Here is a 114458-nt window from a genome sequence, read left to right as displayed (position 1 = left end):
GTGCGGGGGACCTCCTCAGCTGGCCTGTCCCGGGGACCTACTGATGACGCGCAAGGGCCCGGTGACGCGCGCGCGACCCCGGCACGGTGGAGGACATGTGAGGACGAAGCTCGCGTCGTCGGTGCTGGTCCTGGCGGCGCTGCTGTCGGGCTGCACCGGCGGCGGACCCGGATCAGGCGAGGGGTCGAACGGCCCGGAACAGGTGGACACCGTGGAGGCACGGCCGCGCATGGAGCAGGTGCTCGACAGCTACGAGGCGATGGAGCGCGAGATGATCGCGGCCGTCGAGGCCGAGCTGCCGGGCCTGCAGTGGCGGATGGACACCGAGGACACCGGGATGACTCGCTCCCTCTGCGACGGGGCCGGCCTCGACGACGATGCGGAGGAGGTCGACCTGGCGACGCTCTGGGCGCCCGGCACGCTCGCGCCGGCGGACTGGCCCCGGGCGGTCGAGCTGGTGCAGGAGGTCGGTGACCGGTACGGGTTCACCGAGCGCCGCACCGTCGTGGACGAGGCGGACGACCTGGAGGTCGTGGGCGAGGACGAGTACGGCGGCAGGTACCGGTTCGGCATGGCGGCGAACACGATCCTGTCGGTGCGCACGGGGTGCCACCTCTGGGAGCGGCTGCCGGCCGAGGGCGAGCAGCGTCCCTCGCCGCTGGAGGGCTGACGGCCGCGGGCGCCAACTCGCCCGGGTCGGCCCGGCTCAGTACACGACCCGCCCCGACGCGTCCTTCACCCCGGACTTCCGCCAGAAGTAGCTCCGCACCTGGTCCCGCCACTCGACGGCCGACGCCCGCTGCACCTCCAGCCGCTCCCGCACCCGCGCGTCGAACTCGGCCGGAACCGCCCCGCCCACGAGGTCCGCCAACGAGTCCCACGAAGCCTCGACCGCGTCCAGCCCCTCGACTGCCTCGGAACGCGAGTCGTAGATGTGCTGGATCACCGTCTTCCCCGACCCGAGCACGTGCGAGTACGGCACGTGGTGGAAGAACAGCAGCAGCTCGTCCGGGCAGGTCTCGACCGACTCGTACATCTCCCGCCACGGCGACGGGAACTGCCCCGCGAACCCGGTCCCGGTCGCCACCGTGCGGTCGACGCCGATCCCGTCGCGGTCGGCGAAGTGGTACGTCCCCCAGCGCGAGTACTCGTACCCGTCGACCGACGGCCCGCCGTGGGTGCCGGGGTCGACCATGAACCCGACGCCCAGCGGCGCGGTGTACCCCTCGTACCGCGCCCACGAGCCGTCCATGACCTCGTGCAGCACGGACCGGATCCGCGTCAGATCATCCAAACCGGCCCCGGCGAACGTCAGCGCGATCCACTCGTCCAGCACGTCCTCGGCCGTGAGCGTCGAGTCCCACGCCAGCCGCCCGAACGCGTACAGGTTCGCCTGGGCCAGCGGGTGCCCGGTCCAAAACGCGTCGTCCCCGACGTTCGAGACCGCGGCCACCCCACCTGCGGGCGACGACGGCCCCGACCCAGCGACGATCGACGCCACCGCCCGCGAACCGTCCAGCGGGAACTGCAGGTACCCCCGCCAGGCCGGCGCGAGGTAGCAGACGTGCCGCTGCTGCCCGGTGTACTCCTGGGTCACCTGCAGCTCGATCGCCAGCCGGGTGCGCGGCATCGCGGCCAGCACGGGGGAGAGCGGCTCGCGGACCTGGAAGTCCATCGGCCCGTGCTTGACCTGCAGGACGACGTTGTCGGCGAACGTGCCGTCGAGCGGCGCGAAGTGGTCGTACGACGCCCGCGCGCGGTCGGTGCTGCGGTCCCGCCAGTCCTGGTGGTGGTTGTAGACGAACGCCCGCCACAGGACCGTGCCGCCGTGCGGGCGGAGGGCCGCGGCGAGCATGTTCGCACCGTCGGCGTGGCTGCGCCCGTAGGCGAAGGGCCCGGGCTGGCCCTCCGAGTCGGCCTTGATGAGGAAGCCGCCGAAGTCCGGGACCGCCGCGTACACACGGTCCGCGGTCGACGCCCACCACGCGGCCACCTCGGGGTCCAGCGGGTCCGACGTCGGCAGACCGCCCAGCCGCTGCGGCGAACCGAACGACACCGACAGGAAGATCCGGATCCCGTACGCCCGGAACACCTCGGCGATGCGGGCGACGTCCGGCAGGCCGTCGGTCAGCAGCCGGGCCTCGTGGGCGTGCACGTTGACGTTGTTGATGCCGACCGCCTCGACGCCGGTCGCGGCCAGCAGCCGGGCGTAGTCGCGGACCCGGCTCAGGTCGGCGCGGACCTCGCCGTCGGCGTAGAAGATCGAGCCGCCGGCGTAGCCGCGCTCGATCTGGCCCATCACCGGGTGCACGGTCATGTTGTCCCAGTGGTCGAGCATGCGGAGCGGCTGCTCAGGGGCGCTCGTCGTCGTCCCCGGCGCCGCGTCGCGGCCGAGCATCCGGGCCACCGCCTCCTCGCGGGCCAGCGCGTAGAGCCCGCGCAGGGTGGCGGGGCCGTCGGCGCCGAGCAGCACGGTGCGGTCGGCGGTCCGGACGATGGCGTGGCCGCCGGCGGGGACCTCGGGGAGGGCGTCGAGGCCGATCGACGACGGCGACGCGACCGCCTCGACCGGCGCGACGACCAGCCGCGCCTCGGCGGCGGCCGGGCCCGAGGAGCCGGTCGACAGCTCCGAGCGAACCGTGTCGAGGCACGGCCCGGCGCCGAGGACGGCGGACGGCTGCGCGCGCAGCGGGGCCAGGGCCGTGTCGGGCAGCCAGGCGGGGTGGACGGTGACGGCGACGGCGTTGTCGGGGGTCATGGCTCCGGTGGGGGTCGAGCGGTCAGGACGGTCCCCGCGCCGGTGCGGCGACCAGCGGCGGGACGAGCAGGGTGGCGAGCGTGGGCTCCCACAGCGGGGCGGTGTGCCAGCGGGCGGACAGCGCGCCGTCGGGGGCGCGGGTGACCAGGAGGCGGTGCGGGGAGGAGGTCGCGACGAGGTGCGCGCGGACGGACCCGTCGGGCAGCCGCTCGGCGCGGGCGGCGACGGGGACGACGCCGTCGGGGACGGGGTCGCTCGGGGCGCTCGACGCGACGTCGCCGGGGCGGAGCGCGAGGGACCCGCGGCTCCACGCGTCCGGGCGCAGGGCGACGACGCCGCCGGGCTGGCCGTCGCGGGCCGGGATCGTCAACCGCCACGCGGCGGGCCCGGCGTCGGGACCGGCGTCGTCCAGCGACCACCCCGCGACGTCGAGCGCGGGGGCGTCCGACGCGACGTACCGGTCGCGCGCCGCCCACGAGTCCCGCTCCGCGACGCCGCCGAGCAGCGCCCCGGCCGGCGAGGCCGCCCCGCCCGACGCGTCGCCCGCACCCGCCGCCCCGGCCGGCGACGACGCAGCCGCCGCCACCAGCCCCCACAGCACGTCCAGCACCCGCTGCGTGTCCATCGCCGACCCCTGGTACGCCACGACCACCCCGGACTCCGGCACCACGAGCGTGAACTGCCCGTACGCCCCGTCCATCCGGTACCCGTGCCGACTCCGCCAGACCCCGTACCCGTACCCGAGCGCCCAGTCGTCGTGCGCGGTGTCGGGCTCGGGGCCCTGGTGGTCCTCGACGAAGGTGTCGGCCGTCGGCACGAAGGTGGACGCCATCGCCTCGACCACAGCCGCCGGCAGCACCCGCGTCCCGTCCGGCGCGACGCCCCCGGCCGCCAGCGCCATCCCGAGCCGCGCCTGGTCGTCGACCGTCAGGTGCAGCCCCGAGAATCCCTGCTCGACGCCGGCGAGCGGCCGCCACCACCGCGGCCCGATGCCGAGCGGGTCGAGCAGCCGCGGCCGGAGGTACGCGGTCGGCTGCTCCCCGGCGACGGCGTGCACGACGCGGCCGAGGGTGCAGGTCGCGGGGGAGGAGTACGCGAACCGCGTCCCGACGGGGAACTCGGGCGGCGTCGTCAGCAGGACCGCGGGGTCAGCCGGCATCACGGACGTCTGCTCGCGGCTGTGCCCGGTCGACATGGTGAGCAGGTGCCGCAGCGTGAACCCGTGCGGGTTCGGCAGGTCGAGGTGCGCGTCCACGGGGTCGGACAGCGCCAGCCGCCCCTCCGACTCGAGCAGCAGCACCGCCATCGCGGTGACCGACTTGGACACCGAGTAGACGAGCCCGGCGTGCTCCGAGTCGTACGGCGCCCATGTCGCGCGCGCCAGGACGGTCCCGTGGCGGGCGACGACGAGAGCGTGCGGGTCGAGCCCGTCCAGCGCGTCGAGCGCCTCGCCGAACCCGATCACGACCGACCCCCGGCCGCAGCAGGCGCCGCCGTCGACGCCCGGATCACCAGCTCCGTCACCAGCTCCACCCGCGTCGACGGCGGCTCCCCGCCCGCGGCGAGCGTCAGCAGCATCCGGGTCGCCATGGACGCCATCTCCCGCAGCGGCTGGTGCACCGTGGTCAGCCCGGGGTCGATCCACTGGCTGATCGGCAGGTCGTCGTACCCGACGACGGACAGGTCGTCGGGCACCCGCAGCCCGAGCTCGCGGGCGGCGCGCAGGACGCCGAGCGCCTGGTAGTCCGACCCGGCGAACACGGCGGTGGGCCGGTCGGGGCGGTCGAGCAGGTCGAGCCCGTGCCGGTAGCCGCTCTCGGCGTCGAACGCGCCCCACCGGATGAGCGCGGGGTCCCACGGCACGCCGACCTCGTCGTGCGCGCTGCGGAAGCCGTCGACCCGGGCGCGGGAGCACAGCATGTCGTCCGGCCCGGAGATCGCGGCGATCCGGCGGTGCCCGAGCGCGAGCAGGTGCCGGGTACCGGACAGGCCGCCGTTCCAGTTGTTCGAGCCGACGGTCGGGACGCCGGCGGGCGGCTCGCCCTGGGTGTCGACGACGGCGAACGGGATGTTCCGCGACTCGAGCTGGTGGCGCTGCTTGGGGTCGAGCCCGGACAGGACGAGCAGGACGCCGAGCGGCCGGCGGGCCATGACGTCGTCGATCCACTCCTGGGTCGGGCGGTGCGCGCCGCCGAGCTCGGACAGCACGACGCCCACCCGCTCGGGGCCGCAGACCTGCTCGACGCCCTTGATGATCTCCTGCGCCCACAGGTTGTCGGCGGCGTGGAACACCAGGTCGAGCAGCCGCACGCCGTGGCCGGAGGTGCGCGTGGCGACCGGCTTGCGGTAGTCGTGCCGCTCCAGCGCAGCCTCGACGCGGGCGCGGGTCGACTCCGAGACGTCCGTGCGGCCGTTGAGCACCTTCGACACGGTCGGGATCGACACGCCCACCTCGCTGGCGATGTCGGCGATCGTCGTGCGGCCTCTCGGCATGGTTCCCCTTCGAAACTGTCGCTGTCGAGCAGCTGGTCCCGACTGTAGCGCACGCACCTCGCTCATCGGCAGGATCGGGGGAGTGGTTGACGGACGTCGCCCGACGCCCCTACGGTGCGGGTGAAACAGTATCGGTCGACGCAGCGCAACTTTCGACGACGCGCGGCCGGCCGGACCCACGACGAAGTGGATGCCACATGAGCGACGCACCGCCTCCCGCCCGACGCCACCCGCGCCGGCCGGTCGTGGTCCCCGCGGCGGTGAGCGCATGACCGTCCAGGGCCCCGAGATCACCACGCCGGCCCCCGTGCCCGCGGGGCCGGCCGGCCCGGCTGCGGAGATCACCCCGGCCGCCGACCCCGACGCCCGCGCCCGCCGCGGCCGCACCAGCCGCCGGACGCGCCGCGGCCGGATGGACGGCAAGATCCCCTGGCGCACGGCGCTGCGCAAGGACTGGCAGCTCTACTCCCTCGCCGTGCTGCCGCTGATCTTCTTCGCGGTGTTCCGGTACACCCCGATGCTCGGCAACGTCATCGCGTTCCGGAAGTTCCGCGCCGGCGGCAACATCTTCGGCGAGGAGTGGGTGGGCTTCCGCTACGTCGAGATGTTCCTGTCCGACCCGACGTTCTGGATGGTCTTCCGGAACACCCTGGTCATCGGGGCGCTCACGCTGCTGTTCTGCTTCCCGCTGCCGATCGTGCTGGCGCTGCTGCTGAACGAGCTGCGCTCGCGGGTGTTCAAGCGGTTCGTGCAGTCGGTGTCCTACCTGCCGCACTTCCTGTCGATCGTGATCATCGCCGGCATGCTGTTCCAGCTGCTCTCGCTGGAGGGCACGGTGAACCAGGTCGTCACGGCGCTGGGCGGGGACGCGGTGCCGTTCCTGCAGCGCCCCGAGTGGTTCCGCGCGGTGTACGTGTCGAGCGAGGTCTGGCAGACCGTCGGCTGGGGCACGATCCTCTACCTCGCGGCGCTGACCACGGTCGACGAGAGCCTGTACGAGGCGGCGCGGATCGACGGCGCGAACCGGTGGAAGCAGACCTGGCACATCACGCTGCCGGGCATCCGGCCGACGATGGTCACGCTGCTCATCCTCAATATCGGCACCTTCATGGCGGTCGGGTTCGAGAAGGTCCTGCTGCTCTACAACCCGCTGACCTACCCCACGGCCGACGTCATCTCGACGTACCTGTACCGGGTCGGCCTGGTGTCCAACAACTTCTCGTACGCGGCGGCCATCGGGCTGTTCGAGTCGATCATCGGCCTGACGCTGATCCTCTCCGCGAACGCGATCTCGAAGCGAGCGGTGGGAGCGAGCCTGTGGTGACGACCGTCGAGACCTCCGCGGGCCCGCTGCCCGCGCGCACCGGCAGCCTGCTGCGGGAGACCCGCGGGTACAAGGTGTTCCGGGCGTTCAACGTGGTGGCGCTGCTCGGCGTCGTCGCCGTGACGCTCTACCCGTTCCTCATGATCATCGCGCGGTCGTTCTCCTCGGACACCGCGATCCGGTCGGGGCAGGTGAACATCTGGCCGGTCGGGTTCAACCTCACGACCTACCAGCTCGTGATGAACGACGCGATGTTCTGGACCAACTACAAGAACACCGTGATCTACACCGTCGTCGCGACGGCGATCGCCCTGGTGCTCACCACCTGCTACGCCTACGTCATCTCCAAGCACCACCTGCGCGGGCGCTCGGTGCTCATCGGCATCGCCGTGTTCACAATGTTCTTCAACGGCGGTCTGATCCCGAACTACGTGCTCATCACGAGCCTCGGGCTGAAGAACTCGCTGTGGGCGATCGTGCTGCCGAACGCGATCAGCGTGTTCAACCTGCTGGTGATGAAGGCGTTCTTCGAGAACCTCCCGCTGGAGCTCGAGGAGGCCGCGCAGATCGACGGCCTCGGCACCTACCGGATCCTGTGGAAGATCGTCATCCCGCTGTCCAAGGCGGTGATCGCGACGATGCTGCTGTTCTACGCGGTCAGCTTCTGGAACTCCTGGTTCGCGGCCTTCCTCTACATGGACAAGTCCGAGCTGTTCCCGGTCACGGTCTACCTGCGGAACCTCATCGCCGGGTCGTCGACCGCCCAGTCCACGGGCGCCGCGGCCGCGGACGTCGCGCAGGTCTCGGCGAACATCCAGTCCGTGACGATGGTGCTCACCGTCCTCCCGATCCTCTGCGTCTACCCGTTCGTGCAGAGGTACTTCGTCTCGGGGGTGATGCTCGGCTCGGTCAAGGGCTGACCCCCGCTCTTCCCCTCCCGCGACAAACGACGAAGTTCGTCACGAAAGGAATGCCATGTCCCAGCGCACGCGGGCGCGCGGCCTCGCCGCCGCAGCCGCCCTCGCCCTGGCCCTGACCGCCTGCTCCGGCGGCTCCGACGGCGACGAGCAGACCTCCGGCCTCGACAACCGCACGGGGGCGATGGAGGACTACGCCGCCGGCGACCAGTTCACCGCGACCGAGCCGCTCACCTTCTCGATGCTGTTCTCCGACCACCCGAACTACCCGTCGCAGGACGACTGGCTGCTGTGGTCCGAGATCACCGACCGCACGAACGTCACGCTCGACCCGACGCTGGTGCCGATGTCCGACTACGAGCAGAAGCGCAGCCTGCTGATCGGCGCCGGCGACGCCCCGTCGATCATCGCGAAGACCTACCCGGGGCAGGAGGACGCGTTCGTGTCCTCGGGCGCGATCCTCGCCGTCTCCGACTACGTCGACCTGATGCCGAACTTCCAGCAGAAGGTCGCCGACTGGGGTCTCGAGGACAACATCGACCAGCTGCGGCAGGCGGACGGCAAGTACTACGTGCTGCCCGGCCTGCACGAGGCGCCGTGGCAGGACTACACGATCGCGATGCGCACGGACGTGCTCGCCGACCTCGGGCTCGCCACCCCGACCTCGTGGGACGAGTTCCGCACCACGCTCGAGGCGATCAAGGAGGCCCGCCCCGGCGAGTACCCGTTCTCCGACCGGTTCTCCGAGACCTACCCGGGCGGCAACCTGCTGAACATGGCGGCGCTCAGCTTCGGCACCTCCGCCGGCTGGGGCTACAACAACGCGACCTGGGACGGCGACGCCGAGGAGTTCGTCGCCACCGCCGCGATGCCCGAGTACAAGGAGATGGTCGAGTACTTCCACGACCTCGTCGCCGACGGCCTGATGGACCCCGAGAGCTTCACCCAGGACGACGACAGCGCGATCCAGAAGTTCGTCACCGGGAAGTCGGTGGCCATCGGCACCAACGCGCAGAGCGTCGTCAACGAGTACGAGCCCGGGCTCGCGACCAACGACCCGGACGCGACCGTCGCGAAGATCCCGTTCCCCTGCGGCCCGGTCGGCTGCGTGCTGAACCCGGTCACCCAGACCGAGAACGGCATCATGATCAACGCCGACGCGGCGGACTCGCCGGACTTCGTCGCGATGATGCAGTTCATCGACTGGCTGTTCTACTCGGACGAGGGCCAGGAGTTCACCAAGTGGGGCGTCGAGGGGACGACCTTCGAGAAGGCCGCCGACGGCACCCGCACCCTCGCCGCCGACGTCGACTACGTCGGGCTGAACCCGACGGGCACGAAGCACCTGCAGAAGGACTTCGGGTTCGCGGGCGGCAACTTCGCCTACGGCGGCGCCACCGAGCTGCTGTGGTCGACGTTCTCCGACGCCGAGGTCGCGTTCCAGGAGTCGATCGCCGACTACGACATGATCGACCTCGCCCCGCCGGCCCCGCTGGACGAGACCGAGAGCGAGCAGCTGACGCTGATCGACACCACGCTGCGGGACGCGGTCTCGCAGGGCACGATCCAGTTCATCCTCGGCCAGCGCGACCTGTCCGAGTGGGACGCGTTCGTCGCCGACCTGGAGGGCAAGGGCGCGACGCAGTACGTCGACGTCGTCAACGGCGCCCGCGACCGCTACGTGTCCGACAACGGCTGAGCCCTCGCCGTCGTCCCGGGCGCCACTGCCCTCGCGCCCGGGACGGCGGCGAGCTTCGTCCCCACCCCCGACCGGAGAGTCACCATGACCAGCACCGGCGCACCCACCGCCGTCGTCGTCCCGTCCGAGCCCGTCGGCACCCTGCCGCCCGCCTGGCGCGCCTGCGTCGGCACCGGCCGCACCCGCGAGGTGCTGCACGCCGACTACCGCGACTCGCTCGCGGTGGTGCAGGACGAGATCGGGTTCGGCGCGACCCGGGCGCACGGCATCCTGCACGACGACATGGGGCTGGTGCAGCCCTGGTCGCACGAGGGGCGGTCGGGGACCCGGTACGGCTTCGCCTACCTCGACCTGGTGGTGGACACCTGGGTGGACGCCGGCATGGCGCCGTTCCTCGAGCTCGGGTTCATGCCGGCCGCGCTCGCGTCCGGGGACCAGACGGTGTTCTGGTGGCAGGGCAACGTCACGCCGCCGCGGGACCACGGCGAGTGGGCCGCCCTGGTGCGCGCGCTGCTGCGGCACCTGGTCGACCGGTACGGCATCGAGACGGTCCGGACCTGGCCGGTCGAGGTGTGGAACGAGCCCAACCTGCCGTTCTTCTGGCAGGGCGCCGACGAGGCGGCGTACCACCGGCTGTACGACGCGACCGCGCGCGCCGTCAAGGACGTCGACGCGGAGATCCCCGTGGGCGGGCCCGCGGTCTCGCCCGGCGCCGACGACTGGCTGCCGCGGTTCGCCGAGCACGTCGCCGACGCCGGGGTGCCGTGCGACTTCGTCAGCAAGCACGCCTACACCTCGGGGCCGGCGCAGCACGTGCCGTTCGGGACCTACCAGACGCTGCGGCCGCCGCAGGACCTCCTCGACCAGCTCGCGACGCCACGGTCGCTGCTGGCGGGGACCGCGCTGGCCGGGCTCCCGGTGCACATCACCGAGTTCTCCTCGTCGTACCGGCCGGACAACCCGATCCACGACACCGCCTACCAGGCCGCCTACCTCGCGCCGGTGCTCGCCGGCGGCGGCGACCTGGTCGACTCCTTCTCCTACTGGACGCTGTGCGACGTGTTCGAGGAGGTCGGCATCCCGACGGCGCCGCTGCACGGCGGGTTCGGCCTGCTCGGGCACCGCCAGCTGCGCAAGCCGGTGTTCCACCTGTACGCCTTCATGGCGCGGCTCGGGCCCGCGGTGCTGGCGCGCGGCGACGACCACCTGGTGACCCGGCACCCCGACGGGCGCGTCACGGCGCTGCTGTGGCAGCCGCTCGACGGCGCCGCCCCCGCCGAGGCGGGGCACCGGGTCCGGCTCGACCTGCCCGGCGCCGGGCCCGCGGTCGTCACCGAGCGGCACGTCGACGCCGAGCGCGGGAACGTACGCACCGCCTGGCAGGCGATGGGCAGCCCGCTCGCACCGGACCACCGGGCGCTCGCGGACCTGCACGACGCGTCGGTGCCGTCGCTGACGGTGCGCCGGGTCGCGGCCGACGCCGGGCGGTGGGTCGTGGACGTGGCGCTCGGGCGGCACGGGATAGCGCTGGTCGAGGTCGCCGGGGCGCCGGACCAGGCGCCGGCGTGGACGGACGACGCGCGGTTGCTGGGGGCTGGTGCGTCGCCGGGTGGGGCCGACGGCGCCGGGCCGGGCGCCGGGGGTGCGCGGTGAGCGCCGCCCGGGCCTGGACCGACGACGAGGTCGGGCGCGGCCCGCTGTCCCGCGGGGCCGCCGCCGTCTACCGGGTGCTCGTCCTCGAGGCGCTGCTCGTCCTGACCACCCTGCCGACCGCCGTGCTCGTCGTGCTGCTCGACCGGTCCGCCGCCAACCTGCCGCTGTTCGCCGCGGCGCTGCTGCCCGTCGGGCCCGCGGTGGTCGCGGGGATCGCCGCTGCCCGCGCCTGGGAGGTCGACCCGGACCTGTCGCCCGCGCGCGGGTTCTGGCGCGCGTACCGGCGCGACGCCCTCGGGACGCTCGCGTGGTGGGCGCCGCTGCTGGCCGTCCTCGCCGTGCTGGCGGTGAACGCCGCGCACGCCGAGGTCGTGCCCGGGGGCGCCGCGCTGCGCCCGGCGGGCCTGGTGCTCGCGGCGCTGCTCGTCGTCGTCGGGGGGCACCTCGCCGTGCTGCAGGCGCGGTTCGCGTTCCGGCTGCGGGACGCCGTGCGGATCGCCCTCGCCGAGGTGGTGCCGCAGTGGCGGTTCAGCCTGGGCGTCCTGTGCCTGCTCCTGGTCGGCGCCGCGGTCACCGTGCTGGCGTTCGACGTGGTCACCGTCCTGCTCGCCTGGGCCGGCGTGCTGCTGCTGCACGCCATGGCCCGCCCGCTCGTCGCCGACGTCACCGAGAGGTTCACCGTCCATGTCTGACGCCACGCCGCTGCGCACCCCCGCGCCCGCACCGACCCCGGCGCGGCTGCCGCGCACCCCGTCGATCGCCTACGGCGGCGACTACAACCCCGAGCAGTGGGGCAAGGACGTCTGGGACGCGGACTACGCCGCGTTCGACGCCGCCCGGATCACCACCGTGACCCTCGGAGTGTTCAGCTGGTCGCTGACCCAGCCCGCCGAGGACACGTTCGACTTCACCGTGCTCGACGAGATCGTGCAGCGCGCCGCCGACGAGGGCCGCCAGATCTGCCTCGCGACCGGCACCGGCGCGCTGTCCCCGTGGATCGCGCGGGCGTACCCGGAGGTGACGCGCGTCGACTTCGAGGGGCGCAAGCACCGGTACGGCCAGCGGCACAACGCGTGCTGGTCGTCCCCGGCGTTCCGGCGCCTCGCCGCGGGCATCGCGGGCCGGGTCGCCGAGCGGTACGCCGACCACCCCGCCGTGATCGCCTGGCACGTCGGCAACGAGTACGGCGGCGACGGCGGCACCTGCTACTGCGACCTGTGCGCCGCCGAGTTCCGGCTCTGGCTCCGCGCCCGGTACGGCACGCTGGACGCGCTGAACGAGGCGTGGAACGCCACCTTCTGGTCGCACCGGTTCACCGACTGGGACGAGATCGAGCCGCCCAGCGCGCTCACGGAGCACTGGAAGGGGCGCGGGTACACGGCGTTCCAGGGCATCACGCTCGACTACTACCGGTTCAGCACCGACAACGCGATCCGCCAGTTCGCCGAGGAGAAGGCCGCGATCCGCGCGCACTCGGACCTGCCGGTGACGACCAACTTCATGGGGTTCTTCCAGCCGCTCGACTACCACCGCTGGGCCCCGCACCTCGACTTCGCGTCCTGGGACAACTACCCGCCGCGCTCCGACGAGCCCTGGCGCACCGCCCTGACCCACGACCTCATGCGCGGGCTCAAGGACGGCGCGCCGTTCTGGCTGATGGAGCAGACCCCGACGGTCACCGCGTCCCGGGACGTCAACCCGGTCCGCCGGCCGGGGATCATGCGGCTGTGGTCCTGGCAGGCCGTCGCGCACGGCGCCGACTCGGTGCTGTTCTTCCAGATGCGGGCGTCCCGGGGTGCCTGCGAGATGACCCACGGGGCCGTGCTCGACCACTCCGGCCGGCTCGACACCCGGGCGTTCCGGGAGGTCGCGGGGCTGGGGGCCGAGCTGGAGCGGCTGGGGGACACGCTGCTCGGCGCCCGGACGCCCGCGCGCACGGCGCTGCTGGTCGACTGGGACTCGTGGTGGGCGGTCGAGATGGCCGACGGGCCGAACCGCCTCGTGAAGTACCTGCCGACGCTGCTGGAGTGGGGTCGGGCGTTCTGGGACGCGGGCGCGCAGGTGGACGTCGTCCCGGTGACCGCCGACCTGTCGGGGTACGACGTGGTGGCCGCGCCGCTGCTGCACCTGGTCAAGGGCGACCTGGCGTCGCGGCTCGCCGCGGTCGCCGCGCGCGGCGGGACCGTGCTGACTGGGTACCTGTCCGGGCGGGTCGACGAGGACGACCGGCGGTTCCTCGCCGACGTCCCCGGGCCGCTGGCGGGGCTCGCGGGGGTGCGGGTCGCGGAGACGGACGCGGCGGAGCCGTCGGTGGTGAACCCGGTGCGGTTCGCGGGCGGGGTCGGTGGCTCCGGCGGGGACGGCGCGGACGGGCCGGTCGTCGACGGGCGGATGGTCTTCGAGGTCCTCGTCCCCGAGGGCGCCGAGGTCATGGCCCGGTACGGCGCCGACTTCTACGCGGGCGAGCCCGCGGTGACCCGGAACCGGGTGCCGGTGGCGTCGGGTCGGGCGGCCGGCGACGACGCGGCCGGGGCCGGGAGAGCGCCCGCCGAGGGCCACGTCTGGTACCTCGGCACCGAGCTCGCCCAGGAGGGTCTGGCCCACGTCGTCCGCACCGCGCTCGCCCGGCACGACCTGCTCGGCCCCTACGCCGACGTCCCGGGCCTGGAGCTCACGACCCGGGTCGCGACGACGGGCGACCGCGTCGACCTCCTGTTGCACCACGGCACGGAGCCCGTCACGGTCGAGGCCCACGCCGACGGCACGGACCTCCTCACGGACCGGCGCTGGACCGCCGGCGACCGCGTCACGCTCGCCCCGGCGGACGTCGTCGTCCTCCGCCGGCGCTGACGCCGCCTCCCGCCGCCCCCGCTCCCGTGCCCCCTTCCGCCGAGACTGCAGAAGGTGACTGTGCGATGGCGTGCGCCCACAGACGCGAGATGCAGTCTCGGCGAGGAGCGTGAGCGCGCGAGGAGCGTGAGCGCGCGAGGGGGCGCCGGAGTGCGCGAGCGGCGCGGCGGGGCGGCGCCTCGCCGTCTCAGGCGGCCAGGAACTCCAGGGCGCGGGCCCGGTCCAGGACCGCCGCGACCAGGGGCTCGTGCGCGCCCAAGCCCGGGTCCAGGCGATCCAGGACCGCGCGCACGGACGTCGCGAGGTCGCCGTCCGCCAGGCCCGCCACCCGCTCCGGGCGCGCCTCCGCGACCGCGCCGCCCTGCCCGCGCAGGTGCAGCGCCCAGGCCGCGACCGTCGTCGCGGCGCCGGCCGGGACCCGACCCGCGCGGCACTCGGCGACCAGCACCGGCGCTACCCGGACGGGCAGCTTCTCCGAGCCGTCCGCGGCGATCTGCGCCAGCAGGTGCTCGATCCGCGGGTTGCCGAACCGGTCGAGCAGCGCGCGCCGGTACGCGGTGACCTCGTCGGCGGGCAGGTCCAGGTGGCGCGCGGCCTCGTCCCACCACGTCTCGACCCAGCCGCGCAGCCGGCGGTCGGCGATCGCGTCCGCCACGGTCCGGTAGCCGAGCGCGCCGCCCGCGTAGGCCAGCAGCGAGTGGGCGCCGTTGAGCAGCCAGAGCTTGCGCTGCTCGAACGGCAGCACGTCCTCCACGAGCTGCGCGCCCGCGTCGTCCCAGGCCGGCCGCCCGGCGGGGAACTCCCCGGCGACGACCCACTCGGAGAACGGCTCGGTCACGACGGGCGCGGCGTCGGCGAGCCCGGTCGCGGCGCGGACGGCCTCACGCCCGGCGTCGGTCGTGGCGGGCGTGATCCGGTCGACCATCGTGGTGCCGAACGCGACGTGCTCCCCGACCCACTCGGCGAGCGCCGGGTCCACGAGGTCGGCGAGCTCCAGCACCACCCGGCGCAGCGCGGCGCCGTTCTCGGGCAGGTTGTCGCAGGGCAGCAGCGTCATCGGCCCCGCCCCGGTCGCCCGCCGCAGCCGCAGGCCCGCGACCACCCGGCCCGGGACCGTCCGCACCGGCCCGTGTCGGTCGGCGCGCAGCGCGGCCACGTCGGCCCGCACGTCGCCGCGGTCGGTGTCGAGCGCGCCGGACGCGGTCCGCACGTAGCCCGCCTCGGTGACGGTGAACGTCGCGACCGCGACGGCGCGGTCCGCCCAGTAGCCCAGCCAGGCGTCGTGCTCGTCGCCGCCGTGCGCGGCCGACACGCTCGACACGACGCGGAACCGCTCGCCGTCGGCGGCCCGGGTGACCAGCGTGTACAGCCCGTCCTGCGGGGCCAGCGCCTCCGCCAGCGTGCGGGAGCGCCCGGTGAAGGCGGCGATGCCCCAGCCCGCGGCGTCGGGGGCGTTGTCGGTGTACCAGGCCTGGTGGGCGCGGAAGAAGCCGCCCAGCCCCAGGTGCACGACGCGCACGGGCGCGGCGGGGCGGCCGTGGCCGGCGGCGCGGGACAGCCGCAGGCCCGTGGGGGTGGTCAGGCGGTGCTCGGGGAGGGTGATCACAGCCGGAACGCCTCTCTCGGGATGGTGGTGACGAGGTCGACGGCGGTCTCGTGCGCCTCGTCGAGGGTCAGCCGGTGGTCGGCGACGAGCCGGGCCAGGTACGCGGCGTCCGCGCGCCGGCTCGCGTCGTGCCGGGCGGGGATGGACAGGTACGCGCGGGTGTCGTCGACGAACCCGGAGGTCTTGGCGAACCCGGCGGTCTCGGTGACGGCCGCCCGGTACCGCTCCATCGCGTCGGGCGCGTCGAGGAACCACCACGGCGCCCCGACGTAGAGCGACGGGTAGAACCCGGCCAGCGGCGCGAGCTCGCGGGAGAACGTCGTCTCGTCGATGGTGAACACGACCAGCCGGAACCGCGGGTGCGTGCCGAAGGCGTGCAGCACCGGGCGCAGCGCCTCGGTGAACTCGACCGTCACGGGGATGTCGGCGCCGATGTCGGTGCCGAGGCGCTCGCGGGACGGCAGGTGGTGGTCGCGGCGGACGCCCGGGTGCAGCGTCATCACGAGGCCGTCCTCGCTCGACATCCGCGCCATCTCGAACAGCAGGCCCCGGCGCAGCGCCTCGGCCTCCGCGGGCGTCGCGGTCCCGGCCCGGGCCACGGCGTACAGCCGCTCGCCGTCGGCCGGGTCGAGGGGGGCCATCGCCGCATCCCGGTGGCCGTGGTCGGACGACACCGCGCCGTGCGCCGCGAAGTGCTCCCGCCGGCGCCGCATCGCGTCGACCCAGCCCGCGAGCGTGCCGGTGTCCGTCCCGGCGACCTCGCCCAGCGCGTCGACGCGGTCGGCCCAGCCCGGGACGCCGGCCTCCAGGTACCGGTCGGGGCGGAACGTCGGCACGACCCGGCCGTGCCACGTCGGGTCGGCGCGCAGCGCGGCGTGGTGCGCGAGGTCGTCGCAGGGGTCGTCGGTCGTGGCGAGCACGTCGAGCCCGAACCGGTCGTACAGCGCCCGGGGCCGGAAGCGCGGCTCGGCGACGCGGGCGGCGATCGCGTCGTACAGGTCGTCGGCGGTGGCCTCGGCGGGGACCAGGTCGACGCCGAGCACCTCGACCAGCACCTGCTCCAGCCAGAGCTTCACCGGCGTGCCGCGGAACGTCGGCCAGTGCCGGCACAGCAGCCGGAACGCCGCCCGCGACTGCGCGGGCGTCGGGTCGGTCACCCCGACGCCGAGGTCCTCGAGCGGCACGCCGCGCGCGTGCAGCAGGCGGGTCAGGTAGTGGTCGGGCGTGATGAGCAGCTCGGTCGGGTCGGGGAACGGGGTGTCCTCGGCCAGCCACCGGGCCGGCACGTGCCCGTGCGGGGACACGATCGGCAGGTCCCGCACCGCCGCGTACAGCTCCCGGGCGACCGACCGCGTCGCCGGGTCGGCGGGCAGCAGCCGGTCGGGGTGCGGCGCGAGCCGGGGTGGGGCGACGGGGGTCGACAGCGCTGTCATGCGGCCATGGTTCGAGGCGGCGGTGCGGGGCTGCAAGCGGTTGCCACGAGTTGCCCCGGCGCCGGGCGGCGACCCCGCGGTGGGAGCCCGACGACGCCCGCGGCGACCGCTCCGCCGGGCAGGCGGCGTCAGCCGGCGCGCGCCGCCACGGCCCCCGACGACTCCCGCACCACCAGCCGCGCGGGCACCACGACGGGCTCCCCGCGGGACCGCGCGCCGTTCACCAGCGCCAGCAGGTTCCGCAGCCCGGTGGCGCCCATCGCCTGCAGCGGCGACGACACCGTGGTCAGCGCGGGCGAGACGATCTGCCCGATCAGCACGTCGTCGAACCCGACCACGCTCACGTCCTCCGGCACCCGCAGCCCGGCCTGCTGCAGCCCGCGGATCACCCCGACCGCCATGAGCGCGTTGAACACCAGCACCCCGGACGCCCGGGAGCCGCCGAGCGCCAGCGCCGCCTCGAACCCGCCCGCGAACGTCGGCTCGAACGGCCCGATCCGCCGGCCGGTGATGTCCAGCTCCTGGCACGCGTCGCTGAACGCCCGCCACCGCGCGCCGTTCGGCCAGGACGCGTCGGGGCCGGCGACGTAGACGAGGTCGCGGTGCCCGGCCTCGCCGAGGTGCTCGACCGCGCGGCGCGCGCCGCGCTGCTCGTCCGCGACGACGCACGGGACGTCGGCGAGCCCGCGGTTCATCACGACCAGCGGCCGCTGCTTGGCGACGCCGCGGATCGCCGCGTCCGACATCCGCGACGACGTGAGCAGCACGCCCTCGACCATCGGCAGGATGCGCTCCGCGGTCTCCCGCTCGATCGCCGCGTCCTCCCGGGTGTCCTCGACCAGCACGCCGTACCCGGCGGCCGACGCCGCGACCTGCGCGCCGCGCAGCAGCTCGGCGTAGATGGGGTTGGCCAGGTCGGACACCAGGACCGCGATCATCCGGGTCCGGGCGGTCGACAGCGCCTGCGCGACCGGGTTCGCGCGGTAGCCGATCGCCGCGGCGGCGGCGCGCACCCGCTCCGCCGTCTGGGAGTTGACCCGGCCCGGCCGCGCGAACGTCCGGGACACCGTCGAGGCCGCGACCCCGGCCGCCTGCGCGACGTCGTAGATCGTCGGCGCGCGGGTCGCCCGCGGCTCGCTGCCCCCGTCGGCCTCCACCATGCCGCGATCGTAGGGTGCGGCTACGCCGCCGGGACCAGCGCCCGGACCGCCTGCTCGACCCCGCGCAGCTCCGCCAGCCCCTTGAGCCGGCCGATCAGCGAGTAGCCCGGGTAGGTCTCCCGGAACTGGTCGTCGAGCATCCGCTGCCCGTGGTCCGGCCGCATCGGCAGCCGCGGCCCGCCCTCGCGCTCGCGCCGGCGCTCCTCCGCGACGAGCGCCGCGATCACCGCGACCATGTCCGCGTCGCCGGCGATGTGCGGGGCCTCGTAGAAGCTCCGGCCGCCGTCCTGGAGACGCACCGACCGCAGGTGCGCGAAGTAGATCCGCTCGGCGAACCGCCGGGTCATCGCGACCACGTCGTTGTCCGCGCGCGACCCGTACGAGCCGATGCACATCGTCAGCCCGTTGGCGGGGGAGGGCGCCGCGTCGAGCAGGTGCTGCGCGTCGTCCGCGGTGGACACGACCCGCGGCAGCCCGAACAGCGGGCGCGGGGGGTCGTCCGGGTGGATCGCGAGCCGCAGGCCGACCTCCTCGGCCACCGGCACGACCTCGCGCAGGAACGACGACAGGTTGGCGCGGAGCGCATGGGCGTCCACGTCGTCGTAGGTCGCGAGGGCGTCGCGGAACTCGTCGAGCGTGTACCGCTCCTCCGACCCCGGCAGCCCGAGCAGGATCGTGTCGACCAGCCGCTCCCGCGCCGCCTCGTCCATCGCGTCCAGCGCGGCGCGCGCCCGGGCGGTCTGCTCCGCGTCGTACTCGGCGGCCGCGCCGGGGCGCCGGAGCAGGAACAGGTCGAACGCGGCGAGCTGGTCCGCGTCGAACCGCAGCGCCCACGTCCCGTCCTCGAGCGGGTACCCGAGGTCGGTGCGCGACCAGTCCAGGACGGGCATGAAGTTGTAGCAGACCAGATCGATCCCGCAGGCGGCGAGGTTGCGGATCGTCTGCTGGTACGCCGCGACCGCGCGGTCCCGCAGCGGGCCGCCGCGCTTGACGTCCTCGTGCACCGGGACGCTCTCGACGACCGACCACACCAGGCCCGCGGCCTCGATCTGCTCGCGGCGGGCCTCGATGGCCTCGACGGGCCACACCTCGCCGTTCGGGATGTCGTGCAGCGCGGTGACCACGCCGGTCGCGCCGGTCTGGCGGACCTGCGCCAGCGTGATCGGGTCGCGGTCGCCGAACCAGCGCCAGGTGTGCTCCATCGCCGTCCCTCCCGGGGGTGGGGGCGGCGCCGGTGCCGCCCGCGTGGTCAGCAGCGTCGCCGGGGCGGGCCCTGCGGGGCAACCGGTTGCCAGAAGTTGCTCGGCGCGCGGCGCGGCCCGCCGCCGTCCCGGGAGCCGCGCCGATGCGAAAGGGGAGACCACGCGAGAGTGTGCTCGTTTGTGAGCGAAGAGGGCGCGTTTGCATCAAGTACTTGCATCTGCACGGCCGCGCCCCCGAGGATGGCCGCATGACTCGCATCACGTTCCTGGGCGCCGGATCCGCCGTGTTCACCCGCCAGCTGCTCGTCGACATCCTGCGCTACGACGACCTCCCCGAGCTGGAGATCGCCCTCCAGGACATCGACCCCGACCGCCTGGCGATCGCCCGCGGCACCGCGGAGCACGTCGCCCGGCGGTTCGGGAAGCCGGTCCGGGTCACGGCGTCGCTCGACCGGCGCGAGATGCTCGCGGGCGCGACGGCGGTCGTGATCATGGTCCAGGTCGGCGGCGTCGACGGGACGCGCAAGGACCTGGAGATCCCGGCGCGCTACGGGCTGCGCCAGACCATCGGCGACACGACCGGCGTCGGCGGCGTGTTCCGCGGGCTGCGGACCTTCCCGGTGATCTCCGAGATCGCCCGCGACGTGCGCGAGGTCTGCCCCGACGCCTGGGTGCTGAACTACACGAACCCGATGACGCTCAACGTGTGGTGGTGGTCCGTCGTCGCCCCCGAGATCAAGGTCGTCGGGTTGTGCCACTCCGTGTACTGGACCGCGAACGACCTCTCCGAGCTGGTCGGGGTCCCGTTCGACGAGGTCGAGTACGCGGCTGCGGGCGTGAACCACCAGGCGTGGCTCACCGAGTGGTCGCGCGGCGGGGAGAGCCTGTACCCGCTGCTGGAGGCGAAGCTCGCCGAGGACCCGGAGCTGCTGCGCCGGGTGCGCGTCGAGATGTACCGCCGGATCGGGTACTACCCGACGGAGACCTCGGAGCACTCCTCGGAGTACCTGCCGTGGTTCCTGCGCTCGGACGAGCAGGTGGCGCGGTACCGGCTGGAGCCGCTCGTCTACCTCGACATCTCGGAGCAGAACCTCGCCGAGGTGGAGCAGGTGCGGCGGCAGCTGGCCGCCGGCGAGCCGCTCGACCTGCCCGACGAGGGCGCCGCCGAGTACGCGCCGCAGATCATCCACTCGCTGCTGACCGGCACCGAGCGGAAGATCCACGTCAACGTGCCGAACGCGGGCTACATCGACAACCTCCCGCAGGGGGCGGTCGTCGAGGTGCCGGCCGTGGTCGACGGGGACGGGGTGCGCCCGGTGGCGGTGGGGTCGATCCCGACGGCGGGGGCGGCGCTCAACCGCACGATGCTGTCGGTCGCCGAGCTGACCGTGCAGGCGGCGCTCACCGGGGACCCGCGCGCCGTGCGGCAGGCGGTGCTGGTCGACGGCAACGCCGCGGCGACGCTCACGCCGGAGCAGATCTGGGCGCTCTGCGACGAGCTGACCGAGGCGCACCGCGCCCACCTCCCGCGCGCGCTCGGCGGCGAGGTCGACCTCGTGCTGCCGTAGCCCCCGCACGCCCGCGCGCAGAGGACGGCGCCGCCCCGACCGGGCGGCGCCGTCCTCTCGTTCGCGCGCCCGGAGAGCCCCGCAGGGCGCCCGCAGGCCGCCGCGGGGCCCGCGTCGACCCCCGCCGCGGCCCCGGAGCCAGCCAGCACCAGGGTGTTCCCTCCGCCGCAGGGTTCGGTCTACACTCACATCATGAGCGAAACCCCGGTGATTCGATCAGAACCGAGCATCGACCGCGGATCGAGCGGCCTCCGGGTCGCCGTCATCGGTGTGGGCGCCCGGTCGTCGATCGCGCACCACGTCGCCACCGTCCGCCCCGGCTCCGCCGTCGTCGCCGCGGCCGACATCCACGCCGCCGGCCGCGACCGCGCCCGCGCGTCGTTCGGCGACATCGCCGTCCACGGCGACACCGCGTCGCTGATCGCGGCCGGCGGGTTCGACGTCGCGATCGTGACCTCGCCCGACGACACGCACGCCGAGATCGCCGTCCAGCTCCTGCGCGCCGGCATCCCGTCGTACGTGGAGAAGCCGCTCGCGATCACGCTCGAGGACGCCGACGCGGTGCTCACGACGGCCGCCGAGACCGGCACCCCGCTCTACATCGGGCACAACATGCGCCACTCGGCCTTCGTCAAGGTGATGCGCGGCGTGATCGAGCGCGGCGAGATCGGCGAGGTCAAGGCGGTCTGGGTGCGCCACTTCGTGGGCAACGGCGGCGACTACTACTTCAAGGACTGGCACGCCGACCGCTCGCGGACCAACACGCTGCTGCTGCAGAAGGCCAGCCACGACATCGACATCGTCCACTACCTCGCGCACGGGTACACCCGCCGGGTCGTGGGGATGGGCGACCTCATGGTCTACGGCGACGTCACCGACCGCCGGGACCGCACCGGCGAGCTCATGCCCGACTGGTTCTCGCTGGACAACTGGCCGCCGGCGGCGGCCACGGGGCTGAACCCGGTCGTGGACGTCGAGGACGTCTCGATGATGATGATGACGCTCGACAACGGGGTCATGGCCAGCTACCAGCAGTGCCACTTCACGCCGGACTACTGGCGGAACTACACCGTGATCGGCACCGAGGGCCGGCTGGAGAACTTCGGCGACACCAACGACGCGGTCGTCCGGGTCTGGAACCGCCGGCACGAGTGGCAGCTCGCCGGGGACGCCGAGTACGTCGTCGACGGGGTCGACAGCGGGCACGCGGACGCCGACCTGGAGTCGATGCGCGAGTTCCTCGACCACGTCGTCGACGGCGCGCCCACGGTCGTCTCCCCGCTGGCCGCCCGCGAGGCGGTCGCCGCCGGGTCGCTCGCCGCCGCGTCGCTGCGGGACGGGTCGCGGCCGGTCGCCGTGCCCGAGCTGCCCGCCCACGTCGTCGCCCACTTCCGGCGCATCGCCGCCCCGCAGGCCTAGCCCCGCGGCACCACCAGCAAAGGAAACAGCACCATGAGCATGAAGCTGCTCGACATGGTTCGAGCCCACAAGTCCGGCACCCCGGTGGGGATCGCGGCGGTGTGCTCGGCGCACCCGCTGGTGCTCCGGGCCGCGATCGCGCAGGCGGTCGAGGACGGGACGCCGGTCCTGATCGAGGCCACGAGCAACCAGGTCGACCAGTTCGGCGGCTACACCGGCATGCGCCCGGCGGACTTCCGCGAGCTCTGCCTGTCGATCGCCGCCGAGGAGGGGCTGCCCGCGGACCGGCTGATCCTGGGCGGGGACCACCTCGGCCCCAACCGGTGGCAGTCCGAGCCGGCGGAGCAGGCGATGGCGAAGGCCCTCGACCTGGTCGCGGCCTACGTCGCGGCGGGCTACGAGAAGATCCACCTCGACTGCTCGATGGCGTGCGCCGACGACACCCTGCCGCTGTCCGACGAGGTGGTCGCCGAGCGCGCCGCGCGGATGCTGGCCGTGGCGGAGAGGGCCGCGACGGACGCGGGCCTGGCGCAGCGCCCGGTCTACGTCATCGGCACGGAGGTGCCGGTGCCCGGCGGCGCGCACGAGGACCTCGGCGAGCTCGCGGCCACGTCGCCGGACGCGGCCCGCGCGACGATCGCCGCCCACCGGCGCGCGTTCGCCGAGCACGGGGTGCTGGACGCGTGGGACCGGGTCATCGCCCTCGTGGTGCAGCCCGGCGTCGAGTTCGACCACCTGCGGGTGATCCCGTACGACCGCAGCAAGACGGTCGCGCTGCGCACCGTCCTCGACGACGAGCCCACGATGCTGTTCGAGGCGCACTCGACGGACTACCAGCTGCCGGAGCGGCTCCGCGAGCTGGTCGAGGACCACTGGTTCGTCATCAAGGTCGGCCCGGGCCTGACCTTCCACCTGCGCGAGGGGCTTTTCGCGCTGTCCCACATCGAGGACGAGCTGGTCCCCGCCGAGCGGCGGTCCGGCCTGCGCTCCGTGATCGAGTCGACCATGGTGGCCGACCCCGGGCGCTGGAGCTCCTACTACGAGGGCGACGAGGGCGAGCAGCGCATCCAGCGGCGCTACTCCTACTCCGACCGGCTGCGCTACTACCTGCCCGACGCCGCGATCGAGGCCGCGCAGGAGCGGCTGCTCGACAACCTCGCGGCGATCGAGATCCCGCTCCCGCTGCTCAGCCAGTACCTGCCGGCGCAGTACGACCGCGTGCTGCGCGGCGAGCTGCGGAACGACCCCCGCGCGCTCGCGATGGACCGGGTGAAGGACGCACTGCGCGCGTACGCGTTCGCCACCAACCCCCAGGAGGTGGGTGCATGACCGCGTCGTTCCCCGAGCTGTTCGCGCCGCTGGACGTGGAGGGCTCCGCCCACACCGCCCGCGAGATCGCGCAGCAGCCGGCCGTGTGGCGCAAGGTCGCCGACCTGCTCGGGTCCGCCCGCGCCGAGATCGACGCGAAGATCGGCCCGCTGCTCGCGCGGGACGACGTCCGGATCGTGTTCACCGGGGCCGGCACGTCGGCCTTCGTGGGGGACACGATCGCCCCCGCGCTCGGGGAGCTCCGCAGCCGGCCCGCGGAGGCCGTGCCCACGACGGACATCGTGTCGAACCCGCACGCCGCGTTCGCGGGCGACCGGCCGACGCTGCTCGTGTCGTTCGCGCGGTCCGGCAACAGTCCCGAGTCGGTGGCCGCGACGGAGCTCGCCGAGCAGCTGCTCACCGAGGTGCACCACCTCATCATCACGTGCAACGCCGAGGGACGGCTCGCCACCGAGCACGCGGCGCGGGAGCGCTCGACGGTCCTGCTGCTCCCGCCGGAGACGAACGACCAGTCCTTCGCGATGACGTCGAGCTTCTCCTCGATGCTGCTGACCGGGTGGCTCGTGACGTCCGGGGCCGGTGAGGAGCAGGTGCGGACCACGTGCGAGCGCGTGGCGGCGGCGGGCGACGCGCTCCTGGCGGAGCGGGTCGGCGAGATCGAGAAGCTCGCGTTCACCGCGCCGGGGCGCATCGTCTACCTCGGCTCCGGCCCGCTCGCGGGCGCGGCGAACGAGGCCGGCCTGAAGATCCTCGAGCTCACCGCCGGCAAGGTCGTCCCGTGGTCCGACTCCTCGCTGGGGTTCCGCCACGGACCGAAGGCGGTCCTCGACCCGACGACGCTCGCCGTCGTCCTCGTGTCCGGCGACCCGTACACCCGCCGGTACGACCTGGACATGGCGCGCGAGATGGCCGCGGCCGTCCCGGACGGGCGCCTGCTGGTGCTGTCGGCCGACCCGGTCGACGTCGACGGTGCCGTGGCGTGGTCCTTCCCGGAGCTGGCCGGCGCGGGCGACGTGGCCACCGCGCTGGTCGCGGTGCTGGTCGCGCAGGTCGTCGCTCTGTTCTCGTCGGTCGGCGTCGGCTGCACCCCGGACAACCCGTTCCCGGGCGGCAGCGTCAACCGGGTGGTCAAGGGCGTCGTCATCCACCCGCTGGAGGGCTGAGGAGTGCCGGACCCGGCCGCGTCCGTGACCCTCGTCGCCGACGGCGTGGTGCGCGGCGCGGCCGTGTCCGGCCCCGGCTGGGTGCGTGTCGCCGACGGCCGGATCGCCGCGACCGGCGACGGTCCGCCTCCGCCCCCGGCCCCGGTCGGCGCGCCCGACGAGGTCCTGCGGGTCGCCGGGGTGCTCGCACCCGGGTTCGTCGACATCCACCACCACGGCGCGCTCGGGCACGACTACGGCTCGGCGTCGCCCGAGGACGCCGAGACGGCGGCGGCGCACCACCGCGGCCGCGGCTCGACGACGCTCTGCGCCTCGGTCGCCACCGCGCCGCTCGACGTCCTGGTCGAGCGGGTCGCGCTGCTGAGCGACCTGGTCGCCGAGGGGCGGTTCGCGGGGATCCACCTGGAGGGGCCGTACCTCGACGCGGGCCACCGGGGGTGCCACGCGCCCGACCTGCTCCGGCCGCCGTCCGTCGCCGAGCTGCGGCGGCTCGTCCGAGCCTCCCGGAGCGCGCTGCGGATGGTGACCCTCGCCCCGGAGCTCCCGGGCGCCGCCGAGGCGATCCGCTTCCTGGTGGCCGAGGGCGTCACGGTGGCCGTCGGCCACACGTCCTGCACCGCGGCGCAGGCCCGGGCGGCGTTCGACGCCGGGGCGACGGTGCTCACCCACGCCTTCAACGGCATGCCCGGCCTGCACCACCGCGAGCCGGGCCCGCTCGGCGCGGCGCTGTTCGACGACCGGGTGACGATCGAGCTCATCCTCGACGGGCACCACGTCGCCCCGGAGCCCGCGCGGATGCTCGCGACCGTGGCCCCGGAGCGGCTCGCGCTGGTCTCGGACGCGATGGCGGCCACGGGCCTGGGCGACGGCGCGTACGAGATCGGCGGCAGCGCCGTCGTGGTGACGGACTCCGTGGCCCGGGCGACCTCGAACGGGTCGCTCGCCGGGAGCACGATCACGGTCGCCGACGCGGTCGCCCGGGCCGTGGCGGTGCTCGGCCTCGACGTGGCCGCCGCCGTGGCGTCCGCGTCCTCGATCCCCGCCCGCGCGCTCGGCCTGCCGGCGCCCGGGATCGTCGCCGGGGCGCCGGCCGACCTCGTCGTGCTCGCCGGCGCGCGGGTCACGCGCGTCCTGCGCGCCGGCCGGTTCCTGCCGTGACCGGGCCCGGCCAGGACGCGCGGGTCCCCGGGGCCGGCGACGCCGTCACGCTCGCCGTCGTGGCGACGCCCGAGCTGCCGACCCGGGGGCTCCTCGCGGTCGCGCAGGCCGCCGAGGCGTCCGGGCTCGCCGAGCTGTGGCTGTGGGAGGACGTCTACCGGCAGTCGGCGGTCGCGCAGGCGGGGGCCGTGCTGAGCGCGACGGAGCGGCTGCGCGTCGGCCTCGGCGTGCTGCCCGTCCCGCTGCGGCACGCGGTGCTCGCGGCGATGGACGTGGCCACCCTGGCGGAGATGTTCCCCGGGCGCCTGGTCCCCGGGATCGGCCACGGCGTGCAGTCCTGGATGGCCGAGATCGGCGCCCGGGTCGCCTCGCCGCTCACCCTGCTGCGCGAGCACGCGTCGGTGCTGCGCCCGCTGCTGCGCGGGGAGCCGGTGACGGTCGCGGGCCGCTACGTCGCGCTCGACGGCGCCCGGCTGGTCTGGCCGCCCGCGGTGCCGCCGCCGCTGTACGTCGGCGCGCACGGGCCCCGGACGCTCCGCCTCGCCGGCGAGGTCGGCGACGGTGTGATCCTCCAGCTCGGGGTCTCGCCCGACGACACGCGCGCCCAGCTGCACACCGTCGCCGAGGGCCGCGCCGCCCGGGACCACGGCGGGTGGTCCGGCGCCTGCGTGTACGTGGGCGTGGACGCCGCCCTGCGCGCCGCGGGCCCGGGGCGCACCGCCGCGCACCTCCGGCGGTTCGTCGACGCCGGCGCGACCACGGTCGCGGTGGTGCCCGTCGAACCCGACGGCACCACCCCGGACATGTCCGACGCCGCCGGGACGGCCGCCTGGCTCGGCACCGAGGTCCGGCCGCTCCTGGCCGGTGCGCCGGGCGAGCCGACGGCGCCCTCCCGGGAGGATCAGCCGTGAGGGTCGCCCAGGACCTGGACTACACCGAGGACCCGGTCGACGTCCCCAACCCCGACCGCGGCGCGTACCGCGGCCGCTGGCAGTGGGTGGACACCCGGTTCGGCCCGACGCCCGAGGTGGACCGCCGGGTGCCGCGCGCGCCGCGCACCGGGGGCTACCAGGGCGCGACGCTCGTGGCGCCCGGCGTCGTGGGGGTCGTCGACGGCGACGACCTCGAGCCCACCGAGTTCTTCGACGGCACCGACCGCAGCCCGCACTACGTCGGGGGCACGGGCGTCGTCGCCGAGCCGTCGGTCGCCTTCCTGGGCTTCGACCTGTGCGAGTTCTCCTCGAACGCCTTCCTCACCCGCGCGGCCGGGCGCGCGTTCGACGCCGAGCTGGCCGCCGCCGGCGGCGTGGCCACGCCGGAGATGTTCCGCGGCCGCACCGGGCGGACCGGCGCGCTGACGTCCTACGCCCTCGACGTCGTCCGGGGCGCCCTGCAGCGGGTGCGCGACGGCGAGGGCACGGCGCTGGTCAAGTTCTCCTACGACGGCAACGGCTTCACCTTCCTGGAGGGCGGCTCGGACGAGCACCTGATCTGGGGTCCCGAGCCGACCCACGTCACGCCGAACAACCCGTCGGCCGCCTGCGACGTCCCCGGCCACACGGAGAAGTCCTGGATCGAGTACCACCTGTGGCAGCTGGCGCCCGTGCTGCACGAGTACGAGGACGTGATCACCTGCGTCAAGACGGGGATGCTCGGCCCGTGGGGCGAGCAGCACTCCTCGCCCCAGGCGCAGGACCCCGCCGCGTACCGGGCGCTCCTCGACGCGTACCTCGCCGCGGTCCCGGCGAGCCGCCCGCTGCTCACCCACGTCGGCGGCTACCTCGCCTGGCACAACGCCACCCACGGCACGCGGCTCACGTTCGCCGACCTGGACGCCCTCCCGGCGCCCCGGCCCGGCACCCCGGAGGCGCGGTTCGGCTTCTTCCACGACAGCTACGCCGCCGGCTGGTCCGAGGACGGCTGGTCCGACCACGGCTCCCTGTCCGAGGGGAGCGAGATGCTGGTCCCGCCCGGCGCGCCGACCGGCTTCGACCGCGACGCCGTCGTCGCCTGGGTGGGGCGGCAGGGGAGCATCGTGCAGGGGGAGGGCGGGCTCGCCCCGCACGTGCTCTCGCGGCTGCCCGGCGCGATCGTCGAGGCCCAGCGCCTCGGGACGACCCTGCTCAACCTGCGGCACGGGGACTACAGCACCTGGGACGTCCCGTACACCGAGGACCTGGTGACGGCGCCGGTCACGCTCCCCGGCCCGGGCGACGGCGCCGAGCCGCCGTACACCGGGCGCACGGTCCGGGCGGTCTTCGACCCGGTCTACGCGGGGCGGACCGGGCTGGAGCTCATGCGCGACCGGCTCGGCTACCGTCTCGTGCTGCGCTCGTCCGAGGTGTCCGACGTCGTCGACGCCGGGACCGGCACCCTGGAGTGCGCCGGCCACGTGCAGAACGTGGGCTTCGCGGGCGTCGTCAACGCCAAGCGGGTGCGGGTGCTGCTCCGCGCGGTCGACGGTCCGGGCCGCTTCGCGGCGCCGACGGCCGTGGACGTACGGGCCTGGCGGCCTGCCCCGGACGGTGACGGGCGGGCCGCCAACACCGGCGCCTGGCACGCGTTCGCGTGCGCGATCCCGATGACCGCGTTCGGCGCGGTCCCGGCGGGGGAGTACGACGTCCTGCTGCGGATCGCGGACCCGAAGGAGACCAGCGAGAACCGGCGCGGCGTCCGGTTCGCGAACCGCGGCACCTGGGTCCCCGAGCTCGGCGCCAACCGCGTCGGGCGGGTCGTGGTCCGGTGACGGCGCAGGAGACGGTCGACCGCGACTTCGGCGGCCCGGGCGCGGTGCGGCGGAACTCGCTGCTGTTCTTCCTGGACGGCGTGACCTTCCAGCCCTCGGTCCCGCTGCTGTCGATGACCGCCGTCATCCCCCTGCTCCTGGAGCACCTGGGCGCCTCCACGGCGCAGTTCGCGATCGCCACGAGCGTGGTGTCCCTGGGCACGTTCGTCTCGCAGCCGTACTTCGTGTCGCTGTGCTCGCGGACGCGGCGGATGGCGCGGACCTTCGCGGTCGTCCTGCTGGTCCAGCGGGGGCTGTTCCTGGCCTTCGTGCTGGCGATGCCGCTGCTCGCCGACCACGCCGGCGCGATGACGTGGCTGTTCCTCGCGTCCTGGACCGCGTTCAACGTGCTCGCCGGGTCCGGCACGCTCTTCAACGTCCCGCTGGTGCTCAAGCTCCTGCCGCCGTCACGGCGGGCGGGACTGCGCGGCGTCGGGATGGCGATCGGGAGCGTCATCGCGCTCGGGGCGACCGCGCTGATCCCCGTCGTGATCGACCGCGTCGCGTATCCGTGGAGCTACATGGTGCTGTTCGGCGCAGGGCTGGCCTTCCTGTTCGCCAACGCGGCCGGGTTCTGGTTCATGCGCGAGCACGACGACGCGGAGCCGCGGGTGCCGATGCGGGTCACCGAGTACCTCCGGGACGTGCCGCGCACGCTCGGCCGGGACGCGACGTTCCGCGCGATGGTGATCTCGTGCGTGTTCCTGGTGCTCGCGAACTCGCTGCTGCCGTTCTACACGCTGCACGCCATCCGGACGTTCTCGGCGAGCGAGCAGCACGTCGCGCTGATGGCGTCGCTCGCCATCGTCACGGGCGTCGCCGTGAACCTGGGCTTCGGGTTCGTCATCGACCGCCGGGGGCCGGTCGCGCTGTCCCCGGTGGCCGCCGCCGCGGCGGCCGCGGCCGGGGTGGTGGGGCTGGTCAGCGGCTCGCTCGGCGGCCTCACCGTCGCCTGGGTGCTCGCGAACGTCGGTGCCACCTGCTACATGAAGACCACGATGCTGATGCTCGGCGACGTGAGCCCGAGCGGCCGGGCGCCGTCCTACGTCGGCACCCTGTTCGCGATCTCGATGCTGGTCTCGTCGGTGGCGGTCCTCGCGCTGGCCCCGCTGCTCGACGCCCTCGGGTTCGCGGCGCTGTTCGTCCTGGTGGCCGGGTGCGGTGCCGCCGCCTGGTCCGTGAACGTGCGGGTGTTCCAGCCGCGGCTGGCCCGGTCCCGGGCGGAGCGGCTGCGGCCCTGAGCCGGGCGCGGGGGCGCGGCGGCGGCCGGGCCGGCGCCGGGGGGTCAGCGCGCCGCCGACCCCAGCGCCGGGATCAGCCGGCGGGCGTTGTCCCCGACGACGGCCGCCACGTGCTCGGGCGCCAGGTCGAGGGCGGAGATGCGCCACCGCCCGGTCCCCGGCGGGTCCTCCGGCCCGTAGGGGAAGTGCTCGTCGGCGGTGGCGAGGAACCGGTAGGACGTGGCGTAGGCCTCGGCGCTCGGCGGCGCGACGTCGGTGCCCAGCACGAACCGGTCGGGGTGGTCCGCGATCAGCCGCCGCGCCCGGCGCGGCTGGCGGCCCAGCTCGGCGATCCGCGCGGCGATGTCGCAGGCGAAGTTCGGGTACGTGCGGAGCATCCGGTCGACGTGGTCGAGGTCCTCCGCGCAGCACCCGACGTGCGCGCCGATGACGGTGACGTCCGGGTGTGCCGCGACGGCGGACTCGAGCGCGTCGAGCAGGCGCCCGAAGGTCGGGGACCCCGGCCCCCCGACATGCCACTCGGGATGCTCCAGCAGCTCCTCGACGCGCTCGTTGTGCCGGTCGAGGGGCTCGAAGAACGCCGCCGGGTCCGCCGTGTGCACGGTGACCGGGAGCCCGGACTCCGCCGCGGCCCGCCACATCCCGTCCAGGCGCGGGTCGTCGAGGAAGATCCGCCGGCCGTGCTCGTCCTCGAGGCCGAGGCCGATGTCCTTCCACAGCTTGAGCCCGGCGGCGCCCCTGGCCGCGGAGTCGGCGACGGACGCGGCGATCCGGTCCGGCCACCCGGGGGTGGCCGTCTCGCCCCAGTCGACGCGGCAGAACGTGGCGAACCGGCCGGGGTGCGCCCGGCCGTACCGGTCGAGGTTGCGCTCGAGCTCGTCCGCCCAGCAGCCGTCCAGGTTGACGATCGTGCCGACGTTCCGCTCGTCCATCAGGTCGACGAGCGCGGCCACGTCGTCGACCCGCCACTCGCCCGTGTGCCACCGGCCCAGGTGGTTGTGGGCGTCCACGGCCGGGGTGGGCAGGCGCAGCACCTCGGTCTCGGCGGTCCGGAGCATCGGCCGCGGCGCGAAGTCCCGCAGCCGGAGGTCGGCGAGGTCGGGGGTGGTCATCGCGTTCCCCTCCGTCGGGGCCGTGGGATCAGACGAGGATGACGGGGCAGCCCGCCGCCCGGAGAGCGGCCACCGCCTCCGGGTCGGCGTCGCCGTCGGTGATGACGCCGGTGACGTCCGTGGGCTCGCAGATGAGCGCGAACGCGGTGTTGGCGAACTTGGTGTGGTCCGCCACGACGTAGGACTGCACCGCCTTCTCGAGGATCGCGGCGCTGATCTCCGCCTCGGACTCGAACTCCGTGAAGAACCCGCGCGCCGGGTTGACGGCGTTGACCCCGAGGAAGAACACGTCGACGTTGATGAGGGGGAGGGCCGCCTTCGCCAGCGGGCCGACGAGCTCGTAGGACCGCGCGATGGCGGCGCCGCCGGTGAGGACGACGCGCAGCTCGGGCCGCACGATGAGGTCGTTCGCGATGTTGATCGCGTTGGTGACGACCGTGGTCAGCTTCTCGCCGAACTCGGGGTCCGCGGACGCGCGGACGCCCAGCTCCTGGGCGATCTGCGTGGTGGTGGTGCCCCCGCTGAACGCGACCGTCTGCCCGGGCTGCACCATGGCGGCCGCGGCGCGGGCGATCTGGAGCTTCTCGCTGCCCATCAGGGCCGCGCGGTACCGCAGCGGGAGGTCGCCGGAGATCGCCGCGGCGCGGGCGCCGCCGCGGGTGCGGATGACGATCATCTGCTGGCCGAGCGCGTCCAGGTCGCGGCGGGCCGTCGCCGGGGACACGCCGAACTGCTCGATGACCTCCTCGACGCTGATGGTCCCGTGCTGGGCCACCCACGAGGCGATGGCCAGGTGTCGGTCCTCGATCTTCATCGCCCTCGTACCCGCTCGCTCACTGTCGTCGCCGATGGATGCACGATCGTGCGCCACCCGCCCGGCTCGCCGTCGACGACGGCGATGGCGGCGTTGGGCAGGCTACCGGGATCCTCGCCGGTCAGGCGCTCGATGAGCAGGCGGAGCGTGGTCCCGTGCGTGACGAGGACGCCGTCGAGACCGGCGTGCGCCCGCCCGACCGCGTCCAGCCCGCGCAGCGCCCGGTCGAGCACCGCCTCGGCGGTCTCCCCGCCCGGGTAGTCCCGCGCCGGCCACCGCGTCCGGGCCTCCTCGATGAGCATCCCCTCGGCGACGCCGAAGCCGCGCTCGCGCAGGTCCTCGAACTGCAGGTCGCCGGGCACCAGCGGGAGGTGCTCGCCGATGATCCGCGCGGTCTGCATCGCGCGCGGCGAGGTCGACGAGGACAGCCACCGCCACTGCGCGCCCAGCTCCGCGCCGATGCCGAGCAGGCGCCCGGCGGCGTCGACGGCCTGGGCGCGGCCGACCTCGTTGAGGTCCAGCCCCTCCCAGCCCTGGTAGCGCCGCTGGATGTTCCAGTCGGTCTGGCCGTGCCGGACCAGCGCGATCCTCATCGGTGCCGCTCTCCTCGGTCGTCGGTGCTGTCGTCGGTGCCGCGGTCGGCCGCCCGGCGTGCGAGCAGGGCCGACCCCAGCAGACCCGCATTCTCCCCGGCGCGGGCCTTCACCAGGGGCGGGACGGGGACGTAGGTGAGCAGCGACGCGAGGCGGGCGCGCAGCGGGACGAACAGGTGGTCGCCGGCCTCCGCGAGCCCGCCCCCGAGCACGATCACCTCGGGCTGGATCAGGCTCGTCACGTGCGAGAGCCCGAGGGCCAGCCCTTCGACCGCCGTGTCCCAGACCGCCGCGGCGATCGTGTCGCCCGCAGCCACGGCCTCGACCACCTCGCGCGCGCCGGCGACCTCCCGGCCGGACATCCGGGAGTAGCGCCGGGCGATCGCGGCCGCGGAGGAGACCGCCTCGAGGCAGCCCTGGTTGCCGCACACGCAGGCCTCGCCGCGCGGGATCACGACGGCGTGCCCGATCTCGCCCGCGTAGCCGCGCGCGACCACGGGGCGACCGTCGACGAACACCGCGGCGGAGACGCCGGTGCCGAGCACGACCACGACGGCCGTCCGGTGCCCGCGGCCCGCGCCGAGCTCCATCTCGGCCGTGCCCCCGGAGCGGACGTCGTGCCCGATGGCGACCGGGAGCGGGATCCTCGCGCGGCACAGCGCGGCGAAGTCCACGTCCCGCCAGCCGAGGTTCTCCGAGTAGGTGGCGAACCCGGTCTCGTCGTCGACGATGCCCGGCAGGGTGAGCCCGACGGCCCGCGGCTCCGCGCCGGGCGGCGTGAGGCGGCCGGCGAGCTCCGCGACCGCGTCGACGACCGCCTCCGCGCTGGCCGGGCCGAAGGCCGGCGACGGCGTGCGGAGGACGGCGCCGGGCGTCCCGTCGGCGTCCACGTACGCGGCCTTGATCGTGGTGCCGCCGACGTCGAACGCGAGCACCGGCGCGCCGGGGCCGATCGTGGTGGCGGCCCGGTCGCCGGGCGCGGCGGCCGGCGCGTCGGCCGGGCGGACGGTCGTGTCAGTCATCTGCGCGTTCTCTCGGTCGGTGACGGTCGGCCCGGCGCGGTGGCGGCGTGCCGGCGGGCAGCGGCGGGACGTCCAGCGGGACGGACCCGCGGCGCAGCGACTCGGCACCGAGCGAGCCTACGGCGACGGCCTGCCGCGCATCGGCAGGCGAGCCGGTGGTCGGGGCACCGTCCACGACGTGCGCGAAGAACTCGGCGAGCACGGCGGCGTCCGCGGCACGGTGGCCGCCCGCGGGGTCGTGGACCGGGTGCTCGACGTGCCCGGTCGGCGACCACGCCAGGCGACGGTTCCAGACCCGGACGACCGCGCCGCCCGTGTCGCCGGCGTTCTCCAGCCGCCCCTCGGTGCCGATGACGGTGTAGCTGCGCCAGTAGTCGGGGGTGAAGTGGCACTGCTGGTAGCTGGCCAGCACCCCGTTCTCCAGCGTCATCATCAGCATGGACAGGTCCTCGACGTCGACCACCGGGTTCAGCCCGGTCAGCGCGTGCGGCGGCCAGTTCGCGTGGCTGGTCCAGTCCGGCGCGATCTGCCCCGGGCGCTCGCGGCGGTCGGTGATGTCGCCGTAGACCATGAGCGCGCCCATGCCCACGACCCGCGTCGTGTACGCGCCGGCGAGGTGGTGCACGACGTCGATGTCGTGGCTCGCCTTCTGGGTGAGCAGCGAGCCGCTGCGCCGGCGGTCGGCGTGCCAGTCCTTGAAGAAGTAGTCGCCGCCGTTGCCGACGAAGTGCCGGACCCAGATGGCCTTGACCTCGCCGATCTCGCCGCGCGCGATGGCGTCGTGCATCACGCGGACGACCTCCCAGTGCCGCAGGTTGTGGCCCACGTGCAGCGGGGTGCCGGTCTGCTGCGCGGCGACGAGGACCGCGTCGGCGTCCGCCGTGGTGGTGGCGAGCGGCTTGTCGACGAACACCGCGACGCCGGCGCGCAGCAGCCGGATCGCGAGCGGGGCGTGCGTGTCGTCCGGCGTCGTCACGATCGCGGCGTCGACGCCCCCGGCGGCGAGGAGGGCGTCGACGTCCGCGTGCACCGCGACGTCGGCGCCGAACAGCGCGCGGGCCCGGTCGCGGCCGGCGGGGTCGGGGTCGACCGCGGCCACGACGACCGCCCCCGGCCAGGCCTCGGAAACCAGGCGGCCGAGGGCGGCGCGGTTGCCGGCCCCGACCACCGCGACGCGGAGACCCTGGCTCATCGTGGTGCGGTGCCCGGGGTCGCGCGCGTGAGGCGCGGCAGGGTCGTGAGCCCGACGGGCACGTCGATGGTGGCGGGGCCCTCCACCGTCGTCCCGTCCGGCGCGCGCCACGCGCCCGGCGGCACCTGCACCGCCCGGCTGGTGGCACTGCGCTCCAGCACCGGGGCGACGAGCAGGTCGGGGCCGAGGAAGAACTGGTCCGTCACCGTCTCGTACCCGGCCTCGTGGTAGCTCATCGGCCGGACCACGGGCTCGCCCGTCGCCGCGGCGTCGTCCACGAGGGCGAGGATGAGCGGCAGGTGCTCGGCCCGGACCGCGAGGGCCTCCTTCACCGCGGCGAGGTGCTCGGCGTCGAGGGCGCGGGCGGGGTTCACCGAGAACTGGATCATCGGGGACAGCGCGGCGATCTGCGCGTACCGCACGAAGAACTCCTGGTCGGCGGCCTGGCGGTCGCCCATCGCGCCCATCGCCCCCACCTCGCCGCCGCCCACCATGTCCGGGCAGACGTACGGGTGCCCCAGCAGGCCCTGCGCGAGCATCTCGGGGACGAGCGAGCCCAGGCCCGTCCCGTCCCAGGCGGGGGGCTTGTCGCGGAGCCGCTGGCCGAGCGGCTGCCCGCCCATCCGCCAGCACGCGCGGTACTCGTTGTGCGCGTAGCGCAGGCCCAGCCGCGCCCACGCCTCGGACATGTCGACCGGCTCGCACGGCTGGGCGACGACGTCGTCCGCCCGGTAGTCGCGGACGTCGCCGGCATCGAACTTGAAGCCCGCGACGCCGAGGTCGACCAGCGCGTCGAGCTGTCGCGTGAACCAGGCCACGGCCTCGGGGGAGCTGAGGTCGAGGAGCGCGCTGTAGCCGTTCCACCACCGGCGGATCGCCGTGCGGCCGTCGGCGTCGCGGACGAGCAGGCCGTCCCGCTCGCAGTCGCGGAACGCCTTCGAGTCGGGGCTGATGAACGGGACGACCCACAGCATGACGTCGAAGCCCCAGTCGGCCAGCGTCCGGACCAGCCGCTCCGGGTCCGGGAACCGCCCGCGGTCGAAGTGCCAGGTGCCGAAGTCCGGCGCCCAGTTGTCGTCGATGAAGATCGTGCCGGGCTCCAGCCCCGCGTCCAGGATCCGGCGGGCGTAGGCCAGCACCGAGTCCTCGGAGGGGACGAGCGGCGTCTCGATCCAGGTGTTGTACTGCGGCGCGGCGAACAGCCGCCGCGCGGGGGTCCGCCCGGCGGGCGGGAAGAGCTGGGCCGAGGCGGCGCGGAAGCCCTCGCGCAGCGAGGTCCCGCCGCGCAGCACGGTCACGTCGGTGCCGTCGACCTCGAGCCGCCCGCCGGCGAACCGGAACGCGAACGGACGCGGCGACGCGACCACCCGCCCGTGGGTGGACACGAGCAGCGGGGCCGCCTGGCTGGAGTCCTCCGCGCTGTCCCACGCGGGGTCGTGCCGCGGGACGGCGAGGTCGACGCCGTAGGTGCTCCCCGCGCCGAACGGCATCTGCACGGCGTCCTTGACCGTGCCACCCCACCAGTGCTCGCCCGGCTCCAGCTCGATCGTGAGCGCGGGGCGGTCGGCGGCGTCGGCCACCGGGGGTGCGGCGGCGGGGGCGTGGTTCACGTCGAGCTCGATTCCGTTCGGAGGTGCGGGGTGGTGCGCGTCGGGCGGGGGCGGTGGCCGCCCCCGCCCGACGTGAGCGGCGTCGTCAGTCGACGAGGGCCTGCGCGGCGTCGTTGGCGGTGGCGAGGGTCGACTCGACGTCCGCACCCGCGGCGATCGCCCAGATCGCGTCCTGGATCACCGTGCGGACCTCCGCGTTGCGGGTGAAGGACGGCAGCTGGAAGGTCTCGCCGGCCGCCGCCATCTCCGCGAACTCGGGCACGCCCGCGCCGTTCGCCTCGTTCGCCTCGACGGCGATGTCCGTGCCGGTCTGGACGGCGGGGAAGACGATGCCGAACTCACCGGTGGCCTCCTGGCACTCCGGGGAGCCGAGGAAGTTGACCCACTTCGCGGCGGCGTCCTTGTTCGGCGAGCCGTTCCAGACGACGCCGGCCAGCGAGTTCGTCGCGGCGAACCGGCCCGCGGGGCCCTCCGGGACCTTGGCCCAGGCGAAGTCGATCTCCTGGGTGTCGGCGAGGTAGTTCGACGCGTTCCACGACCCGGCCAGGGTCGTGGCGGCGAGGCCCGCCTCCATGGTCGGGTGCTGGCCCAGGGTGGAGGTCTCGTCGAACGTCTGCATCACGCCGAGGTCGATCATGTCCTGGTACCACTCGAGCGTCGTGACGAGCTCGGGGGCGTCGAAGTTCAGGCTGCCGTCCTCGGCGAAGAACTCCCAGCCGGTCGCGTGCGCGAGGTTGCCCCAGCCGTTCTGGCCGGTGAAGCCGTCGGCCCACTCCGGGAGCATCCCGAACCGGACCACGTTGCCGGCGTCGAAAGCCGGGCTGAGCGCGTTGTTGCCGTTCGCGTCGAGCGCCATGGCCTTGATGAACTCGGTGAACGAGTCCTGGCCGGTGCCGTCGAACTCGAGCGCGTTGATGGCGTCCTTGGTGTAACCGGCCTCGGTGGCGGCCGTCTCGTCGTAGACCATCCCGACGATGTCCCAGTCGAGGGGGAGGCCCACGCGGGTGTCGTCGACGAGGTAGTTCTCCGCGGTGCCGGCGACGTAGGAGTCGAAGTCGATCCCGTCGGTCGCGCCGATCTCGTCGAGGTCGGCGAGCTGGCCGAGGCTGCTGTACTCGCGGACGTACTGGACGGTCATGGTGAACGTGTCCGGGCCGGTGCCCGAGGCGAAGTTCGTCGTGAGGTTCGACCAGTACTGCGCCCAGGCGGTCTGGGTGATGTTGACCGTGATGTCGGGGTTGGCCTCGGTGAAGGCCGTGGCGCACGCCTCGTACATCGGCCGCTGGACGTCGTCCCAGAGCCAGTGCTCGATCGTGGTCGCGCCGCCGGCGCTGCCGCCGTCGCCGTCCCCGCCGCCCGACCCGCAGGCGGTGAGCGCGAGGACGGAGGCGGCCGAGAACGCCGCCACCTTCAGTCCGGTCTTCGGTGCGAAACGCAGCATGGCAGTTCCTTCCAGTGGGTTCCGGGACAGGCTCTGGCCTGACCGGACGGGGGAGGGGGTGGAACGGGCGGGTGCGGCGCCGGCGGCTACTTGCCGCCGGAGAAGTTGAGCGACTGGACCAGCTGCCGCCCGAGCAGGACGAGCAGGATGAAGACGGGGATGACCGTCACGGTCGAGGCGGCCATCAGGCCGGTCCAGTCCGGCGAGGTGTTCGGTGACTGGGCCTGGAACCGCTGCAGGGCGACGGTCAGGACCCGCGTCCCGTCGGAGTTCGCGGCCACCAGCGGCCACATGAACTCCTTCCACACCCCGACGACGGTGATGAGCATCATCGTGGCGACGGGGCCGCGGCTCATCGGCAGCGTCATCCGGAAGAACCTGCCGAAGACGCCGACGCCGTCGATCGCCGCCGCCTCCTCGACCTCGCGCGGGAGGGAGAGGAAGAACTGGCGGAGGAAGAAGATCGCGAACGGGCTCACCAGGATCGCGGGGGCGATGAGCCCCTGGAACGTGTTGAGCCAGCCCAGCGACCGGATCAGCGCGAAGTTCGGCAGCAGGGTGAAGATGCCGGGGATGAGCAGGCCCGACAGGAACAGCCCGAACAGGGCGCTGTTCCCCCGGAACCGCAGCCGGGCGAACGAGTACGCGGCCATGGCGCAGGCGAGCGTCTGCACGATCGCGATCGAGCCCGCGTAGAACAGCGTGTTCGCCGTGTAGCGCACGAAGTCGAGCGTCGCGCCGGTGCCGCCGGCGGCGACCGACTCCTCCATCGAGGTGAGCCCGAGCACGCGGGCGAAGTTGATCCAGGTCGGGTTCGACGGGACCAGCCGGCTGGAGTCGCCGATGAGCTCGGCCGCGGGCGTGAAGGCCGTGCGGACCATCCAGTAGAACGGGAAGACCGAGACGAGCACCAGCAGGCCGACGACGGTCCAGGCGACCGCCTTGCCGGGGGTCACCCGGCGGGCGCCGCGGGCGATCGAGCGGCGCGGGCCGGTGGGGGAGCCCGTCGGCGCGCTCTTCTTCGACGGGGCGAGGTCGGGGACGGGGGTGCTGATCACGAGAGGTCCGATCGGTTGGCGCGCATCGCTCGCATCTGGATGGCCGTCAGGGCGCCGAGGATGACGGCGAGGACCAGCGCGATCGCGCTGCCGTAGCCCATCCGGAAGAACGCGAACGACTGCTGGTAGATGTAGAAGAAGATCGTCCGGACGGCCGGGATCGGGTTGCCGCCGTACCCGATCAGCACCAGGTCGAACACCTGGAACGAGCCGATCGCCGACATCACCACGACGAGCGCGATCACCGGCCGGATCAGCGGCAGCGTGATCTGGAAGAACATCCGCTTCTCGGTGGCCCCGTCGATCGCGCCGGCCTCGTACATCTCGTTCGGCACCTGGGTCATCCCGGCGTAGAGCAGCAGCGCGGTGTACCCGAGGCCCGACCAGATCCCGATGGCGATGATGATCGGCATGGCCTGGCTCGCGTTGTAGAACGAGACGCCCGGCAGGCCGACGTTGTGCAGCAGGTGGTTCAGGTAGCCGAGCTGACCGTCGAGCAGCCACGCCCAGATCAGCGCGATGGCGACGTTCGGGACGAGCCAGGGGAGCAGCAGGATGGACCGCACCCAGGTCTTCAGCCGCAGCCGCTGCATGAGGGCCGCGGTCAGCAGGGCGAGCACCGTGCCGAGGACGACGCTGGCGACGACGAACTGGATGGTGACGACCAGCGAGTTGCGGGCGACCTCGTCGGTCAGCAGCTCGCGGTAGTTGTCCAGGCCGACGAACTGCGGCTCGTTGAGCAGGTCGAAGTCCGTGAGCGAGTACCAGACGCTCCGGCCGCTCGGCAGGATCCAGAACACGAGGAACCCGACCATCGCCGGCACGAGGAGGACGAGCGCCGCCCACTTCTCGCGGTGGTGGATCGGGCGACGGGCTCGGGGCTCGCCCTCCGCTTCGGCCGGGGAGGACTCGCCTCGTTCCCGGGTGGCTGAGCTGGACATCACACACCTCTCGTCCTGGCGTTCGGGTGCGACTGTGCACTCGGCGCTGCGTGAAGACGAGCGTAAGGGCTCCTAGTGATCAGAATCAAGCATGTAACGCATCGTTTACGAGCGCGGGCAGGCGTCGACTTCGACGCCGACACCGTGCTGCACGGCGTCGACGCCAGGCGGCGTCGGCGGACGCGCCCCCGCCGGGTCGCCGTCCAGGGCGGACTCGCCGTCTCCGTCACCCGCGCGTGGTCGCCGGAGATCGGCACCGGTCGGCGCATCCGCCCGCACGGGGTCGGGTCCATCCCCTACCCTCGACAGCGCAGCAGGTCAGCGACGCGTCCGCGTCGAAACCAGGGGGTAGCAGTGGGAGAGGTCGGTCCTGCCGAGGTGCGTCGCGCCGCCGGCACCATCGAGTCGGTCGCACGCACGGTGCGCGCCCAGATCCCGGACGAGGTCGGCCAGGTCGCCGGCGCGCTCGCGGGCAGCGCCAGCGCGGCGGCGGGCAGCAGCCTCGCCACCGCCTGGACCGACGCGTACACGCGCTGGGCCGACGCGGCCGACACGCACGCCCGGTCCATGCGCGCCTCCGCCGATTCCTGGGCGGGCACCGACCAGGCCGTCGTCGACCGGTTCGCCCAGCGACTCGGCGGCGGGATGCGGGCCGTCTGATGGTCTCCCCGTCGCAGCTCGCGTCCTGGCAGCCCGCCAGGCTCTCCGAGATCGCCGAGCAGGTGCTGGCGCACCGGCGCTCGCTCACCGGCCTGCACGACGACCTCGACTCCGGCGCCCCGCCCGCGTCGTGGACCTTCACCGACGCCACCCGGGCGCGCGCCGAGCACCACCGGCTGTCCGGCCTGCTCGCCACCCAGGTGTCCGAGACGGTCGGCGTCGTCGACGCGCTCGACACGGCGGTCTCCGCGATCACCGCGGCGAAGCTCCTGCTCGAGGGCGCCATGCGCCGCGCCGGCACCCAGGGCCTGAACGTCGACCACGGGACCGGCCGCGTCACCGTGGTGCGGACCTTCGACGACGAGGACGACCTCGCGCACGCCCGCTCCGTCATGCACGAGGTCGCGGAGCAGATCGAGACCGCCCTGCGCGACGCCGACGCCGCCGACCAGGCGCTCGCCGCCGCGCTCACCCGGGCCGCGACGACGGACGTCAACGACGTGGGCACCCTCGCCCAGCAGCAGGCCCTGCTCGACTTCCAGCAGCTCAGCCCCGCCGACCAGGTCCGCTACCTGCTCGACCACCCCGAGGAGTACCTGCTGCTCGGGGACCACGTCCCGGACGCGGTCAAGGCGCAGGTGGGGGAGCAGATCGCCGACGACCTCGACCGGCTGGCCCGCCACCCCGAGGACTTCGCCGACGCCGAGGCCGTCGCGCGCTACGGCCGGCTCCTCGACGCGTTCGGCGACGACCCCGGCGTCATGGCGCCCCTGTACGAGCGGATCGGGCCGGACGGGCTGCTCGGGACGCTCAACGGCATCGGCTCCATGCTCTACGTGTCCTCCGGCGACCAGGGGCTCGCGCACCTCGCCGAGAGCCTCCGGGACGGCCTGAGCACCGCCAGCACCGCCGAGGAGGGGTTCGACGCGAAGGGCTACGGCGAGGAGCTGGTCCGCTACGCGACGGTGACCGCCGGGGGCGACCGGCAGGACGCCTACTTCCGCGACTACCCCAGCAGCGCGATGGGCGCCTCCGTCCTCGACTTCCTGCTGCGCGACGTCGACTACGGCGAGGACTTCGTCCGCGGCGTCACCTGGCAGCTCGACGAGTTCGAGCGCACGGCCGGGACGCTCGGCGTCGAGACCTGGATGCACCACACCGGCGACGGCTGGCCGCTCAACGGCATCGGCGTCGACCCGGACGCGGCGACGGGCCGGTGGACCGATCCCATGGCGGCCGCGATGGGCCAGCTCGGTCGGCACCCCGGGCTCGGGCTGGAGTTCTTCACCGAGGACGAGGGCCGGTACGAGCAGTACTTCTCCGAGCGCGACTGGAGCCGCGACGGCTTCGAGGGGATCTCCCGCGCGGCGCTCGGCATCGGGACGGACGCGGAGAACCTCGCGCAGTCCGGCCGCGACACCGGGATGTTCGTCTCGGAGTTCTTCGACCGGATCTCCAAGAACCCGGAGTTCACCCCGGAGCACGGCGCGGCGGCGTCCGAGCCGATCGGGGACTTGCTGAAGCACTACATGCCGGCGGTGCAGTCGGCGGTCGGTCACGGGTCGAGCGAGGACATCCTCCCGGCGCAGCTGAAACCGCTGGACGACCAGCCGTACCTGCCGTTCGTCGAGTTCTACCCCGAGCTCGACCAGGGCGACCTGCTCAAGCTGATGAATGTCGCGCTCAGCAGCGAGGAGGGGGTCGCGCGGGTCGCGGAGGGAGTCGCCGGGTACCGCCAGACGGTGCTCGAGGGGTTCACGCAGGCGTACGGCTCGGTGGACGCCCCAGGTGCGCGAGACGAGCTGACCCGGGTACTCAGCGACTCGGCCTCGCTCGAGGGCTACACGCAGCGGCGAGTGGGCGAAGCCGCCATCGCCGGCGCGGTGTCGAAGGACCAGCAGGTGGCCGCGTTCACCAAGCTGGTCTCGGAGGCCGCCGGGTTGGTGCCGGTGCCGTTCTCGTCCGAGGTCGGCGAGATCGCGGGGCAGGCCGGCACCAAGCTGTGGAACACGGCCTGGGGTCACGTCCAGAAGCTGCCCACCGACCACATCACCGAGACCTTCGCGTCGAACGCGGCCGCCGAGGTCCAGACGCAGCGGGGTGCTGCCGAGTCCAGCGAGCGGAACATGGTCATCAACAGCTACCTCTCGATGGTGCAGGCAGGAGTGCTCGACGTGCCTGCCGAGCACCTGGACGTCTGGGCGCCGGGCGGTGAGCTCGTCTCGCTCGGGACGATCGCCCCCGAGGACCTGCAGTACTACCGGGGCCAGGTCGACCTGGCGATGAAGGGGTCCGTCGACCCGAAGTACCTCGAGCTCATCTACGAGTCCGAGTTCCAGCGATGGTTCGAGAAGTGATGAGGCGCAGGACGAGGGTCGTCGCCGGCATCGGAGCGGGCCTGGCAGTCGCGGGCGGCGCGCTCGCGTTCCTCCTCGTGCGCCCCGGCCCGGTGCTGCTCGACCCTGACGACTTCCCGGGTGTGGTCCGGGCGCAGCAGGGCGAACCGGCTGTGCCGCCGGGGTGGACGAACTGCGACCTCTCGGTCGGCGCGTGGCTGCGCGAGGGGGCCCCGGACACACTGCTGGACTTCGGCGACGGGAGCTGGGCGGCCGCAGCGATCGCCGAACGGCCGGAGGGCCGGAACCTCTACGACGACGCCGACGCCTTCATCGCGCACCTGGAGTCCACTGCGGAGACCTGCGCGCAGTCCCCGAAGGTCGACAACGGCTTCTCGATCGAACCTCTGCCGGACCTCGACCCGGGCGCGGTCGGTTGGAGGACGGGGTACCCGGACATCCCCCGCTGGGGCGAGTACGTCGTGATCCCTCTCGACGAGCACCGCCTGCTCGCGGTCGGCTTCGAGACGAACGAGGCGGAGCCCCCCGTGGACATGGACCGCCTGGTCGAGCTCGCGAAGCTGGGCGCCGAGCAGTTCCCGGCGACCGGATGAGGCGCGGCGCGAAGACGATCGCCGGTATCGGCGCCGGCTCGGCGGTCCCGGGCGGCACGTTCGCACGCAGTGCGACGGGTCGGCGCCTCGCGCATCGGGGCGCGGACCACCTCGTCCACACCGCGCCGACCGATCTCGAGGGACCGACATGACCACGTACCTGCTCGTCGCTGCCTGCATCGTGCTGGGGGCTGCGGTCGGGATCGTCGCCTTCGCACCCGTCGCGCGCCTGGTGCCTGCGGTGCGCTGGAGCCTCCGTGCGGGAGCGGCGCTCGGCGTTGTGGCGATCGCCCTGTCGAGCCGGCCGTGGCTCTTGGTGGCGTACGTCGGAGGTATGGCGGCGGGCGTCGCGCTGTTCGCCGCGCGCCGCGGCGCGATTCCCGGTGACCGGGAGACGACTCCCGCGCCCCCGCGCCCGAGTCCCCCTAGAGTGACGCCGTGACCGACCCGCAGGACCCCCTCGCGCAGGCCCCGCTGCTGCGCGTCGTCCACGAGCGCCACCCCGACGTCGACGTCGTCGTCCTCCCTCCGGAGGCGCCGGCCCCCGAGCCCGCCGACGCGCCGGTCCCCGTCACCGACGCCGCGCTGGACGCCGAGCGGTCCCGGGTGGAGGGCGCCCTCGCCGGGCTGCTCGCGGCGGCAGGCGCCGAGCCCGCCCCGGCCCCGCGCGCCACCTGGCGCAGCGCCCCCGCGGCGCACGTCGTGCCGGTCGCCGAGGCCCGGCTGTCGATCGACGGCCCCGAGGCCGGCGTCGCAGTCGGCCGCGCCCTGTCCGCGAGGCTGCGCGCCGACGGCTGGGACGGCCACCTCGACCGAGCCGGCGTGACGCCCCTGCTGCTCGCCGCGCTCGACGACCGCTCCGTGCGGGTCGCGTGGCTGGACGATGCCGTCCTGGTGACGGTCCGCGGCCGGGACCTGCCCGTCGCGACCGCCACCGCCCGCGCGCTGGTCTCCGGGACGGAGGACGAGCGGTGAGCGGCGAGATCCAGGTCGACCCGTACACGCTCAGCCTGTCCGCCGACGACTGGACCGATCAGGGCTCGCGGGTGCGCACCGCCAGGGACCGGGTCGCCGACGCCACCACCTCCGGCTTCACCCCCGCGGTCGCCGGCGCCGCCGCGTCGTGGACGTCCGCGTGGGGCACGGTCCTCGGCGACGTCGCCGACCGCGCCGAGGAGATCGGCACCCGGCTCCGCGACGCCCAGCACGCGTACGCCGTCACGGACGTCGAGGCGCAGGAGACCTTCGAGAGCTGGCTGGGGGGCACTCCGTGACCACGGTGACCATCGACATCCCGCCCGCGATCGACACGATCCCCGCCGTGCAGGGCGACCCCGCCGTCGTGGCGGCGTTCGCCCAGGACCTGCTGGCGAGCGCGGTCAACCTGGACGACCTCGACACGTTCGCGCTCGACTCCTCGACCCTCGACGGCTGGACCGGCGAGGCCGCCACCGCGTACGCCCGGCACGTCCGGTCCGCCGGCGCGGACGCCCAGGCGATGGGCGTCGCGCTGCGCCAGGTCGCCCGCGCGGCCGACGACCACGCCGACGCGCTGACCGACCTGCTCCGGCGCCGCACCGACCTCGTCGAGGCCCGGTCGTCGTACCACGAGGCCCGCGAGGACCTCGACGCCGACATCCGGTCCGCCGGGGAGGTCGACGACGCCGCGGTGGCCGAGCTGCAGGCCCGGGCGGCGTCGCTGGCCACCCGCCGCGACGGCGTGGTCGCCGACGTCGACGCCCTGGTGCGCGACCTGGCGACCGCCGAGCAGGCGATGCTCGACGCGTTCTCGTCCTACTCGACGCTCGCGCAGGCGCGCGCCGCCGTCTCCGGGCAGATCGACCTCGCCGACGACGCCCTCGGCCGGCCCGGCTCCCCGTCGCAGGGCGGCACCCCGGAGCAGGTCGCGGCGTGGTGGGCGTCGCTGACCGAGGAGGAGCAGTACGCCGTGCTCGCGGCCCGGCCCGAGCTCGTCGGCAACACCGACGGCATCCCGGCGCTCGCCCGCGACCAGGCGAACCGGCTGCTGCTCGAGACCGACCTCGAGGCGATGGAGCTGCGCGAGCAGCGCGGCGAGCGGCTGTTCGAGGACTACCAGGCGCTCGACAACGCCCGCGCCGCGCAGGCCGCGCTGGAGGAGGGCGCGCAGCGCGTCGACCCCGTCACCGGCGAGCCGCTCGTCCCGCTGCTGCACCTGTACGACGCGACCGCGTTCGGTGGCGACGGGAAGGTCGCCATCGCGTTCGGGAACCCGGACACCGCGGACCACGTGTCGGTGATGGTCCCCGGCCTGACCAGCCGGGGCACCGAGGCCGGCGGCAACGCCGACGCGGCCTACAACATCTACGAGTCCGCGCGGCTCTCGGACCCGTACTCGACCGCCTCCTCGATCATGTGGATCGGCTACGACGCCCCCAGCGACTGGGACTCGGCCACCGTGGCGACCGAGGGCCGCGCCGAGGAGGGCGGCGAGCTGCTGTCACGGTACATCGACGGCCTGCGGGCGTCCCGCGAGGGCGAGCCCGCGCACCTCACGGTCATCGGGCACAGCTACGGCTCGACCACCACCGCGCACGGCGCGACCGACCACGGCCTCGCCGCCGACGACATCGTGCTCGTCGGCAGCCCGGGCGCGGGCGGCGGCGTCGAGCACGCCTCCGAGCTCGGCGTCGGCGCCGACCACGTCTGGGCGGGCAACAACAGCCGCGACCTGGTCGCCGCGCTCGCGGACGACGGCTGGGTCGGCGGCTGGATGCTGGGCGGCGCGGGCCTCGGCAACGACATCGTCGAGGACGACTTCGGCGCCAACCGGTTCCAGGCCGAGTCCACGACCCGCGCCGACGTGATGCGCAACTTCGGCGACCACACCAAGTACTTCGACCCGGGCACCGAGTCGCTGTACAACATCGGGCAGATCCTCGTCGGCGACTACGACGAGGTCATCGCCGCGGAGCACTCGTACGACCCCTGGTACGACGGGCCGGTGGACCCGGAGGCGACCCGCGACCCGCAGTCGTTCGAGGGCAGGAGGCCCGAGTGGTGAACCGTCACGTGCGCGCGGCCGCGGTGCTCGTCGCGCTGTCCGCCCTCGCCCTGTCGGGGTGCGGGAGCGGCGGCGGGGCGACCGCCGACGACCTGGACGCCAGCCGCGAGGAGGTGCTCGACGCCGCGCGCCAGGTGCTCCCCGGCGTCGTCGACGCCCTCGGCGCGCAGGTCCAGGACGCCTACGGCGAGTTCGACATGGGCGGGGACGGCATCGTCGACCGCAGGCGGTACACCGTCACCGTGATCGCCACCGGCGCGCAGGCGGACACTGACGACCTGGTCGCCGCGTTGGAGGACGCCGGCGTCACCGACGTCCAGGTGAACCCGATCGGCGGGGCCGCCGGGCAGCGCGACGGGCTCGACGTCTCCGGGTCCGACCCCGGGGGCCGCGACATGAGCGTGAGCGTCAGCGGGCCGTACCTCGAGGTCGCCGACGGGGTGGCGCGGGAGGCTGCGCGCGAGGACGTCGACCTGGGCTGAGCCGGGTGGCGACAGACCGGGGTCTCCTCCCTGACCTTCTCGGGCCCCCGCCAAGGCAGGAACCCGACCCGTGTCTGGCCTTACCGTCAGGTCGGCCACCCGCGGTCCACGGTAGACCGGTTCAGCACTGATGAGCAGGGCCCGGAACGTGTAGGCCGAGCCCAGAAGCTGGGCATCTTCGGCCCGGAGTGGATGTGAGTGACGTGATGGACGCAGGCGCGGCCGAGCTCCCGGACGAGTTCATGGCAGAGCTGTACGAGGAGGCCGTCTCCCTGGGGTACCGCAACGGCGAGGACTTCGCGGTGTGGGGCATCGCCGCGGATCTCAGCAGCGAGGTCGTCGAACTCGGCAAGGCAGAAGGCGTTTACCACGTCTGGCACCGCGACATGGGACGGCGGTACGACGTCACGGTCTCCTCCTCGCGGGACGAGGTGCGGCGTCAGTTCCTCCTCGAGCTCGGCCGGCTCGCTGGCCCCCGCGGTCGCGGACCGTACGCCGACGAGCCCGCACCGCGACGCGGCGAGGGGCTGACGCAGGAGCAGCTGCTCGAGCAGATCTTGCGCCGTCCCAGGGACGTGTAGGGCTGACGTCCTGCTGCACCCCCGACCGGTGACCCACGAGATCGAGATGTTCAGCGACGAGTGGTGGGCGTCGTCGCCGGAGGAGCGGCTGGGCCGGCAGCTCGGCTGGCCGCCGAGCTGAGACCGCCCGCGGACGGCACCGCGACCAGCGCCACGACCACCGAGACCGACCGGAGAACCCCTGACGATGTCCGACGCCGCCCACGCCTTCCTCAGCGCGATGGACAAGCTGCCCCGGTTCGACGGCTTCACCTTCCGGGGGCTGCCGGAGGGGGCGGAGCCGCCGCGGACCGTCGTCGCGGCGACAGGCGTCCTCGCGTCGTCGCGCAGCCCGCGGGTCGCCACCGAGGACTTCACCAGCGCGGCTCTGCTGGTCCTGCTCAACCGCACGGCACGAAGCATCAGCGAGTTCTCCGCCCATCCCGAGGAGCGCGAGGTCGTCGTCCTGCCGGGCACGGTCTGGCGCCCGCTCGTCGAGCTGACCGTGCCGGGCTACGCCGGTGCGGTGTACGTGATCGAGGAGCTGGACCTGACGCAGAGCCTGCCGCAGCCGACCGAGTGGGGTGCGACGTTGGCCGAGCTCGCGGGCCGGGTGCAGCGGGTCGTCCAGCAGGACCTGCACGGCGAGCGGTTCGCCGTGAACGTGCCGGGCAAGTTCGCGGGCACGTGGTCGAATCAGGAGATCCAGCCCTCTTGACCGGGCGGACCATCATGATGAGCAGCACTGGAGGCTCGGCCGACGTCATCGAGCTGCGCGAGCTCGGCCCGGGTGGATCCGTCGTCGCACGGGTGGACCGGCCCTCCGGCGTCATCGACCCCGTCCACAGGTCGACACGCGTCGGCCCGGTCCGGCTCGACCGGCGGACCGACGTCGCCCTGATGTCCGGGAAGCACCGCACCGAGATCATCGTCTCGCGAGGGCTGATCGGCTGGAAGCGGGTGATCGCGCCGCTGCTCGAGATCCGCGGTGAGGTCGCGATCGCCGTGCCAGCGTCAGTGGCGCGGGCGCTCGCGGACGAGCTCCGCGCCCGAGGTGTCCGTGAGGCGAGCGCGGTGATCGACCCGCTCCGCGCGCACGCCGACATCATCGACGCAGGCAACCCGGTGGTGACGTCGCCGCTGGCGCGGTACATCGGGGTGAGCGGGGGACACGGGGGCAGCATCTTCAGCGCCCTCGCTGACCTCTAGGACGCGTTCGATCTCGTGCGCGATGTCCGCCCGAGCGCGTCCGCCGTAGTCGATATCGTCGGCCTCGCGGTGCGTGCCCGCTGTTTACAGGAACGGAGTGCGGTGAAGTCGCTGGTGCGGAAGAGGTGGTTCTGGCCGGTCGTGACGCTGCCATCGGCCGTGTTCGGCATCGCGGCCCTGTCGGGCGGGCGTGCGGCAGGTGTGGTGTCGGGCCTCGGACTGCTGGGGTGCTGGGCGCTCTCGTTCATGTTGAGCCGCGCAGACGCCCGCGCAGCCGCCGACCCCAGCCCGAGGCGTCAGCTGGCGGTCGCCGGGTGGGCCGCCCTCGCCGTGGCGGTCGCGTTGGGAGGGTTGTACTGGGGCATGTCGCTCGACCCGGCGCGCTGAGTCCGTCGGCGAGCTGCTCACGTGACCACCGCCGGCCGGGTCGTCCGCAGCCGGGTCTCCGGCCGACCGTGCTGAGTCCCCTTGATACCGTGACGTCGCAGCCCAACCGCGCCGTACCCGGGGGAGTCCGCACGTGAGCACCACCGCACCGCAGGGCGTCGTCGCCGTCCGCGCGCTCGACCCGGCCGCCAGCGGCGCCGTCGTCGCCCGCCTCGACCGCGACACGGGCATCCTCGACCCGGCGCGGCACTCGCTCCGCAACGGTCCCGTCCGGCTCGACCGGAAGACGGTGGCCGTGCTGACGTCCGACAAGCGGCGGACCGAGCTGATGGTCTCGCGCGGGATCGGCTGGAAGTACGCCGTCGTGCCGCTGATCGAGGTGCACGGCGGTCAGGCCGTCGGCGTCCCGGCGGACGTGGCGCGGGCGCTCGCGGACGAGCTGGCCTCGCGCGGGGTGAAGGAGACCACGGCGGTCCTCGCACCGCTGCGGGCGCACGCCGACCACCTCGACGCGGGCGGTCCGGTGGCGTCGTCGCCGCTGGGGCGGTACATGGGACTGGGTGGTGGGGGACCCCTCACCGCGCTCGGCGACTTCTGAGTCGGCCGACGACCTTCTGACACGCGCACGACCGCAAGACCCGGGGGTACGGAACGCATGAGTGTGGACGTCTCGATCGCGGCGCTGGACACCGCCGCGTCCGAGCTGGAGACGGTGGCGTCGGAGCTGCAGGCGCTGGACGTCGCCGGCGCGTTCGCGGGGATCGAGGCGGCGCTGCCCGGCTCGGCCGTGCCGGACGCGGCCGTGTGGGTCTCGACGCGCGTCGGCGCCGCGGTGCAGGTGCTCGGGGAGAACATCCGCGGGATGTCGGCGAGCGCCTCCGGGTCGGCCGACGGCTACCGCGCGGCGGACGGGTCAGTGCAGACCCGGTTCGGCGCGATGGGGGCGTTCTGATGGCCGCGCTCACCCTGGAGGTCGTGCGGAGCTGGCGGCCCGAGGCGCTGTCGGAGGCCGCGACCGGCGTCGGCACGGCGCAGGAGGCGGTCGACGCGCAGGTGCGGGCGGCCAAGGCGGCGATGACCCGCCTCGGCGACCACTGGGACGGAGACGCCGCCCAGGCCGCCGCACAGCGCATGGCGAGCGAGGCGACCACCGGGTTCGCGCTGGCGGACGCCCTGGAGGCGGCGCGCTCGGCGCTCGCCTCGGGTGCCACCGACCTCGGCCGGGCCAAGTCCGCCGTGCTCGCGACCGTCGACGCGGCGACCGCGGCCGGGTTCACCGTGGCCGGCGACGGCCGGGTCACCGCGCCCACGCTCCCGCCGGTGATGACCGCCGCGGGCGACCCCGACGGCGCCGGCGCGCAGCGGGACGCCCAGCAGCGCGCGCTGAACGCCGAGGCGCAGGAGCACGCCGACGCCATCGCGACGTCGCTGCAGGACGTGGCGACCACGGACCAGCAGGTCGCGGACAAGCTGTCCGCCGTCGAGGTGCCGCAGACCCTCCAGTCGGCCGTCGACGCCTATCTGCAGCGCGCGTTCGCGAGCGGCGACGTCATCGGCGCGCTCGGTTCGGTCGGCGCCGGCGGCGTCGCGCTGGCGCAGGTGATCAAGGGCGTCATGAAGTCGGTGACCAAGGGCAAGGCGTTCCTGGACTTCCTCCGGGCCTCCGGCGCGCCGATCACGCACTACCAGGCGATGCTCGACAACTTCGCCAAGGCCGACGCTGCGATGGACGTGTTCAAGAACGGCAAAGCGCTCAACCCGACGCTCGCGCGCCTCCTCGGTCCCCAGGTCACGTCGGCGATGCGCGTGGCCGGCAAGGCGTTCCTGCCGCTGACCGTCGTGACCGGCCTCGCCGACACGGTGACCGGCGGCGGCTACGACGGCGCCCGCGGCTGGGCGACCCGCGGTTTCGGCCTCGCGGGCGCGGCCGGCGCGGGCACGCTGATCGCCGTCGGCACGGGCGCGCTCGCCCTCGGCCCGGTCGGCCTGGCCGTCGCCGGCGGCGCGGTGCTGGCCTACGGCGCGTGGAGCGTCGGCAACCTGATCTGGGACAACCGCGAGGCGATCGGCGACTTCGTGTCGACGGCGGGCAAGGCCGTCTGGGACGGTGCGACGACCGCGTGGAACGCGACGACGGACGCGGTGTCGGACGCCGCCGACTGGGCGGGAGACCAGGTGGACAAGGCCAAGGACGCGGTGTCCGACTTCGGCAAGGGCGCGCTGAGCGTGCTCTCGGGCGGGCTGCTGTGACCGCCGCGCCCGAGGCGGCTGCGTCGCCGGAGACCCCCGGCGCCCCGGTGCCGGTCGAGGTGCTGACCGACGAGGAGCTCGCGATCCTCGCCGGCCCCGGCGGCCTCGTCGTCGCGCCCTACCTCGCCACGCTGCCCGACGCCGAGCGCGAGGTCGCGCTGCGCACCGCCTACCGCGGCCTGCTCGCGCGCGGCATCGTCGACCCGCCGACCCCCGCGGCGCTCGCGGCCGCCGTCGGCGAGCCGACCGTCGAGCTCCAGGTCCGCCAGGACGTGCTGTCGCTCGTGGCGCTCCGCCGCGGCGCGTCGGCGACGGTCTGCGTCGCCCGGTCGACCGTCCTCGGCCAGGACTACTGGTACGCGCACGTGGTCCGCGACGTCGTGCTGGTCGAGCAGGTCACGACCGATGGGCAGCACCGGTTCGCGCTCGCCGCGGCGGGCACCCTGGGCGACCTGCTGCTCGACGCGGCGGTGCACCCGGAGACGACGGACGGCACGGGGCCGGAGATCGCGGTCGCCGACCCCGACGAGCCGCCCACCGAGGTCGTCGAGCACCTCGGGTCCGCGCTGGTCCGCGCCGACGTCGTCGTGCGGGTGCCGGACGACCGCGAGCCGGAGCTGCTCGGGCTGTTCACCGGGCCGGGCGGGGCGTGGGTGCTGTCGGCGCGGGAGGCGTCCGGGGGTCCCGTGGTCGCGCGGCCGCTCAGCCGGGCGGCGCTGGAGGCGCAGGTGCGGGAGCTCGCGGAGCGGGCCGTGTCGACCGCGGCGGCGGTGGCGTCGGCGGCGGCCGGGGCGCGATGACCGAGACCCTGGTCCGGATCCCGGCCTTCTCGTCGCGGTCGTCGCGGCGCTGGATCGTCGCGACGGCCGTCGGGGTGGTCGCCGTGCTGGGCTACCTCTGGGTCGCGCAGCCCGAGAACCGGGTCTTCCTGCTGCTGATGGTCCCGCTGGCGTTGTACCTCGTGGTGCTGGTGTGGCAGTCGACGTGGCTCGACCCCGTAGGCGGCTCGCTGGTGCGCGTGCGGTGCCGGGTGTGGCGCCGCGAGGTGCGGCTCGAGCCGGGCACGGCGGTGTCGCTGGTGCCGAACGGTGGTGGCGCGCTCCTGCTCAGGGCGAAGGCGGCGCGGGGTCCTGCCCTGTACGCCTCGCTCGTGGCGCGGACCGACTACCTCGACCAGTCTCAGCCGCCCGCCCTGCTGCGGCAGATCGCCGACGCCGTCGAGCGGCACCGTGCCGGCGGCGCGCGCCCGGTCGCCGAGGCGTTGCGCAAGCAGGCGGCCCACCTGGAGGCGGGCGGCACCGTCGCGAGCTCGCCCCTCGCCGGGCTGATCACGACCGGCGTGCTCACGGCCGCGAAAGCCGGTGGCGCGGGCGCGGTCGGCGGCCACCTGGGCTGACGGGCGGCACCCCGGTCAGGCCGCCGGCCCCCGGCGCGCCTCGATCAGGTGCCGCGTCGAGTGCGCCACGACCGGCCGCCCGGCCCGCATCTCGGCGTCGAGAGCCCGCAGCGTGTCCTCGTAGCGGTCGACCGAGAAGTCCGGCACCCACCACACGCACTTCCGCAGCACCCAGACGACTGCCCCGACGTCGTGGAGCTCCATGCGGCAGGTCGCCCGCCGCAGGTCCACGACGGTCAGCCCGGCGCGCTCGGCGTCGGCCGCCTCGTCGTCGGGGTCGCGCGCGACCGGCCCCGGCACCGGACCGACGAACCGCTCGATCAGCTCGAACGCCGACCGCGGCCCGACGTGCTGCCCGAGGTAGGTGCCGCCGGGCCGCAGCACGCGGTGGATCTCCGCCCAGTCCGGCCGCACGGGGTGCCGCGAGCTGACGAGGTCGAACGACGCGTCGGGCAGCCGTACCCCGTCGCCGGGCTCGACCACCTCGACCCCGCGGGGACCGAGCAGCTCGCGGGCGCGGCGGGCGTTCGGCGGCCAGCCCTCGGTCACGACCATCCGCGGCGGGAGCACCGGGGCCTCGGCGACGACCTCGCCGCCGCCGGTGTCGACGTCGAGCGCGGAGTCGACGCGCGCGAGGCGGTCGGCGAGGAGGCGGGCGTAGCCCCACGGCGGGCGCTCCTCGGTGGCGCGGCCGTCGAGCCAGCCGAAGCCCCAGCCGGTGACGTCGGCGGCGACGGCCTCGGCGGCCAGGTCCTCGAACGAGCGCATCGCGGCATCGTCGCATCGCGGGGGCGCGGTCGCGGCGTTTCTGCCGAGGTCGAGGGTTCGCGCCGAGGTCGAGGGGTTCAGCAGCCCTGCGCGCGAGAACCCCTCGACCTGGGCGGGGGACGCCTCAGGACCGGGCCGCGAGCAGTGTCGCCGCCACCTCGCGCGCGCGGGTGAACGGCCGGTCGAACGTCCCCGTCCCCACGGTGACGATCGCGCCCTCGTAGACCAGCATCAGCGCCCGCGCGGTGTCCTCCGGGTCCCGCACGCCGGCCTCCCGGCACAGGTCCGCCAGCAGGCCGAGCTGCCAGGCCTTCTCCGCGGCCGTCTCGGCGAGCACGGAGTCCCCGTCGCCCGCCGACGACTCCGCCCGGGCGTTGATCGCGCTGCATCCCCGGGGGCTGTTCGCGGTGGACCACGACTCCGCGGCGTCGAACACCGCCAGCACCCGGTCCGGCCCGGGCTCGGGCACGCGGTCCAGCGTGGCGAGCAGGTGCGCGCGCCACCGCGCGTCCCGCTCCTGCAGGTACGCGACGACCAGCGCCTCCTTCGACCCGAACCGGTCGTAGAGGGTCTTCTTGGTGACGCCCGCGGCCTCGGCGATGCCGTCGACGCCGACGGCGTGGATGCCGCGCTCGTAGAACAGCTCGGAGGCGGCGTCGAGGACCCGGCGCGCGCCGGGGGTGAGCGGGGTGGCGGGCTCGGGCGCGACCATGTCCCGGAGTATACCGAGCGGTCTACCGAGCCGGCGAGCGTGGCGCCGGAGCGGGGGAGGGGTGCCGGGGCTTGCGCTTCCCACGAGAGTGAATGTACAGTCACTCACATGACACGGACGACGCTCTCCACCGCGGACCTCCGCCGACCGGTCGTCGCTGCGGCGGCCGTCCAGGAGTTCGCCCGCGGCGGCTACCACGGCACGACGATCGCCGACGTGGCGCGCGCCGCGGCCATCTCCCCGGCCTACGTGGTGAAGCTGTTCCCGACCAAGGAGCGCCTGTTCGTCACCGCCCTCGAGGCCTGCTTCGACCGGGTCGTCGAGGCGATCGCCGCCGGCGCCGACCGCGCGGAGGACGCGTCCCCGGAGGGCGTCCTGTCCGCGATGGGGGAGGCCTACGCCCACCTCATCGCCGACCGCACCCTGCTCATGCTCCAGGTGCACGCGCAGTCCGTGGCCGACCTCCCCGAGATCGGGGAGGCGCTCCGCGCGGGGCTGCGCGAGGTCGTCGACTTCGCCAAGGACCGCTCCCGCGGCTCCGACGAGGCCGTGCAGCGCTTCATCGCGTACGGCCAGCTGTGCCACCTGATCGTCACCGCCCAGGTGGACCAGGTTCCCGAGGCCTGGGCCCGCCTCCTCGTCGAGGGCATTCGGCACCCCGGCTGACCCCCGCTCGGCAGGCACCGCTGCCGAGCCTCGTCCCCGAGACCCGCTCGCCCGCAGTCGCGAAGTGAGTGGCTGTTCACTCTCTCTCCATCGCACACCCAGGAGGACTCCATGACCACCCACGACACCATCCCCACCACGATCGACGAGTCCGCGACGGTGGTCGTCCGCCGCGAGATCCGGGTCGACGCCCCGGTCGACCTGGTCTGGCGCCTGCACACCGACGTCGCCCGGTGGCCCGCCTGGCAGACCGACGTCGAGTCCGCGGAGGTCGACGGCCCGCTCGCGCCGGGGGCGTCCTTCCGGTGGCGGACCCACGGGCTGGACGTCACCTCGACCGTCTTCGCGGTCGACGCGCCGCACCGCATCCTGTGGGGCGGCCCCGCCCAGGGGATCGACGGCATCCACGAGTGGATCTTCACGGCCGACGGAGACGGGACCGTCGTGCGGACCGCCGAGTCCTGGGAGGGCGACCCGGTCCGCCAGGACGCGGCGAACCTGCGCGCGGCGCTCGACGCGTCGCTGGGCGCGTGGCTGGAGCGGCTGCGCGCCGAGGCCGAGGCGAAGGTGGCCCGGCGGGCGCGCCGGGTGCGCCGTCGGCGGTGGGCGAAGGCCCTGGCCTGGGCGTCGCTCGGGCTGACCGGTCTGTTCGTCCTGGCCGAGCCCTGGCTGCTCGTGCCGGTCGTCCTGTTCGTCGTCGCGCTGAGCCTGTGGGACTGACGCCGTGACCGCCCCCACGCCACGCGACCCCCGGCGCACCTCGGCACGGGCCGGCGTCGCGCCCGGTCGACCGGCGCGCGCAGCGGTGCTCGCCGCGGCCGCGCTGACGATCATGGCCCCGGCCCTGATCGCCCCGAGCCTGCCGGCGATGGCCGACCACTTCGGGGACGACACCCTGGTCCGGCTCGCGCTGACCGTCACCTCGCTGGCCATCGCGGCCGGCGCGCCGCTCGCGGGCGTGCTCGCCGACCGGTTCGGGCGCCGCCCCGTCCTGGTCGGCGGGCTCGGCGTCAGCGCGGTCGCCGGCACGGCCGGGCTCCTGGTGGGCGACCTCGGTGCGCTGCTCGCGACGCGCGCCGTTCTCGGCCTCGGCGTCGGCGCGGTCACCACGGCGGTCGGCGCCCTGCTGACCGACTGGTTCCGCGGTCCGCGACGCGCCGCCTACCTGGGCTACCAGCAGGCCGCCGCGAGCCTCGGCGGGGTGCTGCTCCTGCCGCTGGCGGGCCTCCTGGCCGGCGCGGGCTGGCGCGCGCCGTTCGGGCTCTACGCCCTCGCGGCACCCGTCGCGGTCCTGGTGCTGGTGGCCGTCCCACGGACGGGGTCCGCCCCCGGTCGCCCGCTCGCCGACGACGGGGGCCGGTCGTCCGGCGGGCCGCGCCCGCGCACCACCGGTCGGGTCCTGGGCGTCTACCTGCTCGCCCTCGCGGCGACGGCGGTGTTCTACCTCGCGCCCACCCAGCTGCCGTTCCTGCTGGGCGACCTCGGTGCGGGACCCGGCGTCGTGGGCGTCGCGATCGCCGCGTCGACGCTGTCGAGCCTGATCGGCTCGCTCGCCTTCCCGGCCGTGCGGCGGCGCCTGGCGCCGACCGCGATCACGATCACCGCGCTGCTCCTGCTCGGGATCGGGTGGGTCGTGGTCGGCCGGGCGACGGGGACCACCCCGGTCCTCGCCGGGCTGCTGGTCGGCGGGCTCGGCGTCGGCCTCACGGTGCCGAACCTCAACCTCCGCCTCGGCGACCTCGCCGCGGACGGACGCCGCGGCCGGGTCCTGGCGGGACTCGTGACCGGCATCTTCCTCGGGCAGTTCCTGTCGCCGCTGGCGGCGGGGCCGCTCGTGGCGCTCCTCGGGCCGGGCGGCACGTTCGTCGCCGCCGGGCTCGCCACCACCGCCGGTGCGCTCGTCGCCGCACCGGTCCTGCTCCGGCCGCGCCGCGGCCGCTGACCCGCACCACCACCGAGAGGAAACGACCATGATCGTCCACGGCAACCGCTTCACCATCAAGCCCGGCGTCACACCCGAGCAGCTCGAGGAGGCCCTCGAGAGCCTGCGCCACCAGGGCCGCGTCATCCCGTCCGTGCGCTCGTTCGTCGTCGGCCGCGACTTCGGCGGCGAGTACGAGTGGGGCGCGACGTTCGTCATCGAGGACCTCGACGGCTACTGGGAGTACCTGATCCACCCGGCGCACCGGAGAACCGACCGCGTGGGCCTGCCGCTGGTCGACCGGTTCGCGTCGTTCGACATCACGGACGACGAGGACCCCGACATGGGCGCGAAGATCGCCGCGCTGCACCAGCGCCGGTACGACGCCGACGCCACCCTCACCGACCTCGTCTCGGGCCTCGGCGAGTACACCGGGTCTGCGGCGCCGGGACCGCACGGGCGGGGCTGATCTCCCGTGCCGCACCGCGCCGGGCCGGCCCACGGGGCCGGTCCGGCGCGGTCGTGCGCCCAGCGGCCTGCGGGTCCCGGACGGTCGTGCGGACCGGGTGAACGCCGCGAGGCGACCCCCGTGGCGCCCGCGCGGCGCCGCCGATGATCCGTAGCGCCAGGCGCTCGTTCGCGGCGATGCCCACGACGACGCCGAGCGGTCGACCGGCGCTCGCGGACGGCGGACCCTCAGGACACCAGGATCTGCGTCGCCGACTCCTTCAGCCGGCTGTTCGCCCACTTCGCCTGCCGCAGGTTCTCCGGGTGGCACCGCTGTGTCAGGGCGAGCAGGTCGTGGTGCCGGATGCCCTGCGCCGCCTGGCCGAGCAGCTCCCAGTCGACCGAGACGCCCTGCGCGCTGAGGTAGATGTGCCGCAGGTCCCGCAGCAGCGCGAGCTCCGGCGGCCCGGACCGCCCGACGGCCTCGGCGGCCCGCTCCCGGACGCGCTTCGCGAGCCCGGTGTCGTGCACCGGGTCGGGGTCGAGGTCCAGACTGTAGCCCGTGCCGACCTCGGCGATCCGCCGGACGTGGTCGACCGACCACGCGGCCAGGTCCCGCGCCAGGTGGTGGATCTCGTGGTCGGTGCCGTGCCGCTCGGACAGCCGGAGCAGGTCCTCGGCGAGCTCCGTCTCCGAGCGGTGCAGCTCCCGCAGGGCCAGGTCGATCTTCATCGCCCCTCCTCGCCGTCCGCCGTCGGGCTGCTCGTCGGGCGAGGGGTCGGGGCGCGGGGCGGCCCGACCTCCTCCCGGACCTCGGCCGCCGGCCCGCCGACGGTCGCCGGGACGCGGGCCGCGACGGGCGCGGAGGCCGTGGTCGTCGGGGCCGGCGCGGGCGCCGTGCCGCGGCGCACGAGCGTCACCCGCGCCGCCGCCGTCTTGAACAGCGGCTGCTTCGAGCACGCGTCCCAGTCGGTGATCGTCAGCTCGTTCGCCGCCCGCCCGGCCGCGCCCGGCTCGTGCCCGGCCTCCGTGTCCCAGTAGCCGTAGTGGAACGGCAGGAAGACCACACCGGGCCGGATGCCGCTCACCCGCACCGGCCCCTCCACGGCGCCCCGCGGGCTCCGCACCTCCACCACGTCGCCCTCGGCCACGTCGAGCGCCACCGCGTCCTGCGCGGACAGCTCCACCCACACGTCGGGCGCGGCGCGGTCGAGCTGGGGTGCCCGCCCCGTCTTGGTGCGGGTGTGGAACTGGTAGAGCGTCCGGCCGGTGACGAGCTGGAACGGGTACTCCTCGCTGGGGATCTCGTGCGGCGGGAGGTACGGCGCCGCCTTGATCAGGGCGCGGCCCTCGGGGTTGAGGGCGCGGTACTCGGTCTCCTCCATCGGCGCTCCGGTGACGAGGTCGCGCCCGTAGGCCTCCGCGACGTCGGGCGCCGCCCAGAACCGCCCGTCCGCGTACAGCCGCTCGGTGCCCTCGGGGTGCTCCTCGGTGCACGGCCACTGCACGCCCGACCCGCCGCGGAGCAGGTCGTAGGACATGGCGGTGTAGTCGCACGGCCGCCCCCGGCTGCACTCCTGCCACGCGGCGAACGCGGACGCGGGGTCGTGCCAGTGCACGAGCGGGCTGCCGTCCTTCCCGCGGAAGTCCATCCGGCGGGCGAAGTCCAGGAAGATGTCCAGGTCGGCGCGCGCCTCGCCCGGTGGGTCCACGGCCTTCTCCGACAGGTGCACGGTCCGGTCGACGTTGGTGAAGGTGCCGGTCTTCTCGCCCCAGGTCGCGGCGGGCAGCACGACGTCGGCGATCTGGGCCGTCTCGGACAGGAACACGTCCTGGACGACCAGGAACACCCGGTCCTGGCTCAGTACCGACCGCACCCGTCCGAGCTCCGGCAGCGAGACCAGCGGGTTGGTCGCCTGCACCCAGAGCATGCCCATCGAGCCGTCCTCGAGGTACCGCAGCATCTGAATCACGTGCGTGGGCGGCGACCAGTGCGGGATGGCGTCCGGCTCGACGTTCCACACGCGGGCCAGGTCGGCGACCTGCGCGGCGTTCGACCAGTTCCGGAACCCGGCCAGGTCGCCGTCGGCGCCGCACTCGCGGGTGTTCTCCGCGGTCGGCTGCCCGTTCATCTGCAGCACGCCGCGGCCGGGCGCGCCGAGCATGCCCCGGACCAGGTGCAGGTTGTTGACCTGCACGGCCGCGGCGGTCGCCTGGTTCGACTGGTAGAAGCCCTGCAGCACCGTCGACAGCAGGCGGTCGGCGGTCCCGACGAGCTCGGCCGCGGCGCGGAGGTCGGCCACGGGCACGTCGCAGATCCGCGCGACCCGCTCCGGCGGGTAGTCCGCGACCATCTCCTCGAGGTCGGCGAACCCGACGGTGTGTGCGGCGACGTACCACTCGTCGACCCAGCCGTGGCCGAGGACCTCGTGCAGCAGCCCGTTCATCAGGGCGACGTTGGTGCCCGGCCGCGACGCGAGGTGCACGGTGGCGGCGCGGGCCACCGGGGTGAGCCGCGGGTCCACGCAGAGCACCCGCGGCGGGTTCGGCCCGGCGAGCCGGTCGAGGACGCGGGTCCACAGCACCGACTGGGTCTCGGCCATGTTGTGCCCGAACAGGGCGATCGCGTCCGCGTGATCGACGTCGGTGTACGACCCCGGCTGGCCGTCGCAGCCGAACGACTCCTTGAGCGCGGCCGCCGCGGTCGCGGTGCACAGCCGGGTGTTGCCGTCGACGTGGTTCGTGCCGATCCCGGCGTGGGCGACGACCGCGAGCGTGTAGTACTCCTCGAGGAACAGCTGCCCCGAGGTGTAGAACCCGATCGAGCTCGCGCCGCGCTCCGCCAGCAGCGCCTGCGTCCGCTCGACGACCCGCCCCATCGCCTCGTCCCAGGACGCCTCCACCAGCCGGCCGTCCTCGCGGACCAGCGGGCGCGTGAGCCGGTCGGGGGAGGCGTTCGCCTGCCAGCCGTACAGGTCCTTGGGGCCGAGCCGGCCGTGGTTGACCCGGTCGGCGGCGCGGCCGCGCACGCCGACGATCCGGCCGTCGCGGACCGCGATGTCGAGCGCGTCGCCGTTGGAGTGCAGCAGGGACGCGCTCTGCACCCAGCGGTCGACGTCCTCGGCGGTCAGACCGTCCGCGAGGAACTGGTCCACCCGGGTCGGCCAGGTCTCGCCCGGCCCGTACGGGGTGCGCGTGCCCCACGGCTGCGCGACCCGGTCGACGGTCGTCATGGTGCCTCCGCCTCGTCGTCGAGGACCCGGGCCTGCTGCACGACCCTGGGACCAGTGAAGGAGCGCGCGGGCGAGGGCGCAACAGGGTCCGCCGGGCGGCCGGGTAAACAGGTCGGTATAGTCGCGCCGCATGGGTAGACAGATCGGTGTACTCGGGCGGGTCGTGACCGCGCTGGCGGCCGGGGCGTTCGTCGCGAGCTGGAGCTCCGGGTTCGTCATCGCGAAGGTCGCGACCGTCGACGCCCCGCCGCTGACCCTCCTGGTGTGGCGGTTCGTCCCGGTCGCGGTCGCCCTGGTGGTGGTGACGCTCGCGACCGGGGCCGCCCGCGGCGTCCCGCGCGCCGACCTGCGCCGGCAGGCGGTGATCGGGCTGTTCGCCCAGCTCGGCTACGTCGTGCTCGTGTACGCCGCGATCGCCGCGGGCGTGGCGACAGGGACCACGGCGCTCATCGACGCGGTGCAGCCGCTGGTGGTGGCGACGCTCGTCGGGCCGCTGCTCGGGCTGCGGGTGCGCGGGGCGCAGTGGGCCGGTCTGGCCGTCGGCGCGGTCGGGGTGCTGCTCGTCGTGCGGTCGCAACTGGGCGGGTCGCAGGCGTCCGCGGCGGCGTACCTGCTGCCGCTCGCGGCGATGGCGTGCCTGGTGGTGGCGACGTTCCTCGAGCGCCGGTCGCCCTCGCGGCCGCCGGTGCTCGTCGTGCTCACGGTGCAGGTGGTCGTGACGGCCGCGGCGCTGCTGGTCGCGGCGACGGCCACCGGCACGCTCGCCCCGCCGACGGACGCCGGGTTCTGGGTGGCGACGGCGCTCGCCGCGGTGTTCCCGACGGTCGTCGCCTACGGGCTGTACTGGTGGCTGCTGCGCCGGATCGGGGTGACGGCGCTCAACGCGCTGCTGTTCCTGGTCGCGCCGGCGACCGCGGCGGCGGGCGCCGTCGGGCTGGGAGAGCCGCTGACCGCGGTGACGGTCGTGGGGTTCGCGCTGTGCGGGGCCGGGGTGGCGGTGGTGCTGGCGGTGGAGGCGCGGGTTGCGCGGGCGGCGTCACCCGCGCCCGCGCCCGTCAGCGCCGGCGCGCCCGCCCCGCCCCGAACGGCCCCCCGAACACGATCGTGATCCCGAGGACGAACCCGACGTCGTACCAGTTCCCCGAGTTGAACACCTCGTACGGCGAGACGGTCCGGGTGAACAGCGACACGATCCAGGTGATCGGCAGGATGATCCCGTGCCAGAGCCCGAGCCAGAACCCGGCCGGCTCCTCGGCCCCGGGCGGCGGCTGGCCGACGTCGGGGTTCACGCCGGCGGCGCAGGCGGCGAGCAGCAGCACGGTCGCGGCGGCGACCCCGACGGCGACGACGACGCGGGTGCGGGGTCGGCGGGCGTGGCGGGTGTCCATGCCGGTCATGCTGGCAGCGCGCCTCGCAGCGCGCCTCGCAGTGCGCCTCGCACTCGCCGAGATGGCACATCTCGGCTGTGCGAGGCGCCCGCCTGCAGTCGAGAGTTGCCATCTCGGTGTGAGGTCCGGGGCGTCAGACGGCGCCGGTGCTCTCGCGGGCGCGCACCGTGTGCGGCGCCGTGACCTCCACCGCGGGGGTGTCCGGGTCCGTGATCCGCGCCGCGATGCGCGCCACCGCCTCGCGGGCGATGAACGGCGTGTCCAGCGAGACCGTCGACAGCGTGGGGCGCGAGTACCGGCCCTCCTCGATGTCGTCGATCCCGATGACCGCGACGTCCTCCGGCACCCGCAGCCCGGCGTCGAACACGGCGCGCATCGCGCCCATCGCGAGCAGGTCGGAGTAGCAGAAGATCGCGTCCGGCCGGTCGGGCAGCGCGAGCAGGGACGCCGCGGCCGCGTACCCGTCGGCCCGCCGGTAGTGCGCGGCGGCGCGCAGCAGCGCGGGGTCGACGGCCAGCCCCGCCGCGCGCAGCGCGCGCTCGTAGCCGGTGGTGCGCTGCTGCGGCGTGGCGTACGACTCCTCCGGCTGCGCCCCGATCGCGGCGATCCGGGTCCGCCCGACGGCGACGAGGTGCGACACCGCGTCAGAAGCGGCCTGCACGTTGTCGATCGCCACGTGGTCGTACCGGCCGTCGAAGTCGTGCTCCCCGAGCAGGACCAGCGGCATGGTCGACGAGCCCTGCATCTCGAGCAGCTCGGACCGCGTGACCAGGGGGCTGAACAGGACGCCGTCGAACAGCATGGTCCGGTCCGCGCCGGTGAGGAGCTGCCGCTCGCGCTCGTGGTCGTGGCCGGTCTGGTCGACCATCACGCGGTAGCCGAGGTCGGCGGCGGCGTTGATGACCTCGCGGGCGAGCTCGGCGAAGTACGGCAGGTCGATCTCGGGGACGACCAGCGCGAGCACGCCGGTGCGGCCGGTGCGCAGGGTGCGGGCGACCGGGTTCGGCCGGTAGTCGAGCTCCTCGATGGCGGCGAGCACGCGGGTCCGCATGCGCTCGCTCACGTGGGTGTACCCGCTGACCACGTTCGACACGGTCCGCACGGAGACCTGGGCGTGCTCGGCGACGTCGCGCAGGGTCGCGGCCATGCCACCTCCTCGTCGTGGGTGAAGCCCAGCATAGGGGTCTTGCAACGTGTGCAAAGAGCGGCTACTTTGCACACGTTGGCAAAGACGCAAGCCGGACCCGACGACGCCCCGCCCCCGCGGCGTCGACGCCCGATCGCACAAGGGAGTGCCGATGCACCCGACCCACCCCGCCCGGCGAGCCCGCCGCGGACGCCCGATCGCCCTGGTGGCGACCGCGCTCGCCGCCGCGACCGCGCTCGCCGCCTGCGGCCCCTCCATCTCCGGCGGCGGCTCCGACGACGGCGGCAGCACCGCCGCGGCCGACGCCGACCGCCTCCAGGCCCCGACCGGCGACAGCCCCAGCGGCGAGATCACCATCTGGGACCGCTCCGGCGACCTGTTCAACGTCTTCGACGCCGTGATCGACGACTTCAACGAGGTGTACCCGGACATCGTGGTGCACCACGAGGCGGTCGACGTCGACGCGAAGCTGCAGAACACGCTCATCACCGAGACGGACGTCCCCGACGGCGTGTTCCTCGACGACGCCAAGGTCGCGGGCTACGCGGACTACCTGTGGGACCTCACCGACGTCCTCGAGCCGTACACCGACGACATCGCGCCGCAGAAGATCGACGTGAACTCGCTCGACGGCGGAATCTACGGCGTCCCGTTCGACCTCGACCCCGGCCTGCTGTTCTACAACGCGACCGCGCTCGAGGCGGCCGGCGTCGACGTCACGCAGATCGCGACCTACGACGACCTGCTCGAGGCCGCGCGGCAGTACCAGGCCGCCGTGCCCGGGTCGAAGCCGATCCACCTCGAGCAGAGCGCGTTCCTCGGCCAGCTGCAGCTCGAGATGTACGCCAGCCAGCTCGGCACGTCGATCGCGGACGAGGACGGCGAGCTGCGGCTCGACTCCGACGCGTACCGGCAGATCCTCGGCTGGCTGGACACCGTGCAGGCCGAGGGCCTGGGCACCCGCGCCGAGTACCTGTCGCCCAGCGACGTCGGCCCGCTGGAGAGCGGCCAGCAGGTGTTCTACCCGTGGGCGATCTGGTTCTCGTTCGCCCCCGAGCAGCAGCTCACCCAGACCTCCGGCGACTGGCGGGCCATGCCGCTGCCGGCGTGGGAGGACGGCGGGGCGCGGTCCGGCGCGATGGGCGGCTCGTCCTTCGTGCTGCCGAAGGCCGGGGAGAACTCGGAGCTCGCGTGGCTGTTCTACGAGTTCCTCATGTACGACGAGGCCGGCTACTCCGCGGTCTGGGGACCGAACGACACCTACCCGAACGGCCTCGCCACCTCGATCCCGGCCTACGCGCCGGCGGCCGACCCCGAGAAGCCGCTGTTCGGCCCCGTGGCCGGGCTCGGCGACCAGGACCTGTGGACCACCGCGGTCGAGGCCGGCTCCGAGATCCCGGGCGGCGCCCCGACCCCCGCGTGGTGGGCGGGCGCCGTCGACTACCTGGGGACCAACGTGCAGCGCATGCTCGACGGCGAGCTCACACCGGACCAGGTGATCGAGCAGTCGACCGCCGACATCCAGGCCAACCTGGTGGACCGGCAGTGACCGCTGCCGCCACCACGGCACGCGTCGCGACCCGGGGCAGGGTGCGCCCGCACCTGCCCCGGGCCGTGGCCCCGTACGTGTTCGTCGCCCCGTTCGTCGCGATCTTCGTGGCGTTCAGCGTCTACCCGATGCTGTTCACGCTGCGGCTCTCCTTCACCAACTGGCGGGGGAGCGGCGCGGCGGAGTGGGTCGGGCTGGGCAACTACACCTACCTGCTCGGCAACGAGGCGTTCTGGTCGTCGCTCGGCAACTCCGCCGTGCTGTGGCTGCTGATCGTGCCGGTGCAGATGGTGCTGGCCCTCGTCGTCGCTGTGCTGCTGGACAACGCGAAGACCCGGATGCGCGGCTTCTACCGGATCGCGTTCCTGGTGCCGTTCGTGACGCCGCTGGTGGCGGTCGCGCAGATCTGGGTCGTCGTGTTCGACCGGGACTACGGCGCGGTCAACGGCCTGCTGAACCTGGTCGGGCTGCCCGACGTCGGCTGGCTGACGACGACGCAGTGGGCCAAGCCGACCCTCGCGCTGCTGTTCGGCTGGAAGACCACCGGGTTCATCGTCGTGATCCTGCTGTCCGGGCTGCAGTCCATCGACGGCGCGGTCTACGAGGCTGCGTCGATCGACGGGGCGTCGCCGGTGCGGAGGTTCCTCAGCATCACCGTCCCGCTCGTGCGCCGCACGCTGATGTTCTCGGTCGTGCTGCAGACCCTCGCGGTGTTCCAGATGTTCGCCGAGCCGTTCGTCGTCACCGACGGCGGTCCCTACGGCTCGACGACCACCGCCGGCCTGCACCTGTACGACCACATCAACCGGGCCGACCTCGGCACCGGCGCGGCCAACTCGTTCCTGCTCGTGATCATCGTGATGGCGCTGTCGCTGGGGTTCGTGCGGCTGCTCCGGTCGGAGGACTGATGACCGCCACCGAGACCCGTCCCGTCGGCTCGGCGCCCCGCGCGCCGCGCCGCCCGGCCGACCCGCGCGCCGGCCGCGCCCGCGGCCCCCGCCGGCGCTGGGCAGCCGGCCCGCTCGCCACCCAGGCGTTCCTGCTCGTCCTGGCGCTCGCGTTCCTCGCGCCGGTGGTGTGGGCGCTGGTGTCGGCGTTCAAGCCGGCGACCCAGATCGTCGGCGACCCGCTCGGGCTCGACCTGTCGTCGCTGACCCTGGAGAACTTCCGCCGGATGTTCGCGGACGTGCCGATCGGCCAGGGGTTCCTCAACACCGCCGTCGTGCTGGTGGCCAAGGGCTCGCTGACCCTGTTCTGCGCCCCGCTCGCCGCCTACGCGTTCGCCAAGTACACGTTCCGCGGCCGCGACCTGCTGTTCGGCACGGTGCTCATCACGCTGATGCTCCCGACGATCGTGCTGATCATCCCGCTGCTGCTGGAGATGAAGGAGCTCGGCTGGGTCAACACCTACCAGGCGCTGATCCTCCCCGGCGCCGTCGACGCGTTCGCGATCTTCTGGATGCGCCAGGTGATCGCGGCCGTCCCCGACGAGCTGCTCGACGCCGCCCGCGTCGACGGCTGCACCGAGTTCGGCATCTTCTGGCGGATCGTGCTGCCGGTGATCCGGCCGGCGCTCGCGGGCCTCGCGGTGCTGACCGTCATGAACATCTACAACGACTTCGTCTGGCCGGTCGTCGCCGCCTCGTCCTCGCGGATGGCGACGCTCCAGGTCGTGCTGTCGACGCTCGCGCAGAACATCACCGGCAACCGGATCGGCGCCGACTACGCCACCGTCACCGGCGAGCTGCTGGCCGCCGCGTCGATCGCGCTGATCCCGCTCCTGCTCGTCTTCATCGCCCTCCAGAAGCACTTCATCAACGGCATCCTCGCCGGAAGCGTCAAGGGCTGACCCTCCACTTCGTCCCCGAAAGGCCGCACGATGACCGCAGCCCTGCCCGCCGTCCCCCGACCCGAGTACCCGCGCCCCGACCTCGACCGCTCCGGCCGCTGGGTCCCGCTCAACGGCACCTGGGACCTGGACCTGCCCGACGGCACGGTGCCCGTCGTGGTGCCGTTCGCCTGGGAGACCGCGGCGTCCGGCGTCGCCCGCACCTGGCTCGAGCACGCGACGTACCGCCGGTCGGTCACCGTCCCCGCGGACTGGGCCGGGGCCCGCGCGCTGCTGTGCTTCGGCGCGGTGCACCACCGGGCGGTCGTGCGGGTCGACGGGGCCGAGGTCGCCGAGCACGTCGGCGGGCACACCCCGTTCGAGGTCGACCTGACCGGCGTCCTGGCACCCGGCGCCACCGGGATGCTGGAGGTCGAGGTGCACGCCCCCGCAGACAAGCGGTCGATCCCGCACGGCAAGCAGCGGTCGATCCCGCGCGACGACTACGACGGCGTGTCCTTCACGCCGACGTCCGGCATCTGGCAGAGCGTGTGGCTGGAGGCGCGCGGGTCGACCTACGCCGCGTCGATCGCGGTCCGGGGCGACTCGCTCGCGGGCTTCGAGGTGACGGTCCCGCTGGCCGGCTCGGCGCCGGCCGGGGCCCGGGTCGAGGTCGAGGTGGTCGAGGGGTCGGCCGCGGGGGAGCGGCTCGCGCTCGTGGCGGGCGCCGACGGCATCGCGCGCGGCCGGCTCGACCTCGCGGAGCCGCGGACGTGGAGCCCGGCCGACCCGCACCTGTACGTCCTGGCCGTGTCGACCGACGACGGCACGCCGGGCGACGCCGACGCGGTCCGGGTGACGGCGGGCCTGCGCCGCGTCGAGACGTCGGGCGAGCACCTGCTGCTCAACGGCGAGCGCCTCTACGTCACCGGGGTCCTGGACCAGGGCTACTGGCCCGGCACGGGCCCGACCGCGCCCGACGAGGCCGCGCTGCTCGCCGACCTGGAGCTCGCCCGGGACCTCGGGTACACGCTGGTGCGCAAGCACATCAAGCTCGAGGACCCGCGCTGGCTGCACGCCGCCGACCGGATGGGCATGCTCGTCTGGGCGGAGCCGCCGGCGCCGAGCCGGTTCAGCGCGGCCGCGGCAGCGGCGTTCGAGGCGCAGCTCGCGCCGATGGTCGAGCGGGACGGCAACCACCCGTCGATCGTCATCTGGGGCCTCTACAACGAGGAGTGGGGCCTGGACTGGGACATCCCGGGGTCGCCCGAGCGCGCGGAGGCGGCGGCCCGGGCGTACGACCTGCTGCGGTCGCTCGACGACACCCGGCCGGTCGTGGAGAACTCCGGCTGGGCGCACGTCCGCAGCGACCTGGTCGACTGGCACTACTACGACGAGGACCCGGCGTCCTGGGCGGCGAACCTCGCGGCGCTCGCGGACGGCACGCGCGAGGACTTCCCCGTGAAGCTGGGGCCGGACTTCGTCGTCGACAAGTCGTTCTACGGCTCGGCGTCGTTCCCCCGCACGGGCGTGCCGGTGCTGAACAGCGAGTACGGCGCCGGGTTCACCTCGCTGGAGCGCGGCTGGCACCTGCGCTGGCAGACCCAGGAGATCCGCCGGCACGACCGGTTCGTCGGCTACGTCTACACCGAGCTCACCGACGTCGAGCACGAGATGGCCGGTCTGCGCGACGCCGACCGGCGGCCCAAGGACCTCGGCGGCGTCGACCCGCGGGACGTGAACGCGCCCACGACGCTGGTGCTGGACCTGGTCCCGGCGCACGCCGGCGCGGACATCCCGGTGCCGTTCGGTCCGCTCGACCTCGACGTGCACGTGTCGCACCACGGCCCGACGCCGCTGCTCGGGCGGGTGCGGGCGGCGTGGGTGCCGGCGGGGACGCCGTTCGGTGCGTCGCCGGTCGAGGCCGTGGCGGAGTGCGAGCCGGTGAAGGCGGAGCCGTACGTGCTGAGCGGGGCCGTGCGCGTGACGGTGCCGTCGCCAGGCGCCGTGCCGGCGGCGCGGCTGCATGTCTGGCTCGTCGACGAGGACGACCGCGTCCGCGCCCGGGCCTTCGTCGACGCGGCGCCGATCGAGCCCCCCAACCGCCGCGGCGCGCGCCCGACGCGGGCGGGCGCGACCCCGCCCGCCCCGCCTGCCTGACCCGGCCGGGGCCGCCGAGACTGCAGAACCGGACTGTGCGCGCGGGGCGTGCCGCAGTCCGGTTCTGCCGTCTCGGCGCACGCGCGGCGCCCGGACGGGTGGCGCTCGACGCACAGGGGCGCCGCGGAGTCGGAGCCGCCGTTACAGTGCGTCACGTGACCTCGTTCTACGACGACCCGGACGCCGCGATCGAGCGCGTCCAGGCCGACATCCGCGCCGCTCAGGAGCGCGCCGTCAAGGCCGCCGAGGTGAAGGACGCGCTCGACCGCCTCCGCGGCCGGGCGCGCAGCCCGCGCGGCGAGGTGACCGCCGAGGCCGACCCGTCGGGCCAGCTGGTCGACCTCCAGCTCGCCGACGGCGCGACCGACCTCGCGCCCCGCGACCTGGCGGCGCTCATCGTCGAGACCGTCCGCGCCGCGGGCCGGGACGCCGGGCGCCAGGCGCTCGCGGTCACGGCCGACGCGTTCGGTGCGGAGTCGCCCGTGACCGAGCACCTGCGCGGCGAGCTCGCCGGTCGGCTGCGGTGATCGCGTGAACGGGGGATTCGAGGTCGACACCGAGGTGCTGCGGCGCCACGGCACGCGCGTCGGCCAGGTGGCCGGCGACCTCGGCACCGCGCAGGCGGCCGCCGGTTCCATCGACCTGCACGGCGGCGCGTTCGGCGTCCTGTGCTCGTTCCTGCCGGGCATCGTCTCGGGCGTCGACAGCGCCGCCCGGGACGCCGTCACGGCGATGCGCGAGGCCGCCGACGGCATGATCACCGAGCTGGGCGCGATGGCGCGCTCGATCGACGAGGCCGACCAGCGCGTCGAGGCCCGCATGCAGTCCATCGCCCGGGCGCTCGACCGGTGACGGCCAACCCCCTGGTCGCGGGGCCGGTCGACACCTCGACCGCGTTCGGCGGCGCCGGCCTGCTCGACTCCGTGACCCAGCTGTCGGCGTCCCTGCAGTCGGGCGACTGGCTCGCGGCGGGGCTCTCCGGGGTCGGCGTCGCGCTGGACACCGCCGCGGCCGTCATGGACCCCCTGGGCTCGCTCATCGCCGCCGGGCTCGGCTGGCTGATGGAGCACCTGGAGCCGCTCAGGGGCTGGCTGAACGACCTGACCGGCGACGCCGGTGCGGTGCTCGGGTTCGCCGCCACGTGGGAGAACGTCGCGACCGCGATGAACGGCGCGGGCGACGAGCTCAACCGCATCGTGACCGCCGACCTGGAGGCGATGTCGGGCTCCTCGGTCGTCGCATACGCGACCTACGCGAACAACCTCGCGGACCGGGTGCGCGCCGGGGGTGGATCCGCGTCGGCCATGGCGTCCGCCCTGCGCACGTGCTCGACCGTCGTCCAGGTGGTGCACGACCTGGTCCGGGACGCGCTGGCGCAGCTCGTCGGCTCGATCATCTCGTGGGCCGCGGAGCTCGTCCTGACCGTCGGGCTGGCGACGCCCTACGTGGTGTCGCAGGTGACGACCCGGGTGTCGTCGCTGGCCGTGCGGGTCGGGCGGTCGGTGACGGACCTGCTCACCTCGGCGAAGTCGCTGAAGGGGCTGCTGGAGGCGATGAAGGACGTGCTCGCGCGGCTCGCGTCGGGCGTGCGGGGACGGTTGCCCGGTGGGAGCGGGGCGCCATCGGCGCCGCGGGTGCCCGATGGGCCGTCGGTTCCAGCGCGCAGCCCGCTCCCGGATATCGGCGACCTCGACGCGCTCCATCCCAAGAACCCGGGCGGCGACCTCGACGCGTGGTCCGACGCGGTCGCGGCGCGGCACCCGACGCTCGAACCGGACGAGGTGCGCAACATCTACCGGTACACGACGGACCAGGGGTACCAGGAGATGAACGGCTACCTCCGGAACCCCTCGGCCTACTCGGACGCCGATGCCGTCCGGATCCGGAGCGAGGTCGACTCCGCGGTGTCGGGCATGTCGAAGCTCCCCACCCACGGCGACACCACCTTCCGGGGTACCTACTTCCCCGAGCCGGTGCTGGAGCAGTGGCAGCAGGTCGGGAACCACGTGAGCGACCGGGCGTTCTGGAGCACCTCGACGGAGGCCGGCGTCGCCGAGGACTTCCGGATACGGAACGGCGGCAACGCCTTCGTCACCGTCGAGGGGCGCAGCGGGGTCGACGTCCAGCCGCTCTCGCACTACGGGAGAGAGGCGGAGGTCCTGATGCCGCCAGGCACGGTGTTCGAGGTCCGCGAGGCGCAGCTGATCGGCGAGGGTGCCGGCAGCTACTGGTCGTTCGTCGGGAGGGAGGTGGCACGATGAGCCCGGTGGACGATGCGACGCAGGACCCCCGGCCGGACCCGCGGACCTGGAGCTCCGACGACCTCGAGGGGCTCTCCCCCGAGGAACGCAAGCGGCAGGTCGAGGGCATGCTGCAGCGTGCCCTGGAGGAGAGCAGGCGGCGCATCGGCGAGCTGCGCCCGGGGGACATCAGCGATCGCAAGGGCAGGATGCCCACGATCACCGAGCTGGTCTCGACGCCGGAGGAGCGCGCAGCACGCGCAGAGCAGGAGCGACGCCGGTGAGCACCCCGCTGAGCAGCTTCCTCGACGCCATCGCCAAGCTGCCCGCCTTCAACGGGATCACCTTCCGCGGGCTGGCGGTCGGTGAGCCGCTCCCGCACGCCGTCGGCGTCCTGGCAGGCGTGGTCTCGTCCTCCCGCAGCGCGCGTGTGGCGACGGAGAACTTCTCGGCGGCCCGGTTGCTCGTCCTGCTGAACCGGACGGGGCGCAGCATCGCCGAGTTCTCGGAGCACCCCGGGGAGGGCGAGGTCGTCGTCCGCCCCGGCACGGTCTGGCGCGCGCTGATCGAGGTCACCGTCACCGGCACTGAGATACCCGTGCTGGTGCTGGAGGAGCTCGACCCCTCGGGGACGACGCCTGCCCCGACCGAGTGGGGCGACACCCTGGACGAGCTCGCCACGCGCGTCGTGCGCCTGGTCCAGCAGGGACTGGCCGCAGATCCGGAGCCCGTCGCCGTGCCGGGCAAGTACGTCGGGCCGTGGCCCACGCAGCCGCTGCCCACGCAGGACGGCACCGCGCCGTCCTGACTACCGGCGCGGAGTGGGACGACGATGATCCGCTGCCGCGCGACGAGAAGCCGGTTCGCTTCTCCCGGCCTGCACCGTGTACACAGTGCCTATGAGCGGGGTCCTGGTCTACGCCGACAAGATCGACGAGAACGCGGCGGAGGTCCGCTACGAGGTCCGCCGCGACCAGCCGGACGGCCAGGTGGACGGCGTCCTGGTGATCGAGACCTCGGGCGACCGGAACACCTGGCACGTCGAGGGCAGGAACGCGTCCAGCGCGCTGGCCGGCCTGGTCGTCGGCCGCGCGGTCCGGCACCGCGGCGAGCAGGGCGCCTGGCCCGACCGGGTCGCGCAGCAGTAGCACCCCGCTACTCCGGGGCGGCCGCCAGCTCGTCCCACACCGGCCCGTACCCGAGGCGCGCCTGCTCCATCGCGACGACCTCCCGCGCCAGCCCCGCCTCGGTCACGTCGACCGCCGCGACGGCCGCCGCAGCCACCGACGACTCCCGCACGTAGGCGTCGAACACCCGTCGCTTCCCGGCCAGCAGCTCGACGATCCGCTCGTCCACGCCGTCTTCGGTGAGCAGCCGGTGCGCGACGACCGCCCGCACCTGGCCCATCCGGTGCAGCCGGGCGACGGCCTGCGACTCCGCCGACGGGGTGAGCTGCGGCTCGCAGAGCACCGCCACGGACGCGGCCTGGAGGTTGAGCCCGACGCCGCCGACGGTGATCTGCGCGACCAGCACGCCGTCGCGGGGCCCGGCCGAGAAGGCGTCGATGACCTCCTGACGCTCGTCGGCGGGGACGTCGCCGGTGAGCGGGCCGAACACCCGGGGCGCGCCGGCCCCCGCCCCCAGCGCCCCGGCGACCACGTCCAGCACGTCCCGGAAGTACGAGAACACGACCGTGGGCTGCCCGTTCGCCCCGGCCTCGGCGACGAGCTCGCGCAGCCGGCCGAGCTTGGTCGACTCGCCCGGGTCGGCCGTGAGCCAGGCCGCGCGGCGCATCGCCATGAAGTTCCCGCTCGCCACCGCGGCCCGGTAGACCTCCTCGCCGGCGGGGGACAGGTCCTCCCACTCGTCGACCAGGACCAGGTCGGGCAGCTCGACCAGCACGTCGGCCTGGTTCCGTCGCAGGTAGACCGGCGCGACGTCCCGGCGGAAGGTGTCCGCGCCCACGAGGCCCAGGTGCCGCGGGAGCGACCCCGCCAGGTCCGGGTCGAGGAGTCGCACGAGGGCGACGAAGTCGTCGATCCGGTTGTCCATCGGCGTGCCGGTCAGCAGCAGCACCCGCCACACCGCCGCCGCCCACGCCGCCACCGCCCGGGACCGCTGCGCCTCCGGGTTCTTCACGTAGTGCGCCTCGTCGACGACCAGCATCGCCACCCCGTCGGCGCCGTCGAGCGGCACGTGCGGGAGGCCCTCGAACGTCGTCACCCCGATCCCGCCCTCGGCGTGCCAGCGGGCGATCGCCGCGGCGCGGTCCGGCCCGTGCAGGCGGTGCCCGGTCAGGGTGGTCTTCGCGTCGATCTCGCGCAGCCAGTTCACCAGCACCCCGGCGGGGCAGACGACGAGGAACCGCCGCTCGCCGCCGGCCGCCAGGTGTGCGATCGCGGCGAGCGCCTGGACGGTCTTGCCGAGGCCCATCTCGTCGCCGAGCAGCGCCCGGCCCTGGTTGAGCGCGAACCGCGCGCCGAACTCCTGGTAGCCGCGCAGCGGGACCCGCACGGCCGCCAGGTCGAGCGGGTGCGCGGCGACCCGGTCGGCGAGCTCCGCCGTGAGCAGGCCGCGCGCGGCGAGCACGTCCTGGGCGAGCGGCACGATCGTGCCGAGCACGCCGTACAGCTCGGCCGCGCGGCGCTCGAAGACCTCCCACAGCGCGGGCCCGTCGGTGTCGGGCGCGGCGCAGGCGGCGGCGAGCCGGTCGATCGTCGCGGCCAGCCCTCCCGCGTCGAGCATGGCGTGCCAGCCCGCCAGGGCCGCCAGCGCCCGGCGCGCGCGGTCCTTCGTCGCCCGCCGGGACAGCGCGAACCGCAGCCGCCCCGCGGCGGGTGCGGCGGACGCCGCGTGCACCGGCACCGCCGAGGCGTAGGCGGTGAGCGCCTCGCGGTGCGGCTCGACGAGCGGGCGCAGCCGGAGCAGCCGGTCGAGCAGCCGGAGCACCTCGGCCGTGGTCGCGGTGTCGGGGCGGCCGGACCGGTCGACCTCCAGGCGCACCGGAACCCCGGCCCGCACCGCCTCGGCGAGCTGGTCGACCGCGGCGACGACGCTCCGGGCGGTCTGCGTCCCGACGCCGGGGACCTCGTCCAGCGCGGCAGCGGGGACCCCGAGCAGGTCGGCGGCGGTGGCGTACCCGGCGTCCGTCAGGGCCCGCAGCCGCAGGTTCCGGTCGGTCATCGCGCCGAGCTGCTCGACGGGGACGACGCCCAGCTCGGCGCGGACGCGCTGCTCGCGGTCGGTCTCGACCAGCCCGGCCACGCGGACGGTCGCGCCGTCGAGGTGGTCGAGCACCGCGCGGGCACGGTCTGCGAGGGCGACGTGCCGGGCGAGCAGGTCGCGCGCGGCGGCGCCGGGCTCGACCGGGGCGGGCTCGGCGAGGGGCGCGGTGCTCATCGCCCGCGATGCTACGGGGCGGGCGTCTCCGTCGCCGTCGGACTCGGCGCCGCCCCGGTCACCCGCACGGTCAGCAGGTCGCACTGCACCGGCGCCGACTCCGCGCACCGGGCCTCCGGCGCCAGCCACACCTCGACCCGGTCGCCGTCGCGCAGCTCGGCCACCGTCGCCTGCGAGCCGTCGGCGGCGAGCACCGACGGCTCCTCGGCCAGCCCGGCGAGCGCCATCCCCTCGAAGGACGGGTCCGACGCCTCGGTGAGCGCCCCGCCCGCGACCACCCCTGTCACGTCCGGCGTCGGCTGCCCGCCCAGGTGCTCGGACGCGGACGGCGCGGGGGAGGCGGGGGAGCCGGCGGGGCCGCAGCCGGCGACGAGGCCGGTCACCGCGGCGATCACCGCCGTCCCGAGCAGGGCGACGGCGGGTCGGCGGACGGCGGGCACGGACCGATCGTCGCACCGATCCGCGCGGCCGGAGAACCGCGGGCCGCCCCCGGATGCGGCATCGCCCCGCAGTCCGCAGGCTGAGGGTCACCGAATCGCCGAGAGGGGTACGTCGATGCGCGCCATGGTGTACCGCGGGCCGTACAAGGTCCGCGTGGAGGAGAAGGACGTCCCGAGGATCGAGCATCCGAACGACGCGATCGTGAAGGTCGTGCGAGCCGCGATCTGCGGTTCCGACCTGCACCTCTACCACGGGATGATGCCCGACACCCGGATCGGCCACACGTTCGGCCACGAGTTCATCGGGGTGGTCGAGCAGGTCGGCTCCTCCGTGCAGAACCTGCAGGTCGGCGACCGCGTGATGGTGCCGTTCAACATCTACTGCGGGACGTGCTTCTTCTGCTCGCGGGGCCTGTACTCGAACTGCCACAACGTGAACCCGAACGCGACCGCGGTCGGCGGCATCTACGGGTACTCCCACACGACCGGCGGCTACGACGGCGGCCAGGCGCAGTACGTGCGCGTGCCGTTCGCGGACGTCGGCCCGCAGAAGATCCCGGACTGGCTGGAGGACGAGGACGCGCTGCTGATGACGGACGCGCTGTCCACCGGCTACTTCGGGGCGCAGCTCGCGGACATCCGCGAGGGTGACACGGTCGCCGTGCTCGGCGCGGGCCCGGTCGGCCTGTTCGCGGCCCGGTCGGCCTGGCTGATGGGCGCGGGCCGGGTCGTCGTGATCGACCAGCTCGACTACCGGCTCGAGAAGGCGGAGGAGTTCGCCTACGCCGAGACCCGGAACTACACCGAGTACCAGGACATCGTCGTCGAGATGAAGAAGGCCACCGACGGCCTCGGCTTCGACCGGGTGATCGAGGCGGTCGGCGCGGAGGCGGACGGCAACCTGATCCAGCACGTCACCGCGGCCAAGCTCAAGCTGCAGGGCGGGTCGCCGGTCGCGCTGAACTGGGCGATCGACGGCGTCCGCAAGGGCGGCACCGTGTCCGTGATGGGCGCCTACGGCCCGATCTTCTCCGCCGTGAAGTTCGGCGACGCGATGAACAAGGGCCTGACGCTGCGGATGAACCAGGCGCCGGTGGCACGGCAGTGGCCGCGGCTGCTCGAGCACATCCGCAGCGGCTATCTCAAGCCGTCGGACATCATCACGCACCGCATCCCGCTCGAGCACATCGCCGAGGGGTACCACCTGATGTCGTCGAAGCTCGACGGCATGATCAAGCCGGTCATCATCCCGGACGAGGGCTGAGGGGAGCCACGACCATGCCGTACCGCGCCGAGAAGCCGCAGCTGCCCGAGACCCCGGAGCAGCTCCGGGCCCGCATCCCCGGCTGGGGTGCCGACCTCGACCCCGCCGACCGCCCGTCCTACCCGCGCGAGCGGACCGACCTCCCCACCGGTGCCCACTGGGACTTCCCGGAGCGCCAGCCGGAGCCGTACCCGCGCGAGCGGTCGATCGAGCACACGCAGCTGCCGCCGGTGTTCGGCACCGCGCAGCCGCTGCACGGCCCCGCCGGCGCGATCCGGCGGTACGCCTACGACCGGTTCAGCGAGGGCCGCGCCGCGCACTGGCTGCTGCTCATCGCCGCCGACCGGGTGGAGTCCACGACCGAGCACCTGAAGTCGTTCGCGACCACCCGGCCGGACAACCCGATCACCGAGACGGGGATCCTGTCCGAGCCGCGCCGGCACCCGGTCGCCTCGCGGAGGGGCCGGGTCGACGTCCGGCACCAGGTGCTGGACCCGCTGATCGTCGCGGGCCCGTGGATCGCCGGCGGCCTGGCGGCCGTGGCGGTGCTGCGCCGGGTCACCAGGAAGGGCTGACCCCGCCGAGCGCGGTGGTTCGCGTCGAGCGCGGTACCTGCAGGTACCGCGCTCGGCCGCGTCTCCCGCGCTCGGCGCCCGACGTACCCTGGTCGCCCCGCCCACCGCGTCAGTCAGGGAGCGACATGACCAACCTCGAGGCCGTCGCCACCGAGCGCGTGTGCACGCCCGGGTCGGCGGACGGCGCGGGCGCCGCCGGGCTCCCCGCCGGGTTCGAGCTCCTCGAACCGCGCGACGTCCCGCTCGGCGGCATCCGCGCGATGTCGGTCCGGCGCACGCTGCCGCAGCGGGCCCGGTCGTTCGTCGGAGCCTGGTGCTTCCTCGACCACTACGGCCCGGACGACGTCGCCGCGACCGGCGGCATGCGCGTCCCGCCGCACCCGCACACCGGGCTGCAGACGGTCTCCTGGCTGTTCTCCGGCGAGATCGAGCACCGCGACAGCCTCGGCACGCACTGCCTGGTCCGTCCCGGCGAGATGAACCTGATGACCGCCGGCCGCGGCATCAGCCACTCCGAGGACTCCACCGACGCGACGACGGTGCTGCACGGCGTCCAGCTGTGGACCGTGCTGCCCGAGGCCGACCGGGGTGCCGCGCCGGCGTTCGAGCACCACGTGCCGCCGGTGGTCCCGCTGCCGGGTGGCGAGGCGCGGGTCTTCCTCGGCACGCTCGCCGGGGCCACGTCGCCGGTGCGGACGTTCAGCCCGCTGGTCGGCGCGGAGGTGCGGCTGCGGCCCGGCGCCGCGCACACGTTCGACGTCGACCCGGCCTTCGAGCACGCGGTGCTCGTCGACTCCGGGGCGCTCACCGTCGACGGGGTGGACGCCCCGGTGTCCCACCTGCTCTACCGGGAGCCCGGCGCGACGACGCTCACCCTCGCCGCGACCGGTGACCGCGAGGCGCGGGTGCTGCTGATCGGCGGGCTGCCGCTCGGCGAGCAGATCGTGATGTGGTGGAACTTCATCGGGCGGGACCACGACGAGGTGGTCGCGGCCCGCACCCGGTGGCAGGCCGAGATCGCCGACCCCGGGGGCGCCGCGCCGGGGTTCGGCCGGGTGCAGGGCCACCCGCACGCGCCGCTGCCGGCGCCGCCCATGCCCGAGCTCCGGCTGCGGCCGCGCGCGTAGGCCGGCCCCGGCCCCGGCCCCGGCCCCGGCCCCGGGCGGGCCGGCCCGTGCCGGTCACGCGACCGGCATCGCCTCCGGGTCGCCGATGTGCCCCGGCGCGTTCGCCGCGAGCACCCGCTGCACGAACGCGCAGTACTCCGCCATGTAGTGCCGCAGGAACTGCGCGAGGGTGTCGTCGAGCAGGGTGCCGTCCTTGGCGAACGTGCCCGGCTCCACCTGGACGTACACCTCCGGGGCGTTCAGCTGCGGGGCGTCCAGGAAGCTGAGCACGCCGCGCATGGACGACTGCATGACCGCCGTGCCGATCTTGCCGATCGACGCCCCGGCGATGCCGGTCGGCTTCCGGGCGAACGCGTTCGTGCCCCAGGGGCGCGAGCCCCAGTCGATGGCGTTCTTGAGCGCGCCCGGGATCGACCGGTTGTACTCGGGCGACACGAACAGGATTCCGTCCGACCCCTCGATCGCCGCTTTGAGTGCCCGGGCCTCGGCGGGGTAGTCGGCGTCGTGGTCGGGGCTGTAGAGCGGGAGCCCGCCGATGGGGATCTCCCGGAACTCGAGCTGCTCGGGCGCCAGGGAGATCAGGGCGTTCGCGAGGGTGCGGTTGATCGAGGTGCTCGACAGGCTGCCGACGAAGTAGCCGATGGTGTACGACATCGCGTTCCTCCCGTCCGGGGCGGGAGCCCGGCGGACCCCCGCGTGCTCCAGCGTCGCACCGGCCGGCGCGGGGTGCGCGGCGGCGCGGGAGCCGCACCGCGGTGGCTGCGTAGGTGGGTCCGGCGGGTGCCCACGCGCCGCGGACGAACCGCCGCGCCGGGCACCGCCCCCTTGCGTAGGTGCTCCCGGTCCCGTCCCTGAGTGGTGCCGCAGCCGACACAGTGCGTATCCGGGGTCGAGCACACGGAGGGCTGACGGTGGAGGCTGAGGGTTTCGGGCTGACGGTCGCGGCGGCGCAGCGGTGGCTGCCGCTCGGCCGCGACGTCCTGGTGCGCGGTGACCGCGGCGCGGGCAAGACCACGGTGCTGGAGGGGCTGCTCGCCGACGCCTCGCGGCGGGGCGTGACCGGCATCCTGCTGCGCGCGGGCGGGTCGCGGCCGCTGTCCGCCCTGCTCGACCACGCGTCGGCGTCGGTGCGGGTGCCGGACGAGGCCGCGCTGGCCGACTGGCTGACCGACGAGCTCCGTGCCCGGCGCAGCGTGCTCCTGGTCGACGACGCCGACCGGATGGACGACGCCAGCCTGGGCGTGGCCCGGCGGGTGCTCGGCCGCACCGGCTCGCTGCTGGTCGCCGCGTGCACCTCGGACCCGCTGCGGGCACCCAGCGGCGGGTTGCGCGACCTGCTGCTCGGCCGGGCCCCGGCCGAGGTCCGGGTGCAGCCGTTCGGCTTCCGCGCGGTCGCCGCCCTGCTGGAGTCGGTGCTCGGCGCGCCCGCCGACGCCGGGCTGACCTCGTCGGTCATGGCCTCGACCGGGGGCAACCCGCGCGCGGTCGTCGCGCTCGCGGACGCCGCGCGCGCGGCGGGCGCCCTGCGCCGGCACGACGGGCTGTGGGTCGAGGACGGCACGCTGGGCGAGGTGCCCGCGGACGCGGTCGCGTACATCTTCCTGTCCGGCCTGGGGCCCGGCTGCGTCAGCGCGCTGGAGACCCTCGCCAGCGCGGGACCCGTGCCCGCCGACGTCGCGAGCCGGCTCGTCGACCCCGCGGCGCTCGCGGCCCTGTCGGACCACGGCCGGGTCGTGGGCCACGAGCTCACGCGGTCCGGCGAGGTGCTGGCGGTGTCGCCGCCGCTGCTGGCGCGGGCGCTGCGCGACCGGGTGTCGCCGTACCGCCGCCGCCGGCTCGCGGAGCACCTCGCGGCGGAGGGAGGCGCGCTCGCCTCCTCCGCCACCCCGGTCGACGACCTGACCACCGTGCTGCTCGCCGCCCCGTCGGGCGAGGGCGGTGCGCCCGAGTGGGTCGCGCAGGTCGCCGGCCTCGTCCACGAGCGCAGCGTCGCGGAGGAGGGCGCCCGGCGCTCGGAGTGGCTCGCGCAGCCGACCCTCGCCACCACGAACGCCTACCTCGCGGCCCTCATGCGCCGACCGGCGGCCGAGCAGCTCGACGAGGTGTTCGCCCGGGTGGTCCCGGGCGAGCACGACGACGCCGGCGAGCGCGCGGTCTTCGCGTTCTACCGCTCGCGGTGGACCGCCTGGGCGGGGATCACGGGGCCGGCGGAGGGCGCCGAGGGCGTGGCCGGCGCCGGGGGCGCGGGCGACGCGCACGACGAGGCGCGCGGGGACGCGGCGTCCGAGGGCGGGGCACCGGCGGGCTCGAGGGCCGGGCCGGCCGGCGCCGCCCCCGCGGACCCGCCCCCGTCCCGGGTCGCCGACCAGGCGATCGCCGACCCCGACCTCGCGCCGGTGGCCGACCTCGGCGGGTTGAAGTCGCGCGTGCTGCGGGAGCTCGCGGCGGGCCGGGACCCCGAGGAGGTCGCGGTCGAGCCGGAGCCCTCGACGCCGGTGCCGTTCTCGCGCGGCTGGCCGTCGGTCCTGCGCGCCGCCGCGCTGCTCGAGGCGGGCTGGCCGGCCGCGGCGCTGCAGGTGGTCGACCGGGCGGAGATGGGGCGCGCCGGCGCCGAGCCGCGGCACTACCTCGCGGCGCTGCGTGGCCAGGCCCTGCTGCAGTCCGACCGGCTGGACGAGGCCGAGCAGTGGCAGCGCCGGATGCTCGACGCCGCCTACGACGAGGTGGACGCCCTGGCGATCCGCGTGCACGCCAGCATGCTGGCCGAGGTGCTGTACGCGTCGTCGCAGACCGCGGCGGCCTGGCGCGCGGTCAGCACCGCGCTGCGCCTCGGCGCCCCCGGGCCGGTCGGCACCACGTTCTACCGCCGCGGCCTCACCGTCGGCGCGGTGATCCAGGCGCACGCCGGCAACCTCACCCTGGCGCAGGTGCTGGTCCGGGAGCTGGACCGCGCGCCCGCCGGTGCCCGCCCGCTGCTGCGCTCCAACCGCCCGCTCGCGCACGCGGCGCTCGCGGCCGCGTCGGGCGAGCCGCTCGTCGGCCAGCGCATCGCGCGGCAGGCGGCCCGTGCGTACGCCGCGGAGGGGCTGCTGCAGCCCGCGCTGCTGTGCTGGACGCTCGGCACCGGGGAGCTCGACGCGGAGCGCGCCGCCGCGGTACGCGACCTGGTCGCCCGTACGGACGTCCCGGTGCTCGCCCCCTACGCGCAGGTGGTGCTCGGTCTGATCGACGGCGACCGGGAGGTCGTCGCGGGCGCCGTCGCGCGCACCAGCGCGGCCACCGCGCCGGCGCTGGCCCGCGCGGCCGAGCAGTTCCTCGGTGTCCAGGAGGGCACCCCGCGGCCCGCGCGGGCACCGGTCACCCGGCTCGGCAGCGTCCGCTCCGAGGCGCTGTCGGCGCGGGAGCAGGAGGTCGCGGTGCTGGCCCGGGAAGGGCTCAGCAACCGGCAGATCGCCGACCAGCTCTACCTCAGCGTCCGGACGGTCGAGAACCACATGAGCCGGGCGCTGCGCAAGCTGGGGCTGGTGGGTCGGTCCGAGCTCACGGAGTGGGCCGGCTGACCGGCACGCCCTGACGCAGGGCCCGGGGGATCTCGGCCACCTCGTCGACGACCGCGAGCAGCCGCGCCACCTCGTCGTCGGGTGCGGTGGTGTCGAGGCGCACGTCGTAGGTGACGCCGGTCGACGCCCAGGTCTCCGGCGCGAACCCGCCGCGCGCCGTCACCGCCGCGCCGGCCAGCGGCAGGTCCCGGGCGTGCGCCTCGCGGAAGAGGTCGTTGAGCACGCAGCCGGCGACCGCGAGGTGCAGCAGGTGCGCACCGGTGAACGTCACGGACGCCCGGACGCCGCCCGCCGTCCAGCGGTGGGGCAGCGCGACGCCGTCGCCGTCCGCGGGCGCGAGGGTGCCGGCGCCGACCGTGACCGCGAAGTCCTCGGGCACCGGTCCTCCCCTCGGTGGGCGGGTCGCCGGCAGCGTAACGCCGGGCGTCGCGGCGCCGTCGGACACCTAGTCCCGAGGTCCCTGCCGCTCACCCGCGGGGCCATGCCCCTCAGTCCGCGCCGTCCGGCCACTCAAGGAGGCCGCCGAGGGCACTCACCGCCCGCTGGAGGGGGGGGCCGGGGCGCCTTGAATAGAGGACGTCGCAGGGCCTGCAGCGGCTGACAGGCCCTGCGACGTCGAGGTCTCCGGTGCCCGGCACCGCCCCCCGCCGGGCACCGGGGCCCTCGTCGTGGGTCCCGCCGCCGATCGTGATCTCGGTCACGAGCGCGAGAGCCCACCTGCGGCGATGCTCCCGGTCTGTGAGCAGGCTGTGTGAGCGTTCACCCCAGAGGACGCCAGGTTGTTGACCGCTGCACCATCGAGGGCCATAGTTCATCCCGACGGTGCGCATCGCCTGCCCCCTGCGCGGTGCGCACCGTTCACTAAGCCCCCGTCGAGCACGTGCTCCGGGACGGCGCCCCGGACGCCTCGCGCGGCCCGGCCCGGGTGCGCGGCGCGCACCGCCCCGCACCTCCCGGCGCGACGCCGCTCCCGCGCCCCACGGCCGGGCACCGCCCGCCGCACCGGCGCGCGACGCCCGCCGCGCGACGCGCCCGCCGCGGGCGAGTTCCGCGTCATCACCCGGGTCGGCGGCGCGTCACACCGCCTCGCGGGGCAGTCCCGGTTAGCGTGGCGCGGGTGAAGGTCCCTGCGCGCCGCTCCGTCCCCGGGCAGCAGCCGGCCGCCTCCGCCGAGGCCGTGCCGGCGATGCCGCCGACCCCCTCGACGACCGCCGACGGCCCGACCGCCGGCACCGGCACCGAGGGCCCCGCGCCCCGGCGCGACACCCCGCACGACGGCGAGACGACCGCGACCGACCCCACCGACGGCGCGACCCCCGCGGGTGGCCCCGTGCTCGTCGAGCCGCCCTCCGCCGCCGAGCTCGTCGCCGGCGCGACCGGCACCTGGCGCGCGGCCCTGGTCGAGGCGGCGGGCGGCTCCACGCTCGCCGACGTCGAGCTGCTCGGCGACGCGGCGCTCGACCTGTCGGCGGCGCACCCCTCCGGCATCGCGCAGCTGTTCGCCGGGCGCGAGACCCGGCTGTCGAACCTGGTCCGGGAGGGCTCCGCGCTCGGCACCGCCCGGCGCCGCGCCCGCGCCGTCGCCGCCCGCGCCGGCACCTACGCCCAGCAGTACGGCATCGCGCCGACCTACCTCGCCATCGGCGTCGCCTCCTGGACCGAGCACAGCACGCCCGACGTGGCGACCGACGACGTCGCGGCGATCGCGACGGCGACCCGCGAGTCGGCGGCGGCGCGGACCGACGGCGACGGCGAGGAGACCCCGGCCCCCGCGGCCCGGAAGGTGCGCGCCCCCGTGCTGCTGCGCCCGGTCTCGCTCCGGGCGCGCGGCACCGCGGAGAGCGACTACGAGCTCACGCTCGAGCCGTCGCTCGAGGTCAACCCGGTGCTCGCGCGGGCGCTGCGCTCGCGGGGCGCCCTGCTCGACCCCGGGGCGGTGGCCCGCAGCGCGTTCACCGGCTCCGGCTTCGACCCCCGCGACGCGATCACCCGCCTGACCTCGCTCGGCACGGCGGTCCTCGACGACTTCCAGCTGGTCGACCGGATCGTCGTCGGGACGTTCGTGCACCCCGGCCAGGTGCTCGTCGACGACCTCGACCGGCTCGCCTCCTCCCTGGAGCGGCACGAGGTGGTCGCCGCGCTCGCCGGCGTCGGCGAGGCGGCCGCGCGGCTCGACGTCGCCCTGCCGGAGCCCGCCCGCGGCGACCGCGACCCCGCCCTGGAGCGCGGCGTCGGGGACCTCGACCCCGCCCAGCAGCACGTCCTCGACGTGGTGGCCGGCGGGGCCCACGTGTTCGTGGACGCCCCCGCCGACAGCGACGTCACCGGCACGCTCGCCGCCCTGGTCGCGGACGCCGCCGCCGAGGGCCGGACCGTCCTGTACGTGCCCGGCCACCGGCGCGCCGCCGTCGCGCTGCGCGAGCGGCTGGAGCGGCTCGGGGTGGGGGAGATCCTGCTCGACGTCGCGCCGGACGCCGCCTGGCGGGCCGCGTCCTCGCGCCGGCTCATGGGCGCGATGACCCTCGACGTCGACCCCGGGGACCCCGCCGCCACGGCGGAGCTGCGCCGCGCCCTGGTCGACCGCCGCGAGCGGCTGCGCGGCTACGTCGACGGCCTGCACCTGGTGCGGGAGCCGTGGGGCGCCTCCGCGTACGACGCCTTCCAGGCGCTGGCGCGGCTGACCGCCCAGCGCCCCGCGCCCCGCACCACCGTCCGGCTGACCGCGGACGTCGCCCGCTCCCTCGACGCCGGCCGCCGCGCCGCCGTCGGCGCGGAGCTGCAGGAGGCCGCCGAGGCGGGCGCGTTCACGCTCCGCCCCGTCGACACCCCCTGGTACGGCGCCACGCTGCTCACCGATGGCGAGGCGGCCGACGCCCTGCGCCGCGCCGAGCGTCTGGCGGGGGAGGACGGCCTGGCCGCCGTCGAGCGCCGGATCGCGGAGGTCGCGGAGGTCACCGGGTTCACGCCCGCGACGACCCTGGCCACCTGGGCCGAGCAGCTCGAGGTGCTCGCGGGCGTGCGGGGCGCGCTCGACGTGTTCCAGCCCATCGTCTTCGAGCGCAGCCCGGCCGACATGGTCGCGGCCACCGCGTCGAAGGCCTGGCGGGCCGAGCACGACGCGCCGATGGGCTACTGGCTGCGTCGCCGGCTCAAGAAGCAGGCCAAGGACCTCGTCCGTCCGGGGCGGCCCGTCGCCGACCTGCACGCCGCCCTGCTCGACGTGCAGCGGCAGCGCGCCATCTGGGCCGAGCACTGCCCGGCCGGCGGCTGGCCGCGGCTGCCCGAGGGCCTGGGCGAGATCGAGACCGAGCACCGCGCGGTGCGCGCCGACGTCGAGGCGCTCGGCGTCGTGCTCGCCGGGACCCCGGAGGGCGCCGACCTGCTCGGCCGCCCGATCGGGGAGGTGCTCGACCGCGTGCGCCGCCTGGTCGCCGCCCGCGACACCCTGGCGCAGCTGCCGGAGCGCACCCGCCTGCTGCGCTCGCTGCGCGCGGCGGGCCTCGACGACCTGCTCGACGACCTGGCCGCGCGCCGGGTGCCGGCCGGGGTCGTGGCCGCGGAGCTCGAGCTGGCCTGGTGGAGCACGGTGTTCGAGCAGGTGCTCGCGGCCGACCCCGCCCTCGCCGGCTACGACGGCCGCACCCTCGGCCGGCTCGCCGCCGAGTACCGCGAGCTCGACGTCGCGCACACCGCCGCGCTCGCCGGTCCGGTGCGGGCCCGCGCCGCCGCCCACGTCCGCAACACGATGGCCGCGCACACCGAGCAGACCGAGGCGTTGTTCGCCGAGCTCGTCGAGGAGCGGCTCACCGGGCTGCGCGAGACCTTCGAGCGCTACCCCGACGTCGCCCGCCGGCTGCGGCCGGTGCTCGCCGCCGCGCCCATGCTCGTCCCGCAGGTGCTCCCGGCCGCGCGCACCGTCGACCTCGTGGTCCTCGACGCCGCCGCCCACCTGCCGGTCGAGGTCGCCCTGCCCGCGATCGCCCGCGGGCGCCAGGTCGTCGTCGTCGGCGACCGGCGCTGCGCCTCCGGCACCGCCGTCCGCGAGCTCGCCGACGTGCTGCCCACCGTGCCGCTGCGCGCCGACGCGTCCCGCCGCGACCCGTATCTCACCGCGTTCCTCGCCGCGCACGGCTACGGCGACGTGCTGTCCCCGACCCCGCTGCCCACCAGCGCCGCGGCGGTCGGGCACCACCTCGTGGACGGCACCGGCATGCCCGACGGCTCCGGGGTGGTGCAGAGCACCCGCGCCGACGTCGACCGGGTCGTCGAGCTCGTCATCGAGCACGCCCTGACCCACGGCGACGAGTCGCTGGCCGTCGTCACCGCGTCTCCCGTGCACACCGCGCAGGTGCGGGAGGCCGTGCTGGCCCAGGTGCGGGACTCGCCGTCGCTGGCCGCGTGCCTCGACGGGGCGCGGCCCGAGCCGTTCGTCGTCACCGACCTGACCAACGTCGCCGGGCTGCGCCGGGACGCGCTCATCCTCTCGCTCGGCTTCGGGCGCACCCCGCACGGCCGCGTGCTGCACCGGTTCGGCCCGATCAGCGGGCCCGGCGGCGACGCGCTCCTGCTGGCGGCGCTCGGCGTCACCCGGCACCGGCTCGACGTGGTGTCCTGCTTCGCGGTCGCGGACGTCGACCCGGAGCGGCTGCGCGGTCCCGGGCCGCGGCTGCTCGCCGACCTGCTGCGGTTCGCCGAGCGGCGGGCCGCGGGGGAGACGGACCTGGCGATCGCTGCGGTGCCGGTCGAGGAGCCGGAGCCCGGGTCCGAGGGCGCGCCCGACGTGGCCGCGGCCGCCGTCGGTGCGTCCGACGCCGACGCCTCCGTCGGCACGTCCGCGGCCGTGGCCGCGCCCGCCGTCGCCGAGGAGGTCAAGGCCCCCGCCGTCGCCGAGGAGGTCGAGGCCCCCGCCGCCGAGCGCGCCCCCGACCGCCTCGTCGTCGACCTGGCGGAGCGGCTCTGGCGGCACGGGCTGGTCGTCGAGCTCGACCACGGCCTGCCGGGCGGCCTGCACCTGCCGCTCGCCGTCGGTCACCCCGACCTCCCCGGCGAGCTGCTCGTCGCCGTCCTCACCGACGACGACGCCTACCTGCACGAGCCCAGCGTCCGGGTCCGCGACCGCCAGGTGGCCGAGCGGCTCGAGCGCCTGGGCTGGAGCGTGCTGCGCGTCTGGTCGGCCGCCGCGTTCCTCGACCCCGAGGCCGAGGTCGACCGGATCCGGCGCGCTCTGCACGCCGTCGCCGACCGCCGGATCGCCGAGTCCGAGGCCGAGCGGGCGCGTGCCCGGCTCATCGTGCCGGCGCCGCTGCTCGACGACGACGGCACCGGCCCCGCGCCCACGCTGACCGGCTTCGCGGTCGTCCCCGGCGCCGACCTGCCGGCCGGCGGCGGCGCGCGACCCGGCGAGCGACGGGTCCTCGACGCCACGGGCGCCATCACGGTGGTGCCCGACGACTCCGCGGACGCGGCGGACGGCTCGGCGCCGGAGGCCTCGGGCGGCCCCGGCGGTCGCGAAGGTGCGTCGTGGACGCCGCCGGCCGCGCCGGGGGAGCCGACCACGGACGCGACGGGGCGGCCGGGCGCGGGTGCGTCCGGCTCGGGTGCGGCGGGCTCGGGCGCGGCGGCCCCGGCCTCGGGTGCGGCAGCCCGGGACGCAGGTGCGCCGGCGCCGGCGTCCGGCTCGCGGGCCGCGGGTCCGACCGCGGCAGGCGAGGCCGGGACGCCCGCGCGTCCCGCGACCGCCGCGCAGATCCCGGGCGTCATGGAGGCCGCCGCCCCGATGACCGGTGCGGTCCGCGCGGTCCAGCCGACGCTCGCCGTCCCCGGCGGACCCCGGCCCGACGTCCGGCCGGGCCTGCCGATCAGCGCCTACTCCGACGACCAGCTCGACGACATCGTCGCCTGGCTCGTCTCCGACGGCACCGAGCGCACCACCGACGAGCTGGCCGCGGCCCTGCGCGCGGAGCTGGGTATCACCCGCCGCGGCGCGCGGGTCGACTCCGTCGTCTCGTCCGCGGTCAACCGCGCCACCCGCTGACCCCCGGGGCCCCGGCCCCGAGGCACCCGAGACCGGCCCCGTCCGGACACCCGCCGAGATAGGACCTGCTCGCCGAGATAGGACTCCCGACGGCCCTATCTCGGCCGGCGGGTCCGACCTCGCGCGGGCGCGGCGGGGTCGGGGCGGTCCGGGAGCGCAGGTGTCGAGATCGGTGGTTCGCGTCGAGATCGGTGGTTGCAGCCGCCGATCTCGGGTGGAAGCACCGATCTCGGGTGGAAGCACCGATCTCGGGGGGGGGGGGGCAGGGGCCGTCGAGGCGCGGGCTCCGCTCGCGCCCTGGGCGCGGCGCGGGTGGCGCGGGGCGGCGTCAGGCGGGCGGGGTCACCAGTGCGGGGGGACGTCGCGGCGCAGGCGGTCGTCGTTCGAGTCGGCCCGCTCGTCGCCCCAGCCGGTGTCGGAGTCGTCGGCGCTGCGGCTCGGGATGAGCGGGGAGTCGTCGACCGGACGGCGGGGGCGGTCCGTGGGCTCCGGGCGGGGTTCGGTCGGAGTGGTCACGCTCCCGATTGTCCCACCGCGCGAGGGGGTCGCCGACGGCAGCGGGACGTGTCGGCGGCGAGCGAGCGGCGTGGGTCGGGCGGCCCCGCGTCCGGGCGAGCGGCGCGGGTCGGGCGAGCGGCGCGGTTCAGGCGAGGGGCGGGTGACCGGGGCCGTCGATGCCCGTCGCCCTGCCGGTCGCCCCGGGACCCGCGCTGCCGGGCGCCTCGGTGGTGCCGGGGGCGGACGACGGGCCGGCGTCCTGGCGGAGGGCCGGGCTCGACCGGGCCGCGAGCAGGTCGCGGATCTCCTGGAGCAGCAGGATGTCCTCGGACGGGCGCGCCGGCTCGGCCTCGATGCCGCCCTTGCGACGCTCGGCGAGCTTGTTGAGCGGGAGCACGATGAAGAAGTAGATCGCCGCCGCGGTGATGAGGAACTGCAGCAGGGCGTTGAGGATGAGGCCCATGTTGATCTGGGCCGCTCCTTCGTCCCCGATCTTCCAGATCTCGGAGATGTCGGGCTGACCGAAGATCATGGCGATCAGCGGCGCGATGAACCCGTTCTGGATCGCCGTGATGACGCCGCTGAACGCGGCGCCGATGACGACGCCGACGGCCAGCTCGATCGCGTTCCCGCGGGAGATGAAGTCCTTGAACCCCTGCAGGACCCGGCCGGCGCCCCTGGCGCCCTCGGTCGCGGTGCGCAGGCCCTTGTTCAGTGCGTCGCTCATGCCGTGAAGACCCCCGGTGTGCTGCGGCGATTCGTCCGCATCATCCCACGATGACCGCGCTGAGCACGCGGGACGCGGCCGCGCCGCTCAGCGCCACGGCGTCCTCCGGCGCCACGGCGAGCAGCACGGGCGGGCTCTCGGTGGTGGCGGTACCGCCGCCGAGCAGGCCGCCGCCCGAGCCCGACCCGTGGTCGACGTCGCCGCGGGGGCGGGCCAGCACGACCGCGGCCCGCGCCAACCGCGCGGCGTCGTCGCCGTCGTGCAGAGCGGCCGCCACGACGTCGACGCGCATGCCCGGCGCCAGCACGTCCGCGACGCCCGCGTCGGCGAACCGCACAGGGACGACGACCGTGCCGGGCGGGCCGGTGGCGGCCTCGTCCACGAGCAGCTCCGGGACGAGCGGCAGGCCTGCGGGGACGGCGACCGCGAGGCGCCGGCCGGTCAGGTCCCCGGTGCCCGCGCCGGTCCGCGGGTCGGGGCCGTGCGAGGGAGCGGGGCCGTCGGTGGGAGCGGGACCGTCGGACGTGCCGGGGCGGTCTGGCAGGGCGGGTCCGTCGGAGGGGTCGGGGTGGTCGACGGCGTCGGCGGCACCGGCGGGCACGAGCGCGAGCGGTACCTCGGCGAGCCGCACGTCGCCGGCGGAGAGCACGGCACCGACCGCCAGGGCCCGTGCCGCGACCGGGATCCGCGCGGTCGGCGGGTCGGCGGGCCGCACCAGCCCGACCGCGACCAGCACGGCGAGGCCGGCGCACAGCGCCGCGACCGGCCGGCGGGCGCGCCAGCCGATCAGGCGGAGCCGGCGCCGGACGGTCTCGGGCAGCGGGTCGGTCAGGGGCATGCCCCGGACGCTAGGCCGCTCGCGCGGCGCCTCGGGCGCCCGGTCGCGTCGCCCTGGGGACGACGCACGCGCGCCGGCCTGTGGAGGACTCGGCGCCCGCCCGCGGAGCGGGTCTGCACCCGGCGCGGGTCAGCCCGCGGCGGGCTTCGCGGCGCTCGTCGACGACGAGGACGTCGACGCGGCGGGGGTCGCCGCGCTCGTGGTCGAGCCGGACGACGCCGTGGACGACGTGCTCGAGGACGTGGAGGACGAGCCGCCGGTGCTCGCGCCGGTCGTGGAGCTGGTGGTCGACCGCGAGTCGTTGCGGTAGAAGCCCGAGCCCTTGAACACGACGCCGACGGAGGAGAACACCTTGCGCAGCCGGCCGCCGCAGGCGGGGCACTCGGTGAGCGCCGCGTCGCTGAACGACTGGTGGATGTCGAAGGCGTGGCCGCACTCGGTGCAGGTGTAGGCGTAGGTGGGCACTGCTGTCTCCCGCGGATGACGTGACCTGGGTGGACGGGCCGCCGGTCGCCGGGCGTCCGACGCCCGCGCTCCTGGCACTCCCGCTGTCCGAGTGCCAATGATACGCGCGGCCGGGATATTCCACGCGAAGGGCCCGCTCAGCCCCCGAGGCGCACCCAGCGCTCGGGCGTCGCCACCATGTCGACGGTGCGGTCGTGGGGCTCGTGCGGCAGCGGCCGCGTCGCGGCGTCGTACAGCTCCTCGGCGAACACCAGCGCGATGATCGGCGTCCCGGGCCGGGCGTGGGCGAGCGCGCGGTCGTACCAGCCGCCGCCCTGACCGAGCCGGTTGCCGGCGGTGTCGACGGCGAGCGCGGGGGCGACGATCACGTCGACCTCGGCGATGGCGTCGGCACCCAGGGAGGGTCCGGACGGCTCCGGCGGCCGGCCGGGCGCGCGCTCGAGCAGGTCGTGCCGCCCCGCGAACCAGGCCCACTCGCGCTGCAGGCCCGCGCCGAGCACCGGCAGCAGCACCCGGGCGCCGCGCGCGGCGAGGGCGTCCAGCAGCGGGCCGGTGTCGGGCTCGGTGGGCCGCGCGCTGTAGGCGGCGACGACGCCGGCGTCCGCGACGGCGGGGATCGTCTCGACCACGTCGACGAAGGCCTCGGCCGCGGCGGCGCGCAGCCGCGGCGACCGGGCGCGCCGCGCGGCACGGATCGCGGCGCGGAACTCGTCCTTCACCTCGGTGATGCTGCTGCCGTCGGAGACGTGCGGATACGGCTGGGCAGCGGCGCTCATGGCACCCAGTCTCGCAAATGGCCCCGGTGCCGGGTAGGACCAAAGGGGTTGCACCGGCGCGGCCGGTGCGCGGCGGGCCGTGTCGGCCGGGCATGATGCGGGCATGAGATCCGTCCAGGACCAGCTCGCGGCGGTGCTCGCCGCGGTCGGACCGGTGGCCCCGCTCGACGTCGTGCTGGCCGACGCGTCCGGCTGCATCCTCGCCGAGGACGTCGTGGCACCGGCGGACGTGCCGGACCGGCCGGTCGCCGCGTGCGACGGGTACGCCGTGGCCACGGGCGACCTGCGCGGCGGCGCCCCGGGGGCGCCCCTGGTCCTGCCGGTGGCGCACGACGTGCTGGCGGGCGACCCCGCGGCGCTGCGGCTCGCCCCGGGCCAGGCGGTGCGGATCGCGTCGGGCGGGCCGGTGCCCGCGGGCGCCGACGCGGTGGTGCCGGCCGAGGACACCGACCGCGGGGCCGTCCGGGTCGCGCTGCACCGGGTGCCGGAGCCCGGCGAGCACGTCCGGGCCGCCGGGACGGACACCGTGCGCGGGACCGTCCTGGTCGCCGCGGGGACCCGGCTCGGGGCGCGGCAGCTGGCGACGGCCGCGGCGGCCGGGCGCGGCCGCCTCCGGGTGCATCCCGCGCCGCGCGTGGTGATCGTGTCGATCGGCTCCGAGCTGGTCGAGCCGGGCGGGCCGCCGCGCGACGGCGGCGTGTACGAGTCGGCGGGCCACGCGCTCGAGGCCGCGGTGCGGGACGCCGGGGCGACGCCGGTGCGGGTCGGCGTGGTGCCGGACGACCGCGCGGTGCTGAGCGAGGCCCTGGAGGACCAGCTCGTGCGCGCGGACGTGGTCGTGACGACGGGCGGGCTGTCGGAGTCGCAGCACGACACGCTCGCGGACGTGCTCGCGCCCCTGGGGACCGTGCGGTTCGACCAGGTCGCGATGGCACCCGGCTTCCGGCACGGGTTCGGCACGGTCGGCGGCGGGCTGGGTGCGGTGCCGCTGTTCGCCCTGCCCGGCCACCCGGTCGCGTCGCAGGTGGCGTTCGAGGTGTTCGTCCGCCCGGCCCTGCGGGCGATGGCCGGGCACACCGACCTGTTCCGGCCGTCGGTGACCGCCCGCGCGGACGTCGGCTGGCCGTCGCCCGCGGGCGTGCGGCAGTTCGTGCCGGCGGCGGTGGTGGGCACGCCCGGCGAGGGCTACCGGGTCACGCCGGTCGGCGACCCGGCCGTGCCGTCGATCACCGGGTTCGCGCGCGCCAACGCGCTCGCCGTCGTGGGCGAGCAGGACTCCGCCGTGGTCGCCGGGCAGGTCGTGCACTGCCTGGTGCTGGAGGGCTGATGCCGCGCGGCTGGCCCGTGGCGCTGACGGACGGGGACGTCCGGCTGCGCCCGCTGCGGCGCTCGGACGAGGCGGCGTGGATGCGGCTGCGCGCGGTGAACGCCGCGTGGCTCGAGCCGTGGGACGCGACGTCCCCGGAGCCGGTGACCGGCCGGCGGCCGACCTTCGGGCAGTTCGTCCGCACGCTCGACCGGCAGGCGCGATCGGGCACCTCGCTGCCGTTCGCGATCGAGCACGCGGGTGACCTCGTCGGCCAGCTGACGGTCTCGGGCATCACGTACGGCTCGCTGTACTCGGCGTCGATCGGGTACTGGGTGGCGCAGCACGTGGCGGGGCGCGGGATCACGCCGACCGCCGTCGCGCTCGCGACGGACCACTGCTTCACCGCGCTCGGGCTGCACCGGGTCGAGGTGAACATCCGGCCCGAGAACCGGCCGTCGCTGCGGGTGGTCGAGAAGCTCGGCTTCCGGGACGAGGGCCTGCGCGAGCGGTACCTGCACATCCAGGGCGCGTGGTGCGACCACCGGACGTTCGCCCTGACGACGGAGGACGTCCCGCGTGGCCTGCTCGCCCGCTGGCACGCGGGCCGGTCGACGGGCGTCTGACCGGTCCGTCCGCTCTGCCCCGATTCGTCCGGGTGTGGCAGGCTGAGCCCGGCGCGTCGAATCACATCCGTGTGATTTTGGGGCCGCGTGCCGCTCGACACGCCGCGACGGGTCCGGGGCCGGTGCCCGCGCCGCACCTACCGTCGTGGAGTGTACGAATTCGCCGGACCGGCTGCCCTCGTGGTGGTCGGCCTGTGGATCGCGTACCTGGTGCCGCACAAGCTGCGGCACCGGCAGCAGCTGCTGGAGTCGCGGACCGACGACCGGTTCTCCGACGCCCTGCGGGTGCTCGCCGTGACCGGCCCGGAGGGGTCCGGCCGCCGGCGGCGCGCGGAGGTGGCGGGAGGAGTCCGGCAGGACTGCGGCCCGGTGGAGAAGCGGGCCGGGTTGCTCACCCCGGGGACGGGGAACCGGCTCGCGAGGACGGAGAGGGGAGGGGCCGAGGTGGACCGACCGCACGGGACCCAGGACAGGATCGGCGCCGACGCCGCCCGTCGTGCCGCGCAGCTGCAGGCCGCCCACGCCGCCGCGACCGCGCGCCGGGGCGCCGCCGCGCGCCGCCGCGGTGCCCTCGCCGGCGTGCTGCTGGCCGCGAGCGTCGTCGGGTGGGTCGTCGCGGGCGTCACCGCGCTCGGCGTGCTCGCCGGCGTGGTGCCGACCGTGCTGCTCGCCGGCGTGCTCGGCCTCGGTCGCCGCGCCGTCGTGCAGGGTCGCCTCGCCGAGGACGAGTGGCAGCGCCGGATCGACGAGGCCACCGCGCCGCTGCGCGAGCGGGCCGCGCGCCCGGGCCGCAAGGGCGCCGCCGGTCGCGCCGTGCACCCCTCGCTCACCGAGACCCAGGCGATCGAGCGGGTGCGCGCCGACGCCCCCGTCCGCACCTCGACCCGGGTGCACGACGGTGGCCGCGAGGGCGACACCTGGACGCCGGTCGCCGTGCCCCGGCCGACCTACGCCACCAAGGCACCGGCGCCGCGGCGCGAGCCCGCCCCGCTGGGCGAGGTCGAGGGCTCGACGCACGCCGCCCCGGCGCGCCGGACGGCCACGGGGGACGAGGCGGCGGCCGCCACGGCCGCTGCGGCGCCGGCGGCGACGGGGACGGATGGCACGGACGCGCCGGCCCCCGCGTCCGCGTCCGCCACGGCGCCCGCGCAGGTCGCCGACGCGACGCCGGCCCCGGCCGCCCGCACCACCCCCGCGACGCCCGGTACCACCGCCCCGGCGTCCGAGGAGCCGTCCGGCTCGATCGACCTCAACGCCGTCCTGGCGCGGCGCCGCGCCGCCGGCCAGTAGGGCGCGGCGAGCGGTGTCGTGAGCACCCCGGAACGGGTGCTAGGCTGATCACCGCTTCAAGGGGCTGTGGCGCAGTTGGTAGCGCGTCTCGTTCGCAATGAGAAGGTCAGGGGTTCGAATCCCCTCAGCTCCACTGGCGCTTAGGCCCGGGATCGTCACGATCCCGGGCCTTCGTCGTTGGTGGCGTCCACTCGGTCGGGGGGACATGTCGGGGAACATCGGCGCGGCGATGTCCGGCAAGATGCCTGCATGGCCGGCTACCGCCCCCCTCTGCACGAAGGTCAGATCGCGCTTCTTCGCTGGGTATCAGACGGATGCCCTGACGGCAGGTACGCCGGACACGGTCACCGCGGCTCCGCCCGGACGCTCGAGGCGCGAGGGTTGCTGCGCATCAAGGGTCGTGGCGCCACCTGGGCGGCTGAGATCACCCCCGCCGGAGAGCACTACCTCAACCACGGCACCTACTTGTCGTCGGCGACGCCTGTGAAGGGCCCGCGGACGTCGGGCGCGGTGTCGGAGGTGCAGGCTCCGCAGCCCGTTCTGGTTTCGAAGCCACCGAAGCCAAAGGCGTCCCCGTACGTCCGCAAGACAGACGTGATGATGGACGCCCTGCTTGCCGCGCCGGACAAGCGGCTCGTGATCCCGCCGGATGAGCGTGACCGTTACGCCCGGCTCGTCGCTGTGGCCGAGCGAAAGGGCCTAGTGCCGGACGGCATGTCGTTGGAGATCACGAGGTGGGTAAGGCAGTCAGAGGAAGCCGCAGTCTGGCTCCACCCCTTGCCGGAGTGGCGAACCCGCGTGCTGGTGCCTGTCACGGTAGCGCGCCGACTGGATGCCCCTACCGACGTAGTGTCGAACCTCGACACCCGCGATGACGTCGAGTTCGGCGCAAAGGTCCGGTCCCGCGCGCTGCGGATCCTGGACGCTCTCGTCCGGGAAGCGCGCTCACGTGGGTACAAGGTGCGAGCTGGCAGGGCACCGATCGTCACTCGAGCGGTGCGCCGCAACGAATACGTCGACGCAGACCGACGGGGGCATCTGCGGGTCCAGATCGGTGAGGACGTCTTCCAGTTCTGCCTGTCGCAGGTGCTCACCTCGGTGGAGCACGTCCCGACCAAGGCCGAACTGGCTCGCGCTGGCCGAGGTTGGGGCCCGCCTCCGAAGTTCGACGAGGTGCCGTCCACCGACTTGCAGCTCGTACTCCACGGCGACGGAGCAGTTCACTGGGGTTCCCGATGGGCCGACAGCAAGGCCGCGCCGCTCGAGCAGTCCCTCGCTCAAGCGCTGCAAGAGGCGGAACTCCGACACCAAGCGCAGGAGAACGCGCGCCTCGCCCGTCTCCAAAAGGAACAGCGTGAGCGCCGGGAGTGGGAACATCTGCGAGCCGATGCAGTTGCTCGCTTCCACGCCGACCACCGGATCCACGCGCTTCTCGACCAGGTCAAGCAGCTTCGCCTCGTGAACGAGGTGCGCGAGTATGCCACCGCGGTCCTGGAGGCGTCCGAGGGGTACGAGGACACGACCGATCGAGACGCGGCGCGTTCATGGGCCGACTGGGCGCTAGCTTACGCAGACTCGATCGACCCTCTTCGTGACGCGGTCCGCGAGCCGGCGGACCCTCAGCCGTCCGATGAGGCCCTGGCCGACTACATGTACCCCTGGAGTCCAAACGGTCCGTACCGCTCGACCCGCTACTCGTACGGATCGCTTGAGCCCTCGCCCTCGGAACGGCCCGTTTGGTGGAAGGAACGCTCGACGCCGCCTTGGCGTCGCTGACGTGCCGCCGCACGTCCTCGACGGGCAGCCACACGGCACCGGTCATCACGCGCAGGTCGGCCATCTCACCCAGGCGACAGCTTTGCGCAACCCGTCGCGGGAGCACGGCGCTCTGTCCGCAGCTGCTCACCCAGCGCTCCCGCGACTCCGTGCGCTACCGCTCGACGATGGTCACGTCGACGGTGTCACCGATGCCCTTGCCCAGTGCCTTGCGGACCTTCGCGCTGAGCGACACCATGTGGCCTCCCGTCCCTGTCACCATCGCCCCGACGTTCTCCAACGCGACGTCATCCACACGGGCGTCGACTCTGACGGACTTGCCGGTGCCGAAGAACTCCGCAGAGCCGGGGATCTCGACGCAACTCCAGGTTTCGCCCTTGATGTCGACACCGATGGTCGTCTGAAAATTCAGGTGCTTCTCGCCCATGCCACCGAGCGTATGCGGCGTCCCGCCGTCTTCGCGGCCGTCCCGTCGTCCGGCCCGACGCCGCAGCCCCAGACACGGGCTGGGAACCGGCAGGTCAGTACCGAGGCTGCGGGCGTAGACTGGTGATCAGCCCGGTGTCGAGGACCTCCCAGTGAGGCGACGACCCGGATCCAGCATCGGAGGGCGTCATGCCCGTCCAGCCTGCTTCCCACTCCACACCCGCCCGCAGCCGGCAGCCCATCGAGCCCACGGTCCGGGCGCCTCGCCCCATCGAGCCCACCCGGGCCTCGGGAACCCGCACGAGCGCCGCATGGCTCGGCATCTGCGTCGGCGTCCTGGTCCTGGTCGCGCTCGTCGTGTTCATGCTGCAGAACACCGGCCCCGTCGCGGTCTCCTTCCTCGGCCTGAGCGGGACCGCGCCGCTGGCGCTGACGCTGCTCATCGCCGGCCTCGGCGTGGGCATCGTGGTCCTGGTGTTCGCCTCTCTACGCATCGGCCAGCTCCGCCGCCGTTCCGCCAGCGGCCGCCCGACCGGAACACGACGATGACCGCCTACGGCGAGCTCGCCACCGGCGAGCAGCCGCTCCGGCTCGCCTCGATCCTGACCAGCGCCCTGCCTGCGCTGCTCGGAACCAGCCAGGCGCCGACGCAGTACACGGTCCCGGCCGTGTTCTCCCGCCAGGTGTCCGTGCCCGAGAAGACCGCGATCGAAGGACCGGAGACCGTCCGCCGGCTCACCGAACGTGGCTACCCGCAGGTGACGCTGCAGGTCTCAGACAGGCGCCTGCTCATCGGCCACACCAGCCTCGAGCAGCTCGAGGATGGACTCGCGCACGAGATCGCGCTGACGCTGACCGATATCGGGCGCACCGTCTCTCGGCAGCGCGACGAGCGGGCAGCTGAGGCGTCCGCTCGTCGGTCCGTGGAGGCCGACCGCGCGGTCGACGTGCAACGGTCCGTAGACCGCATCACCTTCGAGTAGTAGCAAGCAGATGGGTCCTGGCGATCGCGGGATGTCGCAGCGCACGCCACCTGGGGCGGGCGCTGCGGCGTGTGTCCACATCACCACGCCCCGCAGAGGATCCGACACGACAGGGGAGCGCCGGCCACCACTGGGTGCCGGCGGCCAGGTGCGACCACGCCTGCCCGGTCAGCCGCGGGTCGTCTTCGCTCATGGCGACCAGCCTGCCAGGCCCCCGCGACGGGTGGCGGCGTGTGCCGCCGCTGCAGCACCTGCATAGCCTGCAGGTTCCGGGTAGACCTGCACCACCTGCGTGGTACGCTCACACCTGCACCGCGCGGTGTGGCCCAGCAGCGGAGGAGGACGACGTGATCTCAGAACAGCTCGACAAGGTGCTGGAGACGCACCGGCGGGTCGTGGAGGAGGGCTACAGCGCGCCCACCTCGGGACTCAAGCACTCGAAGTACGCGATCTCGACACTCCGTGGCGGGGTCGGCAAGTCGACGCTGTCGTTCAACCTCACGTACGAGATGGCGAAGATCAGCCCCATCCTCGCCGCCGACGTCTGTGCCCAGAGGAACCTGACGGAGACCCTCCTCGACGACTTCGAGCCGCAGGTGGACATCGTCAAGGCCTTGGAGCCGGTGCTCCTCGGGCCCGCGTTCGGGCAGGCGCCCAGCGACGTCACGTACCGCGTCTCGCGGTACTGCGACGCCTTCAAGTCAGTCGAGCCGGCCTACATCGTTCCCGGTTCGGCTGAGATGTTCGCGTTCCCGTCGCAGCTGTACCAGCAGCTCCAGACCGCGCACTCGAACCAGCGCCCGGACGCGGTCCGTGCGCTGCTCGAGTCGCTGTCGGGCGTGCTGTCGAAGCAGGCTGCCGACGTGGGCGCGGAGGTAACGCTCATGGACACGAGCCCCTTCTACTCGGGGGGCACCCACCTGGCCTGGGTCGCCGCCGATGCGATCGTGATCCCGGTCCGGGTGGACGAGCACTCCCTCGACTCGCTCGAGCTCACGCTGGACATGCTCACGAACCCGGCGAAAGACTTCCAGATGTGGAACGACCGCGCCGGAGGCCGTCCCACGCCGAAGGTGGCGGCGATCGTCATGACGATGGTCGGCTCGAAGAGCCGCATCGCCTCGACGCCCGACCGCGCTTCGCGCATGTACATCGAGCGCGCGATCGAGATCGCCAACCGCTACCCGCAGGTGTTCGAGGCCGAGGACCCTGCCGATGTGATCGTCGTTACCGACGACTTCGTGTCGTCCGGCCGGATCAGTGGTGCGAAGGCCGTCCCGATCGCTCAGCTGCGTGTCGGGTCGTTCCACACCGTCGAGGGCAAGCGTCTGCAGGTTAACTCGTCCGTGACGCGGTACCAGAGCGAGCTCAAGTACCTCGCGAGCATCCTCTAGCAGGTACGACGAAGCGCCCCCGCCCTCCCGGAGGAGGACGGGGGCGCTGTCGTGTGTGCGGGCTCGTCAGGTGTGCGCTGCGACGAACTCCGCGATGGTGCCGGCGTGGTCGGTGGCGACGCGGCGGAGGGTGGTCTCCTCGTGGCCGCCGGTGACGGGGATCGCGGTGCACGACGGGACCGCGGCGGCGAACGCGGTCGCCTGGGCGGGGTGCACAGGGTGTCGCTGTCGCCGTAGAACAGCAGGATCGGCAGGCCCGCGAACGCCCTCATGCCAGCGAGGGTCGTCGGGTTGCGGGTGCTGCCGTTCGCGGCCTCGGACCACCCCGCGGTTGTTGGTGTGGATGTCCGTGACGTTCAGGACCGGGAGTTGGGCGACGACGCACGACACCTTCGCCCGGTTCGTGGCCGCCCACGCCAGGACGTTCAGCCCGCCCATCGACCCGCCCGCAAGGATTACCGGCGACGGCGCCCCCATCGTCCCGGTAGGTAGTTGAACCCCGACGTCATGCGTGCCATCGCGGTGTTGTTCGCGTGCAGTTGTCAGCCTCCGGATCTGGCCCTGGGCTGGATGGCTACGCGAAGGAGCACGTCATGATCCCGCCCAAGTTCGCTGGCGCCGCACGGCTGGTTGGAGACCGCCTGCTCAACAACCCGACTTGGAAGTACGCCGCCCATGACGAGGACGAGCGGAACGAGTCCATGTAGTTCCGTCACCTCGAGTCGTCGATCGTGGTGTTGCTCGACGGGAAAGATCCGCTTCACGTTGCGCCTGATGGGACCGCCGATGATGCGGATTCTGACGTGTTCGCGGTGAGTGGGGTGATCCTCGGCGAGGGGCGGCTCATCGAAGTCGTCGCGTCAAAGGCCGGTCGGGGGTCCGAGGTGGAGTGGTCGGTCGCGGCGAGCTCGCTATCTCGCGTGCGGACGGTGTCGATCGAGGACTCTGCGGACCCGTGGGAAGGTCGGCTGGGCACGAAGTGGCCGGACGTGGTGTGTGTCCGGTTCGCGCTCGATGGCCGTCAGGAGGTGACGCTGTCGCCCCCAGGGCCCTCCGAGGATCGTGCTGCGCTGCCTGCTGTCGCTCGGCACTTGCTTGACGCGCTTGGCCCGACGGGGGGTCTCACCGTGTAGGCCTCGTCCGGCGAGTCGCGTTCCGGGTGTGATGAGCCTCCGAGCGGTAGGAGAGCGCCCGCGAAGCGGTTCAGGCTTCGGGGGAGCCTTCCGCCCTCCGGGCCGAGGCTGCGGCACTGCGCGCAGCTCGGGTCGCCTGCCGCGCGTTCACCTGAGCTGGAAGTTGATAGACCTCGGCCAGGACGACAGACATGAAGTCGAGGACATCCTCTGCGTCTTCATCAGTCGTAGGCTCAACGAAGTCGCCGTGGGCCATATCGTTCCCGAGGTGTCGGATCTCGTGCGCCGTGGACTGGATCAGCGGCCTGATGTGGTTGGCGTCCGCCAATGCGTCGATCTTGCCGGCCAAGGAGCCGTTGGTGACGCCCTTGTCCTTCGCGACGGCCTCCACGACGGATCGAGCCAAGAGGATGGCCGCGCGGTAGGAGCGAATCGAGTAGCAGGCGTAGGCCTCGGATGCGGCGTCGGCGATCCAATCCGGCACGTCGTCGAACCTCCGTCCGAGCACGTGCTGCGGGAGCCATGTGATCGGCGCATTGGGGGCATCGATCGCGAGCTTCACCGTCTGGGTCACGTATGGGTCGACCTGCGACTGGTTGAAGGTTCGCTGGTTGGGATTGATCTGGCTCCGCTCCAGGCGGATCTGTCCCACCGAGCCATAGCCGCAGTTGTCGCACTGGAATAGTGCGAACCAAAAGTTCGCGGCCGCTACAGGGCCAGCCTCGCGCAAAGGCTCGCTCCGGACCGTCTGGTGGGATTCCTTCTCGCAGTTCCAGCACACGCGCGACGCCATGAGTGTGAGGATACCCACGCGCATACGGACGGGGTATGGCGAAGGCCCGGCGCTCGCGGTGTCTCACCGTATGCGTCGAGCCTTGTTTGGGCGCGCGTCACCCCGGAGGTCATTTCACGGGTAAGCATGCCACACGTCGGCGCATGGGCGCTACGACGCGCCGGACCGGGCTATCGCCCGCTCCCACACGTCCCGCACCAGCCACCGGCATCCATTGCTCAGCCGGACAGAGGTCGCGCCGTGCCCCGTCTTCGCGACGACGCGGAGCTTGTTTGGGCTGATGCGGTTCTCTGCGCACGCGCGGGCGACGGAGAGCGGGTCGAGGAGCAGCTGGGTGGTCTCGCCGGGCTGGAGTGTCTGGGGGTAGGTCGTAGGTCGGAGCGATGTACTTCGGGAACGGAGCCCAGAGACTTCCGCCCCGTCGGCCGTCACGAAGGTGCAGGTTGCGCAGAACGGTAGAGCCCGAGCGGCCAACGTTGGTCACCTCGATGCCGATGAGGCGCTCTGCGGGGCCGGGCGTGTCGAGCGGGACGGAGATCGTGCTCTGGATGCTCAACCGGGCCTGGTCCTGACGCCGAGCCCAGAGCGTCCAGACCAGCGTGAGGATCGAGATGACGATGGCGATGACCGGAAGCAGGTTGTCCGTCCACGACGCGCCGACGACGCGGACGTCAATCACAGTGCTCACGCCCGCCACTCCTCATGGTAGTCCGGGTGGTCGGCGTAGGGCGCGGCCATGAAGCGAAGCGTGTGGCGCTTCTCGTCGCGCAGTTGGCTTCGACTTTCGTCCTGCACCCAGCGGATCCAGCGCCGCTTTGCCTCGCAGTCGGCTCGAACACGTGACGGTGTCACCGAGATCTCGGGGCGGTCGCCGTCGGTGCGTACGACGAGCGGCCACTCCATGTCGAACCGCATGACGGTGCCGCCCGGGGTTGCGAGGTCACACCGGTCCGCCGCGGCCTCGTCCTCGTCGATGCGGGCGAGGAGGAAGTCGACCAGCGAGCTCACTGGGAATCCTCGATCGCGAGGGATCGGGCGAGATCGCCATAGGTGACGTCGCCCGGTCCGGCGTAGGTGAAGACAGTGTTGCCCGTGGGTTCCTCGATGTGGAGGCTCCCGGCGACGATCTGGTCCGGGTCGTTGTCGCCCTCGGCGAGCAGGGCGAGTTCGGCGTCGACGTTCGGGTATTGGTCGCGGATGCTCACGATGTGGCTCCTCGGGCTGGCGGCTGTTGGATGTTCGCAGTCTGCCGCGAGTGAGGGCGCGGCGTGCATGGTTCCCTGGCAGGAGCAGTACCAGGCCGTGACGCGGTGGCCAGAATCGTGATCATGCGCTGGCGGCCTCGGTGCCGCAGGTCTTCGCCACGAGGTCGCCGAGGCGGTGCAGCGCCCGTCCCCGGACGTCGCGGCCGCGCATGTCGGGCAGCCGGCGGGTGGGCGGGGTGACGCCGCGTCCGGCTTCGAGTTCGGCGTGATATCGCTCGAGGCCGCGTGTGTCGCGGTGGAGCCAGAGGGCCAGGAGGTTGGGGCGGACTCCGCGGGGCTTCCGGATACGACGTGCGTCCTCGAGCGTGACGAGCTGCTCCGCGTGGGCTCGGGAAGCGACTCGTGGGCCTGGCGGACGCTGAGCATGAATCGCGCTTCGGTGTCCCACTCGACTCCGTAGCCGTCGCACTGGCGGACGTCGCCAAGGCCTTGTTCGGTCCAGTGCTGCAGGACGATGCCGGCGCAGTAGGGGCAGGGGACGCCGACCTTCGCGGGACGCTGGGATTCGCCGGTGAGCGCGCGGAGGCGACCGCGGAGGTTTCGGATGTCTGTGCGGTAGTCGGTCCAGGTGGGGGACTGCTGCGCCGCTCACGTGGTGTGGTCGGCGAGGTAGTCGGCGGCGAGGCTGGCGCTTGTCTTCTCAGCGGCGTTGTGGCCCTGCTCCTGTCGCCAGGTGTCTTCCCAGGAGGTGAGGACGGCCAGGACGGAGGGCGGGGTCGTTGCGCTCGGCGTCGAGGAACACGGGGTCGATGGTGCTCTCCCTGCGGCCCAGTCGAGTCTTGTCTGCGGTTCCTCCGGCGGCCGTGACCATGGCGGCGCCGCCGGTGATGGTGGTGTCGGTGCTGCGGGTCTTCTTGCCGCCGGTGGATCACAGCGGCGTTGGCGTTGGTGCTCATCCGAGCTCTCCGTTCCCGTAGAGCACCGTCAGGGCAGCGCGGTAGGTGTCGAGGTCGGCCTGCGTGAAGCGCTCGCGGATGTCGCGGTGCGCCGTGCGCGGATCGGTGATGCCGTACTTGTCGAGCAGCTCGGTGATCACGGCCTGTGCCGTGCGAGTGCTGTCACCTGTCGGAGCGGTGGTCACTTCGCCCCCTCGGCTGCATCGGCGGAACGGAGGATTAGCGCGGCGAGCGCGCGGGCCTCTGCGGGCGTGAGCCAGGAGATGCCGACACCGCCGGTGGTGCTCTGGATATTGCCCTCGGGATCTGTCTGGATGTCGACCGCGGGGTGGCCATCCATCAGCGCGGAGCGGACGATGATCTCGGCGGTGCCCTCGGGCTCGCAGCGCCACGGCATGCAGTCATCGATGTCGACCTGAACGCCCACCCAAGCGCCGTAGTGCCGGGAGCGATCCGTCCCCGGCTCGTAGGGGTACCCGAGGAAGCACTCGGCGGGGTCGCACAAAGATGTGTGATCGCTCATCGATCGTTCTCCTCGGCTTCGTCGAGCAGGGCCGCGTACCGGATGAACTCGTCTGCGATCTGGCGCGCCTAGTTGGCGGTGAAGGCGGTGTTCGGTCCGGTGGTGATGAGGTACGTGGTCTTCGGGTCGCCGCCGGTCGGCCGGGGCTGGTACTCGAAGTTCTCCATGCGGGCGGACTACTACGGCGAGTCGAACCTGCGGTACATCTCCGGCCGCCGGTCGACGCTGCAGACGTTCCGCGCGCTGGTGGTGGTCGTGGTGCTCGCGGGGTCGGTCGCGGGCGCCGACCTGGTGTGGAACCTGGCGGACGGGCTGATGGCGGTGATGGCGCTCATCAACCTGGTGGCGCTGCTCCTGCTGTCCCGCCTCGGCCTCGCCCTGCTGCGCGACTACGGCGAGCAGCGCCGTGCGGGGCTCGACCCGGTGTTCACCCGGGCGCGGCTGCCCGCGGGGATCACCGGCGTGGAGTGCTGGGAGGACGAGGAGTCGGTGCGCGGCGTCCGCCCGGGCCGCGCCGCGGAGCCTGTCGGTGGTGGCCGCTAGCGTCGGCCCCATGCGGGTCATCTACAACACGGCCACGTCGCTGAGCGGGTACATCGCGGACGAGGAGAACTCGCTCGCCTGGTTGTTCGCGGTCGACTCCGCCTCCCAGCCCGACCACGAGGCGTTCCTGTCCGGCATCGGGGTCCTGGTGTCCGGCTCGACGACCTACGAGTGGGTGCTGCGCGAGGAGGACCTCGTCGCGCACCCGGAGAAGTGGCCCGGGTACTACGGCGCCCGGCCGTACTACGTGTTCACCAGCCGGGACCTGCCGGTGCCCGACGGCGCCGACGTGCGGTTCGTGCGCGGCTCCGTGGCCGAGGCGCTGCCGACGATCCGGGAGGCGGCCGCCGGGGGCGACGCCTGGGTGATCGGCGGCGGCGACCTCGCGGGCCAGTTCCTCGACGCCGGGGCGCTCGACGAGGTGCAGGTCAGCGTCGCGCCCGCCGCGCTGACGGGCGGGGCGCCGGTGCTGCCGCGCCGGGTCGGGCCGGACCGGCTCCGGCTGCGGTCGGCCGAGCGGTTCGACCAGTTCGCGCACCTGACGTACGACGTGCTGCCGCCGACCTGACCGGCCCGCCGTGGCAGGATGGCGCGGTGCCTGACGCCCTCCCGCCCCGACCGGGCCGGTGGTCCCGGGCCTGGTCCGCGACCAAGACGTGGGTGGACCCGCTCGTCGTCATGATCGTCGCGGTGTTCCTCCTCGGGCTGTTCGCCCCCGCCTCCGGCGGCTTCGCGACCGGCCTCGACCACGTGACCACCGCCGCCGTCGTCCTGCTGTTCTTCCTCTACGGCGCCCGGATGGCGACCAGCGAGGTCTGGGACGGGCTCAAGAACTGGCGGCTCCAGGGCGGGATGCTCGCGTCGACCTACCTGGTGTTCCCGGTCCTCGGGCTGGCGGTGCAGGTGCTGCCCGACTCCGTGCTGCCGGCCGACCTCAAGACCGGGCTGCTCTACCTGTCGCTGCTGCCGTCGACGATCCAGTCGTCGGTCGTGTTCACGTCGATCGCGCGCGGCAACGTCGCCGGCGCGATCACCGGGGCCACGGCGTCGAACGTGCTCGGCATCGTCCTCACGCCGCTGCTGGTCGGGGTCCTGATGTCCCGGGCGGGCGGCCCCGTCGGCGGCTCGGCGGGGTCGACGCTGCTGCAGCTGCTGCTGCCGTTCGTGCTCGGGCAGATCCTGCAGCCGAAGATCGGCGCCTGGGTGCGCGCGCACAAGCCCGTCACCCTGATCACCGACCGCGGCACGATCCTGCTGGTCGCGTACGGCTCGGTGTCCGAGGCGGAGTCGTCGGGGGTGTGGGACGACCTCACCGTCGGCGTGCTCGTGGCCCTGGTCGCGGTGTGCGCCGTGCTCCTCGCGGCGATGCTGCTGGTGACCTGGACAGGCGGGCGCGCGCTGCGGCTGTCGCGAGGGGACCGGATCGCGCTGCTGATGTGCGGGTCGAAGAAGAGCCTCGCGACCGGCCTGCCGATGGCGAACGTGCTGTTCGGCCCGGTGGCCGCGGCCGGCGTGGCGCTCCCGGTGATCGTGTTCCACCAGCTCCAGCTCGCGACGTGCGCGGTGCTGGCGCGGCGGCTCGCCGCCACCGACCCGGAGCCCGACCCGGTCGTGACCCGGGCCTGACCCGGCGGTCAGCGCGGCGAGCCCGCGCCCACCGGGGCCCGGTCTCCCGGCCCGGTCTCGCCGGACGCGGGCTCGCTCGGCGTCGGCGCGGCGTACGCGCCTCCCGGACCGCCGGGACCGGCCGCGTCCGGGCCGCCGGATCCGCCGGAGCCGCCCGGCCCGCCCGGCCCGCCCGGCCCGCCCGGAGCCCCCGGACTGCCCGTGCCCCCCGCGCCCCCGGCCGCGACCGCGCGCCGCCCGAGCAGCCGCCGCACGCCCAGCACCGCGGCGACCAGCACGCCGCCGAGCGCCAGCCACGGCAGCAGCACCCCGAGCACGGTCACGACCCCGCCGAGCACCGTCGTCAGCGCGGACCAGCCGGCCGCGAGGCCGCCGAGGAACCCCGACGGCGACGCGTCCTCGACCGGGGTCGGCTCCTCCGGGACCGTCTCGGCCGGGGCCCAGATCGACACCCGCAGCGTCGACAGCGCGACCCGCTCCGCCAGGCGCGCCCGCTCGGACCGCAGCGACTCGAGGGAGGCCTGCCGCTCGGTGAGCGTGCCCTCGGCCTCGAGCACCTCCTGCCGCGTGGCCGCCCGGCTCAGCAGGTCCTCCATCCGCGCGACGGACAGCGTCATGGCGTGGATCCGGGCGTCGAGGTCCTGGGCGGCGGACGTCACGTCCTCCGACGACAGGTCCACGTGGTCGACGTCGCCGATCTCCTCGAGGGTCCGGAGCAGGCCCGTCATCGCTCCCGCGGGGACCCGCACCGTCAGGTCTGCGGTGGCGGTCGTGCCCTCGTCGGCGCGCGCCGCCGTCTCGCTCCGCGCGTCCACCCGGCCGTCCGCCGCCTCCACCGCCGCGACCACCTCGTCCGCGGCGGTGCGGGGGTCGTCGCTCACCAGGCCGGCCTCGCCGGTGGTGATCACCTGCCGCCCGCCGGTGTCGGCCGTGGTGATCCCGGCCCCGGCGCCCGGCGCGACGTCGCCGGCCGTCGTGCCCGCCCCCGCGTCGCCCGCCTCCTGCCCGGCGCCGGTGTCCCCTGCGGCCCCCGCGTCCCCTGCGGCCCCCGCGTCGCCGTTCGTGCCGCCCGCGTCGGACGCCGCCCCGCCGCCGCCCTCCGTCCCGCCCAGGGCCGTCCCGCCCGCGTCCTGCCCAGACCCGGCCTCCGCCCGGTCGGCCGTGGAGGTGGCGCCGTCCCCTCCCGCGCTGCACCCCGCGAGAAGGAGCGCGGCCAGTGCGAGCCCGCCGAGGGCCCGCGTCACGTTCGTCGTCGCCCCGCGGCCCGTGGTGCGGCCGTCCTCCCGCTGCTGTGTCCGCATGGCCGGGACAGTAGGGCCGCGCGGGCGGGGGCGGAGGGTCGTCACCAGCACGGATGCCGAATCGTTGCGGCGCGGCACCCGCCGCGTCCGCCCCGTGACCTGCCCGCGTCCGCGCCGTGACCCGACCCCACCCGTTCGAGTGGAGGGTCTGGCGGGACGCACCGCCGGCGTGTCCGGCCGGACCTCCCACTCGGCACTCCCGACGAGCCCGCGCGGGTCCGACCGGAAGAGATCCCGCGCGCCGCCCCACGGGACCGGGCGGACCGGGCACACTGGTGCGCGGGGGCCGGGCAGCAGCGTGCCCGAGACCAGTCCCGTCGCCCGGAAGGACCGTCGTGCCCGCTCCGACCACACCCCTGCGTCTCGTCCCGGCACCGAGGCTGGTGCGCGAGGCCGAGGGTGCGCCGTTCGTCGTCTCGGCCGCCACCACCGTGACCGTGGGCGTCAGTCCCGCGGAGGTCGCGCTGGGCGTGCTCGCCGCCGAGCAGCTCAGCCGCATCTCGGGCAGCACCGTGGAGGTGCGCTACCGCGACGTCGCGGAGCCGACCCAGCCCGGGGACGTGGCGTTCGTGCTGGACCCCGAGCGCCTGTCGGGGGAGCAGTACCACCTCGACGTCGCCGAGGACCTGGTCCGGGTCGTCGCCGGCACCGCGGAGGGCCTGATGCGCGGGCTGGCGACCCTGCACCAGGTCATGCGACCGCTCGACGGCACCTTCGCCGCGTGGCCGGTGCACGTCGAGGACGAGCCGGTGCACGGCTGGCGCGGGCTGTCCGTGGACGTGGCACGGCACTTCTTCGGGACCGACGACCTGCGGGTCGTCGTCGACCTGATGGCCGCGTACAAGCTCAACGTGCTGCACCTGCACCTGTCGGACGACCAGGGCTGGCGGCTGGACCTGCCGTCCCGGCCGGAGCTGGCGGCGCGGTCGGGCGGCACGGCCGTCGACGGCGACCCGGGCGGGTACTTCACCACCGAGGAGTACCAGGCGCTCGTGGCGTACGCGGCGGTGCGTGGCGTGCGGGTGGTGCCGGAGATCGACGTGCCGGGCCACGTCAACGCCGCCCTGCACGCGTACGGCGAGCTGACCCCCTCGGGCGAGCCCGCCGACGCGTACACCGGCATCGACGTGGGCTTCAGCCGGCTGCACGCGGACCTGGCGACGACCGAGCCGTTCCTGCGGGACGTCTTCGGCGACGTCGCGGCGGTCACGCCGGGCGAGTACGTGCACATCGGCGGCGACGAGGTGCACACGATGGAGCGCGACGAGTACGCGCGCCTGGTGCGGATGGCGTCGGACGCGGTGCGCGCCGCGGGCAAGAAGGTGGTCGGCTGGCAGGAGATCGCCACGACCCCCGTCGAGCCGGGCACCGTCGTGCAGTACTGGGACACCCGGATGGACCCCGCGCCGATCGTGGCGGCGGCGCAGGCGGGCGCCCGGCTGCTGATGTCCCCGGGCTCCAAGGCCTACCTGGACATGAAGTACCACGACGGCACGGCGCTCGGCCTGGAGTGGGCCGGCCACATCGAGCTGCGCGACGCCTACGAGTGGGAGCCGGCCACCCTGGTGCCGGGCCTGCCCGAGGGGTCCGTGGTCGGCGTCGAGGCGGCCGTGTGGACCGAGACGCTGCGCAGCCTGGACGACCTCATGACGATGCTGCTGCCGCGGCTGGCGGCCGTCGCCGAGGTCGCCTGGACGCCGGCGGACCGGCGGGACTGGGACGACTTCGCGACCCGGGTCGCCGCGCACGGGCCGTACTGGGACGCCGAGGGGCTGGCCTGGTACCCGAGCCCGCAGGTCGACTGGCACGTCGACCTGTCCTGACGACGCGCGTCAGATCCAGGACCGCAGCCACATGTGGACGTGCCAGAAGTCGTACGGGACGACCCACGCGGTCCAGATCGGGTAGAAGAACGCGCTGACCGCGAGGACGACGACCAGCACCGCCGAGGTGGTGACGATCCCGCGGCGGCGCTGGCGCTCGTCCCGGCTCTGCACCAGCAGCGCCAGCACGTAGGTCAGGGTGAGGACGACCCAGGGCGTGAACGCGATGGAGTAGAAGGTGAAGATCGTCCGGCCGGTGTACGCGAACCACGGCAGCCAGCCGGCGGCGATCCCCGACAGCACCGCGCCGGCGCGCCAGTCCCGGCGGACGAGCAGCCGGTACAGCGCGACCAGCAGCGCCAGCGCGCCGAGGCACCAGATCACCGGGTTGCCGAGCGACGTGACGGCCTGCGAGCAGGCGTCCGCCCCGCACAGGTCGCGCGCGGCGGACCCCGTCAGCCCGGACACCTCGGTCGGGTAGTAGAAGGACGTCGGCCGCCACTGGATGATCCAGCCCAGCGGGTGCGCGGCGTAGGCGTGCTCGGCGGTGAGGTGGGTGTGGAAGTCCCACATCTGGGTGTGGAAGTGCCAGAGCGAGCGCAGCGCCGGCGGCAGCCAGGAGACGCCCTCGCCGGGGTGCTCGACCGCCCACTGCCGAAGGTAGGCGCCGGGGTGCGCGAACCACGACGCCCAGGTGCCGAGGTAGGTGCCCGCGGCGGTGAGCACGACGATCAGGCCGGCGGGGATCGCGTCGCGCCACAGCGTCGCGGGCAGCCAGGCACGCACTCCGACGGACCGGCGGGCGGTGGCGTCCCAGGCGACGGACAGCAGCCCGAACACCGCCAGGAAGTACAGCCCGGACCACTTGGTGCCGATGCACAGCCCCAGCAGCACGGCCGCGGCGAACCGCCACCACCGCCAGCCCAGCCGCGGCCCGAGGCCCAGCTCCGCCCCCGAGTCGAGCACCGCAGCCGTCCGGGCGGCCAACCGGCGGCGTGCCTGGTCCCGGTCGAGCAGCAGCGCGCCGAACGCGGCGAGCGCGAAGAACATGACGAAGACGTCCAGCAGGCCGGTGCGGGAGTGCACGATCGCCTCGCCGTCGACCGCCATGAGCAGCCCCGCGACGGTGCCGAGGGCGGTGGAGGCGAACAGCCGGCGGGCGATCCGGGCGACCATCAGCACCGCGAGGGTCCCGGCGACGGCCGACGCCAGCCGCCACGCGGTCGACGACTCGATGCCGCCGCCGAGCTGGATGCCTAGCGCGATCAGCCACTTGCCGACGGGCGGGTGCACCACGTACTCGGGCGAGGTGCCGAGCGCCGAGCCGTCGCCCTGGGCGAAGAGCGGGTTGGCGTCGTCGCCCCAGGAGCCCTCGTAGCCGAGCCGGAGCAGGGAGTACGCCTGCTTGACGTAGTACGTCTCGTCGAACACCAGCTCGTGCGGCCGGCCCAGGTTCCAGAACCGGAGCACACCGCCCAGCAGGGTCACGGCGAGCGGCCACAGCCAGCCCGTCAGCCGCGCGCGGCGGGTCGCGCCGAGCAGCAGGGTCCGGGCACCGAGCAGCGAGACGAGCAGGCGGTCGTGCGTGGACAGGTCGGGGTCGTCCTCGCGGTCGGGGTCGTCGCCGGCCCGGATCACCAGCGTCCCGGCGGCCGGGGTGGGTGCCGCGTGGGTGTGGTGGCCGGGGTCGTCGTCCGGCGCCGGGGCGGCCACGGGCGGGAACCGCCGGTCGGACGCGTCGTCGACCCGGTCCGGGCCGTCGACGGGGTCGCGGGGACCCGGCTCGTCGGGGACGTGGTCGGGCTGCGGCACGGTCGTCATCGTAGGGGCGCCGTCTGGGCGGGACCTGCGCGCGGCGGCGGTCCCGGAGGTGGCAGGCTGGGCCGCGTGACCCCCCAGGCTCCCGGCACCGGCCGGCTCGTGCTCGCGGCGACCCCGATCGGCGACGTGGAGGACGCCTCCCCCCGGCTGCGCCGGCTGCTCGAGGAGGCCGACGTCGTCGCGGCCGAGGACACCCGCCGGCTGCGGGCGCTCGCGGTCCGGATGGGCGTGACCGTCGGCGGGCGGGTCGTGAGCCACCACGAGCACAACGAGGCGGCGACGACCCCGGAGCTGCTCGACGTGGTGCGCGGCGGCGGCACGGTGCTCGTCGTCACCGACGCCGGGATGCCCGCCGTGTCCGACCCCGGGTTCCGCGTGGTCTCCGCGGCCGTCGAGGCGGGGTTGACGGTGACCGCCGCCCCGGGCCCGAGCGCCGTCCTGACCGCGCTCGCGCTCTCCGGGCTGCCCACCGACCGGTTCTGCTTCGAGGGCTTCCCGCCGCGGAAGCCGGGGGAGCGGCTGCGCGCGCTGACCGCGCTGGAGCGCGAGCCGCGGACGATGGTGTTCTTCGAGGCCCCGCACCGGCTCGCGGCGACGCTGGCCGACATGGCGACGGCGTTCGGCGCCGAGCGGCCCGCGGCGGTGTGCCGGGAGCTCACCAAGACCTACGAGGAGGTCGTCCGGGACGGCCTCGGCGCGCTCGCGGCGTGGGCGGCGGCGGGCGAGGTGCGCGGCGAGATCGCGGTCGTCGTGGCCGGCGCCCCGGCACGCGAGGTGGCCTCGGAGGCGGACCTCGTCGCGGAGGTGCTCGCCCGGGCGGACGGCGGGGAGCGGCTCAAGGACGCCGTGGCCGAGGTGGCGCAGGTCGCGGGCATCCCGAAGCGGGACCTGTACGCGGCGGCGCTGGCGGCGCGCGCCGGTCGCTGACACCGGGCCCGGGCCCGGACGAGGCGCCGGATCGGTGCCACGCCGCCGCCCGCGCCCGTCAGTCCCCGTGCACGACGTCGAGCGCCGCCCGCAGCGCCCCGAGCTCGACCTGCCCCGGCGCCGACGCCGGTCCGACCGTCCCGAACGTCGCCGCCGAGCCGAACACGCCGCCCGCGACGCGCGACGCCACGCCCGTGCCCGCCATCGACATGGTGATGAGCGGCCGGTCGGTGCGCTGCGCCGCGTCCCAGGTGGCGGCCAGCAGCGTGAGCACGTCGCCGGGGTCGCGCGGCATGACCGCGATCTTGAGCAGGTCGGCGCCCGCCTCGGCCATGTGCAGCAGCCGGCGGACGATCTCCTCCCGCCCGGGCGTGGCGTCGAAGTCGTGGTTGGACGCGACGACGGCGACCCCCGCCGCGTGCGCGAGATCGACCAGGGTCCGGACCGTGGCCGGCTCCCGCATGACCTCCACGTCGAGCAGGTCCGCCGCGCCGGTCGCGAGCACCGCGCGGTAGACCGCGACGTAGGCGTCGTCGGCGACGTCCGCGAGCCCGCCCTCGCGCGCCGTGCGGGTGGTGACGAGCAGCGGCAGGTCCCCGAGCGTCCCGCGCAGCGCGGTCGCGGCCGCCGCGGCGGACGACGGCGTCGCGCGGCCGCCTTCGAGGTGGTCGACCCGCCACTCGACGACGTCCGGCGCCGCGGCGGCCACGGCGGAGGCCTGCGCGAGGAGGTCCTCGACGGTGCCCCCGGTGAGCGGGACGATCACCTTGGGCCGGCCGGTGCCGATCGCGGTGCCGCGCACGGTCACCGGGGTCGGCGCGGGCGCCGCGGTGCTGGTCATGGGTGGGTCCTCCTCGGCCGGACGCTCCGCCGGCCACTGCATCATGCCGGTTCGCCGCGCGCGGCGCGTACCCCCGCGCCGCCGGGCGCACTAGCGTCGGGCCATGGAGTTCCGTCGCATCCCCGGCCTGCCGCCCTACGTGTTCACGATCATCGACACGCTCAAGGTCGAGGCGCGGCGCGCCGGCCGCGACGTGGTCGACCTCGGCTTCGGCAACCCGGACCTGCCCAGCCCGCAGATCGCGGTCGAGAAGCTCGCGGAGGCGGCGCACAACACCCGCAACCACCGGTACTCGGCGTCGCGCGGCATCCCCAAGCTGCGGCAGGCGGTCGCCGACCACTACCTGCGCCGGTTCGGCGTGACCCTCGACCCCGACACCCAGGTCATCTCGACCATCGGCGCCAAGGAGGGGTTCAGCCACCTGATGTGGGTGCTGCTCCAGCCCGGCGACGCGGCGCTGGTGCCGACCCCGTCGTACCCGATCCACATCTGGGGGCCGTACTTCGCGGGGGCGGACGCCCGGCAGGTGCCGATCGGCGACGGCACCGACGGGGCCGGCTACGTCGACCGGGTCATGGAGGCGTGGGACCTCGGCTGGCCGAAGCCGCGGGTCATCGTGCTGTCGTTCCCGCACAACCCGACGACCACCACCGTCGAGCTGCACGACCTGCAGCGGCTCGTCGACTGGGCGCGGGAGCGCGAGGTCGTCCTCGTGCACGACCTCGCCTACGCCGACATGTGCTTCGACGGCTGGACCCCGCCGTCGATCATGCAGTGCACCGGCGCGACCGAGGTCGCCGTCGAGCTGTACTCGATGACCAAGTCGTACTCGATGGCCGGCTGGCGGGTGGCGTTCCTGGTCGGCCGGCAGGACGTCGTCGGCGCGCTCGCCAAGCTCAAGTCCTACCTCGACTACGGGACGTTCCAGCCGATCCAGATCGCCGCCACGGTCACGCTGAACGAGGCGACCGAGTACCCGGCGGAGCTGTCGGCGGTCTACGAGAGCCGGCGCAACACGCTGGTCGACGGCCTGTCCCGGATCGGCTGGGACATCCTGCGGCCGAAGGGGACGATGTTCGCCTGGGCGCGGATCCCCGAGCCGTACCGGGAGATGGGGTCCATCGAGTTCGCCGAGATGCTGGTGCGGGACTGCGACGTCGCGGTGTCGCCGGGCGTCGGGTTCGGGCCGGGCGGTGACGGGCACGTCCGGTTCGCGCTGATCGAGAACGAGCAGCGGATCGGCCAGGCGGTGCGGGGGCTGCGCAGGGGGCTGACCCGGCTGGGCTGACCCGGCTCGGGTCGTGACCCGCCGGGGTGGTGACCCGGCCGGGGTGGTGACCCGGCCGGGGTGAGCACCGCGCCCAGGGTCCGTTCAGGGTCGCCTCAGGGGCGTACCGGATGCCGCCGCCGCTCCCGGACCTGGGAACCTCGGACGTGACGGCGCGGGCACCTTCCCGCGTCCGCGGCAGCACGAGGGGACGGACCATGCGAGGCACGAGGACGAGGGCGGCCCGGGCGACGACGGCGGCTGCCGTGGGGGCGGCGCTCGTGCTCGGCCTCGCGGCGTGCGCGGGCGGCCCGCGTGGCCCGGTCGTGACACGGGACGTCGACATCGAGGACGTGACCGCGGTACAGCTCGCGACGTCGGGCGACCTGACCATCCGCCGAGGGGACAGCCCGTCCCTCGCGGTCACCGCCCGCGAGGGCACCCAGGACCGGCTCGTCTCGGAGGTGCGGGACGGCGTGCTGGTGCTCGACTCCCGGCAGTCGTTCGGCGTGGGCTCCGGGGGCGACGTGTCCTACGAGCTGGTCCTCGGGGAGGTCGCCGAGCTGGTGGTCTCGGGCTCGGGCGACGTGACCGCGGACGACGTCACCGGCGAGGCGCTGCGGCTGTCGGTCGAGGGCTCCGGGTCGGTCGACCTGACCGGGCTCGACTCCGGGACGGTCGCGCTGCGGATCGCGGGCTCGGGCGACGTCGAGCTCGACGGCCGCACCGGCTCGCTCGCGATCGGGATCGAGGGCTCGGGCGGCGTGGACGCGGACCGGCTGCGCGCCGACGAGGTCGACGTGTCGATCGAGGGCTCCGGCGACGTCGAGCTGCACGCGACCCGGCGGCTCGCCGTGTCGATCGAGGGCTCGGGCTCGGTGTCCTACGCGGGCGATCCGGAGGTCACCCAGCGCATCGAGGGGTCGGGTGAGGTCTCCCGCGAGGACTGACCGCCGCTCCGGCGCGCGGCCCGGTGGCGGACCTGTGCTCGGCGCACCGCGAGCGGGCGCCGAGTCCTCCACAGGCGCCGGCGGGTGCGTGGTCCCCAGGGTTCGCGGCGATCACCCCGGAGGGTGTCGGTGGTGGTTCGTAGGGTGGTGACATGCCCGCTGACCTGCGTGAACCCGCTCCCGGACCCGGCCCTGAGCCGCGTCCGGACGCGCTGGCGTGCGGGTGCGCCTGCGCCTGCGGCGGGGGCGCGTCCGCCCCCCAGGGGGACCGCGCGGTGGGCGCTGACGCCGCGGTTGCATCCGAGGCGGTGGTCGCGGAGTTCCTGGACCCGGGCCTGCCGGCGTCCGAGCGGTTGACCGAGGCCCTGGACAGCACGCCCACGGGGGTGCCGCTGGCCCGGCTGCTGGGGGCGCTGGACCTGCGGCTGCTGGACGACTTCGACCTGGCGGAGGCAGCCGCGGGGTTCGTCCGGATGTCGGGGTGGGCGCACGCGGGGCTGGCGGCGGTGGCCGTCGAGCTCGCCCGGCGCCCGGGCATGGGACCGCGCTGGGACCCGCGCGCCCGGCGCGGCGCGGGCATGACCGGCGAGCGGGTCGCGGCGTTGGCGTTGTCCGCGCGGCTGAACCGGTCCCCGCAGGACACCGCGGCGCTGATCCGCGAGGGCGCGGAGTTCGCCGGTGTCCTGGCCGACACCGGTGCCGCGCTGC

At 74.6% G+C, this 114458-nt stretch carries 109 protein-coding genes and 1 tRNA gene (1 of these 110 running past the window's edge); 69 read left to right on the top strand and 41 right to left on the bottom strand.

Features of this window, described 5'->3' with window-relative positions; translation table 11 throughout:
- Together FS882_RS08440 and FS882_RS08435 are read left to right on the top strand one after the other, a co-directional pair.
- A protein-coding gene (locus FS882_RS08440; protein WP_158372630.1) for an alpha/beta hydrolase crosses the window boundary here: on the top strand, nt 1-44 show its end. Its footprint begins 1639 nt before the window's first position; the window shows 44 of its 1683 coding nt (coding positions 1640-1683); its start codon lies beyond the left edge, outside the window; the stop codon is at nt 42-44.
- A gap of 53 nt (nt 45-97) precedes the next feature.
- On the top strand, nt 98-670 hold the full coding sequence (locus tag FS882_RS08435) for an LppA family lipoprotein (protein ID WP_187365217.1): 573 nt from the start codon (nt 98-100) through the stop codon (nt 668-670).
- A 36-nt stretch (nt 671-706) separates the two neighbouring features.
- Here FS882_RS08435 and FS882_RS08430 read toward each other — a convergent pair whose 3' ends face one another.
- The 3 genes from FS882_RS08430 to FS882_RS08420 are packed head-to-tail and all read right to left on the bottom strand — an operon-like array spanning nt 707 to nt 5251.
- Nucleotides 707-2758, bottom strand: a complete 2052-nt coding sequence (locus FS882_RS08430) for an alpha-glucuronidase (RefSeq protein ID WP_158372628.1) — start codon at nt 2756-2758, stop codon at nt 707-709.
- Between the two features lie 22 nt (nt 2759-2780).
- On the bottom strand, nt 2781-4223 hold the full coding sequence (locus FS882_RS08425) for a serine hydrolase domain-containing protein (RefSeq protein WP_158372627.1): 1443 nt from the start codon (nt 4221-4223) through the stop codon (nt 2781-2783).
- A complete protein-coding gene (locus FS882_RS08420; RefSeq protein ID WP_262348155.1) occupies nt 4220-5251 on the bottom strand; it encodes a LacI family DNA-binding transcriptional regulator in 1032 nt (343 codons plus the stop codon). The genes FS882_RS08425 and FS882_RS08420 overlap by 4 nt, the downstream gene beginning before the upstream one ends.
- A 268-nt stretch (nt 5252-5519) precedes the next feature.
- Here FS882_RS08420 and FS882_RS08415 point away from each other — a divergent pair, with 268 nt between their 5' ends.
- The 6 genes from FS882_RS08415 to FS882_RS08390 all read left to right on the top strand — a co-directional run bounded on the left by FS882_RS08415 (nt 5520) and on the right by FS882_RS08390 (nt 13694).
- Entirely contained in the window at nt 5520-6575 is a 1056-nt protein-coding gene (locus tag FS882_RS08415; protein WP_187365216.1) for an ABC transporter permease, read from the top strand.
- Complete coding sequence (locus FS882_RS08410; RefSeq protein ID WP_230322822.1) at nt 6569-7495, top strand: carbohydrate ABC transporter permease; 927 nt, start codon at nt 6569-6571, stop codon at nt 7493-7495. The genes FS882_RS08415 and FS882_RS08410 overlap by 7 nt, the downstream gene beginning before the upstream one ends.
- Nucleotides 7496-7550: 55 nt before the next feature.
- Nucleotides 7551-9191 carry an extracellular solute-binding protein gene (locus FS882_RS08405; protein WP_158372625.1) on the top strand — a complete coding sequence of 547 codons (1641 nt, stop codon included), beginning with the start codon at nt 7551-7553 and terminating at the stop codon, nt 9189-9191.
- A gap of 84 nt (nt 9192-9275) precedes the next feature.
- Nucleotides 9276-10844, top strand: a complete 1569-nt coding sequence (locus FS882_RS08400) for a GH39 family glycosyl hydrolase (RefSeq protein ID WP_158372624.1) — start codon at nt 9276-9278, stop codon at nt 10842-10844.
- Nucleotides 10841-11536, top strand: coding sequence for a DUF624 domain-containing protein (locus FS882_RS08395; protein ID WP_187365215.1), 696 nt, complete (start codon nt 10841-10843; stop codon nt 11534-11536). Before FS882_RS08400 ends, FS882_RS08395 begins: the two co-directional genes overlap by 4 nt.
- On the top strand, nt 11529-13694 hold the full coding sequence (locus tag FS882_RS08390) for a beta-galactosidase (RefSeq protein WP_158372622.1): 2166 nt from the start codon (nt 11529-11531) through the stop codon (nt 13692-13694). Before FS882_RS08395 ends, FS882_RS08390 begins: the two co-directional genes overlap by 8 nt.
- A gap of 187 nt (nt 13695-13881) precedes the next feature.
- On the opposite strand, the gene FS882_RS08385 is transcribed toward FS882_RS08390, so the two are convergent.
- From FS882_RS08385 to uxuA, 4 genes are all read right to left on the bottom strand, one after another.
- Entirely contained in the window at nt 13882-15300 is a 1419-nt protein-coding gene (locus FS882_RS08385; protein ID WP_222848172.1) for a mannitol dehydrogenase family protein, read from the bottom strand.
- Nucleotides 15297-16733: a glucuronate isomerase gene (gene uxaC / locus FS882_RS08380; protein ID WP_158372621.1), complete on the bottom strand. Its 1437-nt coding sequence runs from the start codon at nt 16731-16733 to the stop codon at nt 15297-15299. Before uxaC ends, FS882_RS08385 begins: the two co-directional genes overlap by 4 nt.
- Before the next feature lie 128 nt (nt 16734-16861).
- The gene (locus FS882_RS08375) at nt 16862-17893 is read right to left on the bottom strand and encodes a LacI family DNA-binding transcriptional regulator (protein ID WP_158372620.1); all 1032 of its coding nucleotides are present in this window, start codon (nt 17891-17893) and stop codon (nt 16862-16864) included.
- Nucleotides 17894-17913: 20 nt separating this feature from the next.
- Entirely contained in the window at nt 17914-19095 is a 1182-nt protein-coding gene (gene uxuA / locus FS882_RS08370; protein WP_158372619.1) for a mannonate dehydratase, read from the bottom strand.
- Nucleotides 19096-19343: 248 nt separating this feature from the next.
- Between uxuA and melA the strand changes: the two genes are divergently transcribed.
- The 8 genes from melA (at nt 19344) to FS882_RS08330 (ending at nt 29758) form a co-directional block, all read left to right on the top strand.
- Nucleotides 19344-20663 carry an alpha-galactosidase gene (gene melA, locus FS882_RS08365; RefSeq protein WP_158372618.1) on the top strand — a complete coding sequence of 440 codons (1320 nt, stop codon included), beginning with the start codon at nt 19344-19346 and terminating at the stop codon, nt 20661-20663.
- 192 nt (nt 20664-20855) lie between these two features.
- The gene (locus tag FS882_RS08360; protein ID WP_158372617.1) at nt 20856-22082 is read left to right on the top strand and encodes a Gfo/Idh/MocA family protein; all 1227 of its coding nucleotides are present in this window, start codon (nt 20856-20858) and stop codon (nt 22080-22082) included.
- A gap of 33 nt (nt 22083-22115) precedes the next feature.
- Nucleotides 22116-23411 (top strand): D-tagatose-bisphosphate aldolase, class II, non-catalytic subunit, encoded by a 1296-nt coding sequence (locus tag FS882_RS08355; protein WP_158372616.1) that lies wholly within the window; start codon nt 22116-22118, stop codon nt 23409-23411.
- Nucleotides 23408-24574, top strand: a complete 1167-nt coding sequence (locus FS882_RS08350; RefSeq protein ID WP_158372615.1) for an SIS domain-containing protein — start codon at nt 23408-23410, stop codon at nt 24572-24574. Before FS882_RS08355 ends, FS882_RS08350 begins: the two co-directional genes overlap by 4 nt.
- A 3-nt stretch (nt 24575-24577) precedes the next feature.
- Complete coding sequence (locus FS882_RS08345; RefSeq protein ID WP_158372614.1) at nt 24578-25732, top strand: N-acetylglucosamine-6-phosphate deacetylase; 1155 nt, start codon at nt 24578-24580, stop codon at nt 25730-25732.
- Nucleotides 25729-26643 (top strand): LLM class flavin-dependent oxidoreductase, encoded by a 915-nt coding sequence (locus FS882_RS08340; RefSeq protein ID WP_262348153.1) that lies wholly within the window; start codon nt 25729-25731, stop codon nt 26641-26643. Before FS882_RS08345 ends, FS882_RS08340 begins: the two co-directional genes overlap by 4 nt.
- A complete protein-coding gene (locus FS882_RS08335) occupies nt 26640-28478 on the top strand; it encodes a DUF4832 domain-containing protein (protein WP_158372613.1) in 1839 nt (612 codons plus the stop codon). The genes FS882_RS08340 and FS882_RS08335 overlap by 4 nt, the downstream gene beginning before the upstream one ends.
- On the top strand, nt 28475-29758 hold the full coding sequence (locus tag FS882_RS08330; RefSeq protein WP_158372612.1) for an MFS transporter: 1284 nt from the start codon (nt 28475-28477) through the stop codon (nt 29756-29758). Before FS882_RS08335 ends, FS882_RS08330 begins: the two co-directional genes overlap by 4 nt.
- Nucleotides 29759-29802: 44 nt before the next feature.
- Here FS882_RS08330 and FS882_RS08325 read toward each other — a convergent pair whose 3' ends face one another.
- From FS882_RS08325 to FS882_RS08285, 9 genes are all read right to left on the bottom strand, one after another.
- A complete protein-coding gene (locus FS882_RS08325; RefSeq protein WP_158372611.1) occupies nt 29803-30870 on the bottom strand; it encodes an amidohydrolase family protein in 1068 nt (355 codons plus the stop codon).
- A gap of 28 nt (nt 30871-30898) precedes the next feature.
- Nucleotides 30899-31684, bottom strand: coding sequence for a DeoR/GlpR family DNA-binding transcription regulator (locus tag FS882_RS08320; protein ID WP_158372610.1), 786 nt, complete (start codon nt 31682-31684; stop codon nt 30899-30901).
- Nucleotides 31681-32277 carry a histidine phosphatase family protein gene (locus tag FS882_RS08315; protein WP_158372609.1) on the bottom strand — a complete coding sequence of 199 codons (597 nt, stop codon included), beginning with the start codon at nt 32275-32277 and terminating at the stop codon, nt 31681-31683. Before FS882_RS08315 ends, FS882_RS08320 begins: the two co-directional genes overlap by 4 nt.
- Nucleotides 32274-33299 carry an ROK family protein gene (locus FS882_RS08310; protein ID WP_158372608.1) on the bottom strand — a complete coding sequence of 342 codons (1026 nt, stop codon included), beginning with the start codon at nt 33297-33299 and terminating at the stop codon, nt 32274-32276. Before FS882_RS08310 ends, FS882_RS08315 begins: the two co-directional genes overlap by 4 nt.
- Nucleotides 33292-34491, bottom strand: a complete 1200-nt coding sequence (locus FS882_RS08305; RefSeq protein ID WP_158372607.1) for a Gfo/Idh/MocA family protein — start codon at nt 34489-34491, stop codon at nt 33292-33294. The genes FS882_RS08310 and FS882_RS08305 overlap by 8 nt, the downstream gene beginning before the upstream one ends.
- A complete protein-coding gene (locus FS882_RS08300; RefSeq protein WP_222848171.1) occupies nt 34488-36101 on the bottom strand; it encodes a glycoside hydrolase family 31 protein in 1614 nt (537 codons plus the stop codon). The genes FS882_RS08305 and FS882_RS08300 overlap by 4 nt, the downstream gene beginning before the upstream one ends.
- Nucleotides 36102-36186: 85 nt before the next feature.
- Nucleotides 36187-37542, bottom strand: a complete 1356-nt coding sequence (locus tag FS882_RS08295) for an ABC transporter substrate-binding protein (protein ID WP_158372606.1) — start codon at nt 37540-37542, stop codon at nt 36187-36189.
- Between the two features lie 86 nt (nt 37543-37628).
- Nucleotides 37629-38600 carry a carbohydrate ABC transporter permease gene (locus tag FS882_RS08290; protein ID WP_262348152.1) on the bottom strand — a complete coding sequence of 324 codons (972 nt, stop codon included), beginning with the start codon at nt 38598-38600 and terminating at the stop codon, nt 37629-37631.
- A complete protein-coding gene (locus FS882_RS08285) occupies nt 38597-39541 on the bottom strand; it encodes a carbohydrate ABC transporter permease (RefSeq protein WP_158372605.1) in 945 nt (314 codons plus the stop codon). The genes FS882_RS08290 and FS882_RS08285 overlap by 4 nt, the downstream gene beginning before the upstream one ends.
- Before the next feature lie 354 nt (nt 39542-39895).
- On the opposite strand from FS882_RS08285, the gene FS882_RS08280 reads away from it, so the two are divergent.
- The 17 genes from FS882_RS08280 to FS882_RS08200 all read left to right on the top strand — a co-directional run bounded on the left by FS882_RS08280 (nt 39896) and on the right by FS882_RS08200 (nt 52478).
- Nucleotides 39896-40201: a type VII secretion target gene (locus tag FS882_RS08280; RefSeq protein WP_158372604.1), complete on the top strand. Its 306-nt coding sequence runs from the start codon at nt 39896-39898 to the stop codon at nt 40199-40201.
- A complete protein-coding gene (locus tag FS882_RS08275; protein ID WP_158372603.1) occupies nt 40201-42558 on the top strand; it encodes a hypothetical protein in 2358 nt (785 codons plus the stop codon). Before FS882_RS08280 ends, FS882_RS08275 begins: the two co-directional genes overlap by 1 nt.
- The gene (locus tag FS882_RS08270) at nt 42558-43151 is read left to right on the top strand and encodes a hypothetical protein (RefSeq protein ID WP_158372602.1); all 594 of its coding nucleotides are present in this window, start codon (nt 42558-42560) and stop codon (nt 43149-43151) included. The genes FS882_RS08275 and FS882_RS08270 overlap by 1 nt, the downstream gene beginning before the upstream one ends.
- A 148-nt stretch (nt 43152-43299) precedes the next feature.
- Nucleotides 43300-43593 carry a hypothetical protein gene (locus tag FS882_RS08265; protein WP_158372601.1) on the top strand — a complete coding sequence of 98 codons (294 nt, stop codon included), beginning with the start codon at nt 43300-43302 and terminating at the stop codon, nt 43591-43593.
- The gene (locus FS882_RS08260) at nt 43590-44126 is read left to right on the top strand and encodes a hypothetical protein (RefSeq protein WP_158372600.1); all 537 of its coding nucleotides are present in this window, start codon (nt 43590-43592) and stop codon (nt 44124-44126) included. Before FS882_RS08265 ends, FS882_RS08260 begins: the two co-directional genes overlap by 4 nt.
- Nucleotides 44123-44425, top strand: a complete 303-nt coding sequence (locus FS882_RS08255; RefSeq protein WP_158372599.1) for a hypothetical protein — start codon at nt 44123-44125, stop codon at nt 44423-44425. The genes FS882_RS08260 and FS882_RS08255 overlap by 4 nt, the downstream gene beginning before the upstream one ends.
- Nucleotides 44422-46194 (top strand): alpha/beta hydrolase, encoded by a 1773-nt coding sequence (locus FS882_RS08250; RefSeq protein WP_158372598.1) that lies wholly within the window; start codon nt 44422-44424, stop codon nt 46192-46194. The genes FS882_RS08255 and FS882_RS08250 overlap by 4 nt, the downstream gene beginning before the upstream one ends.
- Nucleotides 46188-46676: a hypothetical protein gene (locus tag FS882_RS08245; RefSeq protein ID WP_158372597.1), complete on the top strand. Its 489-nt coding sequence runs from the start codon at nt 46188-46190 to the stop codon at nt 46674-46676. Before FS882_RS08250 ends, FS882_RS08245 begins: the two co-directional genes overlap by 7 nt.
- 194 nt (nt 46677-46870) lie before the next feature.
- On the top strand, nt 46871-47257 hold the full coding sequence (locus FS882_RS08240; RefSeq protein WP_187365214.1) for a hypothetical protein: 387 nt from the start codon (nt 46871-46873) through the stop codon (nt 47255-47257).
- 187 nt (nt 47258-47444) lie between these two features.
- Nucleotides 47445-47954 (top strand): hypothetical protein, encoded by a 510-nt coding sequence (locus FS882_RS08235; protein WP_158372595.1) that lies wholly within the window; start codon nt 47445-47447, stop codon nt 47952-47954.
- A gap of 17 nt (nt 47955-47971) precedes the next feature.
- Nucleotides 47972-48445 (top strand): hypothetical protein, encoded by a 474-nt coding sequence (locus FS882_RS08230; RefSeq protein ID WP_158372594.1) that lies wholly within the window; start codon nt 47972-47974, stop codon nt 48443-48445.
- A gap of 102 nt (nt 48446-48547) precedes the next feature.
- Complete coding sequence (locus FS882_RS08225) at nt 48548-48832, top strand: hypothetical protein (RefSeq protein ID WP_187365213.1); 285 nt, start codon at nt 48548-48550, stop codon at nt 48830-48832.
- A gap of 133 nt (nt 48833-48965) precedes the next feature.
- Nucleotides 48966-49430, top strand: a complete 465-nt coding sequence (locus tag FS882_RS08220) for a hypothetical protein (RefSeq protein WP_158372592.1) — start codon at nt 48966-48968, stop codon at nt 49428-49430.
- 57 nt (nt 49431-49487) lie between these two features.
- The gene (locus FS882_RS08215; RefSeq protein ID WP_158372591.1) at nt 49488-49784 is read left to right on the top strand and encodes a hypothetical protein; all 297 of its coding nucleotides are present in this window, start codon (nt 49488-49490) and stop codon (nt 49782-49784) included.
- Nucleotides 49784-51082: a hypothetical protein gene (locus tag FS882_RS08210; RefSeq protein WP_158372590.1), complete on the top strand. Its 1299-nt coding sequence runs from the start codon at nt 49784-49786 to the stop codon at nt 51080-51082. Before FS882_RS08215 ends, FS882_RS08210 begins: the two co-directional genes overlap by 1 nt.
- The gene (locus FS882_RS08205; RefSeq protein WP_158372589.1) at nt 51079-51882 is read left to right on the top strand and encodes a hypothetical protein; all 804 of its coding nucleotides are present in this window, start codon (nt 51079-51081) and stop codon (nt 51880-51882) included. Before FS882_RS08210 ends, FS882_RS08205 begins: the two co-directional genes overlap by 4 nt.
- Entirely contained in the window at nt 51879-52478 is a 600-nt protein-coding gene (locus FS882_RS08200) for a hypothetical protein (RefSeq protein WP_158372588.1), read from the top strand. Before FS882_RS08205 ends, FS882_RS08200 begins: the two co-directional genes overlap by 4 nt.
- A 15-nt stretch (nt 52479-52493) precedes the next feature.
- Here the strand turns inward: FS882_RS08200 and FS882_RS08195 are convergent, their stop codons facing one another.
- Together FS882_RS08195 and FS882_RS08190 are read right to left on the bottom strand one after the other, a co-directional pair.
- Complete coding sequence (locus tag FS882_RS08195) at nt 52494-53246, bottom strand: methyltransferase domain-containing protein (protein ID WP_158372587.1); 753 nt, start codon at nt 53244-53246, stop codon at nt 52494-52496.
- A 124-nt stretch (nt 53247-53370) separates the two neighbouring features.
- Complete coding sequence (locus tag FS882_RS08190; RefSeq protein ID WP_158372586.1) at nt 53371-53958, bottom strand: TetR/AcrR family transcriptional regulator; 588 nt, start codon at nt 53956-53958, stop codon at nt 53371-53373.
- Between the two features lie 108 nt (nt 53959-54066).
- On the opposite strand from FS882_RS08190, the gene FS882_RS08185 reads away from it, so the two are divergent.
- From FS882_RS08185 to FS882_RS08170, 4 genes are all read left to right on the top strand, one after another.
- Nucleotides 54067-54624 (top strand): TetR/AcrR family transcriptional regulator, encoded by a 558-nt coding sequence (locus tag FS882_RS08185; RefSeq protein ID WP_158372585.1) that lies wholly within the window; start codon nt 54067-54069, stop codon nt 54622-54624.
- A gap of 111 nt (nt 54625-54735) precedes the next feature.
- Nucleotides 54736-55344 (top strand): SRPBCC family protein, encoded by a 609-nt coding sequence (locus FS882_RS08180; protein ID WP_158372584.1) that lies wholly within the window; start codon nt 54736-54738, stop codon nt 55342-55344.
- A 4-nt stretch (nt 55345-55348) separates the two neighbouring features.
- A complete protein-coding gene (locus FS882_RS08175; protein ID WP_262348151.1) occupies nt 55349-56566 on the top strand; it encodes an MFS transporter in 1218 nt (405 codons plus the stop codon).
- Between the two features lie 28 nt (nt 56567-56594).
- The gene (locus FS882_RS08170; protein ID WP_158372583.1) at nt 56595-57014 is read left to right on the top strand and encodes a Dabb family protein; all 420 of its coding nucleotides are present in this window, start codon (nt 56595-56597) and stop codon (nt 57012-57014) included.
- 227 nt (nt 57015-57241) lie between these two features.
- On the opposite strand, the gene FS882_RS08165 is transcribed toward FS882_RS08170, so the two are convergent.
- Both FS882_RS08165 and FS882_RS08160 read right to left on the bottom strand, forming a co-directional pair.
- Nucleotides 57242-57724, bottom strand: a complete 483-nt coding sequence (locus tag FS882_RS08165) for a hypothetical protein (RefSeq protein WP_158372582.1) — start codon at nt 57722-57724, stop codon at nt 57242-57244.
- On the bottom strand, nt 57721-60225 hold the full coding sequence (locus FS882_RS08160) for a molybdopterin oxidoreductase family protein (protein WP_158372581.1): 2505 nt from the start codon (nt 60223-60225) through the stop codon (nt 57721-57723). The genes FS882_RS08165 and FS882_RS08160 overlap by 4 nt, the downstream gene beginning before the upstream one ends.
- Before the next feature lie 130 nt (nt 60226-60355).
- Between FS882_RS08160 and FS882_RS08155 the strand changes: the two genes are divergently transcribed.
- Nucleotides 60356-61333, top strand: coding sequence for a DMT family transporter (locus tag FS882_RS08155; protein WP_262348150.1), 978 nt, complete (start codon nt 60356-60358; stop codon nt 61331-61333).
- On the opposite strand, the gene FS882_RS08150 is transcribed toward FS882_RS08155, so the two are convergent.
- Both FS882_RS08150 and FS882_RS08145 read right to left on the bottom strand, forming a co-directional pair.
- Complete coding sequence (locus FS882_RS08150) at nt 61281-61613, bottom strand: hypothetical protein (RefSeq protein WP_158372580.1); 333 nt, start codon at nt 61611-61613, stop codon at nt 61281-61283. The two genes, FS882_RS08155 and FS882_RS08150, sit on opposite strands and share 53 nt — an antisense overlap.
- A 133-nt stretch (nt 61614-61746) precedes the next feature.
- Complete coding sequence (locus tag FS882_RS08145) at nt 61747-62760, bottom strand: LacI family DNA-binding transcriptional regulator (RefSeq protein ID WP_158372579.1); 1014 nt, start codon at nt 62758-62760, stop codon at nt 61747-61749.
- Nucleotides 62761-62911: 151 nt separating this feature from the next.
- Between FS882_RS08145 and FS882_RS08140 the strand changes: the two genes are divergently transcribed.
- From FS882_RS08140 to FS882_RS08095, 10 genes are all read left to right on the top strand, one after another.
- Complete coding sequence (locus FS882_RS08140; protein WP_158372578.1) at nt 62912-64309, top strand: ABC transporter substrate-binding protein; 1398 nt, start codon at nt 62912-62914, stop codon at nt 64307-64309.
- Nucleotides 64306-65217, top strand: a complete 912-nt coding sequence (locus FS882_RS08135; RefSeq protein WP_222848170.1) for a carbohydrate ABC transporter permease — start codon at nt 64306-64308, stop codon at nt 65215-65217. The genes FS882_RS08140 and FS882_RS08135 overlap by 4 nt, the downstream gene beginning before the upstream one ends.
- Entirely contained in the window at nt 65217-66158 is a 942-nt protein-coding gene (locus tag FS882_RS08130) for a carbohydrate ABC transporter permease (protein ID WP_158372577.1), read from the top strand. Before FS882_RS08135 ends, FS882_RS08130 begins: the two co-directional genes overlap by 1 nt.
- Nucleotides 66159-66188: 30 nt before the next feature.
- The gene (locus tag FS882_RS08125) at nt 66189-68297 is read left to right on the top strand and encodes a glycoside hydrolase family 2 protein (RefSeq protein ID WP_158372576.1); all 2109 of its coding nucleotides are present in this window, start codon (nt 66189-66191) and stop codon (nt 68295-68297) included.
- Between the two features lie 155 nt (nt 68298-68452).
- Nucleotides 68453-68824: a YbaB/EbfC family nucleoid-associated protein gene (locus FS882_RS20930; RefSeq protein ID WP_187365212.1), complete on the top strand. Its 372-nt coding sequence runs from the start codon at nt 68453-68455 to the stop codon at nt 68822-68824.
- A gap of 4 nt (nt 68825-68828) precedes the next feature.
- A complete protein-coding gene (locus FS882_RS08115) occupies nt 68829-69149 on the top strand; it encodes a type VII secretion target (protein WP_158372574.1) in 321 nt (106 codons plus the stop codon).
- Complete coding sequence (locus FS882_RS08110) at nt 69146-70558, top strand: ADP-ribosyltransferase (protein WP_158372573.1); 1413 nt, start codon at nt 69146-69148, stop codon at nt 70556-70558. The genes FS882_RS08115 and FS882_RS08110 overlap by 4 nt, the downstream gene beginning before the upstream one ends.
- Nucleotides 70555-70821 (top strand): hypothetical protein, encoded by a 267-nt coding sequence (locus tag FS882_RS08105; RefSeq protein WP_187365211.1) that lies wholly within the window; start codon nt 70555-70557, stop codon nt 70819-70821. Before FS882_RS08110 ends, FS882_RS08105 begins: the two co-directional genes overlap by 4 nt.
- Entirely contained in the window at nt 70818-71345 is a 528-nt protein-coding gene (locus FS882_RS08100) for a hypothetical protein (RefSeq protein WP_158372571.1), read from the top strand. Before FS882_RS08105 ends, FS882_RS08100 begins: the two co-directional genes overlap by 4 nt.
- A 91-nt stretch (nt 71346-71436) precedes the next feature.
- Entirely contained in the window at nt 71437-71685 is a 249-nt protein-coding gene (locus tag FS882_RS08095) for a hypothetical protein (RefSeq protein WP_147795687.1), read from the top strand.
- Between the two features lie 7 nt (nt 71686-71692).
- On the opposite strand, the gene FS882_RS08090 is transcribed toward FS882_RS08095, so the two are convergent.
- Together FS882_RS08090 and FS882_RS08085 are read right to left on the bottom strand one after the other, a co-directional pair.
- A complete protein-coding gene (locus FS882_RS08090) occupies nt 71693-73936 on the bottom strand; it encodes a DEAD/DEAH box helicase (RefSeq protein ID WP_158372570.1) in 2244 nt (747 codons plus the stop codon).
- An 11-nt stretch (nt 73937-73947) separates the two neighbouring features.
- Nucleotides 73948-74376 (bottom strand): hypothetical protein, encoded by a 429-nt coding sequence (locus FS882_RS08085; protein ID WP_158372569.1) that lies wholly within the window; start codon nt 74374-74376, stop codon nt 73948-73950.
- A 115-nt stretch (nt 74377-74491) separates the two neighbouring features.
- Between FS882_RS08085 and FS882_RS08080 the strand changes: the two genes are divergently transcribed.
- The 3 genes from FS882_RS08080 (at nt 74492) to FS882_RS08070 (ending at nt 77342) form a co-directional block, all read left to right on the top strand.
- Entirely contained in the window at nt 74492-75640 is a 1149-nt protein-coding gene (locus FS882_RS08080; protein WP_158372568.1) for a zinc-dependent alcohol dehydrogenase, read from the top strand.
- Nucleotides 75641-75654: 14 nt separating this feature from the next.
- Nucleotides 75655-76215, top strand: coding sequence for a hypothetical protein (locus FS882_RS08075; protein WP_158372567.1), 561 nt, complete (start codon nt 75655-75657; stop codon nt 76213-76215).
- A 125-nt stretch (nt 76216-76340) separates the two neighbouring features.
- The gene (locus tag FS882_RS08070) at nt 76341-77342 is read left to right on the top strand and encodes a pirin family protein (RefSeq protein ID WP_158372566.1); all 1002 of its coding nucleotides are present in this window, start codon (nt 76341-76343) and stop codon (nt 77340-77342) included.
- 54 nt (nt 77343-77396) lie between these two features.
- On the opposite strand, the gene FS882_RS08065 is transcribed toward FS882_RS08070, so the two are convergent.
- The gene (locus tag FS882_RS08065) at nt 77397-77996 is read right to left on the bottom strand and encodes an NADPH-dependent FMN reductase (RefSeq protein WP_158372565.1); all 600 of its coding nucleotides are present in this window, start codon (nt 77994-77996) and stop codon (nt 77397-77399) included.
- A 257-nt stretch (nt 77997-78253) separates the two neighbouring features.
- Here FS882_RS08065 and FS882_RS08060 point away from each other — a divergent pair, with 257 nt between their 5' ends.
- Complete coding sequence (locus FS882_RS08060; RefSeq protein WP_158372564.1) at nt 78254-80902, top strand: LuxR C-terminal-related transcriptional regulator; 2649 nt, start codon at nt 78254-78256, stop codon at nt 80900-80902.
- On the opposite strand, the gene FS882_RS08055 is transcribed toward FS882_RS08060, so the two are convergent.
- A complete protein-coding gene (locus tag FS882_RS08055) occupies nt 80883-81281 on the bottom strand; it encodes an OsmC family protein (protein WP_158372563.1) in 399 nt (132 codons plus the stop codon). The genes FS882_RS08060 and FS882_RS08055 overlap by 20 nt on opposite strands.
- Nucleotides 81282-82019: 738 nt before the next feature.
- Here FS882_RS08055 and FS882_RS20925 point away from each other — a divergent pair.
- Nucleotides 82020-86936, top strand: a complete 4917-nt coding sequence (locus FS882_RS20925; protein WP_410053267.1) for a hypothetical protein — start codon at nt 82020-82022, stop codon at nt 86934-86936.
- A 342-nt stretch (nt 86937-87278) separates the two neighbouring features.
- On the opposite strand, the gene FS882_RS20920 is transcribed toward FS882_RS20925, so the two are convergent.
- The 5 genes from FS882_RS20920 to FS882_RS08025 all read right to left on the bottom strand — a co-directional run bounded on the left by FS882_RS20920 (nt 87279) and on the right by FS882_RS08025 (nt 90240).
- A complete protein-coding gene (locus FS882_RS20920) occupies nt 87279-87452 on the bottom strand; it encodes a hypothetical protein (RefSeq protein WP_187365210.1) in 174 nt (57 codons plus the stop codon).
- A gap of 127 nt (nt 87453-87579) precedes the next feature.
- Complete coding sequence (gene mscL / locus FS882_RS08040; protein ID WP_158372562.1) at nt 87580-88161, bottom strand: large conductance mechanosensitive channel protein MscL; 582 nt, start codon at nt 88159-88161, stop codon at nt 87580-87582.
- 40 nt (nt 88162-88201) lie between these two features.
- A complete protein-coding gene (locus FS882_RS08035; RefSeq protein ID WP_158372561.1) occupies nt 88202-88999 on the bottom strand; it encodes an SAF domain-containing protein in 798 nt (265 codons plus the stop codon).
- Nucleotides 89000-89128: 129 nt separating this feature from the next.
- Nucleotides 89129-89464, bottom strand: coding sequence for an FmdB family zinc ribbon protein (locus FS882_RS08030; protein WP_158372560.1), 336 nt, complete (start codon nt 89462-89464; stop codon nt 89129-89131).
- Nucleotides 89465-89601: 137 nt separating this feature from the next.
- Nucleotides 89602-90240 (bottom strand): 5-formyltetrahydrofolate cyclo-ligase, encoded by a 639-nt coding sequence (locus FS882_RS08025; protein ID WP_158372559.1) that lies wholly within the window; start codon nt 90238-90240, stop codon nt 89602-89604.
- A 103-nt stretch (nt 90241-90343) separates the two neighbouring features.
- Here FS882_RS08025 and glp point away from each other — a divergent pair, with 103 nt between their 5' ends.
- From glp to FS882_RS08000, 5 genes are all read left to right on the top strand, one after another.
- The gene (gene glp / locus FS882_RS08020; RefSeq protein ID WP_158372558.1) at nt 90344-91567 is read left to right on the top strand and encodes a gephyrin-like molybdotransferase Glp; all 1224 of its coding nucleotides are present in this window, start codon (nt 90344-90346) and stop codon (nt 91565-91567) included.
- Nucleotides 91567-92172 (top strand): GNAT family N-acetyltransferase, encoded by a 606-nt coding sequence (locus tag FS882_RS08015; protein ID WP_158372557.1) that lies wholly within the window; start codon nt 91567-91569, stop codon nt 92170-92172. Before glp ends, FS882_RS08015 begins: the two co-directional genes overlap by 1 nt.
- A 150-nt stretch (nt 92173-92322) precedes the next feature.
- Nucleotides 92323-93462: a hypothetical protein gene (locus FS882_RS08010; protein WP_158372556.1), complete on the top strand. Its 1140-nt coding sequence runs from the start codon at nt 92323-92325 to the stop codon at nt 93460-93462.
- A 60-nt stretch (nt 93463-93522) separates the two neighbouring features.
- Nucleotides 93523-93595: transfer RNA gene (locus tag FS882_RS08005), tRNA-Ala, on the top strand.
- Nucleotides 93596-93711: 116 nt separating this feature from the next.
- A complete protein-coding gene (locus FS882_RS08000; protein ID WP_187365209.1) occupies nt 93712-95238 on the top strand; it encodes a hypothetical protein in 1527 nt (508 codons plus the stop codon).
- Nucleotides 95239-95392: 154 nt separating this feature from the next.
- Here the strand turns inward: FS882_RS08000 and FS882_RS07995 are convergent, their stop codons facing one another.
- Complete coding sequence (locus FS882_RS07995) at nt 95393-95665, bottom strand: DUF1905 domain-containing protein (protein ID WP_158372554.1); 273 nt, start codon at nt 95663-95665, stop codon at nt 95393-95395.
- Nucleotides 95666-95853: 188 nt separating this feature from the next.
- On the opposite strand from FS882_RS07995, the gene FS882_RS07990 reads away from it, so the two are divergent.
- The 3 genes from FS882_RS07990 (at nt 95854) to FS882_RS07980 (ending at nt 98041) form a co-directional block, all read left to right on the top strand.
- A complete protein-coding gene (locus tag FS882_RS07990; RefSeq protein ID WP_158372553.1) occupies nt 95854-96213 on the top strand; it encodes a lipopolysaccharide assembly LapA domain-containing protein in 360 nt (119 codons plus the stop codon).
- Entirely contained in the window at nt 96210-96647 is a 438-nt protein-coding gene (locus FS882_RS07985; RefSeq protein WP_158372552.1) for a hypothetical protein, read from the top strand. Before FS882_RS07990 ends, FS882_RS07985 begins: the two co-directional genes overlap by 4 nt.
- 347 nt (nt 96648-96994) lie before the next feature.
- On the top strand, nt 96995-98041 hold the full coding sequence (locus FS882_RS07980; RefSeq protein ID WP_222848169.1) for a ParA family protein: 1047 nt from the start codon (nt 96995-96997) through the stop codon (nt 98039-98041).
- Between the two features lie 66 nt (nt 98042-98107).
- On the opposite strand, the gene FS882_RS20915 is transcribed toward FS882_RS07980, so the two are convergent.
- From FS882_RS20915 to FS882_RS07960, 6 genes are all read right to left on the bottom strand, one after another.
- The gene (locus FS882_RS20915; protein WP_187365208.1) at nt 98108-98257 is read right to left on the bottom strand and encodes a hypothetical protein; all 150 of its coding nucleotides are present in this window, start codon (nt 98255-98257) and stop codon (nt 98108-98110) included.
- 987 nt (nt 98258-99244) lie between these two features.
- A complete protein-coding gene (locus FS882_RS07975; RefSeq protein WP_158372550.1) occupies nt 99245-99967 on the bottom strand; it encodes a DUF4145 domain-containing protein in 723 nt (240 codons plus the stop codon).
- A 684-nt stretch (nt 99968-100651) separates the two neighbouring features.
- Complete coding sequence (locus tag FS882_RS07970; RefSeq protein WP_158372549.1) at nt 100652-100975, bottom strand: DUF6221 family protein; 324 nt, start codon at nt 100973-100975, stop codon at nt 100652-100654.
- Nucleotides 100972-101172: a hypothetical protein gene (locus tag FS882_RS07965; protein ID WP_158372548.1), complete on the bottom strand. Its 201-nt coding sequence runs from the start codon at nt 101170-101172 to the stop codon at nt 100972-100974. The genes FS882_RS07970 and FS882_RS07965 overlap by 4 nt, the downstream gene beginning before the upstream one ends.
- A gap of 952 nt (nt 101173-102124) precedes the next feature.
- The gene (locus FS882_RS20910; protein WP_187365207.1) at nt 102125-102268 is read right to left on the bottom strand and encodes a hypothetical protein; all 144 of its coding nucleotides are present in this window, start codon (nt 102266-102268) and stop codon (nt 102125-102127) included.
- A gap of 41 nt (nt 102269-102309) precedes the next feature.
- Nucleotides 102310-102555 carry a hypothetical protein gene (locus tag FS882_RS07960; RefSeq protein WP_187365206.1) on the bottom strand — a complete coding sequence of 82 codons (246 nt, stop codon included), beginning with the start codon at nt 102553-102555 and terminating at the stop codon, nt 102310-102312.
- A gap of 201 nt (nt 102556-102756) precedes the next feature.
- On the opposite strand from FS882_RS07960, the gene FS882_RS07955 reads away from it, so the two are divergent.
- Genes FS882_RS07955 through FS882_RS07945 form a run of 3 tightly spaced genes read left to right on the top strand, consistent with a single transcriptional unit; the run spans nt 102757 to nt 104820 of the window.
- Nucleotides 102757-103194, top strand: coding sequence for an alanine:cation symporter family protein (locus FS882_RS07955; protein WP_158372546.1), 438 nt, complete (start codon nt 102757-102759; stop codon nt 103192-103194).
- A gap of 10 nt (nt 103195-103204) precedes the next feature.
- Nucleotides 103205-103762, top strand: coding sequence for a dihydrofolate reductase family protein (locus tag FS882_RS07950; RefSeq protein ID WP_158372545.1), 558 nt, complete (start codon nt 103205-103207; stop codon nt 103760-103762).
- A gap of 26 nt (nt 103763-103788) precedes the next feature.
- The gene (locus FS882_RS07945) at nt 103789-104820 is read left to right on the top strand and encodes a bile acid:sodium symporter family protein (RefSeq protein WP_316043629.1); all 1032 of its coding nucleotides are present in this window, start codon (nt 103789-103791) and stop codon (nt 104818-104820) included.
- 8 nt (nt 104821-104828) lie between these two features.
- Here FS882_RS07945 and FS882_RS07940 read toward each other — a convergent pair whose 3' ends face one another.
- Nucleotides 104829-106121 (bottom strand): DUF4349 domain-containing protein, encoded by a 1293-nt coding sequence (locus tag FS882_RS07940; protein ID WP_158372544.1) that lies wholly within the window; start codon nt 106119-106121, stop codon nt 104829-104831.
- A gap of 335 nt (nt 106122-106456) precedes the next feature.
- Between FS882_RS07940 and FS882_RS07935 the strand changes: the two genes are divergently transcribed.
- Nucleotides 106457-107944, top strand: a complete 1488-nt coding sequence (locus tag FS882_RS07935) for a family 20 glycosylhydrolase (RefSeq protein WP_158372543.1) — start codon at nt 106457-106459, stop codon at nt 107942-107944.
- Between the two features lie 9 nt (nt 107945-107953).
- On the opposite strand, the gene FS882_RS07930 is transcribed toward FS882_RS07935, so the two are convergent.
- Nucleotides 107954-109756 carry a dolichyl-phosphate-mannose--protein mannosyltransferase gene (locus FS882_RS07930; protein ID WP_262348149.1) on the bottom strand — a complete coding sequence of 601 codons (1803 nt, stop codon included), beginning with the start codon at nt 109754-109756 and terminating at the stop codon, nt 107954-107956.
- Nucleotides 109757-109831: 75 nt separating this feature from the next.
- Here FS882_RS07930 and rsmI point away from each other — a divergent pair, with 75 nt between their 5' ends.
- Nucleotides 109832-110692 carry a 16S rRNA (cytidine(1402)-2'-O)-methyltransferase gene (gene rsmI / locus FS882_RS07925; protein ID WP_158372542.1) on the top strand — a complete coding sequence of 287 codons (861 nt, stop codon included), beginning with the start codon at nt 109832-109834 and terminating at the stop codon, nt 110690-110692.
- 58 nt (nt 110693-110750) lie between these two features.
- Here the strand turns inward: rsmI and aroD are convergent, their stop codons facing one another.
- Nucleotides 110751-111533, bottom strand: a complete 783-nt coding sequence (gene aroD / locus FS882_RS07920; RefSeq protein ID WP_158372541.1) for a type I 3-dehydroquinate dehydratase — start codon at nt 111531-111533, stop codon at nt 110751-110753.
- Between the two features lie 103 nt (nt 111534-111636).
- On the opposite strand from aroD, the gene FS882_RS07915 reads away from it, so the two are divergent.
- The 3 genes from FS882_RS07915 to FS882_RS07905 form a co-directional block, all read left to right on the top strand.
- The gene (locus FS882_RS07915; RefSeq protein ID WP_158372540.1) at nt 111637-112821 is read left to right on the top strand and encodes an aminotransferase class I/II-fold pyridoxal phosphate-dependent enzyme; all 1185 of its coding nucleotides are present in this window, start codon (nt 111637-111639) and stop codon (nt 112819-112821) included.
- A 197-nt stretch (nt 112822-113018) separates the two neighbouring features.
- Nucleotides 113019-113750, top strand: coding sequence for a head GIN domain-containing protein (locus FS882_RS07910; RefSeq protein ID WP_187365204.1), 732 nt, complete (start codon nt 113019-113021; stop codon nt 113748-113750).
- Nucleotides 113751-114025: 275 nt separating this feature from the next.
- The coding region (locus FS882_RS07905; RefSeq protein ID WP_158372538.1) for a hypothetical protein at nt 114026-114458 on the top strand (433 nt) is incomplete at its 3' end.

Origin of the sequence: Cellulosimicrobium cellulans (assembly GCF_007679345.1) — a bacterium.
GTDB lineage: Bacteria > Actinomycetota > Actinomycetes > Actinomycetales > Cellulomonadaceae > Cellulomonas > Cellulomonas cellulans_A.
Note: the sequence above shows the minus strand (reverse complement) of the source record. Positions and strands in the feature narration are given on the sequence as shown.

Coding starts and splice junctions, on each gene's coding strand:
- FS882_RS08170 (WP_158372583.1), top strand. CDS start 56,595: ATGATCGTCCACGGCAACCGCTTCACCATCAAGCCCGGCGTCACACCC.
- FS882_RS08015 (WP_158372557.1), top strand. CDS start 91,567: ATGCCGCGCGGCTGGCCCGTGGCGCTGACGGACGGGGACGTCCGGCTG.
- FS882_RS07975 (WP_158372550.1), bottom strand. CDS start 99,967: ATGGCGTCGCGCGTGTGCTGGAACTGCGAGAAGGAATCCCACCAGACG.
- FS882_RS08375 (WP_158372620.1), bottom strand. CDS start 17,893: ATGGTGGAGGCCGACGGGGGCAGCGAGCCGCGGGCGACCCGCGCGCCG.
- FS882_RS08305 (WP_158372607.1), bottom strand. CDS start 34,491: ATGAGCCAGGGTCTCCGCGTCGCGGTGGTCGGGGCCGGCAACCGCGCC.
- FS882_RS08310 (WP_158372608.1), bottom strand. CDS start 33,299: ATGACTGACACGACCGTCCGCCCGGCCGACGCGCCGGCCGCCGCGCCC.
- FS882_RS08350 (WP_158372615.1), top strand. CDS start 23,408: ATGACCGCGTCGTTCCCCGAGCTGTTCGCGCCGCTGGACGTGGAGGGC.
- FS882_RS08025 (WP_158372559.1), bottom strand. CDS start 90,240: ATGAGCGCCGCTGCCCAGCCGTATCCGCACGTCTCCGACGGCAGCAGC.
- FS882_RS08415 (WP_187365216.1), top strand. CDS start 5,520: ATGACCGTCCAGGGCCCCGAGATCACCACGCCGGCCCCCGTGCCCGCG.
- FS882_RS08400 (WP_158372624.1), top strand. CDS start 9,276: ATGACCAGCACCGGCGCACCCACCGCCGTCGTCGTCCCGTCCGAGCCC.
- FS882_RS08315 (WP_158372609.1), bottom strand. CDS start 32,277: ATGAGGATCGCGCTGGTCCGGCACGGCCAGACCGACTGGAACATCCAG.
- FS882_RS08160 (WP_158372581.1), bottom strand. CDS start 60,225: ATGACGACCGTCGACCGGGTCGCGCAGCCGTGGGGCACGCGCACCCCG.
- FS882_RS08165 (WP_158372582.1), bottom strand. CDS start 57,724: ATGAAGATCGACCTGGCCCTGCGGGAGCTGCACCGCTCGGAGACGGAG.
- FS882_RS08000 (WP_187365209.1), top strand. CDS start 93,712: ATGGCCGGCTACCGCCCCCCTCTGCACGAAGGTCAGATCGCGCTTCTT.
- FS882_RS08325 (WP_158372611.1), bottom strand. CDS start 30,870: ATGACCACCCCCGACCTCGCCGACCTCCGGCTGCGGGACTTCGCGCCG.
- FS882_RS08190 (WP_158372586.1), bottom strand. CDS start 53,958: ATGGTCGCGCCCGAGCCCGCCACCCCGCTCACCCCCGGCGCGCGCCGG.
- FS882_RS07990 (WP_158372553.1), top strand. CDS start 95,854: ATGCCCGTCCAGCCTGCTTCCCACTCCACACCCGCCCGCAGCCGGCAG.
- FS882_RS08185 (WP_158372585.1), top strand. CDS start 54,067: ATGACACGGACGACGCTCTCCACCGCGGACCTCCGCCGACCGGTCGTC.
- FS882_RS08145 (WP_158372579.1), bottom strand. CDS start 62,760: ATGGCCGCGACCCTGCGCGACGTCGCCGAGCACGCCCAGGTCTCCGTG.
- FS882_RS08095 (WP_147795687.1), top strand. CDS start 71,437: ATGAGCGGGGTCCTGGTCTACGCCGACAAGATCGACGAGAACGCGGCG.
- FS882_RS08215 (WP_158372591.1), top strand. CDS start 49,488: ATGAGTGTGGACGTCTCGATCGCGGCGCTGGACACCGCCGCGTCCGAG.
- FS882_RS08390 (WP_158372622.1), top strand. CDS start 11,529: ATGTCTGACGCCACGCCGCTGCGCACCCCCGCGCCCGCACCGACCCCG.
- FS882_RS08285 (WP_158372605.1), bottom strand. CDS start 39,541: ATGTCCAGCTCAGCCACCCGGGAACGAGGCGAGTCCTCCCCGGCCGAA.
- FS882_RS08180 (WP_158372584.1), top strand. CDS start 54,736: ATGACCACCCACGACACCATCCCCACCACGATCGACGAGTCCGCGACG.
- FS882_RS07955 (WP_158372546.1), top strand. CDS start 102,757: ATGAGGTACGTGGTCTTCGGGTCGCCGCCGGTCGGCCGGGGCTGGTAC.
- FS882_RS08405 (WP_158372625.1), top strand. CDS start 7,551: ATGTCCCAGCGCACGCGGGCGCGCGGCCTCGCCGCCGCAGCCGCCCTC.
- FS882_RS08150 (WP_158372580.1), bottom strand. CDS start 61,613: ATGGACACCCGCCACGCCCGCCGACCCCGCACCCGCGTCGTCGTCGCC.
- FS882_RS08075 (WP_158372567.1), top strand. CDS start 75,655: ATGCCGTACCGCGCCGAGAAGCCGCAGCTGCCCGAGACCCCGGAGCAG.
- uxuA (WP_158372619.1), bottom strand. CDS start 19,095: ATGGAGCACACCTGGCGCTGGTTCGGCGACCGCGACCCGATCACGCTG.
- FS882_RS08065 (WP_158372565.1), bottom strand. CDS start 77,996: ATGTCGTACACCATCGGCTACTTCGTCGGCAGCCTGTCGAGCACCTCG.
- FS882_RS08430 (WP_158372628.1), bottom strand. CDS start 2,758: ATGACCCCCGACAACGCCGTCGCCGTCACCGTCCACCCCGCCTGGCTG.
- FS882_RS08270 (WP_158372602.1), top strand. CDS start 42,558: ATGAGGCGCAGGACGAGGGTCGTCGCCGGCATCGGAGCGGGCCTGGCA.
- FS882_RS07940 (WP_158372544.1), bottom strand. CDS start 106,121: ATGCGGACACAGCAGCGGGAGGACGGCCGCACCACGGGCCGCGGGGCG.
- FS882_RS07910 (WP_187365204.1), top strand. CDS start 113,019: ATGCGAGGCACGAGGACGAGGGCGGCCCGGGCGACGACGGCGGCTGCC.
- FS882_RS08195 (WP_158372587.1), bottom strand. CDS start 53,246: ATGCGCTCGTTCGAGGACCTGGCCGCCGAGGCCGTCGCCGCCGACGTC.
- FS882_RS08130 (WP_158372577.1), top strand. CDS start 65,217: ATGACCGCCACCGAGACCCGTCCCGTCGGCTCGGCGCCCCGCGCGCCG.
- FS882_RS08360 (WP_158372617.1), top strand. CDS start 20,856: ATGAGCGAAACCCCGGTGATTCGATCAGAACCGAGCATCGACCGCGGA.
- FS882_RS08125 (WP_158372576.1), top strand. CDS start 66,189: ATGACCGCAGCCCTGCCCGCCGTCCCCCGACCCGAGTACCCGCGCCCC.
- uxaC (WP_158372621.1), bottom strand. CDS start 16,733: ATGACAGCGCTGTCGACCCCCGTCGCCCCACCCCGGCTCGCGCCGCAC.
- FS882_RS08295 (WP_158372606.1), bottom strand. CDS start 37,542: ATGCTGCGTTTCGCACCGAAGACCGGACTGAAGGTGGCGGCGTTCTCG.
- FS882_RS08090 (WP_158372570.1), bottom strand. CDS start 73,936: ATGAGCACCGCGCCCCTCGCCGAGCCCGCCCCGGTCGAGCCCGGCGCC.
- FS882_RS08105 (WP_187365211.1), top strand. CDS start 70,555: ATGAGCCCGGTGGACGATGCGACGCAGGACCCCCGGCCGGACCCGCGG.
- FS882_RS07950 (WP_158372545.1), top strand. CDS start 103,205: ATGCGGGTCATCTACAACACGGCCACGTCGCTGAGCGGGTACATCGCG.
- FS882_RS08235 (WP_158372595.1), top strand. CDS start 47,445: ATGTCCGACGCCGCCCACGCCTTCCTCAGCGCGATGGACAAGCTGCCC.
- FS882_RS08080 (WP_158372568.1), top strand. CDS start 74,492: ATGCGCGCCATGGTGTACCGCGGGCCGTACAAGGTCCGCGTGGAGGAG.
- FS882_RS07915 (WP_158372540.1), top strand. CDS start 111,637: ATGGAGTTCCGTCGCATCCCCGGCCTGCCGCCCTACGTGTTCACGATC.
- FS882_RS08265 (WP_158372601.1), top strand. CDS start 43,300: ATGACCACGTACCTGCTCGTCGCTGCCTGCATCGTGCTGGGGGCTGCG.
- FS882_RS08275 (WP_158372603.1), top strand. CDS start 40,201: ATGGTCTCCCCGTCGCAGCTCGCGTCCTGGCAGCCCGCCAGGCTCTCC.
- FS882_RS08230 (WP_158372594.1), top strand. CDS start 47,972: ATGAGCAGCACTGGAGGCTCGGCCGACGTCATCGAGCTGCGCGAGCTC.
- aroD (WP_158372541.1), bottom strand. CDS start 111,533: ATGACCAGCACCGCGGCGCCCGCGCCGACCCCGGTGACCGTGCGCGGC.
- FS882_RS08320 (WP_158372610.1), bottom strand. CDS start 31,684: ATGAAGATCGAGGACCGACACCTGGCCATCGCCTCGTGGGTGGCCCAG.
- FS882_RS08200 (WP_158372588.1), top strand. CDS start 51,879: ATGACCGAGACCCTGGTCCGGATCCCGGCCTTCTCGTCGCGGTCGTCG.
- FS882_RS08140 (WP_158372578.1), top strand. CDS start 62,912: ATGCACCCGACCCACCCCGCCCGGCGAGCCCGCCGCGGACGCCCGATC.
- FS882_RS07985 (WP_158372552.1), top strand. CDS start 96,210: ATGACCGCCTACGGCGAGCTCGCCACCGGCGAGCAGCCGCTCCGGCTC.
- FS882_RS08420 (WP_262348155.1), bottom strand. CDS start 5,251: ATGCCGAGAGGCCGCACGACGATCGCCGACATCGCCAGCGAGGTGGGC.
- FS882_RS08035 (WP_158372561.1), bottom strand. CDS start 88,999: ATGCCCCTGACCGACCCGCTGCCCGAGACCGTCCGGCGCCGGCTCCGC.
- mscL (WP_158372562.1), bottom strand. CDS start 88,161: ATGAGCGACGCACTGAACAAGGGCCTGCGCACCGCGACCGAGGGCGCC.
- glp (WP_158372558.1), top strand. CDS start 90,344: ATGAGATCCGTCCAGGACCAGCTCGCGGCGGTGCTCGCCGCGGTCGGA.
- FS882_RS08070 (WP_158372566.1), top strand. CDS start 76,341: ATGACCAACCTCGAGGCCGTCGCCACCGAGCGCGTGTGCACGCCCGGG.
- FS882_RS08155 (WP_262348150.1), top strand. CDS start 60,356: ATGGGTAGACAGATCGGTGTACTCGGGCGGGTCGTGACCGCGCTGGCG.
- FS882_RS08355 (WP_158372616.1), top strand. CDS start 22,116: ATGAGCATGAAGCTGCTCGACATGGTTCGAGCCCACAAGTCCGGCACC.
- melA (WP_158372618.1), top strand. CDS start 19,344: ATGACTCGCATCACGTTCCTGGGCGCCGGATCCGCCGTGTTCACCCGC.
- FS882_RS07995 (WP_158372554.1), bottom strand. CDS start 95,665: ATGGGCGAGAAGCACCTGAATTTTCAGACGACCATCGGTGTCGACATC.
- FS882_RS08210 (WP_158372590.1), top strand. CDS start 49,784: ATGGCCGCGCTCACCCTGGAGGTCGTGCGGAGCTGGCGGCCCGAGGCG.